Raw genomic sequence first — 115,343 nt, 5'->3', positions numbered from 1 at the left:
TATCCCTAGAAAATCAAAAGCCACTCTGTTTATTTGTGCCAACATGTTTCCACTCCTTGCTACTGTCCACCAGAATTTTCTTCGATCAAGCGGCTCAATCTTTCTTCAAACGTCTTCGTTGCGTCAAATCCCATTGTTTTTGCACGGAAATTCATAGCAGCTACTTCAATGATGATCGCTACATTTCGCCCAGTTTTCACAGGGATCTTGATTTGTGGAATCCCCACTTCAGCGATTTCTACTGAGGTATCTTCTGATCCTAAACGATCATATTTTTTATCTTTTGCCCATGCTTCTAAATAAACCGCTAATTGGACTTGCATCGATCCACGTACAGCACTGGCACCAAATAGATTCATGACATCGATGATCCCGATTCCTCGGATCTCAATCAGATGTTCCAAAATTTTTGGTGGTTCTCCGATCACAGTCAATTCATCTTGCTGGTAGACATCCACTCGATCATCTGCGATCAAACGATGTCCCCTTTTGATCAATTCTAACGCCGTTTCACTTTTACCGATTCCGCTATCCCCTTGGATCAATACGCCTAAACCATAAACATCGACTAATACACCATGGACACTCGTCCGAGGCGCTAACCTTCCGTCTAAGTAGCTGGATAATTCTCCAAGTAGACGGGATGTCGAGATTGGTGAACGTAATACTGCCATCCCATGTTCATTCGCTGCTTGGATCATTTCTTCGGATGCTGGTAAACCTCTTGAAATAATAAATGCCGGCATATCCTCACTGCACAGCCGTCTCATGATCATCAATCTTTCTTCAGGCATCATTCGTTCAGCAAACGTGATTTCTTTACTGCCGAACAACTGTAGGCGATCATGTGAATAATAATTAAAATAACCGGTTAATTCTAAGCCTGGTCTTGAAATATCGCCAGTTACGATAACACGCTCCAAACTCTTCTCGTCACCAGTTACGATTTCTAATGATAATTTTTCTACCAATTGGCTTACTTTTACAACTTCTGCCATTCGTGTTACCTCATTTCTATTAGAGTGTTCCCCTTCATTTTATCATTGTATAGCAAAAAGTACTACCAAATAAAAAAAACGTTTTATTTTACGATCGTTTCGCACTTTTTGAATGAAAAAAGCAAAAAAAATCGACATGAACGGGGGGAATCAGTTCATGTCGACTCTTTAGCCATAAGGCGTATATTGTCGTTATTTTCTACTATTATGTTCACTAACGATCACATTGACGAGCGCCATCAAGATAGCGACAAACAGTGCCGCTCCGAATGAAGCAAACCCGAAATTCCCCTCTCCTATAAAGAAAGAGGTCAATTTCAAAATTGCTGCATTGATGACGAATGTAAACAAGCCAAGAGTTATCAGCGTAAATGGCAATGATAATATCGTTAAGATCGGTTTAACGAACATGTTCAATAGCGATAACACAAAACTTGCCAAAACTGCAGTCCAAATACTATTTACATAGACTACATTTGGAAAAAGAACTGCTAATGAGATAAAAGTCAGCGAATTGACGATGATCCGTTGAAGGTAGGACATTAAAAGTCACTCCACTCATCGTCATCGACTTTTTCTGCCTCTTTACGTTTTTTTGTTTGTTCACGATAGTTGTTGTTTTCATAATATTGGTTATCATGTCCATAACTTGTACGTTTTTTTCGTGCTGATGGGATGATCAGTGCCAATAGGATATATAAAATAATCGGACTGCCAAAAGCAACCAAACTCAAGATCACATAGATCACTCGAACGACTGTAGGGTCGATTCCAAGATATTCTGCAATCCCAGCTAATGTACCTGTTAAGACGATATTATTATTTGACTTTGTCAACTTTTTTTTCATTTTTGCTTCACCTCTGTCCTACCATTGTAATTGAAGAAAAAGGTTGTGACAATAGTACCTTTTTCACTATTTTTTTAAACTACTGTTCACAGCATGACAATTATAAGAATCCTGCTGTGAACAGCTGGCTTACATCTCTGCGTCTTTTAGATAGATGCTGCCTGTTGTTGTTGTTAATTGAACTGTAGCTACACCATCTTCTGATAAACGGCGGAATTGTAGCATTTGGTTTGTCCGTTCTTTTTTCTCGCGGACTACTTCATAATCGGATAACCGACTATTGATACTTCCTAAACTAGTTTTCGCATTTCCTTCTAATCCAATCGTACTTGGTAATGCTACTTTGACATTTCCATTCACAGAGCTTGCCTCGATTTTTTTCAAACGATCCTCTTTGATCGTTAACCGCACATCTCCATTGACTAAAGAAACAGATAGATTTTCAGGTGTAGCTCCAACCGTAACAGTGCCGTTCACTGTTTCAATGATAGAATCTAAAATCGCACCATCACGTATATCGATATTTCCATTTACACCTTCTACTTCAAGCATGGTAGCTGTAAGATGGTTGACTGTGATATTTCCATTTGTTGATTTCGTATAGATATCTTTGCCTTCTAACTCATCAATCGTGATATTTCCATTCAACAATTTGATTGCTGTATGGTCATATACTCTTTTCGGAAGGTAAAAGACTAGATCTGCACGAACACGCTTATTTGGGATCTGGAATGAAAGATGGTCATCATTCACTTCGATCTGGCTACGTTCTAAAAATGCTTCAAATGGTTCTGCATTCATTTTTCCATATAATTTGATTTTCGCTTCAACTTTAACATCTTCGCTATCCCATGTCTTCAATACCACATTCCCATTGGCTGCTTTGATATCGATGATGCTTGCTTCTGGAGCTTCATAATAAAATTCATGTTCAAATTTCGTCGTAGCAATGCCTGGTACACGAAGATTGACATCTTTCCATTCCATATTGTCATTGACAGTTTCAGAAACAGATTGGAAAGTCTTACGCAAGAATTTACCTAGATGCGTTCCTGCTTCAGACATTTTTTCGCCTACTTGGTTCAATGTATCATTGGCCTGTTCTTTCCAATCATCAGGAATCTCAAATTTTTCTGAGAATGTTTCTTTCTTTTCTGACCACTGGTTTTTACGGATGTCTTTTAATTCTGCTTCTAATTTTATACGTTCTTCTGTTAAAATATCTCCTGCAGCTTCTAATTCTTTGATTTCATCTTCTAACGTTTTTCGTTGTGTTAATTCTTCCTCAGAAAGCTGATCTAATTCTTCTTTTGTATTCAGCTGCATCAATGTTTCCTGTTTTTCATTACGTACAGCTTTGTTTTCAGCCAATTTCTCATTGACTTCATCCAAATGAGCAGAAGTCTTATTTGCTTCCGTTGCTAGTTCATCTAAGATTTTTTCTAGATTTTCTTGGTCTTCTTTTTCTTTTTGTTTTGGATCGATTTCTGGCTGTTCTTCTGTTACACCATTTTCTAATTCATCGATCACTTGATTTTTTTCTTTATGACTGGCAGTTACTCTATCCGCTTCTTTTGCAATTTGTTTTTCATCTTTTTCTGTTGCCATACTTTCTAATAGGTCCAGTCCTTCTTCAGTTGAAAGGACTCCTTTTTTAACTAGATCTAAAATACGTTCTCTTTCTTTCATGGAAATTGCCTCCTTAAGCAAAAATGGTTTGCAAGCTTTTCCTTACATACATATTATGCACCGAATGCGTTAAAAAGTCATAGGACTTAAGTTGTAACTTTTTCTCCATCTCTAGTTGCTATTGGTTTTATGAAGAATTTATGGGGCATTTCCACTTGATCTGATTCAATCCCATCGTCTCTCTTATTCTGTATACTAATTATCTAAAAAAAGATGAAAGACCACAAAAATCCGGATTTGGATTTTATGGCTTCCATCTTTTTTGATTCATTTTTAAAAAATCTCATTGTGGTTCGTATTCAATTCCGTGATTTTTCCAGTAGCCAAGTAGACGATCCATTCACAGATATTCGTGACATAATCACCGATACGTTCTAAGTAGCTAGCAACATTTAAATAATCGGTTCCGCTGATGACTGTTTCAGGGTTTGCTTGCATATTTTTTATTGTAGCATTATAAATACGATTGAAGTAATCATTGACGCGCTGATCCATGTTTGCGATCGTACGTGCATCTTTTTCGTCTGTTTTCACGTAAGCGACTAACACATTGTCCACCATTTTTTTTACGTAATCTGACATATCTGAAATTTCTTTCTCAATGTCTGGTATCCGCGTTTGTCCCTTCACACGGATTGTAGACTTAGCAACAGATACAGCGTGATCGGCCATCCGCTCTAAATCAGAACTAGCCTTCATCACAGTAATGATCATCCGCAAGTCCGTAGTAACCGGTTGTTGTAAAGCAATCATCTCAAAACTTTTTTTCTCTAGACGTGTTTCCATATCATTGATTTTGATATCATTTTCAATGACTTCTTGCGCAAGTGCTTTATCGTGTTTGATATAAGAACGAACGGATTTATGCACTGCACTACTTACCATCATCCCCATCTCATAAAATTGATTATGAAGATTCAGTAATTCTTCTTCAAATTGTGTCCGTAACATTTCATTTCCTCCCTATCCAAATCTTCCTGAGATATAGTCTTCTGTTTCTTTTTTTTCTGGATTCATGAAAATCTTTTTCGTGTCATTGAATTCGATCAAATGTCCATCTAAGAAAAAGGCTGTTTTATCCGAAATACGTGAAGCTTGAGACAGATTATGCGTAACTATAATCATAGTATATCTTTCTTTTAATTCCAAGAGCATACTTTCGATTTTCCCAGTCGATACTGGATCTAGCGCACTTGTGGGTTCATCAAGCAAGATGATTTCTGGATTGACTGCTAATACTCGGGCGATACAAACCCGTTGTTGTTGCCCACCTGATAAAGATAATGCACTTTTATGCAATTTGTCTTTAACATCTTCCCACACTGATGCAGCTTTTAAACTTTCTTCGACTACTTGGTCGAGAACTTTTTTGTCTTTTTCACCTTTTAACTTTAGTCCATAGATCACATTTTCATAGATTGAGAATGGAAACGGATTTGGTTGTTGGAATACCATGCCGATTTCTTTTCGCAATTCAACGATATCTGTCTTTGGTCCATAGATATCTTTTCCCTTATAAAGCACACTACCGGTGATCGTGACACCAGGAATCAGGTCGTTCATCCGATTCAAAGAACGCAGATAAGTTGATTTCCCACAACCGGAAGGACCGATCATTGCTGTGATCTCACCCTGATTGAAACTTAAATCGACCCCCTTCAATGCTTCTTTTTTGCCATAATATAAGTGAAGATCTTTTGATGAAATTATTTCTTTTGCCATAACGAGTCCTCCGTCTTAACCAAAGTGACCGGACACATAATCTTCGGTTGCTTGAATTTTTGGTCTGGTAAATATCTTGTTCGTCTTATCGTATTCGATTGCTTTGCCTAGATAGAAGAAAGCAGTGTAATCACTGATACGTGCAGCTTGTTGCATATTATGCGTCACGATGATGATCGTGTAGTCTTCTTTTAAGTTAACTAATGTTTCTTCGACTGTTCCTGTAGAAATCGGATCTAACGCACTTGCTGGCTCATCTAACAACAGAATATCTGGTTTCATTGCGATCGCGCGGGCGATGCATAATCGTTGTTGCTGTCCTCCAGATAGAGCAAGTGCACTTTTATCCAAGCTATCCTTTACTTGATCCCATAGAGCAGCTTGTTTCAAACTTGTTTCTACGATTTCGTCTAATTTCTTTTTATTTTTTTCACCATGTTGTTTCAGTGCAAACGTGATATTTTCATAAATGGATTTACTAAACGGATTTGGCCGTTGAAAAACCATCCCGATCCGCTTACGCATCTCATATACATCGATTTGTGGCGCATTGATATCTACCTCTTTGTACATGATCTTTCCAGTGACTTTTGTATTCGCGATTCCATCGTTCATCCGATTCAATGAACGTAAGTAAGTTGATTTTCCGCATCCAGAAGGACCGATCAACGCAGTGATTTTATTTTTCTCAAAGGCTAAGTCTACTCCTTTGATTGCTTCGTTATCGCCATACCAGACATGAAGATCATCCGTGTACAAAGCGACTTCTTTTTCTTGTCCCATTGTGATGATATTTGTTTCATTCCAATTATATTCTTTCATCTTACTTCTTCTCCTTAAGCTGAAGTCATTTTACGGTATAAACGTTTACCGATCGCACGTGCAGCAAAGTTGAACAACAGTACAGCGATGATCAAAACCGCTGATGCTCCTGCCGACACAGCAGCGCCATCTGGCATCGTTCCTTCCGTATTGATTTTCCAAATGTGAACAGCTAATGTTTCAGCTTGACGGAAAATGCTGATCGGGCTGGAAACACTTAGTGGATTCCAGTTTGAAAAATCAAGTGCAGGTGCACTTTGTCCAGCTGTATAGATCAATGCAGCTGCTTCACCAAAGATTCTTCCTGAACTTAAGATGACACCAGTCAATATCCCAGGTGTTGCTTCTGGTACCACGACCCGGATAACTGTTTCCCAGCGAGATAAGCCTAATGCTAATCCTGCTTCTCTTTGTGTGTAATGAACAGCTTGTAATGATTCTTCGACTGTTCTTGTCAGCAAAGGTAGATTGAATACTGTTAATGCCAGTGCCCCAGAGATGATCGAAAAGCCATATTGGAATTGAATAACAAACACTAAAAATCCGAATAGACCGACAACTACTGATGGTAAAGAACTCAAGATTTCGATCGAAGTGCGGATGATATCTGTCACCAAATTTTTTCCAGCATATTCAGAAAGATAAATACCTGCTCCTAATGAGAGCGGAAAACTGATGATCATTGTAATGATAAGTAAGTAAATCGAGTTGAATAACTGGATGCCGATCCCACCGCCTGCTTGGTAAGCTTTAGATGGTTCAGTCAGAAATGCCCAAGAAATATGAGGTACCCCTCGAACGAGAATATATAAGAGTAAAGCTGCTAAGATCAACACGATGATCCCTGAAATCACGTAGAGGATGCCTGTGGCGATTTTGTCAGAGCGTTTTGCGTTCATTATTTCAGTGCCCCTTTCTTACCGATCATTCGAATCACGATATTAAAGATTAATGACATCAATAGTAAGATCAATGCCAATGACCATAAAACATTGTTCTCAGTCGTTCCCATGATCGTATTACCGATCCCCATTGTTAAAATAGATGTCAATGTTGAAGCTGGTGTCGTCAATCCTGTCGGCATCAACGCAGCGTTACCGATGACCATTTGAATTGCTAATGCTTCACCAAATGCACGAGCCATACCAAAAACGATGGCAGTCAATATCCCTGGTATAGCGGCACGTAAAACTACTTTATAGATCGTTTGCCATCTTGTCGCTCCCAACGCTAAAGATGCTTCACGATAATGTCTTGGTACTGACTTTAGCGCATCGACCGTCATTGTCGTTACTGTTGGTAAGATCATGACGAAAAGGACAAATGTCCCTGCTAGGATACCAAATCCTGTTCCGCCAAAAATACTACGGATGAATGGAACAACGACAGATAAACCGATGAACCCATAAACAACAGATGGAATACCGACCAATAATTCAATGACCGGTTGCAGAATTTTCGTTCCATTCTTTGGAGAGATCTCCGTCATGAATACTGCTGCACCGATGGCAAAAGGAGTAGCGATGATCGCTGATAGGAATGTGACGATGAACGAACCTGCGATCATCGGCAATGCGCCTACCATCGGTTTGCCATTTGCCCCTACTTGTCCTGGATTCCAGTTTGTGCCAAACAAGAAATCAAACACATTGATTTTATCGACAAAGAAGGTTGCTAAACCTTTACTGGCAACAAAATAAAAAATTGCTAACACTACGACAACGATCAGCGCGATACAGAGAAAACTGATAAATTTGCCGCGTTGTTCCATTTTTGAACGTTTGGATTTTGTTAATAATGCTTTTTTCACATCTTCCACAGATGATTCCCCCCTAATCAGGTCTAACATACTTATTCAGTGTACAAAGTGAACATCAATTTGAGTTTAATAACATGTAAAATTTATGCTAAGTTTGTAAATTTTTTGTAAAGGCAGTTATTTTACAACGTTTCCTTCCCAATCTCGCTCCACTTCCATCTTTGAAACAGGGATATAACCTAATTCTCCAACAATATTATTTTGTACATCGTCAGAAAGAATGTATTCTAGAAATTCTTTTGTTAACTCTTTAGGCTGGCTCTTTGTATACATATGTTCATACGCCCAAATCGTCCATTTATTCGTTGTGACGTTCTCATCTTTAGGTGCGACACCGTCAATACTCAGTGTTGCTACATCATCTGTTACATACGAGAAAGCGACATAACTGATTGCTCCCGGCGTATCTGCCACGATCTGCCGTACCATCCCGCTTGAGTCTTGTTCCTGTGCGCGGATAGCTGTTTCACCATCTAATACCCATTTCTCAAAGGTACTGCGTGTACCGCTTCCAGAAGCGCGATTTAAAATAACCACTGGTTGGTCTTTTCCACCAACTTCTTTCCAATTCGTGATCTCGCCGGTAAATATTTTTCTTAAATTCTCCATAGAAATGTCTTTGACACCGACACCTTTATTCACAATCGGTGTTATTCCCACGACAGCTACACGATGATCCACTAAAGCAGAAGCATCGATCCCTGATTTTTCTTCTGCAAACAAATCTGAATTTCCAATATCAACTGCGCCTGATTGGACTTGTGACAAGCCTGTACCGCTTCCTCCCCCTTGTACATTGATGAATTTTCCGGGTTTTTCTGTTTGATAACTTTCTGCTACCGTTTCAACTAAAGGTTGTAGTGCAGATGAACCGACAGCGGTGATCGACTCGCCACGATCAATCCATTTGGAACAACCAGATAAAAGAATCGTTAATCCTATTATGGGTAAGAGTAATTTTGATTTTTTCATTAGAAATCTCCTTCAATCCTAAATTAAGTTCATTTTAACATTTTAGCGAATACTTGAAAACGAATCGAATTCATTAAATAACAAAAAATAATTATATAAATAAAAAAAATACTATCTCATTGAGTGTTTCTATGCTATACTGGCTTTGAAATGTGTCTCTTTAAAAAGCATATATTGATTTATTTCTTGCTTTCCCCAAAAAACAAGAGATACCCCAAAGTCAATCCGCTCATGCGAGACGCTTTCTCCATTTCTGACAGACTACAGAAATGGCCCCGACAAAAAAGGACATAAGACGACGTCCCTGACGTGCGTTTTATGTCCTTTTTGAATTGATCCTTATTATAGTAATGGCGAGATCAAGCGTGCTAATCCCTCTTTGAATTTGATGATCGTTCCACGTTGTTCATATTTTTCTTTCGTTAATGGTTGCGAGACTTTTGAATCATCAAAAAAGGCTTTTCGCACTTGTGATGCCATCCGTTCATCATAGATCAAAGCATTTACTTCGAAGTCGAGTCTAAACGATCGAACATCGATATTCGCTGATCCAACTGAAACGACCCCATTATCAATGATCATTGTTTTCGCATGGATAAATCCATTTTCATATGTTTCGATCACCGCACCGTATTCAAGTAGTTCCGCCGCAAAAGAGTATGTCGCCCAATAAACAAGAAGATGGTCTGGTTTATTAGGAATTTGCATATGAACCTTCACACCTGAAAGCAAAGCCAATTTTAAGGCTTCATGAATTGATTCATCCGGTATGTAGTACGGTGTCTGTATCAATATCTCTTTTTTGGCTAAAGAAATCATCTTTAGATAGGTCATCTTGATTTGTTCATGCTCCGTATCTGGGCCACTCGTTACAATTTGCAGTGCCATATCTCCACTCGTTTTTATTTGTGGAAAGAACTTTGGATCATAACTGACTTCTTTCGTATGTTGTGAATTCCAATCCATCAAAAAGCGGTTTTGTAACGTATATACGGCTTCACCATGAATCCGTAAATGGTTGTCGCGCCAATAACCAAACTTCTGCACTTGTCCCAAGTATTCATTCCCTACATTGAATCCGCCAGTGTAACCAATCTGCCCATCGATCACAACAATTTTACGATGATTTCGATAGTTGATCCGTGGATTGATATAAGGCACAAACAACGGGAAAAAGAAAGCGACCTCACCGCCAGCTGCTTTCAAGCCATCAAAAAAACTTGCCGTTACTTGCGTTGATCCCCATGCATCTAAAAGGACCCTTACTTTAACGCCTCGCTTTGCCGCATCAATCAATGCGTCTCGAACCTCAACTCCCAGTGTGTCGCTTCGATAGATATAGTATTGTAAATGGATATGATCTGTTGCCTGTTTGATATCTTCCAGCAACGCATCAAACTTCTCTCGTCCATCCGTAAACAGCGTAACTTTATTTCTTGTCGTATACAGCGTACTTTCAAAAACAGTCAACATGTAGATCAACTGCTTTACATCTACCAGTCCTGTTGGCGGGTGAGGATACAATCCCCGCATCAGTGCTTGTTTATCTTCCTCGATCTCAAGGTTTTTCCCGATCTTACCTTGGAGTTTCAAATCGAAAATCTTGTCTTTAGAAATCCCTCTTCCTAAGAAAATATACAGAATGAAGCCAACGATAGGAATAAACATCAACACTAACAACCATGCCCATGTTTGAGCTGTTTCTTTTCTCTCACGAAATACGATAACAAAGGATAATAAAATATTTAGAATCAAGATAAAGGTAAAAAAATTATCAACAATCAATCCCATAGTTTCACCTCTTTACTTTTTCACCTACTTAAGAATAACTAAGTTGTTTTTTAAAGTAAAGCGAAAGTATAAAAATGATAGGCAACAAAGAAGCCAAATAGGAAGAACTCCCCCCACCTAGTGGGATGAAGAATTTTCTCTTATTTTATCTGTACACCCTTTTTGACCTGAATCGACTAAGCTGATCCCATTGAAAAAGCATCTCTTATTGAATTCATTATAACGTGAATTTAACAAGAGATGCTTTTTTGTTTTAAATTATTGGGTCAGTTTCTTTATTCTATTTTGTGTATATTGGATTGACTTTGATCGCTCCTTGCAAAATAAGGGGGCGAATAAAAGTCTTTTAGAATTTCAAGAAACGTCTCATTGAAATAATTGAACCTAATGAACCGATGATCACACCGATACCAACCATCAATAGATTGATTTTCCATACAATATCTTGAGGATGGATCATTGAATAATGTGAACGTAAAAGTGTTGGGTTCAGTGCTTGAAATGCTTGATCATAACCAAATGTGATGATCAATACAGGAATGATTGCACCAATCAAACCGATCCAACCACCTTCTAAAAAGAATGGCCAACGAATATAGCCGTTTTTAGCACCAACCAGTCGCATGATTTGGATTTCTCTTTGACGTGAAAGGATGGTGATCCGGATCGTATTGGAGATCAAGAACATAGCAATGAATAATAACAACGCAGCAGCAGCTAATCCCCAAGTACGAACGGCGCTAGCAATCTTAAGTATCCGATCGGAAGAGGTTCCACCATAATCTGCTCGCGAAACATTTGCTAGCTTAGCAGCAGCTTCTGATACCTCTTTGGTATGGGATGGATCAGTAGTACTAACAACATATACGTCATATAAAGGATTATTGTCTCCTTCAAAAAGACTCCATGAGTCACCCATCGCATTTTGGATTTTTTTCAGTTCTTGTGCTTTACTTGAAAATGTCACATTTTTTACGTGATCGATTTCTTTTAACTCACTTTCGAGTTTTTTCATATCTTTCTCATTTGTACCAATATCGATGAAAACTGAAACTTCTACATTTCCTTCGATGTCTTCAGCAATTTTGGTTGCATTCATGATGACTGCCATAAATAAACCAACTAAAGTCAACGTAATCGTTACAGCACTGACTGAAGCAACTGTCATCCAGCCATTACGCTTCAAACTTTTGATACTTTCTAATATGTGACGGAAAAAGGTTCTAATCATCGTATCCATATTCCCCTTCCGCTTGGTCACGAATGATCCGACCATTTTCAATGGCGATTACCCGGTGACGAATTGTATTAACGATCGTGCTGTTATGGGTTGCCATAACGACCGTCGTTCCTTGAGCATTGATCCGATCCAGTAATTTCATGATTTCCCATGAGTTTTCGGGATCCAGATTTCCAGTAGGTTCATCTGCAATCAGTACTTTAGGCGTATTGACGATTGCTCGTGCAATCGAAACCCGTTGCTGTTCCCCACCAGATAGTTCACTTGGAAATACACGGACCTTGTGTTTCAATCCCACTAAATCTAATACTTCCATGACACGTTTTTTGATATCTCGAGGCTTACGTCCGATAACTTGCATCGCATAAGCAACATTTTCATATACTGTTTTTCTTGGGAGTAACTTATAATCTTGGAATACTACGCCGATCTCTCTGCGCAGATAAGGAACCTCACGATTTTTGATTTCTAACAAATCATGTCCAGCAACATTCAGTGTCCCTTTTGTAGCTTTTTCTTCTCGATACATCAATTTGATGAATGTAGATTTACCAGCCCCCGATGGACCAACTACATAGACGAATTCTCCCTGATCGATAACAACCGAAAGATTTCGGATTGCAGTCGTACCATTTGAGTACTTCTTCATTACATCCTTCATTTCAATCATGGCGTTCTCTCCATATCTTTTTCAGTCTTTTACCATTATAGCATGGTAATGTTTCATCTTGCTTTCAAAATCTTACAATTTTATGTCATTTATCATTTATCTTCAACTAATCAGAGATGCATCTTTAAATAACCATCGATAAAGATATCTAGGTCACCATCCATTACTGCTTGGACATTCCCAGTTTCAACATTCGTACGATGATCCTTGACCATTGAATATGGATGGAAAACATAAGAACGTATCTGTGATCCCCAGCCGATTTCTTTTTGTTCTCCTCGCAAAGCGGCAGCTTCTTGTTCTTTCTTTTCCACTTCAAGTTGGTAAAGTTTCGCTTTCAGCATGCCCATTGCTTGTTCTCTATTCTTCAATTGTGACCGTTGCGCTTGACTGGCAACTACCGTACCTGTAGGAAGATGGGTGATCCGTACAGCTGATTCTGTTTTATTGATATGCTGTCCGCCCGCACCACTTGCTCGATACGTGTCGATTTTCAAATCATCGGGATTGATTGCAACATCGATCGTTTCGTCTAGTTCTGGCATGACATCTACTGAACAAAAGGACGTGTGACGACGCTTCGCCGAATCAAATGGCGAGATCCGTACAAGTCGGTGCACACCCTTTTCTGATTTTAGATAGCCGTAAGCATTATGGCCTTTGATCAGCAAGGTGACACTTTTGATCCCTGCTTCATCTCCTGCTTGATAATCAAGAGTTTCCACCTGATAGCCATGTTGTTCCGACCATCTAGTATACATACGTAAGAGCATGCTTCCCCAGTCTTGCGATTCTGTACCACCTGCTCCTGGATGCAACTCAATAATTGCGTTATTCCGATCATACGGTCCATCTAACAGCATCGCTAATTCATAGGTTTTCATTTTTTCATCTAATGTTTGCAGTCTTTCTTCTGTTTCTTGCTGCATTTGTGCATCTGGTTCTTCTTGCAGCATTTCCACCATCAACTCTAATTCTTCCAATTCTTCTGCTAATGCGTTGAATTGGTCATAGGTTTCTTTGTTCGCGTTATTTTCGTTGATTACTTTCTGAGCGGCTTCACTATCATCCCAGAATCCAGGTTCCGCCATTTTAGCTTCTGCTTCAGCGATATCTTCTTCTAATTGGTCTAAGTCAAAGAGACCTCCTGAAACTTGTGACCTTTTCTCGCATTTCAGATAATAGGTTGCGAATCTCTGAAATTTCCATATTTATCCCTCTTTCTTTTGACTACAATTTATTTTAAGTATCTTTAGTTTACCAGAATCGTTTCTTAACAGAAAGAAGGTGAGTCAATTCTTAATCAAAAAGAACCGATCTCACCAACTTTACTGTCAAAAATTAGTTTTCATCTTTTCCATGACAGTTTTTATATTTTTTTCCGCTTCCACAAGGACATGGATCGTTTCTGCCTACTTTGTTCACATGCACTGGTTGTTTTTTCGCATTTGTATTGCTATTTTCTTTTGCGTCACCAGTTGTCGGTTGAACTGCTTCGCCTTGTGATACTTGTTCACGTTGCACATTTTGACGAATTTCTGCCTTCATAAAGATACGTGTAACTTCATATTCGATGGCTCCGACCATGTCTTCAAACATTTTGTAGCCTTCTGTTTGATATTCAACTAATGGATTATTTTGTCCATAGGCGCGCAGACCGATTGATTGACGTAACTGGTCCATCGCATCGATGTGATCTGTCCATTTTGAATCGACCACTCGCAGAATCACTACTTTTTCAAATTCAAGCAATTGTTCAGGACCGTTCAGTTGAGCGGCTTTCGTATTGAAGATCTCCTGTGCTAATTCATTCAAGTATTCTTTGATTTGTTGTGGTTCTTTTCCTTTTAGATCGTCAACAGAGATGCTGTCTTCATGGACAAGTGTACTACCAGCGAAATCAGCGATCCCTTCCAGATTCCAATTTTCTTTTTCTAATTGTGTATGCGCATCGACGACACGACTGATCGTGCGTTTGACCATGTTCATCAATGGTTTAGAAAGGCTCTTTTCTTCCATAATGACTTCTTGACGTTGTTTATAGATCACTTCACGTTGTTCACGCATTACATCGTCGTATTGCAAGACGTTTTTACGTGTATCGTAGTTATTTCCTTCTACGCGTTTTTGAGCAGATTCAACTTGCTTAGATAGCATTTTGCTTTGGATCACAGCATCTTCTTCACCGATCTTCATACGGTCCAAGAATGCTTTGATACGTTCAGAACCAAATCGTTTCATCAAATCATCTTCCAATGAAAGATAAAATTGAGACATCCCTGGGTCCCCTTGACGACCAGCACGTCCACGCAGCTGATTATCGATACGTCGAGATTCATGACGTTCTGTCCCGATAACGGCTAAACCACCTAATTCACGAACACCAAGACCAAGCTTGATATCTGTTCCTCGTCCAGCCATATTGGTTGCGATCGTAACTGCGCCTTTTTGACCGGCGTTCATGATGATTTCTGCTTCTTTAAAGTGATTTTTCGCATTCAAGACTTCATGAGGAATCCGTTCACGATTCAATAGATCAGAAAGCAGTTCAGAGGTTTCGACTGCGACAGTACCTACTAGTACAGGCTGCCCTTTGCGGTAACGATCTTTGATATCTTGGACGACTGCATGAAACTTACTTGTCAATGTAGGATACAATAGATCTGCTCGGTCATCACGAATAACTGGGCGGTTGGTTGGTATTTGGAAAACCTGGATGTTATAGATTTCTCTAAATTCTTCTTCTTCCGTTTTTGCTGTACCTGTCATCCCTGAAAGTTTTTTATACATACGGAAGTAATTTTGGAAGGTGATCGTAGCCATTGTTTTGGTTTCGTCTTCGATCTCTACGCCTTCTTTTGCTTCGATCGCTTGATGCAATCCATCTGAATAACGACGTCCATCCATGATACGTCCTGTAAATTGGTCAACGATCAATACTTTGCCTTCTTGAACAACATAATCGATATCCAAGAGCATGATATAGTTTGCCCGTAACGCTTGGTCAAGATGGTGTGTCAATGCTGTATTTTCAATGTCATATAGGTTTTTTAAGCCGAAAGTTTCTTCTGCTTTTTCGATTCCTGCTTCTGTTAAACTGATTGTCTTAGACTGAACATCGATTTTATAATCTTCTTCTTCCTTCAATCGTTTGACGAAATTGTCAGCTCTTGTATACAAAGCAGTTGATTTTTCTGCTTGTCCTGAAATGATCAACGGTGTTCTTGCTTCATCGATCAAAATGGAGTCTACTTCATCGACGATCGCATAGTTCAATGGACGTTGAACCATTTGATGACGATAAACGACCATATTGTCCCGCAAATAATCGAACCCTAATTCGTTATTCGTACTGTATGTGATGTCACAAAGATAAGCTTCACGTTTTTCATCTGCTGATTTTGAATTGATGTTCAATCCTACCGTCAAGCCTAAGAAATTGTATAGTTCTCCCATTTCTGTGGAGTCACGAGTTGCCAAATATTCATTGACTGTAACAACGTGTACCCCTTCTCCAGTCAATGCATTCAAATAAACTGGCATAGTGGCAGTCAGTGTCTTCCCTTCACCAGTACGCATTTCAGGAATGTTCCCATCATGAAGGACGATCCCACCCATTAATTGGACGTGGTATGGGTATAAACCTAAAACACGTTTTGCCGCTTCACGAACGACCGCAAATGCTTCAGGTAATAATTGATCTAATGTTTCACCTTTTTGGTAACGAGCTTTGAATTCAGCTGTTTTTGCTTGTAATTGTTCATCTGTTAATGCTGCCATTTCGTCAGCGTGGGCTTCGACTTTTTTGGCAATGCTATCTAAACGTTTTAGTTCTTTTTTATCATTTTCGATAATCGAACGAATAAAATTGGCCATACGTTGTGTAATCTCCTTTTTTACATATATTATCCAGACTATGTAGACTATACCTTCCATTTTAGCATTAGTCACTAATAATTGAAATATCTTAAGACGATTAAAGTGAGAACTTCATAATTAATTCATATTTCCTCATCTTAGAAAAAGTGAAAAAAGACTCGCAACACCCCTTTTAAGAGTGCTGCAAGTCAATTTTTACTGATTTAGTTGTTATTTATCAATCTGTTTCGATTAAACCGTATTTTCCATCTTTACGACGGTAAACGATACTTGTACCGTTTGTGTCCGCATCTTCAAAAATGAAGAAATTATGACCCAACATGTTCATTTGTAAAACCGCTTCTTCACTATCCATTGGTTTCAATGACAAGCGTTTCGTACGAACGATATCTAATTCAGAATCACTTTCATTTCCATCAGCTTCATTATTGAATAAAACCGCCGCATCTGCTGCATTGATTCCTTTTTCGCGAGATTTACGGTTGATTTTTGTCTTGAATTTGCGGATTTGACGTTCCAATTTATCAACGACCAAATCGATACTTGCATATAGATCTGGTGAAGTTTCTTCGGCGCGTAATACAAGATAAGGTAATGGAATGGTTACTTCCACTTTCGCTGTTTTTTCAGTATAAACTTTTAAATTTACATGGGCTGTAGCATCTGGTGCGTCACTGAAGTAACGTTCTAATTTTCCTACTTTTTTCTCAACGTAGTCCCGAATCGCTTCAGTCACTTCGATATTTTCACCGCGTACATTATATCTAAACATAAAAATTACCCCTTTCGTCTACCACAATCAAGAAGGAGAAGGACCACTCTTTCCCTCTTCTTAATACTATTATATCGAACTCTAATGTATTTGCAAACTAAATCGCTATCAATTCCATCAGTTTCTAATATTTATTTATCGCGCTAAAGAATACGTCCGGATTTTCTTTGGTTGATGAGGCAAAAGACAACTGGCTACATGAAATAACGTCTGCCCAGTCGTATAAACATCATCGATCACAAAAATAGTTTTCCCCTTTATTACAGACGGATCGACCGTAATACCAAATGGTTGGATGCTGGCTAATCGCTCATTTCTTGTTTTTTTTGCTTGTGGGTTTGAGTGATGGATACGAGTCACTAACATCTGATAATCAACCTCCGCTGCTACTAGCATTTCACTCACTTGATTGAAGCCTCTCTCAGCTAATCGTTCGTTTGATAGAGGAACTGGACAAAAAATGGCTTCTGGGTGTTGATTTTGTAAATTTTTCCAGTAAGCAGCGAATGTTCCTGAAAGGCGGATATCTCCCATAAACTTATACTGATTCAACCATTCTTGAAAGGCAGGATCGTACACAAAAAAAGCGTGATGGACAAAATCATAAACAGGGAACTTATTTTGCCATGTTAAACAGTCCTGACAAATTTTACTTTTATCCATGATCTGCTTTGCGCAACGCGGACATCTTCCTTGTTTAGGAATTTGCTGAAACAACGCAGTACAATCACTGCATAACTGTGGAACTTTTTTTACTCGCCAAAAAATTTCCTTGATGCTTAAGTCGTGTATCAAACGGCAATGACAATAGCAACATTTCATTTTTGACCTCGCAATCTTTTACCTTGCTTATTCATCTCTTTAATTTCGCGACAAGCTTGTATAATAGCTATTGTTTTTTCTTCATAGAAAAAGTACACTTCACTATTCGAAAAAGCGCCTTTTCTGTCTGCTCTCCCAGCGATCTGTACCAATGAGGATTTTGTAAATACACGATGATCCGCCCCTAAAACGACCACTGAGACTTTTTCAAAAGTCACTCCTCGTTCAAGAATCATCGTTGTCAGTAGGATATCATACTTTTTTTCTCGCATTTTCGCCACTTTCGCTATGCGATCTGGATCGCGAGCAGAAGCATTTGTTATTCTATAATCTGGCATTTTTCCCATCAAAAGTCGTGTCAAGCGTTCCATGATCTCGATGCTTGGACAAAAAAGCAATACATGATTTTGTGCCAATAACTGTTCAAGTTTGCGTATCAAAGGGCGGACCTTCTTCTCTGACAGACATTTTTTTTGCCAAGCATTCCAAAAAAATAGCTTTGGTTCAGGAAGTAATCGCTGGTGGAAACGCAAAGGCAAACGGTGTATTTGAAACGCCATACGGATTTCTTTTAATAAACGTTCAGCCGGCGTAGCACTTAAATAGATAAATCTACCTGTTGGCTTGATCGCAGTCTGCACAGCAAAAGAAAGTCCTTGATCGTCTGCGTAAGGAAATGCATCCACTTCATCAATCACAACCAAATCAAAAGCTTGATAAAAACGATAAAGTTGATGTGTCGTGCAGATCATAAATGGGCTAAATCGGTAAGGTAGCTTTGTTTTTCCATGAAGTAGCAAAATATTTTCTTCTGGAAATACTTTATCAAAACGGAGAAATAATTCATTGCAGACATCCACTCTTGGAGAAGACAAGACGACTCTGCCACCCATCTTTAAAGTTTTCATCACTATTTCATAGAGCATTTCCGTTTTTCCTGCCCCAGTGACAGCCCAGATCAAATGATGCTGTTTCTCTGGGCTGTTGACGATAGCATCTGAAATCGTTTTTTGCAAAAAGGTTAGTTGGCCAGTCCAAGCAAATGCAACGGGACGTTTTGGTAATGACGGCTGACAAAATAAAAATAACTGCTGGCTACTATCACAACGTCCCAAAAATAGACAATGGGTACAATAATAAAGGTTCTCAGTTAATCGACAGTTCTTTTTTCGGTTTCTTGTCCCACAGCGACCGCAGATGAGCCAATTTTTTTCCAAAACAACTGCTGGAACTTTTTTATAGGGAATCGTTTGAAAAGACGGTTCTTCCATTTCGTTCAGTTCTCTTGTGAGTAATCGCCTCCCGTAAAGCTTAGTATTTACTCGAATCACCTCCCATAACTAAATATGCCAAAACGAGAGGATCATAAAAAAAGTCTAGGACAAAAGTAAGAAATACTTTTATTCTAGACTCTCGAATAAGCAGTGGAGCAGAAGTAAGCCCTTCTGTTCCAGCTTCCAATTTATTATTTAGATTCGATCAAACGAAGCGCTTGTTGCAATACTTTTTCGCCATTCATCAGACCGTAATCAGCCATATTGATGATATCTAACGGAATCCCCTTTGGTTCTAACCGCTTTTCAAAGTCAGCTTTCATAAAACGAACTTGTGGCCCTAATAATAGAACGTCTACCTCTTTTGAGGCTAAATGATTATCTGCATCAGAAGCGGATACTGCAAAAATATCTGTGTCGATTCCTTCTTCTTCAGCAGCCTTTTGCATTTTTGTTACAAGTAAGCTGGTACTCATCCCAGCTGAACATACGAGCATGATTGTTTTCTTTGTCATTTTACTCTCTCCTTTTTACAAAGCAAGCGTTTTCTTTTCGCCTGTGTGCCTATTATACAAAATAGGAAGAGAATGTCAACGGTTTCTTAAAATTTCATTCAATCAAATAACCAACTTGATTTAACTAGCTGATTAAAAACAACATATTCCTTTTTTAGATTGATTACAACTACTTCGTAACCAGCATTTATCCAACCATATGCACCTTTTTCAGGATGCTTATAATCATTCGCCCACCAATCAGTACTTTGTCTGGCAGATTTAGGGAGGCCATAACTGGGAAAGAGCAGTTCATCGATTTGAGTAAATGTCAGAGTAATTTGCGAGCCGCCATTGTTTTTTAAATATTGCGTAATGGCATCATATTTTTTTGTACGTTCTTTCATCCCCATCTCACCTCTCTCCTTTTATTATCGCACACTCTTCCGATTTCGCAAGCGTTATAAATGTTGAAACAATGGACTGAATTCATTATACTTTTACTATTGACTGTAATGTGAAAGAGGTGAGTACCATGCTTCATAGTTATCAAACGATCAAAGAAGACGGACAAAGTGAAATCGAAATCAAAAAATCACGTTTCATCTGCTCTCTCAAACGAGTCACAAGTGAAGAGGAAGCAAAAGATTTTATTCAAGCAATAAAAAAAGAACATTGGAAAGCAAATCATCATTGTAGCGCATTCGTGATCGGAGAAAAAAATGAGATCCAAAGAAGCAGTGACGATGGCGAGCCAAGTGGAACGGCTGGTGTACCGATGTTGGAAGTGCTGAAAAAAAATGAACTGATCAATGTTATAGCGGTCGTTACCCGCTATTTCGGTGGTACAAAACTTGGTACTGGGGGGTTGATCAGAGCGTATACGCATGCTGTTTCACATGCTTTAGAAGAGATTGGGATCGTAAAAGGGACCTTGCAACAAGAGATTTCCGTTCATATCACCTATCCTCAATTAGGCAAATTAGAAAACTATCTTACACTCAATCAGCTAACGATCAAAGAAACGAATTATACAGATAAAGTGACTGTAGTTTGTTTGGTCACAGAAGATAGCGTGGCTTCTTTTAAAGAATCCATCATTGAGTTGATGAACGGTCAAGTCTCATTTACCGATGGTGCTGTTTCTTATCATGAACAACTGATCAATAAATAAGTCAAGTGACCCGTTTGTTGTTTGTCGACACTCAAAAAATGAATAGCGTAGGCCAAATCTAAAAACCAGTTTTGCTACAGACTCTAATTCTCAATAAACGGTGTCCAAAAGTCATTTTTTTCGGAAATTTCAAAAAAGAGGCTAGAACAGAAATGTTTAACTCCTTCCACTTGATCCTTGAAGTTAAATACCTCTGTTCTAGCCTTTATCCAATAGATGTCCTGCTACTATTTTTCTAAATAAAATTCAAAACGATTGCCTACATACTGCGTACGTACATACTCGAATGGCGTGCCGTCTTCAAAATAAGAGATTTGTCTCAAACGCAACACCGCATCCCCTCTTTTGATCTCCAAATACTCAGCGATCTTTTCAGATGCTAACACAGCCGTGATGGTTTGATTTGCTGCCCCGATCTTATTTCCGCTTTTTTCTTCAAGCGTTCGATAAAGCGATTCGGTTATTTCAGCTTTGCTGTATGCATCGATGATTTTTTGAGGAACACTTGCTACTTCAAAACAAATTGGAATATCATCTGCGTAACGAATACGTTCCATACGTAAGATCGTGTCTTCTTTTTGCAGATTCAATTTTTCCATCTCACTAGAACTAGGAGATGTCAAAAAATAAGAAATCGTTCGACTGGAAGGTACTCGGTTCTGCGATTCCATGATTTCAGTGAAACTTGTCGCACCTGTCATCTTTTCTTGTACTTTTTTACGCGCGACATATGTACCCGAACCGATTTTTCTTTCTAAGATCCCTTCATCAGCTAGATTCTGAATCGCTTGTCTCAAAGTCATTCGACTGACATTGAATTTTACAGCTAATTCTCTTTCAGAAGGAAGACGATCACCGATTTTCCAGATGCCCTGTTCGATTTCACTTTTGATCTGATCATGAATTTGTATATATACTGGTAATTGATTCGACATATCGTATACCCGTCCTTTCGTTTCTTCTATTATAACTGGTATATACCTGATTCACAACCGAAAAGAGTACCACTTCTAGCTAAATCCCCTCTTTTTTGCAATCTTTCGATGATCTTGGCTTTTCCCAAAAAAAGGAACAATACAAAAAACGTATTGTTCCTTTTTCTCTCCAATTTCTCAAACCTAAACGACTTTTTTCTCGATCTCTTCTCGAAACGGTGGGAGCAGAAGCAACTCCTTTTGAAATAAGTCGAAACCCATCTAAAGCTAAAAAGCAATTTTCATGAATCCCTACTTATTTCTCTGGGTTGAACGCTTCTGTCTTAGCCTCATCGTCACAATAGAACTGTTTCAAAAAATATTTTTTACTATTCAGAAGTGGAAATGTACGCTCATGCTTTCTGTTTCTCCAACGTTTTATTTGCTGTTGCCATCATCAAACGGATACGATTCAACTGGTTGACGATGGATACACCTGGATCATAATCGATGGCTGCGATATTCGCATTAGGGTAGCGGTGACGTAATTCTTTGATCACTCCTTTGCCCACGACATGATTTGGTAAACAGCCAAAAGGTTGCATGCAGACGATATTATGCACATCATTTTTTAGCAATTCGATCATTTCACCAGTCAAGAACCACCCTTCACCTGTATGGTTCCCGATTGAAAGGATCTGGCTAGCATCTTTCGCCAAGTCATCGATCGATTGGATTCCGTCAAAACGTTCAGATTTGCGCAATGCTTTATCCATTGGTTTTTCGATCCATTCGATCATTTTGATTGCAAATTGAGCAAGTAATTTACTTTGTTTTGACATTCCAAGTTGTTCATACTTCCAAATTTGGTTATACAACGAATAGTTCATAAAGCCGATGATGTCTGGAACGACTGCTTCAGCACCTTCTGCTTCTAATAATCGAACGATATCATTGTTCGCTGTAGGTGAGTATTTCACTAAAATTTCGCCAACTACACCAACTTTGGGTTTCTTTTCAGAAGAAATCGGAACGGTATCGAACGCTTGGATGATTTTTTTCATGTTGCTGTTGAATAAAGTGATTGAACCGTTACGCACATTCTTTTCTACTTTTTTCAGCCACTCTTGATGCAATCGATCGATACTGCCTTCTTCCAATTCATAAGGACGCGTGCGATAAACGACTCTTTCGAAGAGATCCCCATATAAAAAGGCAATAGCTACACGTTTAAGCATAGGCAAAGTAAACTTGAATCCTGGATTAGACTCTACCCCTTGATTTCCCATTGAGATAGAAACAACGGGGATTTGTCCAAAGCCAGCATCATTCAATGCTTTACGTAAAAGTGGGATATAGTTCGTTGCTCGGCAGCCTCCACCAGTTTGTGTCATCATGACGCTTGTATTTTCCAAATCATACTTGCCACTTTCAAGTGCTTCAACTATCTGACCAATCGAAATGATTGCAGGGTAACAAGCATCATTGTTGACGTACTTCAAGCCTACATTGATTGCTTCATTGTCTTCTGCTGGTAGACATACCACATGATATCCAGAAGCATTTAGTGCAACATCCACTAAACCTGATTGATGGATCGGACTAAGCATCGGTAATAACAGTGTATGTTTTTCCTTCATTTCTTTCGTAAAAGTAATTTTTTCAGGTTCTTCAAACCGTTTTACAGGTTCAAATTGTCGTTTTTCTCGTTCATTTACTGCGGCTTTTAGTGAACGTAACCGGATCCTGATGGCACCTAGATTCGATCCTTCATCAATTTTAAGCACCGTGTAGATCTTGCCATATTGATCCATGATCTCTTCCACTTGGTCTGTTGTGACCGCATCGATCCCACAACCAAATGAGTTTAGTTGAACCAATTCAAGATTTTTCGATTTTGCGACTACCCTTGCAGCTGCATATAAACGTGAATGATAGACCCATTGATTGACCACACGAAGATTTCCTACATCTCCTAAATGAGAAATACTATCCTCCGTCAAAACATGGAATCCTTCTTGTGTGATGACTTCAGCGATTCCGTGGTTGATTTCTGGATCTAGGTGATACGGTCTGCCAGAAAGAACGATTCCTCGTTGGTTTTTCTGGTTCAACATGACTAACGTTTCTTCCCCTTTTTGTTGGATATCTCGTTTAAAAGAATCGAGTTCTTCATAGCCATGATGCAAAGCTGTAGCTACTTCTTCTTCTGTGAAACCAAAATCAGAAAATGTCTGATGTAGGACTTTTGCAACAGACGCTTCGTTTGCTAAGTTCAGAAAAGGATTGCGATAATCTACTTTGCCTGCGCGGATATCATCGACATTATTGCGGATGACATCTGGATAGCTTTGTACGATCGGACAATTGAAATGATTGTCTGCACCCGCAAATTCAGGACGTTCAAAGATGACCCCTGGATAAAAGATTCTTGAGACACCCGAGTCAATTAGTGCTTGGATATGACCATGTGTCAATTTAGCTGGGTAACAAGCCGTATCACTAGGGATTGTTTCCATTCCTTGTTCATACAGTTCTTTGTTTGAACGAGGAGATAAAGTTACTCTAAATCCTAGATCAGAAAAGAATGTATGCCATAGTGGATAATTTTCATACATATTCAGTACACGTGGTATCCCGATCGTTCCATTGACAGCTTCTTTTTTTCGAAGTGGACGGTACTTGAACAAACGACGGTACTTATAATCGACTAAGTTGACTTTTTTATCTTCTTTTTTGATTTTGATACGTGCACCGCGTTCACAACGATTTCCTGTAATAAAACGTCGTCCATCAGAAAAAAGAGTGACAGTTAACATACAATTGTTTTCACAAAGACCACAATGAGTGAATTCTTTTTCAGAAGTAAATTGAGCCAACTCTTCTAAAGACAGAATCGTACTTTCATCACCAATCTCGTAATCTTCCAGTGCAATCAAAGCAGCTCCATAAGCCCCCATCAGACCTGCAATGGATGGACGAACGACTTCTCTGCCACTAATCATTTCAAATGCACGTAACACAGCTTCATTATAAAAAGTGCCACCTTGGCAAACGATTTTTTCTCCAAGTTCTTCTGGTCTTCTTACTTTGATTACTTTATATAATGCATTTTTGATAACTGAATAAGAAAGTCCTGCAGAGATATCACCTACAGATGCCCCTTCTTTTTGTACTTGTTTTACTTTTGAGTTCATAAAAACAGTACAACGTGAACCTAGATCAACTGGTGCTTGCGACTCGACTGCTGCTTGCGCAAAACTTCTTACGTCATATTTCAAAGATTTGGCAAATGTTTCAATAAAGGAACCACAACCTGAAGAACAAGCTTCATTTAGCTGAATCGAAGATAACACACCTTCTTTGATAGTCATAGCTTTCATGTCTTGTCCGCCGATATCTAAAATAAAGTCAACACCTGGTTGAAAGAAATTTGCAGCTTTATAATGTGCCATTGTTTCAACTTCACCAATATCGACTTTGAGTGCATTCTTGATCAATGCTTCACCGTACCCAGTGGCCGCTGCTTTTCCGATATAGACATCTTCTGGTAACTGTTCATAAAGGTCTTTTAAAACTGCCATCGTTGTTTCCAAAGGCTGACCTTCATTATTGCCATAAAAAGAAAATAGGATATCGCCATCTTCATTAATCAAGACTACTTTTGTTGTAGTTGATCCTGCATCGATGCCTAAAAATGCAACACCGTGATGTTCAGAAAGTTTTTTTTCTGAAGCCTGTGCTTTTGCATGTCTTTGACGAAATTGAGCAAGTTCATTTTCATCTTTAAATAAAGGAGTCAATGTCTTGGAAGGATTTAATTGGGCTTGGTTCCCATTTTCTAACGTGTCAATGAGTTTCGCCATTGTGGTTGGCTCAGCTTCTTCTGCATAAAATGCTGCGCCCATCGCCACAAACAATTGCGGATCTTCTGGAAAAATGACATCTTCTGGGGCTAGATTCAACGTATCGATGAATCGTTGACGAAGTTCAGACATGAAGTAAAGCGGTCCACCTAAAAATGCGACTTTCCCTTTGATTTTACGACCAGCTGCAAGTCCAGCAATGGTTTGATTCACGACAGCTTGAAAGATACTCGCTGCTATATCTGAACGATCAGCACCTTCATTGATCAGTGGTTGAACATCTGTTTTTGCAAAAACGCCACATCTCGAAGCGATCGGATAAATTTGTTGGTAATTTTTAGCTAATTCATTGACTCCATTTGCGTCTGTTTTAAGTAAAGAAGCCATTTGATCAATAAAAGCTCCCGTGCCTCCTGCACAACTACCATTCATCCGCTGTTCCAAAGAGCCTTCAAAAAATGTGATTTTCGCATCTTCACCACCTAATTCGATTGCGACATCTGTCTCCGGTATGATTTCCTCTACCGTTCGTGTACAGGCAATAACTTCTTGAACAAAGGGGATATCTAACATCTCTGCTAATCCCATTCCACCTGATCCTGTGATTGCAATCGAAAGAGGCTGCTCAGCAACCAACTTTTGCGCTTCTCTCAATGTTTGTAACGCTGCTTTTTTGACATCTGAGTAATGTCGTTCATACTTAGAATAAATCGTCTTTCCTTGTTCATCTATTACAATTAATTTGACGGTCGTCGAACCGACATCGATCCCCGCTTTTAAACTCATATTTTCTCCCACTCTCTTTTAACGGACACCTTGTTGAATATATAACAAATTGTCTGTTATACTACTTATGTATATTTTAGGTACCTTTTTAAGTTTTTGCAATAAGCAAACTATCGCAGTTTGTGAGATAAGCAACAAAAGAATGTGAAATGTCGAAAAATAAGCGAGGAAATTTTATGGGGAATAAAACAGATCTTCGAGTAAAGCGCACCCACAAAATGATTGTGGAAGCTTTTGTCCGCTTACTAGAAAAAGAAAAAAATTATGAATCAATCACGATCCAAGCCATCGCAGATGAAGCGATGATCAATCGAGCAACTTTTTATGCCCATTTTAAAAACAAAGAAGATCTTTATGAACAGATCTTTGATATTGCCATTGAAGTTTTTATGTCTGTTTTGGATTTAGAACCATTGGTTGATGGCAATCGAATCAAGTTGAACCATATCATTCGTGCATTAACAACGATCTATGTGAATATCCAGAAAAATAAAGTGCTTTTCTTAACTACGATGGATGGAGCATCGATTGAATTATTTCGAAAAAAATTGGAAATGTTTCTGTATGATAAATACGCAAGTATTTTTAACAACTTACAAATCAAAGAGAGCCAATTAGAAGTTCCAATCGATTTCATCACGGAATATATGACTTCTATTTTTGTTGGTACTCTTCATTGGTGGATCACAAGTGACACAGATATGACACCCGAAGAACTTGCCGCATTAGTCGTTAAATTAGTCGGTAACGGACACTTGACTGTCCTAGGAATCGAAGTCGTTAAATAACAAAATCTCTAGAAATCAGTAAAAAAGAAGATTTCTAGAGATTTTTGTTATTATTAGCGGTTTTTTGATAGCCATTTTTTCGTATGGTTCGTGGGGCGTTTAGATGTTATCTGTACAGCTTTATCAGATTTTTTTGGAAAATGGACTTCCACATTGTATTTTTCTGATTTCATTAAATCATAGATCTTTTCTGCAGTTTCATCAACTTTTTCTTTCCATCTCATTTTTCCTGCCTCCATTTCTATCTTCTATACTTACTCTAGCTTAAATTGGCAGAATCTTCAAGAAACAAGGTGTTTTTTGCAAAAAAAAAGAGCGATTCTCAATGATCACTCGTAAAAACTGGGGTAGCTGGATTCGAACCAACGCATGAGGGAGTCAAAGTCCCTTGCCTTACCGCTTGGCTATACCCCAATGAATGGAGGAGAGTGGATTCGAACCACTGAACCCTAAGGAACGGATTTACAGTCCGTCGCGTTTAGCCACTTCGCTACTCCTCCAAAAGGTCTGTATCAACCTGACTTAGTTATAATACCTAATTTCCCAAATTTTTGCAACCCTTTATTGAAAATTTTTTTGATATTTTTTTAGTCATGCAGATTCCAGTGACGAATCACTGTTTCTATCGCATTTTCAAGGGTTTTTTCTTTGCCAAAATCTTCTTCCCCAAAGAAAATCTCAAATTCTTTTGGTCCATAAGCTAAAATTTCACCGATCAATTTTTTGCCTATAAATAACTGTGTGACCTCATATGTTTTTCCATTGATATTCTTTTTTACTTCTTCAATACGAACTTCTATATCTTTATTCTTTTTTGACATCTTTTTCCCACCTCCATGATAGTTTATCATATTTGAAGGGGGAATACATCGTCTACGCCCAAAAGACTTTTTCCCCCAGCAAATTTGTTACGAATCTCCTCTTGCTGTTGCAAAAAAATTAGCTGCTGCCCCGATTAGATTCGCCTCATTTCGGTAATCGCATAGCAAGAGTTGAGGATCAAAATCATTCAATTCATAGCGAGTGGTCAATTTTTTCATCCGTTGATTCAATTCTTTAAGCAAGTCTTTTTTTGCTGAGATACCGCCACCTATGATAATTGCTTCTGGATCAAAAGTAAATTGGATACTGAATAGCCCTTTCGTCAAATAATCGTAAAAACGGTCGACTTCTTCTTTAGCGATCTGATCGCCTTGTTCAGCTAATGCAAATACTTCTTTTCCGCTATAGGCCGTTTTGGCTAGGCCTTTTCGTTCACAGTATCGCCAAGCCATGCTTACCGCAGTTCCCAGCTGACTAAATGTTTGATTGTTGTCTAATAACATCAGCCCGAATTCCCCACCGTATAGATGGGCCCCTTTATGGATCTTCCCATCCATGAACACTGCTCCACCGACACCTGTGCCAATCACCACAAATGCTACATTTTGATATGCTTTCGCTGCACCTTCGTAAAATTCTGCCATCCCTGCACAATTTGCATCATTTTCGATCGTCACAGGTAGACAAAACAATTGCTCTAACTCTTCAAAAATATTGAATCCATGGATATAAGGAATGGCACTGATTCCTTCAATCCTTTGTTTTTCATTGTTCACTACACCTGGTGAACTGATGGCTATCCCTTCGATGCTCAAAGTAGCTGATAATGAGTCATATATCTGGTATAAATCCGTTTTCATTTTTTCCCAAGTATCGGGAGTTGGAAATTGTCCAGTTCCCTCAAGTGATACGCCATTCCAATATCCATATTTCACTGCAGAACCGCCAAAATCAAAAGCTAAAATTCCCATGCTCGTCTGTTCTCCTTTTTTGCTTACTACGTCTATTGTAAAATATCCTGCGCCTTTTTGAAAGCACTTTATTTTTAGATCATCAGTTCCAAAGTCACTTGATCACGTAGCAACTCCCCATCTTCATAGATGGGTTCAGGATAATTTTTGACAAAATAGTCGATATCCCTGGAAACTTCCACAAATCCAACTTTTTTATAAAGATGGAGGGCAGCAGACGACACACTACCTGTCCGAATGATTATTTTATTTTGGGCGTTTTTACCCTCTCTAAGATGTTTGATCGTGTGAAGCAATAATTGACGGCCAATTCCTCTTCCTTGCTCGCTAGGGGCAACAGCAACGTTCATGATCTCATATTCTGTCTCTCTATTATCGTACACGATGACCCCTTTTATCTCATCAGCTACTTGCCAAACAAAGCCGGAGCCCGTATCTACATACATTTGGATTTTTTCTTTATCAGGATCTGCATCTAATAATAGCTCCCATGGAAGATGCTGCTTATCTAATGTGGTGAACATACCGTCTCCTTACTATTTTTTATAGTGTGGCATTTCCTTATCCTTTTTATTCCTTGTCAATTGGAATTTTAAAGGCACGTAATCGATACCACCTTTGACGAACGGATGACAGCGTAAAATGCGTGCTGTCCCCATCAGTGTCCCTTTCATCGCTCCATGCGACTGGATCGCTCGGATCATATAATTTGAACAGGTAGGGTAATAACGGCAACTAGGAGGAAATGCAGGGGAGATAAAGCGCTGATAAAAGCGAACGAGCCCAATCAACATTTTTTTCATATTCTTTCCTCCATTTCTTTTCTACTTCAATAAAAAGCGGAGACAAAAGTAGTGAACCTCAAAGAACAAGAAGGAACTTTCACTAACTGAGTTCATGATCTTTGAGATCTTCGTTTATTTCCGAATAAATTACTTCTGTCCTCGCTCCTTATTCTGATTTAATAAGGGGAATACAGGTGGTCTTTACTCAACCTTTTTTTGCCTAACTTTATTTAGGACGAACGAAACAAAGGGTTTCTTAAAATAGCTATATCAGCGATTTTAAGAACCCTCTTTTTTACTTTAAAACGAACAATGTAAGATCAGTCTTCAACTAAAAAAATCTCGAATATGAAGCCATAAGCTTGGTTGAAAAACTTTAAGCGGATTGCCTTCACCAATCACTCCGTACCCGATCATCGTACCGGCAATAAAAAGGAGAATCAATAATAAGACAACGAGCAGTATCTTGACCAAGCTGACTAAAATATAGCGTTGTGTACTCATCTAACCACGTCCTTAAGCAATCGTTTGTGCTGTCTTATCAGCAGTTACTTGGTTACTCTCAACACGTTCAACATCCGCACCTAATTGTTGCAATTTGATATGGAAGTTATAATAGCCACGATCTAAGTATTTTAGATTACGAACACGTGTGATCCCGTTTGCTTTCAAGCCAGCTAATACTAAAGCTGCTGCTGCACGCAAGTCAGTTGCATACACTTCTGCACCTTGTAACTCATGGTTTCCATCCATGATGGCTACATTGCCGTCGATTTTTACATGCGCATTCATTCGACGCATTTCTTCTAAATGTTGGAAACGATTTTCAAAAACTGTTTCCGTCACCATGCTTGTACCTTCAGCAACTAATTGGATTGCTGTCATTTGTGCTTGCATATCTGTAGGAAATCCAGGATGAGGCATTGTTTTTACATCTGTAGGCAAGATATGTTTTGGTCCAACGACACGGATCCCGCCTTCTTCTTCAGTGATCTTAGCACCCATTTCGATCAGTTTAGAGATCAATGGTCGGTTGTGTTCTGAGATAGCGTCAGCGATCAAAACATTTCCTTCAGTCATTGCAGCGGCTACCATGAATGTGCCTGCTTCGATACGGTCTTGTACGATTGAATGTTTCACAGCATGAAGATGTTCAACACCTTCGATACGCATCGTTTCTGTTCCAGCACCGTAAACATTGGCGCCCATTTTATTTAAAATATTGGCAAGGTCAACGATTTCTGGTTCACGTGCTACGTTTTCAATGATTGTTGTTCCTTTTGCTTTTACAGCTGCCATCATGATATTTTGAGTTGCTCCAACACTAGGAAAGTCCAAATAGATCGTGTTACCGATCAATTGATCTGCAATAGCTTCGATATAGCCGTTCTTTTGGATGATTTTAGCTCCTAATGCTTGGAATCCTTTTAGGTGCAGATCAATTGGACGTTTACCAATTGCACATCCTCCTGGCATAGCTACTTTCGCATGACCATTTCTTGCAAGCAATGGTCCCATTACAACGATCGAAGCACGCATTTGGCTAACATATTCATAAGGTGCTTCAATTTCTAACTGTCTTGAGGCATCAAGTGTTACTTGATTCATTTCTTCATCAAACGCTACATCGACATTTAAATGACGAATCACTTGATTCATCGTGAAAACGTCAGAAAGAATAGGAACATTATTTAATACGGTTGTTCCCTCTTCTGCCAATAAACTAGCAGCTAAAATAGGTAAAACCGCATTTTTAGCTCCTTCGATTTTTACTGTTCCATTTAATTGATTGCCACCTTTTACGATGATCTCTTCCATGTTGTTCCCCCCAAAAAATTCCAATGAGCTACAGTTGCTCAAAATCTTTTCTATTATATCATTTCTTCTTTTAAAATAGTACCTTTTTTTAAAATAATAGGCTAACGAAAAGGTTGCGACACAAAGCGATGATCTCTAAGAAAAAATTACTCGCCGTATACCCTAAAAAAATAGAAAAAAGTACAATCGTCATGCGAATCTGTGTATTATGCATCGCTCTAAAAAAGGTTTCGATGCGCAAAGAACGTAAAGACCAAAAAGCTAAATAAATGAATGCTAAGTGGCTAACAATTCGGATAATCGCATCAATTCCGTATACTTGCATAGCTACGTCCTTTCTAACAATTGTTTTTTTACGATAACTAACAAAACGATGATACCATAAATTGGAAGAATAGAGAAATTATTGATTGCAAAAAGTATAATTTTTTTGTTTTTTTCTTGACAAATTTCAAGAAATGAATGTGGGACAAATCTAAAAATCAAGTTTGCCACAGACTCTAATTCCTAATAAACTGTGTCCAAAAGTCAGTTTTTTCGGAAATTCCAAAAAAGAGCGTGGCGAACATATAGAAAGACGTTTATCCAATACTTTACATCTCATGTTACTTTTCTTTTAAATAAAAAAAGAACGTGGACAAAAGTAACAAATACTTTTGTCCACGTTCTAATACGGATAAACAATCAGAGCAGAAAACACTTGGAAGAGCAAGCTGAAATTCACAAAATCTAAAAAATCGAGTTTCGCAATTTTCTTCTTGATCCCTTAGCACTGCTGTCTTGATTATTTATGACTATGAATGTTTTGAAACCTTGATTCGGTTGATTGCACGATGCAAAGCAACGGTTGCACGTTTCAATTCATTTGTATCTTCTTTTTCTTTTGCTTCTTCGATTTGTCGTTCCGCACGTTGTTTTGCTCTTTCCGCACGAGAAACATCGATATCACGTTCACGTTCCGCACTATCGGCTACGATAGAAACAACGTTATCACGTACTTCCATGATCCCGCCATTTACTGCGATCCAGTCGACATGCGTATCGGAGTCAGTTCTTTTTATACGAACTTCATCGATCGTTAAAGGAACGATGATGGGCGCATGTTTAGGTAGAATACCGAGTTCGCCGGCTGTTGTGCGTGCAACTACGATCGCTGCATGGTGATCATAGACCAAACCGTCAGGAGTAACCACGTTAACTGTTAAATATTGATCCATGGGGCACCCCTTTCTAGTAGCCTAGTTTTTTCGCTTTTTCTACGACGTCTTCGATTCTACCAACACTACGGAATGCTTCTTCAGGAAGGTCATCGTATTTACCTTCTAAGATTTCGCGGAATCCTTTGACAGTTTCTTCAACTGGTACATATGACCCTGGAAGACCTGTAAATTGTTCTGCTACGTTAAAGTTTTGTGACAAGAAGAATTGAACTCTACGTGCACGAGAAACTAAAACTTTTTCTTGGTCAGATAATTCATCCATCCCTAAGATAGCAATGATATCTTGTAATTCACGGTAACGTTGTAAGACATGCTGTACTTCCGTCGCTACTTTATAGTGTTCTTCTCCGACGATTTCTGGAGCAAGCGCACTTGATGAAGAAGCGAGTGGATCTACGGCTGGGTAAATCCCTTGTTCTGTCAATTTACGTTCCAAGTTCGTTGTTGCATCTAGATGGGCAAATGCTGTTGCTGGCGCTGGGTCAGTATAGTCATCGGCTGGTACATAGATTGCTTGGATCGAAGTGATCGAACCTTTTTTCGTTGAAGTGATCCGTTCTTGTAATTGACCCATTTCTGTTGCTAGCGTTGGTTGGTATCCAACGGCAGAAGGCATACGACCTAATAGGGCAGAAACTTCTGAACCGGCTTGAGTGAAACGGAAAATATTATCAATAAACAATAGCACGTCTTGTCCTTCAACATCACGGAAGTATTCAGCAATCGTCAAACCAGTCAAGGCAACACGCATACGTGCACCTGGTGGTTCGTTCATTTGACCAAACACCATGGCTGTTTTTTCAATAACTCCTGAATCTTTCATTTCATAATAAAGGTCATTACCTTCACGTGTACGTTCACCAACACCAGTAAATACAGAAATACCACCGTGTTCTTGAGCGATATTATGGATCAATTCTTGGATCAATACAGTTTTACCTACACCGGCACCACCGAATAATCCAACTTTCCCACCTTTTAAGTAAGGAGCAAGCAAGTCAATAACTTTGATCCCAGTTTCAAGGATCTCAGTACTTGTACTTAACTCATCAAAGTTTGGTGCTTTTTTATGGATTTCGCTACGTTTTGCATCTTCTGGGAAAGGTGCAGATAAATCGATCGTATCTCCTAATACATTGAATACACGACCTAACGTTTCTTTACCCACTGGGACAGAAATTGCTTTTTCTGTATCAATGACTTCCATTCCGCGTTGTAATCCATCTGTTGATTCCATCGCGATTGTACGGATGACACCGTCACCTAATTCTAGCGCTGTTTCAAGAACAACTTTCGATTTCTTCTCATCATTTTTATAAACAACTAAAGCGTTGTTGATATCTGGTAAGGATTGGTCTAAAGAAAATTCCACGTCGACAACGGGACCGATTACTTGAACAATCTTGCCTGAACTCATCTTTTTTCCTCCAATCTCAATACTATTCTAGTGCCGAAGCTCCGGCAACAATTTCGGTAATTTCTTGGGTAATAGCCCCTTGTCTTGCACGGTTATAAGAAACCGTTAGATCATCGATGATCGTTGCGGCATTATCCGTTGCTGTCTTCATAGCTGTCATACCGGCAGCATGTTCTGCTGTCTTGGCATCAACGATTGCACCATAAATCAAGCTATCTGCATATTGAGGTAACAATTGAGCCAAGATTTCTTCTTTTGATGGTTCAAAAATATATTCTTGTTCAAAGGTTGTTGCTTCCTCAGGGTCTAAATCAGAAATCGGCAGCATTTTTTCTACCCGAAATTGACTAGTTAGTGAATTGATATGATGGTTGTAACATACATACAATTCATCAAATACTTCATTTTGATACATAGTTGTTGCCATTCCTACGATCTTGCGAACTTCATCAAAACTTGGTTGGTCAGATAAATTACGCAATTCGTAAGCTAAATTGATTCCTCTTGCTTTGAAGAAGTCTGCACCTGTTCCGCCGATTGCGATCATTACGTAATCGTCAGGTGATTGGTGATCTTCTTCTAAAATGGACATCGTTTGCTTCAAGATCGAGCTATTATAGCCACCAACTAAACCACCATCCGCAGTGATCACGATGTACCCCGTCTTCTTCACTGGTCGACTGATCAACATACTGTTGTAGTTGATGTCTCCACGAGGATTGTCTGAGGCGATATCGTTTAATTGCGTTGCGGTCAAATGGGTCACGATCTCTCTAACTTTGTTTGCATAGATCTGAAACTTCTGAGAAGAAGCTTCAGATTTTGTTAGTTTAGAGGCGGACACCATTTGCATTGCGCGCGTGATTTGACTGGTTTTCTTAGTTGAAGCGATCCGAGTCTTGATTTCATTTAATGAAGCGCCCATTCATCTCACCTCACTATGCATTTTGAATGGATTTCAATTTGTCTTCTGTTGAAGAAGAATTACCTTTTGACGCCAAAAAGATATCTTTATATTCTTGGATCGCAGTATTCAAAGCTTCTTCTTCTGGAAGATCCTTCGTTGTACGAATCGTTTCAAAAATATCTGAATGGTTATTATCTAGATATTCAAATAATTCATGTTCAAAATCTAAAATACTATCAACAGGGATACTATCTAAGAATCCATGTGTCAAAGCATATAAGATGACTACTTGTTTTTCAACAGCAAGTGGTGCATGAAGTTTTTGTTTCAAGATTTCAACTGTACGGCGACCACGATTTAATTTTGCTTGTGTCGCAGCGTCTAAGTCAGAACCGAACTGTGTAAATGCTTCTAATTCACGATAACTTGCTAAATCAAGACGTAAAGTTCCGGCAACTTTTTTCATTGCTTTGATCTGTGCAGAACCACCTACCCGAGAAACGGATAACCCAGCGTCAACAGCTGGTCGAGTTCCGGCATAGAACAAGTCGCTTTCCAAGAAGATTTGTCCGTCAGTGATCGAGATAACGTTTGTTGGAATGTAGGCAGAGATATCTCCAGCTTGTGTTTCAACAAATGGTAAAGCAGTCATTGAACCGCCACCCAATTCATCACTCAATTTAGCTGCACGTTCTAACAGACGTGAATGTAGGTAGAAAACATCCCCTGGATATGCTTCACGACCTGGTGGACGACGTAATAGTAATGAAAGTTCACGATAAGCAACGGCTTGTTTTGATAAATCATCAAAGATGATCAAAACATGTTTTCCATTGTACATGAATTCTTCACCCATAGCAGTCCCTGCATAAGGAGCGATATAAAGTAATGGAGCTGGTTGTGATGCTCCAGCATTCACGACGATCGTATAATCCATCGCACCATATTTTTTCAATGTTTCTACTTGTGTACGAACTGTAGAATCTTTTTGACCGATTGCAACATAGATACAGATCATATCTTGACCTTTTTGGTTAAGGATCGTATCGATCGCAATTGATGTTTTCCCTGTCTTACGGTCACCAATGACTAACTCACGTTGACCACGACCAATTGGAACTAAAGCATCGATTGCTTTTAATCCCGTTTGCATTGGTTCATTAACAGATTTACGTTGCATAACGCCTGGTGCCATTGCTTCAACTGGACGAGCCTTGTCTGTTGCAATTTCACCTAATCCATCGATTGGTTGACCTAGCGGATTAACGACACGTCCGATCAATGCGTCCCCAACTGGAACTTCCATGATCTTTCCTGTACGTTTTACTTTGTCTCCTTCACGAATGGATTCGAAATCACCAAGGATGATGATACCTACATCATTAGATTCTAAGTTTTGTGCCATTCCGTATGAGCCGTTTGAAAATTCAAGCAACTCACCACTCATCGCATTTTCTAAACCATGTGCACGAGCGATTCCGTCACCAACATAAGTAACGGTACCGATTTCTTCGACTGAAAGCACGTTTTGATAATTTTCAATTTGTTCTTTAATCAAGGCACTAATTTCTTCTGCTTTGATAGCCATTCGATTCACCTACCTCTTTGTACTATCTATTTAATTGACTACGCATTTTTTCTAATTGCGTGCGAATGCTTCCGTCGATCACTCGATGGTTGGCTTCAACAATTGCCCCACCAATAATAGATGAATCAACGATTTCTTTTAATTCAACTGTTTGATAGTCCATTGTTTTTGCAACATTCTTTTCTAAATTTTGTAACTGTTCCTCAGAAAGCGGTACTGCTGTTTTTACACTACCTAAAAGTAGTCCTTTATGTTCGTTGTAACGATGTTCGTATTCATCGATCATAAAGGTTAGATCAGACATTCGATTGTAATTGTAAACAACTTCTAAAAAGTTTTTCACAGTGCCCTCGAAGCCTGCAACAAGTTTATCCATAATTAGACGTTTTTCATGAGGTTCTAAGCGGACATCACTAAGCAGGTTTCCTAATTCCGGAACTTCTGCATAGATTTGTCGCAAACTTAATAACTCTTGGTAAATTTCTTCCGCACGATTTGAATCGATCGCCAGTTCAAACAATGCTTTACCATAGCGTCTGCCTACAGTATATTTATCTAGTTTCATTTGAAGAACCTAGACCTTCGATATATTGATTGATTAAAGATTCGTGCATTTCTGGAGAAAGTTCTTTGTTCAAGATTTTTGCCGCAATTTGAAGAGATAGATCAGCTACATCATCTTTCACAGAGTTTAAAGCTGAGTCACGTTCTAATGTGATATCGGCTTGCGCTTTGCTTTTTAGACGAGCTACTTCTTCTTGCGTATCCTTCAAAATATTTTGACGGCTTAATTCTCCACTTTCTTTCGCATTTTTAATGATATCAGCTGCATCTGAACGAGACGCTAACAATTGTTGTTCACGTTCTTGTTCCATTTTTGCTGATTTGATGCGAGATTGTTCGGCAGAATCTAAATCATTGGCGATCTTATCTTCACGTTTTTTCAAAATATCGCTGATTGGGCCCCAAGCAAAATGCTTTAGTAGGGCCAGTAGTATCAAAAATGAGCCGCTGACAACGATGATATTACCTAACATCGGATTACCAACTTCTGCAATTGCCAATTGATTCAGCATAGGCTAGCCTTCCTTTCTTTCAGGTGTTTCTAACTGGTGTAAAGGATGCGTCTCTCATTTAAGAAATTCGTCTTCCTAAACGCCTTTTTCTAATTTTATGAAGAAACTTTTTTAATTTTTCTACATCTTTTTCAATTCACTGCAATGAAAAGAGGATTAGTGACATGCGTCCCATCCTCATTGAGTAAATTTACTACATAAATACTAGAATTAAAGCGATAACCACACCTAGAATTGGAACGGCTTCAACAAGGGCTACCCCGATGAACATTGTTGTACGGAATTGACCAGACATTTCAGGTTGGCGTGCCATTGATTCGATGGTTTTAGAGATAACTTGTCCATTACCATAACCAGCTCCGATTGCTGCCCCCATGATTGCGATTGCTGCTGCGATATAATTCATAATATATTTCCTCCTAAAATAGATAAGTAGTTTGTTCAAAAACGATGTTATTCTTCTACTTCAATCTTATGGCTCATATACACCATTGATAAAGTAACAAAGACAAATGCTTGGATGCTTCCGATAAACAATGAAAATGCAATCCAAATCATCTCTAAAGGAATTGCTAATGGTAAGGAGTACCAACCTATGTTATTCATCATGCTGGCGATTAAGGTTAGCAAAACTTCCCCCGCGTAAATATTCCCATAAAGACGTAAAGCAAGTGTTAATAGGTTCGTAAACTCTTCGATCAGTTTCATTGGAAACATGAAACTATATGGTTTTAGGAACGAATTTACGAAATACCCTTTGAAGCCGAGTTTCTTCACCCCAAATAGATGAGTAAGAGTGATCATTATAAATGCCAATGTTAAAGTAATAAATGGGTCTGCCGTCGGACTTTTCCAAAGTGTCGTATCATTCGGTAAGACGATTTTCGTTACTAAACCAATATTGTTCGCAACAAAGATAAATAAAAACAACGTGAATGCCAACAAATGGAAATTGTTTAATTCTTTTCTAGGCAAGTTATCTGTTACGATTCCTCGGGCAAAGTCAATGACCCATTCTATCGCATTTTGTTTTCCAGTTGGTTTCATCTTAAGGTTCCTAGTAAAGAAGTAAACCAAAAAGAAGACGATCAAACAGGTCAATAACACCATCATACAAACTGTACCATCAAACCAAACAGGTCCAATATGGAAGGTTAGCGAGCGTTCATCCAATCCATTTCACCTCTTTTCCCTGAAATTCACATAAAATCAAATTCATGTGTACATCTGGTTTTTCTAAATCGTTTTCTAACCAAACGGTATCATACCACCATGAAACAGAAAATTCAAAACATTTTCATGAAAATTAGACACTTTTTTATTTCAGTCAAAAAATGTCTAAATCTCAAAGAAATCCATCGTGGTATTATACAGAAAAAACCTGTGATAATCATGCTTTATCAGATTAAATGCTAACAAATTTTATCATTAAGTAAAACTAAAAGCACCGAATATGCGAAAAAGGATAATGAAATTATCTAGAGAAATTTTTTAATGTTCGATCAATTTGACGATCCACATCTTTTCTCTTCAAGTCTTCTCGCTTGTCATACGATTTTTTCCCTTTCGCAAGCCCAATGAGGACTTTTGCGTATCCATTGCGTAAGTATACTTTCAACGGTACGATCGTGACCCCAGTATTTTTCGTTTCATTTTCAAGACGTGCAATCTGTTTCTTGTGGAGTAACAGTTTTCTTGTCCGTAATGGATCATGATTGAAAATATTTCCTTGTTCATAGGGGCTGATATGCACATTGTGCATATACGCTTCCCCATTACGTACTCGGACAAACCCATCTTTAAGATTGATCCGACTGTTCCGAATAGATTTTATCTCTGTTCCTTGCAATACCATTCCAGCTTCCATTGTGTCGATGATCGAATAATCGTGGCGAGCTTTTTTATTTTGCGCGATCAGTTTCCCCTCGCCTTTTGGCATAGTTCATTCCTCCAAACGAATAACTTGTTATTTTTTCTTCTTTTTCTTTTTGATTCCTTTATAAAAAGGTTTTTTCCCTTTTTTACCTGTGGTTGATTTCGCATTTTTACGATCGTTCGTGCGCGGATTCTTTTTCCCTTTTTTATCCGAACGTTCGCTATTTCTATTTTGTCGGCTCACGGGTCTACCTTTTCGCTGAGTTTTAGGTCGTTCAAGGGATGCTACTTCTTCCGCAGATACGAGTTCAAAATCAACTGCTCGTTCATCTGGATCAGCTTTCGTGACTTTGACACGAACTTTCTGACCAATTTTGAAAGTCAACCCAGTTCGTTCCCCAACTAAAGCTAAGTGATTTTCGATGAAGTGGAAATAATCCTGTTTCAATTCATTGATATGGATCAATCCTTCTACCGTATTCGGCAATTCGATAAATAAGCCAAACTTGACAACCGAACTGATGATGCCGTCGAATTCTTCTCCGACTTTATCCATCATGAATTCAGCTTTCTTCATTGAATCGACTTCACGTTCCGCTTCTACCGCGCGACGTTCCATTTTCGAACTGTGGTCTGCGATCTCAGGTAACTCGCCTTCCCAATATGTTTTGTTTGTATCACTAGCATCTTGTCCGTACGAACGGATCAACCGATGGACGATCAGATCGGGATATCGTCTGATTGGCGAAGTAAAGTGGGTATAGTATTCTGCTGCTAACCCATAGTGTCCAAAATTGTCTTCTGAGTAACGTGCTTGTTGCATGCTTCTCAATAGCATCGTATTGATCACTGCAGATTCTGGTCTATCTTCTACATGCTCGATGACTTTTTGTAAATCTTTCGGTGTAATCGAACCTTTTGTTCCTTGAACGACGATTCCTAAAGCCGAAGCAAAATCAAAGAACCGTTGCATTTTTTCTTCTTTCGGTTGTTCATGGATCCGATAAATGAATGGAAAATGCTGCTTATAGAAGTGTTCTGCGACAGTTTCATTTGCTGCCAACATAAAGGACTCGATCAATCGTTCCCCTACTCCTCGGCTGCGCAATTGGATATCCATTGGATGGCCATCTGGGTCTACTAGTATTTTTGCTTCACGGTCTTCAAAGGAGATCGCACCACGACGGATCCGCATCTCTTCAAGAATATCATGCAGCTCTTTCATTTCTTGGAACATCGGTACGAGTTGTTCATAGCGTTCCATGACCGCTTCATCTTGCTCCTCTAAGATTTGGTTGACAGCTGTATAGGTCATACGTTCAGTAGTTTGGATCACACTAGGAAAAATCTCATGAGAAATCACCTTTCCAGTCGGATCGATCTCCATCTCACAACTCATCGTCAATCTTGGAACATGGGGGTTCAAGGAACAGATACCATTTGAGAGTCGCTGAGGGATCATTGGGATCACTCGATCGGTCAAGTAGACACTTGTTCCTCGTTCGTAGGCCTCACGGTCCAATTGGCTGCCTTGTGTCACATAATACGACACATCTGCAATATGGACACCAAGAAAATAATTGCCATTTGCCCGTTTTTTTACAGTAACTGCATCATCCAGGTCTTTGGCATCTTCTCCATCGATCGTCACGATCAACTGATCTCTCAAGTCTTTACGACCGATGAGATCCTTCTCGCTGATCTCATCTGGTACATGGTCAGCTTCTGTTAAGACATCATCAGGAAATTGCGTAGGAATACCATTAGAGACCACAATGGATAAGATGTCCATACCTGGATCATTTTTATGCCCAATGACTTGTTTGATGATTCCTTCTAAACTTGTGGCATAGTTTTTTTCTGGATAATGGGTCAATTCGACCATTACGATACTACCATCAACAGGACGGATTCCTTCTGCGGCAGCGTAGATTTTGAATTGATTCATTTTTTTATCTTTAGGGATAACTACACCATATAGATCTGTTTCTTTGATTTCTTCTTCGGGATAAGCAACGAATTCTCCAGCAAGTTGTGTAGTGGCTCTTTTGCGGATCTCGACTACTTTTCCTTCAGCTCCACGATCCATCGCTGTATCTGCGGTTTTGATGATATCGATTGCTACTGTATCCCCATCCATCGCATAACCCGTTGCCTCTTCAGGGATATAAATGTCGTCTTCTTCGGGATCGATCGTCACAAAACCGAACCCCCGTTCATTTGCCCGAAAGGTACCTTCTACTAAAATAGGCTGCAATGGTAATTTCACTTTTCCTTTTTTGGTAAAGACAACCGTTTGCTCTCTTTCCATCTGAGCGATCGTTTGTACAAGTAATTTGAAATCTTCACTTTTTTCCAGCCCTAGTCCTTGGGCAATTTCTTCCATTGAAAAGCTTTTTTTGCGACTGCTTTCAATAAAGAAAATAATTTTTTCTTTCAACGTTTCTTTGGTCATATTGATTCCTCATTCCAAGGTAGATTTTCTAAGAAATCCAACACATCTTTTTCGAGTATCCTTCTTGAATCACCTACAGTAATCACATGTTTACTGTTGGGATACCATTGAAGTGTCACTCTTTTTTCAGCCATCTTTTTAGCGGTCTCAAACACACCATAGGGGTCGATCATTTCATCTTGCCCCGCTTGTGCCATAAAAATAGGCGATTGGATCTCAGAAAGTTTTCCTTCTGTAATTGTTGCCTGATTTTGGATTTCTTCTAATTGTCTGCGTATCATTGGTCTAAAACCTGCTGTTGCAGCTTCGATTGCTTCATCTGACTGTCCAGCAAATTTCAATACTTGCCGAACGTATTTCTCAAAATTTTCTGGTACGTGATTTTCCACAGGAGAAATCGGCGAACAGAAAAATCCTCCCCCGATCAAAGACTCATCTGCCAATGCACGAACAGCAAAAATCCCTCCCATTGATAAGCCAAATGCGGCGATTTGAGAAAAGCCTTCTGATTTTAAAAACTGAATCGCTTTTTGTGTGTCCTTCCACCAGTTCTCCGCTTTTTGAGATAAAATATCTTCAGGGTCCAGTGTTCCATGTCCTTCAAATAAAGGAGCATAGACTGTATACTCAGATTTTTCCAAAAAACGGCAAAGCATTCGTACATCATTCGGACTCCCAGAATACGCATGTAATAAAAGCACGGCACGTTTTCCATGCTTCCCATATAAGGGTTTTGGTAGACTTTTCATTTGGTTCACCTCGTTCTCTTCATTTTACCATAGTTTCCATGAACCCTTCTCGTAAAACAGCTTTTCTAAAAAAGAAAAAAAGAGCCGTGACATCCGCCGCTGCTCTTTTCTGGTTCATTCATCATTGAGCGTGGGACAAAAGTAAGAAACACTTTTGTCTCATGCTTTAAAAACGAATAAACGGTGGGAGCAGAAGCAACTCCTTCGGAAATAAGCCAAAATTCACAAAAATTTGAAAAGCAATTTTCGTGAATTTCTTCTTATTTCTCGGAGTTAAACACTTCTGTCCCAGCCTCTTGTTAAACTTCTACCTATACTTAAGCAATAAACAGACTGCTGATCCATCCTGTGTGCATATAAAAACTATGATTCAGGTTGAAACAAGTAGCTGTCCTCTTCGCTTATTTCGAAGATAAAAAGACAAGTACAAATAATAAGATCATCCAAATCGCACCCATTACCGCTGTCGAGCGTTGCATCACAGCTTCAAAGCCACGTGCTTTTTGTTTTCCGAACAATTGATCAGCGCCACCTGTAAATGCGCTCGCTGCACTATTTTGTTTGCTCGGCTGCATCATAATAGCGATCACCATTACAATAGATAAAACGATCACGATTCCTAAAATTAGATTATACATATGGCAGCCTCCTTTCTAAAAGATATCATCTCTCACATTCTATCATATTAGAAAAATACCTACAACTCCCTACTTTATCTAAAAACCATTCAAGAGAGACGAGGCTGGGACAAAAGTGTTTCTTACTTTTGTCCCACACTCATCAACAAAAAAGAGTTGCCAAAACCATCTAGTGATCCTGGCAACTCTTCGTTAAGAAAGCAAAGGTTATTTTCGTAAAACGTCTTGATATTCTGGTTTTCTTTCAAATTCTTTTTTAGCGTAAGGGCATAACGGAATCACTTTTTTCCCATCTCTTCTGGCGATTTCTACGCCTGTAGATACTAATTTTTCCGCTAGTTTTTGTCCGCGATAAGCTGGGTCAACAAATGTATGATCAATGATCATAATGTCTGGTCCAGCATCTGACCATGTCATTTCGCCTATTTCTTCTTCAGCATTCAGCAATACCAAACGGCTTTTTTCTTCTTTGATTTCCATTTCACAACACTCCTTGTATCGACCACTTATTTTGTTCATCTTGATTTTAACAGTCTACTTTCCTACAGACAATTATTTATACTCGAACTGCTTTTCCATTATAGACGAATCCGTTGTTCGATAAACGAGAAGACCACCGTCCAATATGTCTCAGGGTCTTTTACCGCTGCTTCTAGATGTTGCGCTTCTGGCACTAAAAGCAGTGCTTTATCACCAGCTGTAGCATTCTGGATGGTATAAGCCGCTTCTGTTGGAACGAAATGGTCATTTTCTCCATGGACGATCAGTACTGGAAGATGGTTACTGCCTAACTGACGGGTAGCCGAAGCTTGTTTTAATGAATAACCCGCATACTTTTTTGCACAGCGATCTGCATGACGCATGATGGATTTTTTTGGAAAAGCAGTCAATTTGCTCAACATATAGCGAAATTCTGCGTAAACAGAAACAAAACCGCTATCCAAGATAAATCCTCGGACTGCAGAAGGGAGTTTTTCTCCACTTGCCATCATGATAGCAGAAGCGCCCATGGATCCACCATGTAAAATAATTTTTGCAGACGGATCTTGATTCAACACATAATTGATCCACACGATCAAGTCGAGCCGGTCGAGCCAACCCATCCCGATGATTTCTCCCTCGCTTTTTCCATGCGCTCTTAGATCTGGTATCAGCACATTGAATCTATTTTCGGCATATTTTTTCCCGATATAAGACATATCTTTCTTTCCATCACTACGGTAATCATGTACACAAATCACCCACTTGTGACTATTCGGTTGGCAGTGAAAGCTTCGGCCAATCAATTTGAGACCATCTTGACTTTTGACTTCTATTTCTTTCCCGCTTGTCCAAAAGTCCTCTGCTTGCGATTCAGCTAGTTGTCGCTGCCTTTCAACCGTCGTCAATGCGGAAGGATCCATTAATTGATGTCCGGTACTCTCATACCATTCATAGCCTCGTTGTAAACCAGACTTGATGAGTTTGTTTGCATAATAATAAGAAAGAACTTGATAAATGACTGTGCCTAAAACTAGGATGCCCACTATCAAATAAAATACAATCACTTATCTTCCCCACTTTCTATCGTTTTTAATCGTACTTTCTACCCTAATATTGATGATTCTATTCTTCTTTATTGTAACATTTTCTAAAAAAACTGCTCAAGGTTTCCCCTTCGATCTGCAGAAAAATAATTTTATCTCAGTACTCATACGTGTTTCTTAATATTAAATAACGTTTACAATTTATTTAAAAGCCAGTATACTAGGTTCGTGCATTGGAATCAAGGATTTTCCTTGGACTGGTTCGGAAACTTCCCAGAATAAAAAACTAAGGATCTCTAAAGAAAGGAGATTGGAAATAATGCGTAAAGTAATCATTGATTGCGACCCTGGAATAGATGATCTTTTGGCTCTGCTATATGCGGTCAAATCATCTGAAATCGAGGTAGTCGCCATTACCACTGTCTGTGGAAATGTTCCTGTCGAGTTAGGTACGCAAAATGTTTTTACGTGCTTAAAACGATGCGGACGATTAGCCATCCCTGTTTATCAAGGAATGGCTAAACCGATGAAACAACCATTTATCAGCGCCCAAGATACTCACGGGATGGACGGCTTAGGTGAAACAAATTTCCCACCGGTCCATGAAAAACAAGCAGAACAGATAAATGCCGTTGACTTTCTTGTTCGCTACTTTTCTGAAGAAAGGGACACATCGATCATCGCACTTGGACCATTGACGAACATTGCCAGTGCCCTTATCAAAAATCCCCGCATCGGCAATCACTTAGAACGTTTCGTTTCAATGGGTGGCACATACAAAAGTCATGGAAACTGTTCTCCTGTTGCAGAGTATAATTACTGGTGCGATCCTGAAGCGGCTGCACTTGTTTTTGAGAAGCTTGGGAAAACCATTGAAATGGTGGGGTTAGATGTCACTAGGGAAATCGTCTTTACCCCTACGATACTTGAATACTGCTGTCAAATGAATCCAACTGAAGGCAAGTTTTTAAAAGACATCACTCGCTTTTACTTTGATTTTCATTGGCAGCAAGAACGAATTCTTGGTTGTGTGATCAACGATCCTTTAGCTGTTGCTTATTTTATCGATGAACAGCTATGTCAAGGTTTTGCCAGTTACACAGCCGTTGAAACACAAGGTATCAGTCGAGGACAAACTTTAGTTGATCGATTTGATTTTTGGCAAAAATCTGCCAATAGTATCGTCATGACTGAAGTAGATTCTCATCTATTTTTTCGGAAGTTTTTGAGCGTTCTTTTAAATGCACAAGAAGAAACGATTAAAAAAGATCTGGAAAGATTAAAGATGGGATGAAAAAAATGTTGAATAAAAGAATAACAACAAGAACAATCACGATTATCGCTTTATGTATTGGACTAAATTATATTGGTGGAACAATTGCTTTATGGCTGCGCTTGCCGATTTATCTAGATTCTATCGGTACGATCTTCGCTGGTGCTTTGCTTGGACCTGTGTTTGGTGTACTGACAGGTATAACTAGCGGTGTATTGAGCGGTTTTACTACTGATATCTTTTCATTGTATTATTCGCCTGTCCAAATGATCACTGGGCTGCTAGCAGGAATCATTTTTTATCAGCGATTATACCAAAAGAAAAATCGTTTCACTCTGATTTTTTGGGCATTTGTGTTGTCTTTACCAGGAACGATCCTTTCGTCCCTCATCACAGTAAAGCTATTCGGTGGCATCACATCCTCTGGTTCCAGTATGATCGTCCAATTGCTGCATGGTCTAGGAATGGATCTAACGATGAGCACGATCCTTGTTCAAGCTGGAACAGATTATCTTGATCGACTGCTCTCTTTAATCCTCGTGGCATTCGTAGTCGTTGCTTTAGGAAAACGAGGAAGAATCGGCAGTCAGCTAAAAGAAAATCAGCAGTGATCCTGTTCATTTCACTGTGCTACTGAACGATTCGTTGGGTATGCCAACTCTTGACATCTGACTTAAAACCAAAGTGTAATAAATTTAGGTATTTCATGTTTGATCATCACAAAAGAAGCTGTGACCTCTCAATAGAAAAATGAGGTCGAGATAAAAGTCGTTTAGGTTTGAGAAATTGAAAAAAAGCGACTGGGAAAAGAGCAACTCCTTCGGCTTATTTCCGAAGGAGTTGCTTCTGCTCCCGCCGTTTATTCGAGAGTCTGTGGCAAAACTGATTTTTAGATTTGTCCCACACTCATTTTTTGTTCAATAATCCAAGTTGGTCACCCATACATAACACAAGAAACGCTTATTTCAGTAGGCTGAATTTTTTTGTTACAGCTCTAACCTCTTCATCTGGACCAGAAACGACAATTCCAACTGGCTTCAAATTTTCTAAATCACTTTTTTGGATCTGTTCTTGGTAGACCTCAAATTGATTATTTAAGGACTGCCCTGTTGCGGTGAACACACAACTAGATATCGTTTCACTTTCTTTCAGTGATTTTGCTAAATTAGCGATTTGCCCTGATCCAGCTTTTAATACGACTGTGCTATACCGGATCGCGGCATGACGAACACCATCTGCATCCGTCACTTCTGAATCTAAATAGACCTCTGGATTGATTTGCGCTATTTGTCCCATCAAAATGCCAGCTACATTGCCAACTTCTCCGGCTGTTAAGTTTTTTTCTAATATGATTGCATTTCTTTGCATAGTTATCTCCCCCAATTTTTAAACATCCTTGTCATCGTTTCCCCAAGTAAGAATGCCCCAATATGTGCAATCAGTATAACTTAGTTTCCGACCGACTGAAAGGCTTATTTAAGACTCAACCGCTTACTATACGTAAAAACATATAGACAAAAAATAGAGGGTGTTTTTCTTGTGATAATTTTCGGGAAATCTGTATTCTGCCTATGGTGTACCTCTTTCCATGTAAAAGGATCATCACCAAAAATCATGTTCATTTCTGGTGATGATCCTTCTTATCAAAAGAGCATATTGCCAAGTGTGTTGCTTCTCAAGCTAAAGAAAAAAGTAGCCTAACATCAAAACAAGCCATTAATAAATGTCACAGTCTGTTCATAACATTCTTTTGATTCTGGTAGAGAATAATCAAATTGGTATTCATGACTGATTTCTTTTTTCTCATCTTTATAAAACAAACCTTCAACTGGTACCTGTAGTTCTTTCAATTTGTTTTCCAATGCTATCCCTTGTTCTTGGAAAGAATACGCATTTCCATCGGTAATAAAAGTTGGTGGGAAATTTTTTGTGACGTGATCGACTAAACTAGCTTGGAATAAACGGTCATCCGTATTCCAATCTTTTTGTCCTAATAAAGACCATGCAACAGTTTTAACGAAAAAGCGCATAAATCGATTATCAGATTGTTGTTTAGCCGTTTGTTGTAGATCCACAGGCCCACAATAAGAAATGGTCCCTTTGATTGTTTCTGGCGCCATACTTTGTTTCATATTCATTTCTTTAGCATACTCTTCATTTGTTTGGATCGTTACGTATTGTAACGCAATCTGAGCGCCTGCACTGTCCCCGCCAAAGAGAACATTAGAAAGATCCAACCGTTTATCTTTGTCTTTCTTCAATTGTTGGACTAACTCATCGACTTGCGTTACTTGATTCGGATATTGAGAAGCCGGTGCTGGTTCATAATTCATACTCACTACTGCTACATGAGTATCTGCTGCTACTTTTGTCGCAAACTCTTTTACACCCGCTTTATCTCCGCTTACATATCCGCCACCATGTACCCAAATCAACACTGGAACAGCTTTATCACTATTTTTAGGGTAGTAGATATCATAATTGTTCTGTTTATGTTTAGATTGATAGACTTTGTCCGCACTCAATTCAGTCGATGCTTTTGCGTGATCATACTCTTTTTTATTCGTGATCGCTGTTGCATCGTTGAACAAATGAGCAATCACAAAGGCTCCGGGTCTTGGCGAAACTTGGAAGGCTATTACGATCACTAACACTATGCTGATCAGCGCGATCCCCAACCATTTTAATCCTTTAAAAATCTTAGCTCTCATTCATTTTCTCCATTACATTTTTACTTTTTTTGCCTTTAATATCTTAGCAAGAAACAGTCAATTTGTAAATCTGCCTGCTACTTTATCAATAGCCACTTGCTGATTTTTCGAGCCTTTTATCAAGTAATTCATCCTCTTCAAGTTCTACGAGTTAATATTCAGAAGCCAAAATAGCATACTCAAATGTATCTACCCAAATCGGCTTTCCTTGCCCATCTTTCTTGAACCAAATATTTTGACGTAGATGTCCTTCTCTTCGCAAACCTAGACGCTCAAGTAATTGCCACGAAGAAACATTTAAAGGATTACACCTTGCGAAGACCCGATGGGCGTGTTTTTCTTTGAATGCATACTCTATCAAAGCCAGTGCTGCTTCTGTTGCGTAACCTTTCCCTTGAAATTCTGGATTGAAGACATATCCTAATTCCCAAGTGTCAAACTCCTGACTTGCTAAATAGATGTTCCCAATCAATTTGTTTGTTTCTGCTATACATACTGCCCAAAAAGAATCATCCTGAGAACGTCGAATAGCTTCTTTTTTACACTCCTCAACACTAAGCACATCATAAGGTTCAAATTCAACAACCTCTTCTTTGGATAAATAGTCAAATAGATCCTGCCAATCCTCCTCAGTAAATTTTCTTATTGAAAGTCTTTTTGTTTTCATTGATTTCCTCCAAAAATTTGATTAACAATTTCTTGATCTTAGGCCCGTTTCTTTAATCATACATTGGTAAAGTTTAAGAAACAAATCATTCCTATATTATGGATAGACTTTCCTTTTTAAAACGTTCGCCAAGTTGATTTTCAGTGTTCTTTTACTGCTCTGTTGGATAAAAAAATACCCTCCTCCTATCTTTAACGATAAGAGAAAGGTATTTTAGAATAATCTCATAAGGGAGAAGTAAGTCACTGAACCAGTCGATGGTATCGATTGAAAATCAGTTGTACTTATTTTCCGATTTAAAATTATTTATTTTTTAAGTTGTAGAAAGATTTCAAACCTTTGTATTCTGCAACTTCACCAAGTTGGTCTTCGATACGTAGTAATTGATTGTATTTAGCAATACGGTCAGTACGTGATAGAGAACCAGTTTTGATTTGGCCAGCGTTTGTTGCAACAGCGATATCAGAGATTGTTGAATCTTCTGTTTCACCAGAACGGTGAGATACAACTGCAGTGTAGCCAGCTTCTTTAGCCATTTCGATAGCTTCGAAAGTTTCTGTCAAAGTACCTATTTGGTTAACTTTGATAAGGATTGAGTTAGCAATTCCTTTTTCGATACCTTCAGCTAATTTTTGAGTGTTTGTTACGAACAAGTCGTCACCAACTAATTGAACTTTGTCGCCTAATACGTCAGTTAATTTCTTGAATCCGTCCCAGTCGTTTTCGTCTAAGCCGTCTTCGATTGAGATGATTGGATATTTAGCAACTAATTCTTCGTAGAATTTGATCATTTCGTCAGTTGTTTTTTCGCCTTCGCCTGAATCAGCTAATACGTAAACACCTTTTTCTTTGTCGTAGAATTCTGAAGAAGCAGCATCCATAGCAAGAACAACGTCTTTACCAGGTACATAGCCAGCTTTTTCGATTGCTTCGATGATTACTTCGAAACCTTCTTCGTTTGAACCAAGGTTAGGAGCAAATCCACCTTCGTCACCAACAGAAGTAGCTAAACCGCGTGCTTTTAGGATTGATGCTAATGCGTGGAATACTTCAGCACCCATACGTAAAGCTTCTTTGAATGTTGGAGCGCCAACAGGCATGATCATGAATTCTTGGAAGTCGATTGAGTTGTCTGCGTGTGATCCGCCGTTGATGATGTTCATCATTGGAGTTGGTAATACTTTTGTGTTGAATCCGCCTAGGTAGTGGTATAAAGGTACTTCTAGGTAGTCAGCAGCTGCACGAGCAACAGCGATAGATACGCCTAAAATAGCGTTCGCACCTAATTTACCTTTGTTAGGAGTGCCGTCTAAAGCGATCATAGCTTTATCGATTGCCATTTGGTCACGTACATCGTAGCCAATGATTGCTTCAGCAATGATGTTGTTTACGTTGTCAACAGCTTTAGTTACACCTTTACCGCCATAACGAGCTTTGTCTCCATCACGTAATTCAACTGCTTCGTATTCACCAGTTGAAGCACCTGAAGGAACCATTCCGCGGCCAAAAGCTCCGCTTTCTGTGTATACTTCTACTTCGATTGTTGGGTTTCCGCGTGAGTCTAAGATCTCGCGAGCGTAAACATCAGTAATAATTGACATGTTTTGTCTCTCCTTTGAGTTTGTTTTTTCCTAAGGGATTACCCTCATATACGATTTTAGTTAATTTCTTGCATTAGTGCAAACATTTCTTGCATTTTTTGCAAATTTTCACAAATTATTTTACAGCGTCTAATAATGCTAAGAATGAATCAGCTTGTAAGCTTGCGCCACCAACTAATGCACCATCAACATTTTCTTTTGCCATATATTCAGCAATGTTTTCTGGTTTAACAGAACCACCGTATTGGATACGTACTGCATCAGAAACTTCTTTGCCGTATAATTTTTCAACTGTTTGGCGAACAACACCACAGATTTCATCAGCGATTTGTGCATCAGCTGATTTACCTGTACCGATAGCCCAGATTGGTTCGTAAGCGATAACCATGTTGCTTACTTGGCCGTCTGTTAACCCTTCAAGTCCAGCAGTGATTTGTCCTTCGATCCATTCAGCTGTTTTTCCAGCTTCATAAGTTTCTAAAGATTCACCACAGCAAAGGATTGGGATCATGCCGTTTGCAAAAATAGCTTTTGCTTTTTTGTTGATGTCTGCATCTGTTTCGTGGAAATATTCACGACGTTCTGAATGGCCGATGATCACATAGTCCACTCCTAGGTCTGCTAAAGCAGCTGGTGAAGTTTCACCTGTGAACGCACCTGAGTTTTCCCAGTAGCAGTTTTGTGCAGAGATTTTTAATTCTGTTCCTTCAGCTGATGCCATTAATTCTTGTAAGAATAATGCTGGAGATCCGATAACTGAATCCACTTTATCATTTGAAGGGATATTGTTTTTTACTGCTTCTGCAAATTCTTTTGCTTCAGAAGCTGTTTTGTTCATTTTCCAGTTACCAGCGATAATTGGTTTACGCATGACAGTATACACTCCTTTAAATTATGAGTCGCAGATGTTCTTCTACGTATTGAAAAAGAAAAACTACGATCCGAACGAATGCTCTCGCTACAAAAAGTAGCTTTTCTTTTCCTACTTAACTTTTACGATTGATTATTTGTCGTTGATTGCTGCTAGACCTGGTAATTCTTTACCTTCTAACAATTCTAAGCTTGCGCCGCCACCTGTTGAGATGTGTGTGAATTTATCAGCGAAACCTAGTTGTTCTGCAGCTGCAGCTGAGTCACCGCCACCGATGATAGTTGTAGCACCTTCAAGGTTAGCGATTGCTTCACATACGCCGATCGTACCTTTTGCAAAGTTACTCATTTCGAATACACCCATAGGTCCGTTCCAAACAACTGTTTTAGCACCTTGCAATGTATCAGCAAATAATTTAACTGATGCAGGGCCGATGTCTAGAGCCATCAAGCCTTCAGGGATATCTCCTTCGATGACTTGTGTTTCAACATCATTTGAAAATTCTGGAGCACATACATTGTCGATTGGTAATACAAGTTTGTCGCCAGCTTTTTCGATCAATTCTTTCGCTAATGCTACTTTATCCGCTTCAACTAAAGAGTTACCGATCTTGATGCCTTTTGCTTCGTAGAATGTGTAAGTCATTCCGCCACCGATCAAGATTTTGTCAGCTTTAGGAATCAAGTTTTCGATTACGCCGATTTTATCAGAAACTTTTGCGCCACCTAAGATTGCGATCATAGGGCGTTTTGGATCTTCAACTGCTTCACCGATAAATTTGATTTCTTTTTCCATTAAGAATCCAGCAACTGTTGGGATACCAGTTGAAGCAATTCCTACGTTAGAAGCATGCGCACGGTGAGCTGTACCGAATGCATCGTTTACAAATACATCACCTAATGAAGCCCAGTATTTACCTAGGTCAGCATCATTTTTGCTTTCTTTTTTACCATCAACATCTTCAAAACGAGTGTTTTCGAAAACAACTACGTCTCCGTCTTTCATGTTGTTGATTGCAGCTTCTAATTCAGCACCACGAGTTTCAGGAACGAAAGTTACTTCTTTTCCTAATAATTCGCCTAAACGTTTTGCAACAGGTGCTAAAGATTTGCCTGCTTTATCTTCTTCAGTTTTCACACGTCCTAGATGAGAGAAAAGGATTGCTTTTCCGCCTTGTTCTAATACGTAGTTGATTGTTGGTAAAGCAGCTTTGATACGTGTATCATCAGTGATCACGCCATCTTTCAAAGGAACGTTAAAGTCAACACGGACAAGAACTTTTTTGTCTTTTAAATCGATATCTTTAACTGTTTTCTTAGCCATTTTATATCCTCCTAAATAAACTTATTATCAAAAAAAGCGGAGAAGCGCGATTGCTTCCCCGCTTTTAAGTGTACATGTTTATTGTTTACACTTGTACGTTTGTCTATCTTATAAGTTAGCGAAGTATTCTAAAGTACGTACTAATTGTGCAGTGTATGACATTTCATTGTCGTACCAAGCAACAGTTTTAACTAATTGTTTGTCGCCAACAGTCATTACTTTAGTTTGTGTAGCATCAAATAATGAACCGTAAGTCATACCAACGATATCAGAAGAAACGATTTCGTCTGTGTTGTATCCGTAAGATTCGTTTGAAGCTTCTTTCATTGCTGCATTGATTTCGTCAACAGTTACTTCTTTGTTAAGAACTGTAACTAATTCAGTTAATGAACCTGTTGGTACAGGAACACGTTGAGCAGCTCCGTCTAATTTACCGTTCAATTCAGGGATTACTAAGCCGATAGCTTTAGCAGCACCTGTTGAGTTAGGAACGATGTTTGCAGCAGCAGCGCGTGCACGGCGGAAGTCACCTTTAGGATGAGGTCCGTCAAGAGTCATTTGGTCACCTGTGTAAGCGTGGATAGTTGTCATTAATCCTTCAACGATACCAAATTTGTCGTTTAATGTTTTAGCCATAGGAGCTAAACAGTTAGTAGTACATGAAGCACCTGAGATAACTGTTTCTTTACCAGTTAATGTTTCGTGGTTTGTGTTATAAACGATTGTTGGAACGTCATTTCCACCAGGAGCAGAGATAACAACACGTTTAGCACCAGCTGTTAAATGTTTTTCAGCAGCTACTTTTGAAGTGAAGAAACCAGTACATTCTAGAACGATGTCAACACCTAGTTCGCCCCAAGGTAATTCTTCAGGGTTACGGTTAGCTAAAACTTTAACTTCTTTTCCGTTAACATTGAATGAACCTTCGTGAACTTCAACTGTACCGTTGAAACGTCCTTGAGTTGTGTCATATTTTAACAAGTGTGCTAACATTTTAGCATCTGTTAAGTCATTGATTGCTACTACTTCGATTCCATCTACATCTTGGATACGACGGAATGCTAGACGTCCGATACGTCCAAAACCATTAATACCTACTTTAACTGTCATTTAAGATTTCCTCCTTATGAAAATCAAAAAAATATTTATTTTAAAGGGATATCCCTTTTAAAATCTCATTTGCAGCAGCTTCATCTGTGATGAGCCACGTTTGTTTTGGTGCATTTTTCATATAGGCTCGAATTGCTTTAGCTTTTGACTTTCCACCTGCAATAGCTAGGATGATCGGTACATTCGCTAAGTCTTTCAATTCTATGCCGATTCTTGGAACCTTATAAACAACTTCTCCATTCTCGTTAAAGAAATAGCCGAAGGATTCCGCAACAGCATTGGCCTGTTTTAGCATGACTAATTCTTGCTCAGTCATTTTTCTTCGTGCAGCCATGTGTAATGCACGTCCAATACTATGAATAACACAATTCGCCTGACTAATCAAGTTTAAGACTTCTTGGATAGACGGTTCATTGAGTAAAGAATTGTACGTAGCTAGACTTAATTGTTCTGGTACATACAACGCACGATGATTGCCACTTGCCTTTGTAGCCATTCTAGCACTGACCGAATTTGCTTGTACAGTTACAGCTTCTCCGATACCGCCACGAGCTGGCACAAATAAGTTATGTCGTTTACTGTTTTCCAGATTTGTCAATTGTTCAGCGACGATTGCCATCGTTGTTCCTCCCATTACGGCGATAACATTATCACCTTCCGGAAGTAAAAGATCCAACGCTTCGTCTAGTGCTTCACCGAAGCCGTCAGCGACTTTAGGCTGTTTCTCACTGTTTCCTGACACGACAATACAACGTTGATTTCCGAAATACTCAGCCAGTTTTTTTTCTGTCTGATGCATACCTAAAAGTTGATCCATGAAGCTTTCAAGACTCTGATAAACTTCCTCACCTTTTTTTGTCAACGTCATTCCGCTTTTAGAGGTGTTGATTAAATTCAACTGTTTCAATAAATCAGTTTCTGTTCGTAATACTCGTTCTGTGATTCCCATACTTTCTGATAAACTGCGGCGACCAATCGGCTGCATCCAATAAATATTTCGCAAAATTTTATAGCGTTCTTGCAGAACCTCGATAATATCTGGTGCAACAGATTCAATCATTTTCAATTCATCTAGCATAGCGATCTCCTTAGTTGGACGATAAATGTCCAATGTAGACTCAAAACGACCCATGTACGATAAAAAAAGAAAAGTGACTTTCCAATTTTTAAAAATATTAAAAAGGGAAATCTCAACCTCACGAGTGTTAGTCTAACAGTTTTATTCTACTTTTTCAATAAAAAACAACTAGAAAAAATTTTTCATTTTTTCTAGTCAAAATTCACATTAATTATCATAACGTTTTCTTTTCGATGAACTTGGGATTCCTAACAGGTCTCGATACTTTGCAACGGTTCTTCTTGAAATCAATATTTCATCTTTTTTTAATAGTTCTACTATTTTTTGATCGGATAGCGGCTTCCCTTTATCTTCTTCCTCGACTAACTCTTGGATTCTTTTTTGGGCCGTATCTGCAGAAAGGTCTTCTTCTGACATGTTTCCACTTTTTTGGATGCGATTCGTAAAGAATTTTTTTAGTTCGAATACACCAAACTCTGTCTCTAAATATTTTCCATTGACAGCACGGCTGACTGTTGATTCATGCACATCGATTTCTTGAGCAACTTCTCTTAACGTCAACGGCTTGATTGGTCGGTTCTTATTCGTAAAAAATTCTTGCTGATGCGCCACGATACTTTGCGCCACACGCAAGATCGTATCCCCTCGCTGTAAGATCGTTTTTTTCAACCAATCAAATTCCTGTTTTCGTTCTTTCAAATAGACTTGCGTTTCTTTGTCCGCTTTTTTTTGCATCTGATTAAAGTAATGTTCTTGAAAACGGACATCTGGTTGGTTTCCCCGATTTGATCGAACATGGACCTGGTTGTTCTCATCTACCATTACTCTTACATCTGGAATAATGTAAAGTTCGCTGCTTCGATCAAAAATCCTACCAGGACTCGGACTAAGGGTTTGAATATAATCAAAGATCTGCTGTACTTCGCTTAATTCAATCGAGAAGCGTTGCGCAATTTCTTTCCACTTCCGTTCTACTAACGGTTCAAAACACTCTTCTAAGATGATATAAGCTAATTCTGGTGCGAAATCATCTCTTTCTGTCTGAAGCATCAGACACTCTTGCAAACTTCTTGCGCCGACTCCTGCCGGTTCGAGTTGCTGGATCAGTGTAAGGGCATCAAGTATTTCAATCGATGACGCATTCGTATTGGTTTCTGCTTCTTTCAAATCAATCGTCAAAAAGCCGTTCAAGTCGATATACTCAACTAGATAAAGTACGAGTTTACGCAAAAACGTATCACGATAATTCAAATGGACCTGATCGATCAATGATTCAAATAAGGAAGTGCTGGTATCTGGAATTTGATTCAAGTAGTTTGTTTCCTCGCCTTCATAGTTCGACGATTTTATTTTTTGAAAGTCAGGTTGCCAATCTGGCTCTACGACTTCTAATAAAGGATTTTCCAGTGCTTGATTTTCAACAAACGCGAGCAGTTCCTCACTGTTATACTGCAATACTTGAATGGACTGTTGCAGCTGCTGTGTCATGGCTAATTTTTGTGTTTGTTGTTGTTTTTGTGAAAAGTTTTGTTGAAATTTCATTTTTTTGTCCATTCCCCTTGTTTTTTTTTTTTGGTTTCGTTACAATTATCCCAGTGCTTGCGTCCTTAGTGTAGTGGATATCACGTAAGATTCCGGTTCTTGAGACGGGGGTTCGATTCCCTCAGGACGCGTCTATTGTTATCTTAGCATATTTGAGAGCGTTTTGCTTTCTAAAATTTTCAATCAAAAAGCTGGTCCTCGATCGAGAACCAGCTTTTTATTTATTTTCTCTCTTTTATTTCCCTTACAGTCGAACATCTCCCCCTCTATCATCAAGCTTTCACTTAATTTTTGCTCGCAGAAGATATCACGTGGATTGCGTCAATAAAGCGATTAAGCGAAAACGTTAAAAATAAAATTGCCAAACTATGCACCAAGAGTGTTCCAGCATATTCAATGAGGTATTGTTCCCCAAAGACTCCCTTGGCAGAGATCGATTGAGAGATCATGACTGGAGCAATAAATAAACTGATGCTTGCTAATACATTCACACCTAATTTCACTATTGGTTTGATCATTTTTATTCTCCCATCACCTTTTATGAACGAAACATCCATTTTTTTTCCATAGCTTCTTTACAGAACTTCCAACTACAGACTAACCTAATAACTAACGTCATAAAACTGTTATGTTCTAAGTTTTTTTAAATTCAAACGTTCTTTTTTGCTCATTCTTGTTCTTTTGAAAATGGAGATACCTCACAAAAAAACAAAAAAATAGAGCATGAGACAAAAGTAAGAAATACTTTTATCTCATGCTTTAAAAACGAATAAACGGTGGGAGCAGAAGCAATTCCTTCTTAAATAAGCCGAAATTCACAAAAATTTGAAAAGTAATTTTCGTTAATTTCTTCTTATTTCTCGGAGTTACACACTTCTGTCCCAACCTCCATGAAAGTCTGATTTTTAGATGACTATTCTTACTTGATACTTTTTACTAAACGTTACAAGAAATTATTTTTTAAAATAAGAGTTCTTGTTCTTCGGCTGTCAATTCTCCTCTTTGTGCTAGGACGGTGACGCATTCTACCATATTTTTGTAGGATTGATTTAAGCCGATTCTGCCTTTTTTCGGCATTTTGATAATTGGGACTGTTTCACGAAATTCTTCAACAGCTGGGTTTTCTGCTGACATTGCTGCCGCTGCGGGGATTCCATTGTTCGCTAATGCTTTTGCTAAGCTACTTGCCATCATACCAAAATTGGGATAATGCATCGCTGGGCCGCATAATACTGCATCAGCGCCGAATTTCTTGGCAAAACCGATGAATTTTTGGTTTACCTCTTCAGGATGACTTACATAGTACTGATCACCACAGTATAAAGTTGCAATAATCTCAGCATCTTTTTCTTTGAATAGTGGAACAAGCGTTTCTGCTGGTCCCATCGCTGCTTTTTTTCCTCCTGGAGGCAGTTGCGCTTGCTCATCACTTCCCATACCAGCCGTGACATGGTTCAAAATCACGAGTATCTTTTTCATGAAATACCTCCTTTTTACAATGTATCAAAATCGAAATCATCAAAATTGATTTCTTCTGTTTCTTTTTCTTCCGCTTCATGTTCTTCTTTTAGGTACTGATTATCTAATACCTTGATAAATGGATAGTAGATTCCCATTCCAAGTAAAATCAAAACGCCTTGTAGGATCGAAGCTTGCCAGCCACTTACTAAAAATCCAGAAATGATCGGTGGTGTCGTCCAAGGAAGTTGGATACCGTTGGTGTAGGCAACCAATCCGAAATCCATACAGAAATAGGCAATGATGATATTGATCGTTGGAACAAGAACAAATGGGATCAAAATGATTGGATTCAATACGATCGGCAAACCGAAAATGATCGGTTCATTGATGCCAAAAATTCCTGGTACAAGGGATAATTGAGATAATTTTTTGATACGTTGACTCTTACAAATGATGACCATCACTAAAATCAATGATAATGTTGATCCGCCACCACCAAAAGTTGCGAACATGTCTTGGAATTGACCGGTAATGATGTTAGGAACTTCCAGACCATTTTTATAAGCGTCTAAATTTTCAATGGATAACGCACGTAGAACCGGATTGAATACTGCTCCGACTACACTTGATCCGTTGATTCCAAAGAACCAGAAAAAGTGTAAGAATAAGTACGCAATGATCATGGCTCCTAGCGTATTTCCCAAACTTAACAACGGCATTTGCAAAAACTTGAATAAAATTTCTTGCAGGTTTCCATATGAAGTTAAATCTGCTAACCAATTGGCTACCATGAAAAATGTAAGGATAACAAAACTAGGGATAAGTGCCTCAAATGATTTCACAACAGTTGGAGGGACGCCTTCTGGCATTTTGATCGTCCAGCCTTTGCGAATCAACGCAACGAACATCCTTGTTGAGAGCAATGCAACGACCATTCCCAAGAATAGACCGCTTGAACCCATCCAGCGTAATGGAAGGCTTCCTACTTCATATACTTCGGTAGAGCCTTCTGGAGTGAAGGTCGTTGAAAAAGGTGTCACGATAAAAAACGAAACTAATGAAATGATTGCTGCCTGCATCGCATCGACTTTGAACTGTTTCGCTAAACTATAGCCGATCCCACCAACGGCGAGGATCGTCATGATATCAAAACTGGCTGTTGCTGGTTTATTCAACATCGTTGCCCAGTCGTCACCTAAAATTCCGCTCATGATTTCATTCCAGTTAGGAATCGGGAAATTGGTCAATACTAAGAATAACGATCCTACGATCAATAATGGGGTAGAAAGTAGAAACCCATCCCGAATAGCGATTAGATATTTGTTTTCGCCAATGGTTTTCGCCATTGGTGTAAGGACTCTTTCCAGCCAATTTAAAAATTTCTGCATCTTTTTTCCTCCGATCTTATGTTTGATTTGGAATGTTACCGGTTACATTGCTATTTACTGTTTACTTTTTACTATCTTTGATCAATTTTAGAACATCTTTCATTGCACGTTCACCGTCCATCATGCCGTATGCTTCCGCCGCAATCGTGCCGACTGGTATTCCTTGTGGTTCAAATGTTTGCTTCATCTTGTCACTCAAATGACGAACTTGCGGTCCAAGTAAGATTGCTACTGGTTTTTCTTGTTCGACTTTCTCTTCCGCATGAATTGCTGGAAAAGCACTGATTTCCAAAGGCATTTTGTGTTTTTTCACGACCTCCATCATTTTGTTGACCATGATACTTGTAGACATTCCTGCTTCGCAAAACAAATAGATTTTTTTTGTAGCCATTCTTCTTCCTCCTTAATTTATAAATAATAGCTGAGAGCCAGCTGTATAAATAGATTTGTTAAACTGGTGCTTTGATTCTCTTCTCATATGCATCCAACCATTCTTTAGTGATCGGCTCAATGATCGTGTTTTGTTCTGGTCCTGGATTTGCTAAGTAAATAGCTGGTTGCTCTTTCTCAGTAGCAAGACTGAATGTAAATTCGACATTTGTCGCAACACCCCACTCACCTTCATTATTCATTGCGATCAGTGAAAAAGCTCCCGCTTTTCCATAACGTTCTTTCAGCGTGTCGCTGAAACGGTATACTGCTTGGTCACACGCCGCTTGTGGTGAAAGTCCTTCGCCCATCAATCGGACGATCTCATATGACAAACAGCCTTTCATCAAATCTTCCCCAAGACCTGTAGCAGCTGCACCACCGATTTTACTATCGACATAAAAACCTGAACCTGACAACGGAGAATCGCCTACGCGTCCTTGTTTTTTCATGAATAGTCCTGAACTAGAGGTTCCTGCAGCCATGCTTTGGGATTTGTCTAAGGCAACAACGCCAACTGTGTCATGACCATCATATGGACTTAGGTTTGTTTTTGCCATTTCGTCTAATCGTTTTTGCCAGATTTTTTTTGCTCGCTCTGTCAGCATATTTTTACGTTCGAAACCTGCCAACATAGCATATTCGGTTGCTCCTTGCCCGACTCGGAAACTATTGAATTTTTCCTCACTTAACCGACGTGCGACTGCAATTGGATTGGCTATATCAACGATCCCTGCGACAGCCCCTATCTTGAATGTATCACCATCCATGAATGCTGCATCCATCTCTACGATCCCACGTTCATTTGGCAGTCCGCCATACCCGACTGATTTATAAAATGGATAATCTTCCACACACTTGATGGCCGTTTCAACAGCATCACCACAAGTGCTTTGCTCTTCGAGTAATTTTTTTGCTGCGAGAATGCCGTCATGCGCCATGCGCCAAGTTGCTATAATTCCCCACATACCTACTCCTCCTGACTATACTAACGCTTACAATTATTTTTATTTAGTATATACTAATATGTCTATACTAAAAAGAGGCTTATCCAAAAATCTAATCGATTTATAAGATAAGCCTTCTTTATTTCATTATAAAAATCTTCCACTATAGAAACTATTCTAACAGTGCCTGGATACTTTTTAGATAGATCTCTAAATTCATACGTAGATCTGCTACATCCATATATTCGTTTTTATTATGCGCAATCCCTTTTTGCCCTGGAAATGAAGGGCCAAATGCTAACGTATTCGGTATCTTTCTAGCATACGTAGCCCCTGTGGTTGTTACTGGTGTTGGGTCATTACCGGTGACTTCACCATAGATCATTGATAGTTTTTGGATCTCGAGTGAGTCTTTTTCACGACAGAATCCCGGAATACTGCGTGTCACCTCATAAGAAGCACCTTTAGGCAACTGTTGCGCCAATCGACGAAGTACCTCGTTTTCACTAGCAGAAACTGGGTAACGGAAGGCGATTTCCAGATTCAAACCCGTCTCGCTTTTTTGTAAAACTACTGGTGTAAGGATGAGTTTACCAGAATCCTTATCTGCCAAGGCAAGATCGATTCCTTCACCGTAGTGTTTGCCGTGAAAGCTTTCAGCGATCCACCTAAAATAACTTTGTAGTTGTGCAGGTATTTCAGCCTCTTTTAGTTTCTGTGCGAGTAAAGTAATCGCATTCTCACCCATTTCTGGCGCATTGCTTGGTGAACGTTTGCCTGTCACCTGATGAGTGGTGCCATTGATTGTTACACCTAGTTGATCTGGAACATGATCTCTGTATTGATCTCCTGAGAATTGACTGATCTGACCAAGCACTTCTGGATCAAGGGGAAGCTTGATCGTTACATTGACGACTCCACGTTCACCATAGACTACAGGGTATTTGCAGTCAGGGGTAAATCCAAAAATCGGCGGTTTTTCCGACTTTAAATAGTGCGGGATATCAGACATCCCACTTTCTTCATCTGTACCAAATATAAGTCTGATCGTCTTTTTGGGAACAAAACCACTTTTTTTCAATAAAAACAGCGCATAAAGACAACTAATGATTGGACCTTTATTATCTAAGATACCTCGACCATAAAAACGTCCCGCTTTTTCAGTCAAATCAAATGGCGGAAAATCCCAACCTGTTCCTGCAGGTACAACATCAAGGTGGCCAATGATTCCAATATATTCTTCACTGTTTTCACCCCATTGAACATAACCGATGGCATCGTCGATTACGTTCGTCTTGAAACCCTTCGCTGCAGCCTCGGACAAAACAAGATCCAATACTCTTCTTGGTTCTGTCCCATACGGTGCGTGATGTGCTGGTTTACCTTTCACACTTGGGACTTGCATTACCTTTTGAAGCAAAACTAAAAACTCTTGCCAATGTGAATCAATACTTGCGGTTATTTCTTCCATTTTGTCACCCCTTATTGTGTCGTATCAATGTATTTTTGAATGTATATTTATCCGCACGATAAAACGAGCGGTCATATAAAATAGGGCGGGCGGCTGGTGAATACGTCATGGAGTGAACTAGCAGCATGGGTTCCCCAACCTGGACTTTAAGTAGTTTTGATACATCTTTAGTGACTTTTACTGCTTCGACCTCTTGATGTGCATAACCGATCTCGATATGTTTTTCGATTACTTGATACAATGAGCCACTTAACTCTTTTTTTGTTGCCTCCCCTATATAGCGTTTCAGTACGTAGAGGTTTTCGACTGTCATTGGTTCATCTTCAAAAGACCGTAGTCGAATCAAGTGAACGATTGGCTCAGAGGCATATTCGCCAAATGCCTGTTTTATTTTAAGGGGCAGTTCCTCGGCAATCTCATATCCCAGCACTTCTGTTTTTGTTTGTTTTCCTTGGATACGAGCCGTTTCAGTAAAACTTTGCAGACCACCAGAGCCACTTTGGATCTTTGGTTGCTTCATGACATATGTGCCTTTTCCTTTTTCTTTTACTAAGATATTCTGACTGATCAATAATTCAATCGCTTTTCGTATAGTGAGCCGACTACATTGAAATTCATCCGCTAGATCATATTCAGAGGGTAGTTTTTGACTAGATACATAAACACCATCTTCCACGCGTTCTTCAATTTTGCGTGCAATCTCCTGAAATATCGGCTGGTTTTTCACAGCGTTCCCTCCTAATTTCTGTTTCTAATACAATATGGTATCCCTTTCATTTCAAAAAAATTCAACTTTAGAATTACTTTTAAAAGAATACCAACAAAAATAAGTATATACCAATAAGTATATACTTTCACTTAAAATTTCAATTTTAAGAATAATTTATCCAATTGAATGAACGAAAAGAGTCGTTCATTGGTAGCTGCAGAAATAACTATCCCTACTCGGAAATAATTTTTCCGATCAAGAGCACTCCAACGAACCGACTCTTTTCGTTTTCTTCAATTACTGTAGTTTAGTCTTCATGATAAGGAACATAATCTTCATAACTTTCGCTACTATTCAATTCTTCATTTTCTAAAAGCATGTTTGCTCCGCCCATCAATTCAGAACTCATTGGACCATTGAGTAGGCGATCATTCTCTTCGATCAATCGTTGATAATCTTCTGAACTGATGATAGCACCTGTTTTGATATTTTTGTATTGTTCAGGTAACGGTTCTTGTCCTAAATCAACATTTTTATTCTCAAACTCTTCTTCTTTGTAAGTGACGAAATAGCCATGGGACAGTTTCTTTTTGACCGTGTAGTCACATTGTGGACAACGGATCGGCATTTCTTTTTTTCGATGATGGACAACATTTGTCACTTCATTATAATAAAATTTCGTTTGACATTGCGGACATTTCAATTTGTCATCAAGCATTTTGATCGTCTCCTTCAACATTTCTTTGTCTACCACTTTTGTCTACTACTATAGTAGCGCAAAAGGAGAATTTTGGACAAATGAAAACTATTTTGACGATACAAAGCTAACGGTCTAAGTAATCACTTGTTGCCAATAATTTGCTGGTTATCGCTTTTGGAATCACAAATTCTGGATTCCCCATATAGCCTGGAGCAATAGCAAACTGGTCGTAAACCAAAACAAGCTCGTAATTTTTATTGATGTAAAAAGACGTATCCTTCGTTACTAACGGGATTTCTTCTACTCCTTCTTGAAAATCTTTGTTTGTCCAGTAGTATTTCTCTGGATTTTCTTTTACTTGTTCGCTCATTTGTTGTTTGACCTCTTTAGTCAGTGTAGAAATATACTGGTCATCCTTGAACAACAATGGCAAAGATAAAACTACACTGTTTTGTTTATCGATCGTGTCATATCTTTTTTCTGTATAACTATCTGCAGCCGTTTTTGTTAGGTTTCTTTCAACAACTAAAAAGCGCGTATCATCTAGGACCTTCCGATAATCACCCGTAACTTGAAAATGACCCTTTTCAATATCCTGATACTCCATTTTTGCTTTTTCAAATTCGACTTTTCCTTCGCGAAAGTATTTTTTGTTCAATCCACTGATGGTTTCATTTTCTTCACTTTCACTTGTCGTTACTTGCGGAACATCGATAGTGATACCCTTATCAGACAGCTGCTCCCCTAAGAGCAATCTGACAGCTGGACCAATGATCGGGAGGTCTTCAGCAAAACTACGTGCCTGATCGCTAAAAAGCAGGCTGCTAGTTGTTACTGCCAATAATGCAATAGTGACTAAAAATCCTTTTATTTGTTTTTTTCTTTTTAACTTCCTAACGAGCAAATGCTCTTCCAAGGAATAACGGTTGAATATCTCATTCTTTATGTTCTCAGGTATTTCTTGTTCTCCATATACTTTCTTTAGTACATCCAGTTCTTTTTGGGCAGAATACATTCTTAACTCTCCTTTACTGTAAAATTTTTCTTAGCAGATTTAATGAACGATACATCTTGGTTTTGACTGTATTTTCGTTCAGCTCTAATATCTCAGCGATTTCTTTCAAGCGAAACCCTTCAAAAAAGTGAAGAATCAAAATTTCTTTTTCCGGACTGTCGATACCTTCTAATACTTCGTAGAGCTCTTTTGTAGAAATTTCAGAAGGATCTACCCCGACTGAGCGTGCTTCTTCAAAAGGTTCAAAGCGGTAGCGTTTTTGTTTTCGCCAAGCATCGATAGCTGTTCGGATAAGTATTCGATAGAACCATGCGGCAAAGTGTTCGATGTCTTCTCCTTTCTCAAAATAAGTTAATGCTTTGTGAAAGCTATCTTGCATGACATCTAATGCTTCTTCTTTATCATGAACATAAGTCATTGTGATCCGATACATCTTTTCATATTCGGTTTGGATCAATTCATTTAATAAACGTTTAGATTTTTCAATCTGTTTCTTTTTCCTATAACTAGTAAAAATCGAACTCAGCCCCTTTCCGTCTCACCTACTATGACGTTTTAAATCACCAAAAAGTTTCAAAATGATTTATTTTTTTATGTACATACTGATTTAAAGATAGAAAAAAGGTGAGACAAAAGTAAGAAACACTTTTGTCTCGCCCTCTTCTAAATACGAAAAAAAGGCGGGGGCAGAAATAATTTCTGCTGTCCCGCCCTCTTTGAAAGACACTTACTCTTCAGTAAATTCTTCGTCTTCGTAGTCTTCATCGTCATCTTCTATAATGCTTAGATCCTCTTCGATGTTTCCTGGCAATTCTTCTTCATCATCACTTGTATCGTCTGCACCTATTTCTTGTAGGTCAGAGTTATAAGCAGCGATTTCTTCATCATCGTCATCATCATCTTCAAAAAGATCATCATCGTCTTCGTCAGACAAATCAGTATCTTCTGGGTCGTCATCATTATAATCGATTGCATCTTCATCGTCATTGATAAAGGCATTTACTTTTTTACGTTTGCGTCGACGAGGTGTATCTTCATCTTCTTCGTCGATTCCATGGTTGACTTCTTCATCGATTGAATCGATTGCATACCATGAACGCAAGCCCCAGCGATTGTCGCCTAATGAAATAAAGCTACCATCAATATTTAAGTCAGTATAAAATTGTGCGAGTGAATCACGAATTTCACTATCTGATTTCCCAAGATAGTTTTGGATTTGATTTGCTAAATCAGAAAAATCCATCACATCGCCACGTTGTTCTAAGATCGCGTGTGCTACTTCGATCATCGATAATTCGTTTTTGTTTGCACCTTCAAATACACTAATTTCCAATCAGGACACGTCCTTTCACAGTCTACTCCTTATCATACAAAATCAAACGCAAAAAATCAAACGTTTCTTTACGATTTAAGCAGTAAAGTCCAAAGTTAAATAATATTCACCTAATTTTTCAGGTCCCATAAATAAATCATAATCAATGAGGACTTTTCCCGCTGTTGGTCGATCCTTCAAACTTACATGTAATTCTTTTGTAAATGTTTCAACTTGGATCATTCCGTAAGGTGTTTTATAATTCGTTTCTAGGCGCTCACGGTAGCCGAATTTCAAGCGCATCCGCATCTCACCTGCGCGAATCAATTGGACATGACCATCTGGCATCAGCTTGATCGTCACTGGCACTTCCTTATCTGTTCCCTCTTGGACTTCTTGATAACGTATGTATAGAGTGTCACCGATTTTGACCATTTGTCCTTTTAAATCAAAGAAAAAATCTTGCTGTTCACCGTGTTGTTGAACTTTCGTGCGTAATTTAATTGAAATAGGTGTACCATTTGATCGTTCCATTTTTTCATTCTCCTTTGCTTCTCATAGCTACATTGTTCCCAGTTTTCCCATATTTGTCAACCAACTTGTATGAAAACCTAAGAAGATTTTTTTCACAACATCTTTTATCATTTAGAGTATAATAATGAAGAAACAGGCTTTCAGCACTCTGTTTTTTCAATCAACCAATTACAAAAGGAGTGAATGGCATGTATCCAACAACCATTTTGGATCAAAAAACTTATCATACAAATGATTTTACCCCTTTTGCCCTGACGGATATATTAACCGAGTATTCCAAAAAAAACAATACGGTCTTTTTACATTTTTGGCAATACGATCAAACGGTGATTCTAGGAATGAAAGACACACGAACACCTTATTTGAAAGACGGAATAAAGGAATTAAGAGACTTAGGATTCGTCCCAGTGGTAAGAAATTCTGGTGGATTGGGGATTATTTCAGATAGTGGGATCTTGAATATCTCATTGATCTTCCCTCAAAACGAAGACGCCAAGATCTCGATCGATGATGCGTACAAAAAAATGCTGACACTGACTAAAGTAGCATTTCCTGAGGCTGACATCCAGGCCTTTGAAGTCACCCATTCCTATTGCCCTGGTACTTATGATCTGAGTATTCGTGGCAAAAAATTTGCTGGGATCGCTCAACGAAGAATAAAAAATGGCATCTCTGTTATGATGTATTTAAGTGTCAATGGCGATCAGCAAGCAAGAGGATCAGCCATGAAAAAATTCTATCAAGCATCTTTACAAGATGACTTTGGAAACAATGGCTATCCTGCAGTCATTCCTGAAAGCATGAAGACTTTAGAGACACTGCTTGCTGCTTCCTTTACTGTTGAGGAAGTCAAACAACGCTTCATTCATGCTTTCAATCAGTTATACTTACCTGGTCAGCAATTTGACTCCAATCAATGGAAAAAGGACCATGTCCTTACAGATGAATGGACAGCACAGATCGATCGTATGCAGGAACGAAATAAGATAAAGGAGCTTGCCCATGACTATACCATATAAATATCAGATGCTACCGATGGAAAAAGTTTTTCGTGATCCTGTTCATAACTACATCCATGTACAGCATCAAGTAATTTTAGATTTGATAAATTCCAAAGAAGTCCAGCGCCTTCGACGGATCAAGCAGCTAGGAACAGCTTCCTTTACCTTTCATGGAGCAGAACATAGCCGCTTTACACATTCTTTAGGCGTATACGAAATATCGCGACGGATCTGCGATATTTTTTCCCGTAACTTTCCTCAAGAAAAAATGGGTCGTGATGGCTGGGATGATCAAGAACGTTTAGTCACGTTATGCGCAGCGCTACTTCATGATATCGGCCATGGACCTTATTCACATACATTCGAACATATCTTTCATACGGATCACGAAGCAATCACTGTCGAAATCATTACTTCACCTGAAACAGAAGTTTACCAAATTCTTAACCGAGTAGAGGCTGGTTTCCCAGAAAAAGTCGCGAGCGTAATCCAAAAAACGTATCCTAATCCTCAAGTCGTCCAAATGATTTCTAGCCAAATCGATGCAGATCGCATGGACTACTTGTTAAGAGATGCTTACTTCACTGGCACAGAATACGGAACATTCGATCTCACTCGAATCTTGCGTGTGATCCGTCCGTATGAGGGTGGTATCGCCTTTTCAATGAGTGGGATGCATGCAGTGGAAGATTATATCGTTAGTCGTTACCAGATGTATGTCCAAGTTTACTTCCATCCAGTTTCCCGTGGAATGGAAGTCATTTTGGAACATCTCTTGCACCGTGCCCATGAACTTTATCGTGAAGATCCTAGCAGTTTTGAGTTGCACTCACAACTTTTATTGCCTTTTCTTGATGAAAAATTTACATTGAATGACTATTTAAAATTAGATGACGGTGTCTTAGGAACTTACTTCACTCAATGGACAGAATCAGATGATCCCATTTTAAATGATCTAGCCAAGCGCTTTTTAAATCGAAAACCATTGAAATCAGCTGCCTTTTCTGGTGATCGCTCGTCACACTTGATCAAAGAATTGACTACACTTGTTGAAAGAGTCGGCTATAATCCTATTTACTATACTGCAGTGAATTCAAGTTACGATCTGCCTTACGACTTTTATCGTCCTGAGGAAAACCGCCACCGCACGCAAATCGAGATTTTGAGAAATGACAGAACTTTGGTAGAATTATCAGAGGTGAGCCAGCTGGTGGCTGCTCTTGCTGGACAAGAGCAAGGAGATGAGCGTTTCTTTTTCCCTAAAGAAATGGTCGATCCATCTTTACGAAACCACTACGATCTATTCGATGAAACGTATCAAGAATTCGCCCGTCATATACGTAATGGTTCATTGATCGAGGAAATAAATTAAATACTGGAGGAAATTATGTCTATCAAGTTAGTCGCCATCGACATCGATGGTACCCTATTAAATGAAAAAAGAGAAATCACGTTAGAAGTCAAAGAAGCAATTGCAAAAGCTGTAGCCCAAGGAGTGGCCATCGTATTATGTACAGGTCGTCCATTACCCGGTGTCAAAGAGCAATTGGATGAATTGGATCTATTCCAAGAAAATGATTATGTCATCACTTATAACGGTGCATTAGTTCAACAAACAAAATCTGGTAAGATCATTGCCCGTCATGGATTGACCCATGAAGATTTCCTAGAGATCGAAGTAATGGCACGTCGCGTCGGCAGCCATCTACACTCGATCGATGACAAAGCGATCTACACACCCAACCGTGACATCAGTGCTTACACGATCCATGAAGCAAGCTTAGTCAAGATGCCATTGAAATACCGCACACCCGAAGAAATGACACCGGATATGAATCTAGTGAAGATGATGATGATCGATGAACCAGAAGTCTTAGATGCTGCCATCGCTCGTTTGCCGCAAGCTTTCCGTGAAAAATATACGACAGTGAAGAGTGCTCCTTATTACTTTGAAGTGTTGAATAAAGAAGCAAGCAAAGGAGCAGCTGTAGCAAATCTTGCCCAACATTTGGGTATCGCACAAGACGAGATCATGGCGATCGGTGATAACGAAAACGACCTCTCAATGATCGAATATGCTGGATTAGGTGTCGCTATGGGAAATGCTATCCCACTAGTGAAAGAAGCAGCAAATGTCATCACGACCACAAACGATGAACATGGTGTAGCAGAAGCAATCAAAAAATATGTATTATAGTTTTAACTAATACTATCGTCAAAATTGCATGTGAAAAAAATTAAGAAACACAAACCTCTTCTTTACTCAGGTTTGTGTTTCTTGTTTATTTCTTTTTTGTTAGCCATTGCTCAACAGCCCATTTATGACTCCCACGTTTCAATTTTTGGATAGCATCACCGGGACTTACCCACCAGATCTGATTCGTTTTTTCAGTCGGTTCCCCCACTTGTTGCCAGTTGCTTGCAACATAAAAATAACCGGGATTATAGTAATGTGTTTTACGATAATTGGAATAAAAATATTCATCTGCTTCACCTAGATAGATGTCGATCTCCGCCGCGATCCCCATCTCTTCGATCAACTCACGACGAAGTGCTTCTTTCTTTGTTTCTTGCCCTTCAATCTCTCCACCAGGTAAAAAAAAGGCTCCATTTGGTGCTTCAATCAGTGCAATTTCGTTATTTTTTTCGACGATTATATAGGCAGCATATCGATTCAAATACTCTGCTGATTGTTCTTTCTCACCAAATACTGGTTTATCCATGTTTGTTTGTCCACCTTAAACTTATTTTCTTTTATTCTACATGAGAGTTTTCTCATAAACAAGCGCAAATCTATTATTTTTTATTCTTTTTTTGATATGATTGAAAAAAAGAAAGGATGGATTTTACTTATGAAAATGGCTCATACTTGCGTACGAGTAAAAGATATTGACGCTTCCCTAGAATTTTATCAAAAGGCATTTGGCTTTGAAGAAAGCCGTCGTCGCGACTTTCCAGAAAGTAAATTTACACTTGTTTATTTAACTTTACCTGGAGACGACTACGAATTGGAGCTTACTTATAATTATGACCATGAAGCGTACGATTTAGGAAATGGCTATGGACACATTGCAATTGCCTCAGATGATTTAGAAGCACTTCATGAAAAACATCAAGCAGAAGGATTCAATGTGACTGACTTAAAAGGTCTGCCTGGAACAGCCCCTTCTTATTACTTCATCGTAGATCCAGACGGCTACAAAATCGAAATCATCCGTGGCTAAATCACTATCTAGATACTAAAAAAGAGGTCAAGATAAATTAAAAAAACGAGCATGGGACAAAAGTAAAAAACACTTTTGTCCCATGCTTTAAATATGAAACGATAAAAAAGAAGCAGCCTCTTCGATAATCAATCCGATATTCACAAAAAGTTGAAACGCAATTTCTGTGATCCTTTTACTTTTTTGAAGTGAAACCCTTCTTTTCCAACCTCTAGCCAATCATGACACTTTCTTCAGGGAGCTTGTAGTTTGGTTCTGCTTTGTTTGCTTTGACTAATAAAGAAAAAATGACAGTCATGACCCCAACACGCCCGATATACATCAATGAAATGATGACCAGTTTGCCAACAACTGATAAGTCTGGTGTCAGACCCATTGTCAACCCTACCGTACCAAAAGCGGAAAATACTTCAAAAGCAATGTACTCGATTCCCGAAGTACTTGGAATGGTTTCTGTGACAGACAAGATCATGATAGCCACTACACATAACGTCAGAGTAACAAAGAAGAGTGTCAAAGCTCGTAGAACAGCTGCTTGGCGAATTGTTCGACCAAATGCTTCCGCACGAGTTTTCCCTTTGAACATCGCCCGCATCTGAATGAACAATATCCCTAACGTCGTTGTTTTCAAGCCGCCAGCTGTTGACCCAGAAGTTCCTCCGATATACATCAAAAACATTGTTACGATCAATCCTGCATGGCTCATCTTCAAGTAATCAATGGAATAATACCCTGCAGTTCTTGGTGTCACACTCATGAAAAAGGTGTTCGCTAACTTTTCCCAAAATGTTCCATCTACTAGTTTCAGTCCATTTCTTTCCGTAAAGAAAAACAGAATAAATCCACCGATCAGTAGGCTGGCTGTCACTGTCAACGCAATTTTGGAATGTAGCGTGATTCTTTTTACTTTGTGATAGCTTAACAAATCTCGCCAAACAATGAACCCTAACCCACCTGCAATGATCAATACTGAGATCACCATGATCAAATAAGCGTTTGTCTGATAGTCATGCAAACTATCTCCCAGTAAATCAAACCCTGCATTACAAAAACTGGATACTGCATGAAAAATACTAAACCAGATACCTTTGCCCCAGCCAAATTTAGGCACAAATGCGAAACTCAATGCTAAGGCACCCAATAACTGGATAACTACTGCAAATTTCAGGATATAAAGCATAAGACTCATGACACCAGAAATCTCTTCAAGGTTTAATGCTTCCTTTAAAACGATCCGCATACTGAAGCTGACTTTTTTCTTCGCTAATGCGAAAAAGAGAATAGGGATCATCATGAAACCCAATCCACCTATTTCAATCAGCATCATGATCAAAAACTGGCCGGCACTGTTCCAATGCTCTGCTGTATTTAGTGTGGTCAATCCTGTGACGCAGATTGCCGAAGTAGCCGTAAACAACGCATCCAAAAAATTGGTTTGTTCCCCGTTTTGACTAAACATTGGCAAGGAGAGCAAACCTCCTCCAATGAGTATCAAGACAAAAAATCCTGCCGCAATCAATTGTACGGGCGATATTTTTTTGTTCCTTTTCTTTTTCATGACAGACATTCCTTTTTTGTTTTCATTTACAAAAGTGAGCGCGTGGGACAAAAGTAAGAAACACTTTGGTCTCATTCTTTAAAAACGAATAAACGGTGGGAGCAGAAGCAACTCCTTCTTAAATAAGCTGAACTTCACAAAAATTTGAAAAGCAATTTTCGTGAAGTTCTTCTTATTTCTCGGAGTTAAACCCTTCTGCCCCAGCCTCTTTTTCGATTCTCTCAAGCTTTTGCAGCAAATTTTTCGTTTCGTCTAAAGGATCATTCACTCAGACGGTCGCTTTTTGGCTACTGCTTGTTGCCCATATTTTTGACTTTGATCAAACGAGTCACTTCCGCACGTTCATTTTCTTCCAGTTTCATTTTAATATAATAAATCGTTTCTTCCAACTGTGGGATCGTCATATACTCTAAAGCATTGACCCGTCTTCTTGTCTTCTCGATTTCTTCTGCCATCAACTGACACGATTTTTCGATTTCTGATAACTCTAGAAGTTTCGGCAACAAATGGGTGAAACGGTCGATCGAGCGATCCAATTCAGCATTGGAATTCAGAAAACCATATTCTAATGGCGCATCACTTAGTTGCTCATCATACTGAAAATTCATGATTGGTACTTTGACACTCATGATATTTTTCTCTATGACAGAAAGTTCCACATTTTCAGTAGGCAAAGCGAGCAACTCCTCAATGAACGAGTCATTGATCGTTGATTTCGCCAAAACGAAGTCACTCATCGCCTGTTCCATTGTTTTTTCCACTGTCTGTCGCAAGTCATTATTTTTACGAATCAATAGAATAAATTGTCGCATCAATTCATCCTGTTTGTCTTTTAAAAGTTTATGCCCTCTGGTTGCGGTCGTCAATTGTTTTTTTAATCGAGTTAATTCCATTCTAGTTGGATTGACGTTTAATCGCATCGAAAAACTCACTTCCCTTCCGGCAGATACTTGTCCAGTAGATCGTCTTTGATCCGTTTTAATTCAGTTCGTGGAAGCATCGCTAAAAGTTCCCAACCTAAATCAAGTGTTTCTGTAATTGTTCGGTTTGTATAGAATCCTTGATTCACGTATTCATTCTCGAATCGCTCCGCAAATTTCGCATAGATTTTATCGACATCTGATAATGCAGATTCGCCCAAAACGACAGCTAATTCTTTTGCCTGTTTTCCCTGTGCATAAGCTGCGAATAGTTGATTCATCGTTGCTGCATGATCCTCTCGCGTTTTCCCAGCACCTGTTCCTTTGTCTTTCAAACGAGAAAGAGACGGCAATACATCGATTGGCGGCTGGATGCCACTCTTATACAGCTCTCTAGTCAAAATGATCTGTCCTTCAGTGATGTAGCCGGTCAAATCGGGTATTGGGTGGGTCTTATCATCTTCTGGCATCGTCAAGATCGGTATTTGTGTCACTGATCCTTTCAACCCTCGAATACGCCCTGCACGTTCAAACAATGTCGCCAAATTCGTGTAGAGATAGCCCGGATAGCCACGGCGCCCTGGTACTTCTCGACGAGCAGCGGAGATTTCGCGCAACGCTTCGGCATAGTTGGTCATGTCTGTCATGATGACCAACACATGCATGCCTTTTTCATAAGCCAGATATTCTGCAGCTGTCAGCGCCATTCTTGGTGTCGCGATCCTTTCGATTGCTGGATCATTGGCCAAATTCATGAACATCACCGACCGATCGATTGCGCCCGTTTGACGGAAATCTTCCATGAAAAACTCTGCTTCTTCAAAAGTGATCCCTATTGCGGCAAAAACGACAGCAAAATCATCTGAAGAATCCAGTACAGTTGCTTGTCTCGCAATTTGTGCAGCTAATTCTTTATGGGGTAACCCTGAACCAGAAAAGACTGGTAGTTTTTGTCCGCGAACTAACGTGTTCAAATGATCGATTGCCGAAATACCTGTTTGGATGAACTCATCGGGATAGTCTCTCGCAACGGGATTGATTACTTCACCGTTGATATCCAAATATTTCTCTGGCAAGATTTCTGGTCCATTGTCTTTTGGTCTACCTAGTCCGTCAAAGACGCGACCGATCATATCTTCTGATACACCCAATTGCAGTGGATGACCTAAGAAACGAACAGAAGAATCTCTTAGATTGATTCCACTAGTTCCTTCAAAAATCTGGACCATTGCTTTATCTTCTTGCACTTCAAGTACTTGTCCCCGACGGATCTCACCATTTTGCATGCGGACTTCGATCAGTTCTTCATACTTTACTCCAGAAACTTTTTCTACCGCCATCAAAGGTCCGACCACTTCTTCGATCGTTCGATATTCTTTAATCATTGGTCATTCCCCCTTCAGAGATGATTGCTTTTATCGTTTCTTTGATTTCCTGATTGATCGCATCTAATTTTGATAGATCGTCTTCTGGAATGTATTTGCTTCGACCGATACGTTCTCTGATAGAAACAGTGCCATCCATGATCTCATTAAGATACGCGCCTAAACTTAAAGCTTTTCGTGCTTCTTCCCCAAACATCAAAATCATTTTTAGTATTTTGAATTGTTTTTCCCTAGAAGTAAATGTATCGACATCATCAAACGCATTTTGTTGTAAGTAGTCTTCACGGATCGATTTTGCGACTTCCAATGTCAAACGGTCATTGTCGGATAAGGAGTCGATCCCTACTAAGCGTACGATTTCATTCAATTGTTCTTCTTCCTGTAAAATACGCATGCCAGTGGCAACCATCTCTGACCAGTTTTCTTGTAACACTTGATCCATATATTTTCCTACTTCAGTTGAATATAAGGAATAACTTTGGATCCAGTTGATCGATGGGAAATGTCGTTTTTGGGCTAACGTTGAGTCCAATCCCCAGAAAACTTTCACGACCCGTAACGTATTTTGTGTGACTGGTTCTGAAACATCCCCGCCAGATGGTGAAACTGCGCTGATTGCTGTAATACTTCCTTCACGATTATCTGAACCTAACGCAATCACTCTACCAGAGCGTTCATAATATTCTGCTAAACGAGAACCTAGGTACGCAGGATAACCTTCATCCCCAGGCATCTCTTCCAAACGTCCGCTCATTTCACGGAGTGCTTCTGCCCAGCGAGAAGTTGAATCTGCCATGATTGCCACATCATACCCCATATCACGGAAGTATTCCGCGATGGTGATACCTGTATAGATAGAAGCTTCTCGAGCCGCTACCGGCATATTGGAGGTATTAGCGATCAATACTGTACGTTCCATCAATGACTCCCCAGTATTTGGATCGATCAATTCTGGAAACTCGTTTAGTACATCCGTCATTTCATTGCCACGTTCACCACAGCCCACATAGACCACTAAATCAACATCTGCCCATTTGGCGATCTGATGCTGTACAACTGTCTTTCCCGCACCGAATGGACCTGGAACAGCTGCTGCACCACCCTTTGTTACAGGGAAAAATGTATCGATGACCCGTTGTCCTGTGATCATTGGTGCATCAGGATTCAATTTTTCTTTGATAGGGCGGCTTCTTCGTACGGGCCATTTCTGTAACATCGTTAATTCTTTCTTGCCATCTTCTGTATTAATGACACAGACTGGTTCATCGATCGTAAATGAGCCTCTTTCGATCTTCTCGATTTTCCCTTTGATACCGTTAGGGACCATGATTTTATGCTTGATAATCTTAGTTTCGTCGACATAGCCGATTACATCACCAGCACTGACCTCATCCCCGATTTCACTTATAGGTTCGAACCACCATTTTTTCTCATGATCCAATGCGGGCAATTGGATACCCCGGCCTAGGAAATTACTTTGAGTTACTTCCATAAATGTATCTAAAGGCCGTTGGATACCATCAAACATTTGAGCGATGATCCCTGGTCCAAGTTCGACTGACAATGCTTCACCAGTCGATCGAACGGGTTCTCCAGGACCGATGCCTGAAGTTTCTTCGTAAACCTGAATTGATGCGACATCGCCACGCATCTCGATAATTTCACCGATGACTCCTAAATCTCCCACTAAACACATGTCTTGGATACTTGCATCCGACATATTTTCTGCCATAACGAGAGGACCGGAGACTTTTATGATTTTTCCAATTTGCAAATGATTATCTCCTTTTTCTATTATAAGATATTTTGTCCAACTGCTTTTTCTACACTTTTTTGTATCTCAGCAATCCCGATCCCCAAAGATCCTTGATGATTTGGGATCAAGATGATTGCTGGTGTCAACTGTCCTTTATAGCGTTCGATCGTTTCAGGGATTTCCTTTGCGCACTGCTCCGTTAAATAAATGACCCCGTATCCTTGTTTAGCCATCTCATCAACAGCGTGTCTGATCTCCTGCTTCGTAGCACTATTTCGAACATCGAATCCAAATAATTTGAATGGCAAGACAGAATCTTTATCGCCCACTACACCTATTTTATGCGTCATAGACTTGTCTCATCCTTTCTTTTAACTGTTCGATCGAAAAATGATTTCGTTTACCAATGATCAACAGTCGAAGATTCTTGCATTCTACTTCTTTCGCGTTCATAAAGGCCAATAGAGGTAAAGGTCCAAAAGCTTGGGTCTGAGCAATTTGATAATAAGAACTTAAATAGTCATCTTTCAGTTGCTCTAACCTCACCAAATCGATCGTCCCATCCTGTATTACCGGTTTCAATAACTCACTATAATTTGTAGATTGTAAAAATTGAATATACGATTCGAGATCACTGTGCACAAAGGACAAGAAACTTTCCTTCGCAATCTCTCCTGAGCTAGAGATGACTGTGGTCATGAATCCAAGCGATTGTTGCTGTAGGATTCCTCTTGCCATAGTTGTAATATTCGTCAAATCAATGAAAGCGATGATTTCTTCTAGTAACTCCTGATAGCCAAGTTTTTCCCCTAATCTACGCTGTTCTGTCAGAAAACATCGATCATAAATGACATCGATTCCCTGCAAAACAGAAGAGGCATCAAAATATTCTCGCACTTCTTTGATACAAGTCATCAGGTTACTTGGTAAGACAGACGATGCTTGTGTATGGATCGCATCTTTTACTTCCTCAAGTGTATAGAACCCATCATCAATGAACAGATGGTCTAAATCTTTTCCAGTCATCTCTGACTTCGTCAACACCTTCAAATTATGAAATGTATAACGCATCGTGTAGATCCAAACGATTTCTGGTTCTGGGGAAGACTCTTTCAACCATTTGAATAACTCGCTTCGTTCTTTTGCAAGATTATCTTCAAAATCATACTCAAATCCTTCGTGGATATAGGGACTGTAGATAGTGGTCTTTAAAATCTCTCCAAGGTCTTCGATTGAATCAACTTGAAGCATTCGGTCAAAGGTCTCTTTAGAGATCAATTCCAGTTCTCTGCCACGTATCAAGGGATTCAATTCATGGTACTCCATTCGTCATCCCTCCTTAATCAAATAATTGTTGAGCAATTTCAAAGCGCATCGTTTCTTCCACTTCTCTTATTAAATTACGGTACAAAAAGTTATACTGTACGCCTTGATCATCGATCAAAAAACCAGCTTGCTTTTCAATCACTTCTTCATCCAATACCAATTCAAAGGGAAGTTCATTATTCCACTTATCGATCAATTCTAAAGAAACATGATCCACTGTTTTTTCGCCTAAAATCAAACGAACTTGTCCCGTCAAAGTCAATGTATGAAGCATTTCTGTCATCAAATCGATTTGCGCTTCTTTAGGTTGGCTTTCCAGTTGAGTAGTAGCTTCTGTAAATAACCGTTGTAAAAAATTTTGCTTCTCATTCAACGTCTGTTGTCGACTTTCTACTTGCTGTCTATTTCTCAATTGGCGGTAATTTCGCTCAATGCCTTCTAATTTCCTTGCTTTTTGTTTTTGAAAGTCATTTTCTAATTTTAATCGCTTCGCTTCAAATTCTTGCTCGATTTCGTTTCGTTTCGTCGCTTCGAGAAGTGTTCGTTCTTCTTGCGCTGTTTTATTCATCTGCGTGATGATTTTATCAATAGCATCCACTGGGCTTCCTCCTTATGAATCTTAAGCATTTAGAACAAGTAAGAAAGAAATAACGAATCCTAGAATAGCATATGTCTCTACCATCGCCGCATAAATGATTCCTTTCGTTGCGTGTTCTGGTTTTTTCGCTAAGATTTGAATACCAGCAGCGGCAACTTTCCCTTGAGCGATACCAGAAAATAGGCCCGTAAATGCGATTGGTAAAGAGGCACCTAAAAAATTAAGTCCTTGAACAACTGTCATATCGCTTCCCAAATTGATGAAGATCAAAAAGGCAATAACAAATCCGTAAAGTCCCTGTGTCCCTGGAAGCAACTGTAAAATCAGTGCTTGACCAAATTTTTCCGGTTGGCTTGTCGTCAAAGCTGCTGCAGCTTCCCCTGTCATACCAACTCCTTTAGCAGATCCAATCCCTGAAAAAATCGTTGCTGTTGCCATCGCTAATACCGCAAATACCATTCCACCGTTTTGACTAATCAAATAATCCATCATTGTTTCAAATTCCTCCAATTATATCTATTTTTTCTTATGATTGATGTTGACGTATTTCTCCGCTGTTTTGAACGGTTTGAAGGCACGTCCGCCTCCACTATAAAATTTCCCAAAAAATTCAACGTATTGTAGTCTTGCACCATGGACATATGCACTTAAAAGTGTCAAAAACATATTAAGGGCATGAAGTGCAATGATCAGGATGATCCCCACACTAAAACGTGCAGCGGGCGGCATGAATGCCACTAACATATTGAACGCAGCACCGATGCTCCCTCCAGATATTCCTAAAGCCATCAAACGAGTGTAACTGACCAAATCTCCGATATATCCGGTCAAGCCATACAAGTTATAGGCACCCTTCGCCATCCCTTTGACTTTCGATGAAGATTGAAAAATAGGAATGATCAGGATGCACAATGCGGAAAGAACTGCTAATCCGATTCCTAGGTAAACAAATGCTTGGTTCTTTAAGATCATCATGCCTAGCAAAACAAAGATGATCCCCATCAAAATCCCTTGCCAAGCAAAACCTTCATTGACCGCATCGATATACGCTTTACGTTTTATATTTTCCTTTGCTGCAATAAATAATCCAACTAGTATCTGGATCAAGCCAAAGATGACAGACAAGATCAAGATCGTATTGACATCGTTGGTCGTTGATAATATCGGAAACGGTAAATGGATACCACCTATCTCTTTTGGCAGCTCGTTTCCGAAGAAGGAACTATAGATGAATCCCCAAATAATTGAAGGGACCGCTAAGATCTCAAAAAATTTAGCAAATCGCTGCATACTACGAGGCAGTACGATGAATCTTTGGACAAGAAAAGCGCCTAGAAACATCAGTAATCCATACCCGATATCAGCCACCATCATCCCGAAAAAGACTAGATAAAATGGGGTCATCCATGGCGTAGGATCTACCTCTTCATACTTTGGCAAACTGTACATCTCCGTCAACATTTCAAATGGTGCTACGATTGGATGATTTTTCAGTTTAGTTGGTACTTCTTCTGCTATTTCGTTCACCGTTGGTTCTTCAAAACTGACATATACTTCTTCTGCCAAATGTTCTTGTTGCAACAAATGGATAAAATCTTCTTTTTCTTCACTATCTATCCAACCTTGCACAATGATCAAGTATGGTGAGCAGACCAGTCGATTCGTGATTGCTACTCGCTCTGCTCTAGCCAAAAGGATTTCTTCTGTCCATTCAAATTCAACAATATAGCCGCTGCAACTAGCAATTTCAGAAGCAAGCTTCTTTTGTTGCTTACTGATTTCAGTTAGTTGTTTCTTTACAACATTTAGCTGTTGGCGCGGACTATTTTCGTATTTATACTCTTCTTTGACGAACCCATAACGACTAGTGATATCATCTACAGCTTGCATCTTGTTTTGCAAAACGATATAAGCAAAATAGACCGTTGTTTGTGTCGCGTTGACTTCCTCAAGATAGATATCTTGTATCTTTGCCAGTTCTTCTTTGAAGGCTTCGGCATTGGCTGCACTGACTGTTCCGATGACGAATGACGTAACCTGACTAAGAAAAGCAGAAGGTGTCGCATCAAGATTTTGCCAGTTATTCAACCATTCTTCTTCACTTTCTAACTGATCACGTTCATCTATCAATTGTTCCCATCGTTCTTTCAGTGAGAGTACTTCATTTAATTTTCTTTGAAACGCCTCTTCAGAGTAATCTCTTTCCAATTCTTGCAAAGAGAGTTCCCGTCTTTTTAGATGTCTTTTTTTCTGTCCTTTTTCCCCGTGATGTTCAATAAATTGAATCGCTGTTCTTATTTCTGATAGTTCACTTGTCAAAACGGCTGCTTTAGATTCTTTGTCGATCGTAGCTGTTTCAGGGAAATACTTTTCTACCCATTCATTATTCTCAGATTCTTGAAAAAGGTCACGAATTTCAACAGCATGCATTCCTTGGACAGCTTGCAGGATCTGCTCTTGATTTTTCTTATCTGAAATGAGAGTCACTTTTTCCATCTTAGTGACGGCCATATGTCTGTATCACCCTTTCGATAATCGCCGCGATTGCTTGTTCTTGATGTGTCTGATATTGCTCAAGCAAGCGTTCCTGAAGTTCTTTTTCAGTTGCCTTCAACTGCTCTTTTTGTTCTGCAGTTTGTTTTTCTTCCAAACTGATTTTCTCCTCGATCAACTGCGCTAACTGTTGCCCATGTTTTTCTTCTATTGCTGCTAATTCTTTTTCTTTTGACTCAGAATAATTATTTAATTCTTCGTTCAATTTGACCAACGATTGTTGATTTTTTTGTTCCGCTTCTTTTATCTTCTCTAGAGCCTCTAGCAAAATTCACACATCCTTTCTGTTAAAAAAAAGGGCACATGCTTTCTTTTTCATTGAAAGTATGTACCCTTTTAAGATAACTGTTTAAAATCAGGCACTTTCAAAAAACGTTCTTCTCACCCCTTGAAGAACTAGATCCTTGAAGCTTGCGCCCAACCTTTTTTATTCGTACTTTAATTAAAGTATAACAAAATATGAATAGAATTCAACAGCGTTCTCTCATTCTCTTTGTAAAAAATTATTTTTCCAAAGGGACGAACGACAAAATAAGTTTTTTCTTCATATATACAAAGTGTTTTAAAAATTTTTAAATTACTGATAGAATATGTCTAATTTATTATTGGGAGGAATTTTTATGTCACCTATCATTGGAATTGCCGGTAATCAGTTGATCAGAGCAACTGATACCTTTCAGGGAAACCAAGTAACCTATACCCCTCAAGGATTTGTCAACGCAGTCCAGCAGGCTGGCGGACTGCCTATGATCTTGCCGATCTCTGAACCTAGCAGTGCGTCTTCTTACATCCAGCAGATCGACAAGCTGATCCTTGCAGGCGGTCAAGATGTTTCACCTCAACTTTATCATGAAGCTCCGCATCCTAAACTGATGGAAACGAATCTACAAAGAGATCATTTTGAAGAAGCATTGATCAAAGAAGCACTAAAACAAAAGAAACCGATCCTCGCAGTTTGTCGTGGCATGCAACTTTTGAATGTCGCCCTTGGAGGAAGCTTATACCAAGACCTATCTCTATATTCCGACTGGTCTGTCAAACACGATCAATTTCCGACTGAGCCACAATTTGCCACTCATGAAGTCACTATTCTTACGGATGCGACATTAAATAAATTTCTTCCTACATCGTATTTTGTAAATTCGTACCATCATCAAGCAGTAAAAGAATTGGCCCCTGATTTAAAAGCTACTGCTCTTTCACCGGATGGCCTGATTGAAGGCGTGGAAAGTACGGAACTAAAACTATTAGGTGTCCAATGGCATCCAGAGCTTACTCACCGCACAAATCCACTTGATCAGCAGCTGTTCACCTATTTTGTGCAAGAATATTAATGCAATATGATACGCAGATCACTTGAATCTATCAGTCTTCCGCGTATTTTTTTATTGTTTGCGTTGATAAGCCAATAAACGTTTCAATTGGTTGACTTGTTGTTGCAACTCTATTCCTTTGGATGTGTCTCGGTTAAATTTTCTAGGTAGTTGTTGATCGATCACTTTCTTGACATCTGCTTGATTACTTTTCTTATTTAACTGCTGTTCAATACCAAGGAAGGGGTAATGGGTAACGATTTGAAAACCATAAGAGTTACACAATAGCGAATAACCAGCGATCCCAGTCGTTTTTTGATACGCCTTCGATAGTCCACCATCAATCACAAAGACGGTACCATTGGCTCTGATCGGTGATTCTCCTTTTTTGACTTTGACCGGAGTATGACCGTTGATGATGACTGATCCATTTTCTTCTACACCAAATTCTTTAAGAACTTTCTTGCTGAACCATTCCTCGTTTCTTAAAGTATAATAAGGATTTCTTTTCTCTATATGAGTTTCCTTTTCGGTTAGGAAGTAACGTTCAAATGTTGCCATCTTACTTTTCCCAAAGAGCGGCGAAAATGGACCGATCCAAGCATACCAAATCAAATCTGTTGCCAGATCATCTTTCACAGTAATCTTTTTCGCACTAGTTCGGATTTGCTTTTCAAAGAAATCCAATAATTCTTTACCAGAATAACTTTTATTTTCTAAAGAAAATGACAGGAAGCCACCTTCTTGATCGATCGGTATACATCCATGGAACAAAAGATGCTGATTATATGTCAGATACATTGCTCCTTTGGTCAACAAAAATTCCATATGCTTCTTCATTCTCAAAGAATGTTGAAATGAGTACATCAAGCTATCGATCACTTGTCTTTCTTCTGGCAACAATTGATTCGGATTCTTTGGATCAATCGTTTGAAAGCAAGCGCCATTGATCGTATGAACCGTTCCGTCTAACTTGATCGTGTTGTGAGAATAATCGATTTGAGTCAATAAATCTCGTTGGGCCATCTCAAACTCTGGTCGTCGTTCCAATATTTGTGACTCCACTTTAAATTGCATGATTGCAAGTGCCTGATGGATCTTCTCCATTTCTTTTCGTTCTCTTGTTGTTAACTCCTCATGATTTTTTGGTGTAAACAGAGGATTTTCATCATAATTATCATTTGAAAAAGAAGCTAGAATACGAAAGTTCAAGCCATATTCTTTCTCCAAATCAAATAAATAGTTGTACCGAGCGGCAATCCTTAACAGTGTCAATAAGCAGGCTTCCGAACCGCAATAAGCGCCAAGCCATAAAAGATCGTGGTTTCCCCACTGGATATCGATAGATGAGAATTTCATCAGTCGATCCATCACTTTTGCAGCTTGGGTACCTCGATCAAAGATATCCCCAACAATATGGACATGATCAATGACCATTGTTTGGATCGTCTGCGCCAATTTTTTCAAAAAACGCTGTTCTTCACCCATCAACGTCAATTGATCAATGATTTTTTTGACATACTCTTTTTTGCCGGCAACTCGGTCGTCGATATACAATAATTCCTCAATGATGTAACTATACTCTTTAGGCAGTCCTTTTCGAACTTTTGAACGTGTATACTTTACAGAAGTAAAACGTAACAATTCGATCAATTGATGGATCAGCTGTGATTTGTCTTGCTTTTCGTACCATTCAGTTGTGACAGCATATTCTGGATAAGCAACAAAGATCGTCAGTTGTTTGATGTCTTCTTCATCCAAAGAATCATGAAACAACTCTTTGATTTTTTCTTTTAAATTTCCTGAACCAATACGCAAAATATGATCGAACGCTGGAAATTCTCCATGGATATCACTTAAAAACAGCTCTGTCCCTTTCGGAAGCTGCAATATTGCCTCCAGATTAATGATCTCTGTGATCACATCTTCCGTTGTAGGGAATTTTTCTGACAATAACTCTAAATATTGATCCATTCTAAGACCTCCAGATTGGTATACTTAAAATTATAGTGAATATAAGCGCTTTTTTCAACATTAAAATCTTAATTCACTTCGGATCAAAAAAATATTGGTCTATCTATAAAAAGAAACATGTTCACTAAGAAAACTCCTCTTAATGAACATGTTTCTTCATCTTCGTTTTGTGTTACGCTTTTTTGCGTTCATTTCTCATGATCGATATCGATTGTTTCAATGAACTCCATAGTCCACCCTCGCTATAAACAAGCACATTGGATTTGTACATATTTGCAGAAAGAAACATTAAAACAAAAGTGACTACGATCAATATGACAAGTGACACCATCGCTCCACTCACATCGACCGTTTCATTCGCTAAACGAACAGGCATGATGTAAGAAGAAAGGAATGGAATATAAGAGGTGATACGAATGACGATATTATTAGGATCAGACGCACCTAAGATCAGACCTAACATATATCCACCTAGCGATAAATAGGTGACAGGTAAAATCGCCTTTGCTGTATCTTCTGCTTTATTCACTAATGATCCGCATAGTGCTGCTAGAACAGCGAATATCAAGATACCAAAAAACATGAATAGCAATGAATACCATAGGAATGGTCCAAAAATGCTATCTAAAGAAATCCCATCTAAAGCACTTTTCACGATATCCATATTTTTGAATTGATTAAATCCGACGCCAAAAATCACGCCATATAATGCCATTTGTGTCACAGCAACAAGCAAAACGCCTGTCAATTTGCCATAGAAATGTTTTTGAGCCGTTGTACTAGATAAGATCACTTCCATGATACGCGTACCCTTTTCAGAAGCAATCTCCTGTGCAATGATTTGTGCATACGTCAAGATAATGATGAACAAGATGATCGTTGCGACATAGCTAACTACATATTGTACATCAGAATTGTCTTCTCCCACAGTCATCTTTCCTTGATCGTTGAAACTGACTTTTTGTCGGGAAAAACTTGCTGGCTGACTAAGACTTGCTACTTCTTCTGGCGAAACGCCCAGCGTACTTGCTCTAAGCATCGATTGCACACCCGTCAGTTGTTGTTGGATAAGTAACTGCGTACTTTGCCCTAATGAATTTTCGCTATAGAGTTTCCCTTTAACCTCCTCGTTAGCTACTGAAACGGTCATATAGGCATCGATTTTTTCATCTGCCAATTCTTTTTGTGCCTTTTTTGTCGAATCGATTGCTTTAAACTCAAAATCATCTGTTTTCACTTGACCTAGTTGTTGTGTCAACTGTGGATCATCTGATAGGACCCCAATTTTATTGACCTCACTATTTTGTTGCGCAAAATTCCCTGCAACGTAAATGACCCCCATCATAATAAATGGAACTAAGATCATGATCAGAAAAGAAATAGATTTGATATTTTTTAAATAGACATCTTTTGTAATGATCCAAAATTTACGCATCCATCTCACCTGCTTTCATTTTGAAGATCTCTTCCAAAGTAGGCGGTTGCTGATTGAACATCGGAATGTAGCCAAACTGAGTTGCTCGCGTGAAAATCTCTTTTCCTGCATCTGGATCTTCTAATGTGACTTCCAATGTTTGGTCTTCATGAAGGGTCACATTTTTAACACCTTCGATTTCAGCTACGTCTTGTTGTGTCAGATCAGATTCTAAAAATACTTTTGTTCGGCCAAAAGATTCTCTGATTTCATGTACTTTTCCATCTAAAACCATTTTCCCATTTCGCAACATGATCAAATGATCACAGATTTTTTCAACATTATCCATATTATGACTTGAGAAGATCACACAAGAACCCTTCTCTTTTAATTCAATGATCCCATCTTTCAATAGTTCTGCGTTTACTGGATCCAACCCGCTAAATGGTTCATCTAGGATGATCAGCTTGGGCTCATGGATCAACGTAGCAATCAACTGTACCTTTTGCTGATTTCCTTTTGATAGCGATTTGACTTTATCTGTTTTCTTGCCCTTTACTTGGAATTTTTCCATCCAAAAATCGATTTTCGGTTCAATTTCTTTTTTTGATTTTCCTCGTAATTCCGCAAAATACACCAGTTGATCTTGAATCGTCACTTTTGGATATAAGCCTCGTTCTTCAGGCAGATACCCAATGATATCGTAATCTTTTTCTCCTAAATGATGACCATTCCATAATACTTCCCCTTGATCCTGTGTCAAAAAATCTAAAATCAGTCGAAACGTCGTGGTTTTTCCCGCCCCGTTTTGCCCGATCAATCCCATGATCTTTCCATCTGGAATCTGAAATGATACATGGTCAACAGCTGTGTAGTTCCCAAAAGTCTTTACCAGATCTTTAACTTCTAACATCGTTTCACTCCTTCGCCACTAGTATATTTCTTCAAAAAATAAATCGCATACATTCGTAAGAATAAAACCAAGAGGGGAACCTGACGTTTAAGAAGAAATACCCCCTATTGTACCGAAACGATTGTTGGCTATCATTTTTCTTATAAAAAATGATAGGACACTTTACAGTGTTTGTAAAGCGTCCTTTGTTAGTTTTCATGTAATTTGTCAAAAACATTTTGTGCGACATTTTTAGGTAAGCCGATTTGTTGAAGTTCTTCGACTGTTGCTGCTGTAATATTTTTTAGAGATTTGAATTCTTTCAAAAGAGTTTTTTTCCGTTTTGGTCCTAATCCTTCGATTTCATCTAAGCGCGAAGCAAAACTATTTTTACTTCGAAGTTGTCGGTGAAAGGTAATTGCAAATCGATGGACTTCATCTTGTACTCGTTGCAATAAAAAGAACTCAGGTGAATTTCTTTCTAATGGAACGACAGCTAGATCTGAACCAAAAAGTAATTCATTCGTTTTATGCTTTTCATTTTTGGCCATTCCTGCTACGGGAATATCGATACCTAACTGGTTCTCCAGCACATCTTTTGCAACATCGACTTGGCCTTTTCCCCCATCGATCAAGATCAAATCAGGCAAAGGCAAGCCTTCGCGGATCACACGTGCATACCGACGATAGATAACTTCCCTCATGGAGGCATAGTCATCAGGTCCCTTCACTGTTTTGATCTTATATTTGCGGTATTCCTTTTTTGCTGGTTTCCCGTCAATAAATACGACCATCGCAGCGACTGGATTTGTTCCCATGATATTGGAATTATCGAAAGATTCGATACGTGTTGGTGTAGGGATGTTCATTGCATTTCCTAACCGTTCCACGGCGCCAATCGTTCGTTCCTGTTTTCGTGCAATCAGATCAAACCGTTCATTTAAGGCAACCGCTGCATTTTTATTGGCAAGTTCCACTAGTTTTTTCTTTTCGCCTTTTTTTGGCTGTAACACTTTGGTATCTAATAAAGCTTTCACGCTTAACTGGTCGATCGTATCAGGGATCAAGACTTCCTTGGGGATGAAATGTTCATTTTCTTGATAGAATTGGCCGATATACGTTAAAAAGTCTTCTTCCGCTTCATTGTAAAAAGGAAAGATAGAAACGTCACGTTCAATCAATTTTCCTTGTCTCACAAAAAATACTTGGACACACATCCACCCTTTATCGATGGCATAACCAAATACATCTCGATCCACTAAATCGGTATTCGTCATTTTCTGTCTTGTCATGATCGTTTCGATTGCTCGGATCTGATCGCGGTATTCTGCGGCTTTTTCAAATTCCATATTTTCGGCAGCCTGCATCATTTTTTGGTGGATCTCTGACTCGACTTTTTCATGTCCCCCGTTTAGAAACCCTTTTACTTCATCGACGATTTTCGTGTATACCTTAGGATCGACATCAAAGTAATACGGACATAAACATTGGCCTAAATGATAATACAAACAAGGTTCTTTTGTTTGACTTGGCTTACATTTGCGTAAAGGAAACAGTCGATCAAGTATTTTCTTTGTTTCATTCGCAGCCCCGACATCGGGATAAGGTCCAAAATAGAAAGCTTTATCCTTCAATACTTTACGTGTGATCACTAAACGTGGATATTTTTCATTGGTGATTTTTAAAAAAGGATACGTCTTGTCATCCTTTAGCATGATATTATATTTAGGATCGTTCTTCTTGATCAAGTTGATTTCTAAAAGCAAGGCTTCGATATTTGATTCAGTCACGATATATTCAAAGTCTACGATCTCACTAACTAATCGTTCTGTTTTGGTATTGTGGCTACCTGTAAAATAAGAACGGACACGATTCTTTAGGATTTTTGCTTTTCCCACATAAATGATCGTTCCATTTTTATCTTTCATCAAATAGCAGCCTGGTTGATCAGGAAGTAAAGCTAATTTGTTTTTGATACGTTCATTCATTGTATACTTCCTTTCAGATTTCATTGTGTTCATTATAACATGATTGATAAATTCATTGTTTCACTGTCATTTATTTTGACAATAAATTAAATTTTACAAGTGTCGTCTACATTATGATACTGCGCAAAAAGAGGAGGGCGAGACAAAAGTAAACATCACTTTTTGTCTCACCCTCTGCATTCGAATGAACGATCTCTTTTTAACCCTTGTAACTAGTTTTCACGACCTTATAAGTAAGGTTGTCTATTTTATAGATATTGACTGATCATTTGACGTAATTGTTCTTTCGTATGAACACCAATCGCTTTTTCTACTACTTGTCCATCTTTTTTCAACAATAACGTTGGAATACTCATGATCCCAAATTCTTGTGGTGTTTGTGGATTTTCATCTACATCCATTTTTACGATCCTGAATTCATCTTCATCGTATTCTTCTGCTAATTGATCCAAAATTGGTGCTTGCATGCGACAAGGTCCACACCAAGTTGCCCAAAAGTCAACCAATACTAAGCCTTTGTCTGTTTCTTCGTTAAATGTCGTATCTGTAACTACTTGTGACATATAAAAGACCTCCATTTTTTAGTCTGATGGTATTATAGCATTTTTCTTTTCCAGAAACGAGCATTCTGCTTACATTAAGTAAGTTTTATTTAAACTTAACGATCGTTGCGCCATTCCCACCTTGATTAGCGGGAGCAAATTCATAGCTTTTTACACTTCGATGATTTTTTAGATAGTCCGTGATCCCTTTGCGTAGTGCTCCTGTTCCTTTACCATGGACAATAGTGACTTGAGGATACCCAGCCAAGATTGCTGCATCAAGGTATTGATCCACTTCAGTCAGTGCTTCTTCATAACGTTTTCCCCGAAGATCTAGTTGATTCGCCACATGACTGGCAGATTCTGATCTTACTGTATGCACCACTCTTTGTGTTGGTTCTTTTTGTGGAGCTACTGGCATCAATTCACTTTCAGAAACATTCATCTTCAAGATACCGATCTCCACTTGCCATTGATCCCCGTTTTTACGTAACAAGGTTCCTCGCTGGCCATAAGTCGTTACAAGAACTTCATCTCCAGGTTTGAGCGTCTTTTGTTCCTTCGCTTTTTTCAATACTTTATTTTTCTTCAATTGTTCTTCTTGGTGTAAGTTTGCTAATTGTGTTTTCGCATCAATCAATTGATGCTCTTTCACATTTCCTTGTCCAATCTGTTGTTGCATTTTTCGGATATCTGCGATGATGTGATCGGCTTTTTCTTCTGCTTCCGCCACCAGATCATTTGCTTTCTTTTTCGCTTTTTCTAGTTCTTTTTCCCGTTCTTCAAAGAAATAACTATACGCATCTTTTAGATTTTCATACAAACTCTGTGCCTCATCAACATAATGACGCATTTCCAAGTATTCTGTTTCAGCCATTTTACGACGACTTTCTAAATCAGAAATCATTTCATTCAAATCTTGGCTTTCATCATTCATCAATTGTTTTGCTTCATTGATCACATCTTGATCTAGTCCTAACCGACTCGAGATCTCAAATGCGTTGCTTCGACCTGGAACACCGATCAGTAAGCGATATGTTGGGCTCAATGTATCCACATCAAACTCCATACTTGCATTGATCGTATTGGCACGATTATAACCATACACTTTCAACTCTGGATAATGAGTCGTTGCCATGACATACGCTGATTTTTTCCCTAGATCATCTAGGATAGCGATAGCTAATGCTGCTCCTTCTTGCGGGTCTGTTCCGGCACCTAACTCATCAAATAAAACTAAACTTTTTTCGTTTACTTTCGCTAAGATATCCACTGTATTGGTCATATGAGAAGAAAAAGTCGATAAACTTTGTTCGATCGACTGCTCATCTCCGATATCGGCAAATACTTCTTCAAAAATTCCGATCTGGCTATCTTCACCTACAGGGATCGGCAGTCCAGCCTGCCCCATCAATTGAAGTAAGCCAAGCGTTTTTAACGTGATGGTTTTCCCACCTGTATTTGGACCAGTGATGACGATTGCTTGATAATTCTCACCGATCGTAATGTCATTAGCCACAACTTTCTCTTGGTCGATCAATGGATGCCGTGCTTGTTTGAGCAAAACATGATTCTCTTCGCTGATTGTCGGAACAATTGCTTTTAATTCTTTCCCAAAACGAGCTTTGGCATTCATTATATCCATTTTTCCAATAACATATGCGTTATGGATGATCTCATGACGATGAGGAACAAGCTCTGCTGACAATTCACTTAATATTCGTTGGACCTCATTAAGTTCGGCAATCTGGTACTGTCTTAACCGGTTGTTCAAGTCAACGATTTGTTTTGGCTCAACAAATAAAGTTTGACCAGAAGCACTTTGGTCATGGACTACGCCACCAAACACACCACGATATTCTTGTTTTACTGGAATAACATAGCGATCATTTCGCATCGTGATGATTGCATCACTCAAATATTTCGCGTTTTTCCCTCGAACGATGCCATCTAATTGCTCTCTAACCGTTTGTTCGCTGCGACGAATGTTTTGACGGATACTTTTTAGTTCTGGTGAAGCATCATCTGTCACTCTGCCATCTTCATCGATTGCTTCTTTTAGTCGACGGCTTAAAACCGGGATCGTAACTAGCTGGTCAGCCCAAAAATACAAACGATAGAAGTCGATTTCGCTGTCAGCTAGATCATCAATGAATCGTTTCAATTCACTAGTTGTTGATAACACACGAGAAACTTCCGCTAATTCAACCCCATTCAAATCTGCACCGATTTCGATCCGTTTCATATGTGGTCGGATGTTTTCCAATTTTGGTATCGGGATGCCTCCACGTAAACGTTGGACTTTCAATCCATCCTCTGTTTCAGCCAACCAATCCGTGATGTGTTCTTTCTGATTAACAGGAACTAATTTCACTAGTTCTTCTTGTCCTTGAGCTGTCACTAAATATTGACGGACAAGCTGTTTTACTTTTTCAAATTCTAATGTTTCAAGGATTCGGTTATTCACTTTATCACCTTATCTTTCACTAAAAAAAGTTGTAACTCTTCGCATCAGCTCTTTCGCTTCTGCCGTCCTGTCACAACCTCTTTTCAATCGTTTTGTTTCATCAATCCTATTGATTGATGATATTCGTTACCCATAGATCATGGATTTTGTCACTCAATAGCGGTGTCTTCTCAACAATAAAGCGTGCAAGACTGTTCCCACTAAATTGATTTTGGATAAAATCTACTGGAACAAGAGTCAATAAGCTCAAAAGTAAGAAAATCGTCACATAAGCAACCACAACAGACAGCACACCGCCTGCTAGCCAGTCTACTTGCCTCAATACAGGGACATAGGTCAAACTGTGAGCAAAAATCCCGATGAAGCGAGTGATTAACGCACCCGCCAATAAAATCAGCAAGAAGGCCACCCCTGCATAAAAAGCCTCATCTAATCTAAAAGAGATCGCTTGATCAAAAAAGACCATTTTAGATGTAGAAGTCACTGCTGGATAAGGAATATATAACTCTAAATGATCCGCTAACTGTTTGTAAAAATGCTGGGCCGCAAAAAACGATAGTACATAGCCTATCGTATAAACCACTTGCATAGCAAAACCTCGCCTGGCCCCTGAAAAAAACGCAATCAGCAAAATAAATAAAATCAATAAACTTAACATGCCACGTTCCTTTCTCCTCGTTAATTTGAAGATTTTTGTTTGATTTGGCCTTTTCTTTTTTCATTCAAGATTTGTTGTGCTTCCATATGATTTTTGATTTCACGGTCAGGTTGCCCGTTTTCTTTCAAAACTTCTCGAGCTTCATTTTCAATTGCTTCGATCCGTTTGATACGGTTCTCCATTTCGGTAAATTTAATCATTTTTTTCTTTAAGTTTGCCACTTCTTTTTCAAGTTCTAAATTTTTTTCTTGTTTTTTCAATTGATCCGAGAGCGCATTGACAGCCATCAAAATAGCTGCTTGTTCGTTATCGATTTGAGGTGACAATTCCTTCAACTCTGCTAATTGTTCATTGATCAAATTTGTCACGATATCCATGTGATGTTTCGTTTCACGTCCAATGATCGTGTAAGTTTGGTCGGCAATCACTGCTTTATAGCGTGTTTTTTCGTGCGCCATCCGAATCATTTCCCCCTATTGATAAAATTATTATCTAGTGTACCATGAAGTTAATGATTTAACAGCTGTACACACATTTCTTTAATTTACTTTATCATTATATGATAAACTAAAAAAAAATGCTATGTCTCCTACTATTCTTATGTTTAGAATGTATGGAGAGCAAACTATATTGGACAATGTCAATAAATTGGAGGCACCATGAGTAACGTAATTATAAAAACAACTGCTAAACAGATCGAAAAAATGAAACAAGCTTATTCAACTTTTTTATTACCAAAAAAAGTTCCTTATACATCTTTTGTAGCCAAAAAAAACGGCACCACGATCACTGCTTATACTTCTGGGAAAGTCATGTTTCAAGGCACAAATGCAGAAAAAGAAGCTGGTCTTTGGGGTGAAGCCCAATCAGCAGCCAAAAAAAATAGCAAAAGTACTGATTTGCCACCTGATCTTCCTCATTTATCCGTCCTAGGAAGTGATGAAGTCGGCAATGGGAGTTACTTTGGCCCGCTGACCGTCTGTGCCGCATATGTCGACAAAACAAAACTTGATTTATTGAAAAAATTAGGTGTGCGCGATTCAAAAGAAATGAAAGATCCACAGATCGTTCAATTAGCGAAGATACTAAAAGAAACGATACCCTATCAGCTACTTGTTTTATCCCCGAAGAAATACAATGAGATCCAGCCAAAGTATAATGCAGTCCGGATGAAGGTCGCTTTGCACAATCAAGCAATCCATTTGTTGTTGCAAAAAATAGCACCCACTAAACCTGATGCTATTTTGATCGATCAGTTCACGCCAGAAGCAAACTTTAAAAAATATGTACAGTCAGAAAAAAATCAAATCCAAGAAAAACTTTATTTCGTTACTAAAGGGGAACAATACCATCTAGCTGTAGCAGCTGCCTCTATCATCAGTCGCGCGAGTTTTTTAGAAGAACTCGATAAAGCATCTGCAGAACTAGGTTTTACACTGCCTTCTGGTGCTGGCACAAAATCTGATCACGTAGCCGCTAAGATTTTACAAAAAGGCGGGTTACCTTTACTGGAAAATTACGCCAAACTTCACTTTGCCAATACAGAAAAAGCCAAAAGATTGATGGGCTGATCTTCACAAATCAAAGAGGTCGAAACAAAAGCCGTTTAGCTTTGAGAAATTATAAAAAAAAGGCGGGGACAGAAGTGTTCAACTCCTAGAAATAAGAAGGAATCAACGAAAATCGCTTGTCAAATTTTGTGAATTTCGGCTTATTTCCGAGGGAGTTGCTTCTGCTCCCACCGTTTATTCTTTTTTTCTTTTTTTAAATACAGCATACGAAGCTGCTCAACCTTGAAGTTCAAAATAATCGCGTAACGCTTCAGTTAAACTTTCTGCTAGTTGTTGTTGATAGGAAGAAGTCGTCATTTCTGCTAGATCAGCATCATTATTCATGTACCCCATCTCTACTAAGAGCGCAGGTTGAAGATTTTCCCGTAAGACCTGATAATTGCCTGTTGCAATGCCTCTTGAGGCAAGCGGCAAATCGTCAAATGAATCCGAAACTGTCTGGGCTAATTTTTCGTTCTCTTGATAATAGTAGTACGTCGTGATTCCTGTTGCCTCATTGGCATACTCTGTAGAATCAGCATGCAGACTGATAAAAATATCCGCTTTTTTTGCTTCACTATACGTACAGATATCTCCTAGCTGTACAAATGTATCACTAGTTCGGGTAAGATAAACCGTAGCACCTGCTGCTTCAAGTTCTTTCTTTACTTTCTTAGCTGTACTCAAAGTAATCGTTTTTTCTTCTATTTCTTCGTTAGTACTCAACGCACCCGTATCACTTCCTCCGTGACCTGGATCGATTACGATCACCGCATCAGATAAGTCTGTTGGGGTCTCCTGCACTGTTTTTTCCACTATGCTCCCATTTGTCAAAGCTAGATATCCCGTCGTCCCGTCATTTGTGGTTACTTGATACGCATCATCTTTTTGGGTGAGATAAGTAGTAAGCTCCCCACCATTGACTACTGTTAATGGGGTTGTCAACGCAGCGTCTGCATATAGCGTGCTATCTTCTTTTCCAATTTTTACCATCGTTTTTGTTTCTGTCGAACTCGTCGTTGCAGCTTGCGTGGCCTTTTCTTGACTAGTACTTGCTTCTTCTGCAGCTGTTTGTTTATCAAAAAAGTTGGATTCATTGCTCGCTATCACACCGAGTAACCCAATAAAAAGAATCAGAATCACTTTCTTCATGTTCTTTCACCTCGTGAAGCAAACAATACGATGTTAAGCTTAAAGACAACTTAAATTGAATTTTTAGTCAAAAAAGACACACGTATGAAGGAATTGTCTCATCCCTTCATCGTGTGCCTCACGATGATCCGCTGGTTGCTGTTAAATTTTTTGTTCAGCACAACTATTCACTGATCACGCCGTGTAAATATAAGTCGATCAACTGTTCCACAGTCATGGACTTTTCAACAGAGTTGCCTGCTTGTGTGATATATGGCGAGAGGATCAAAAAGAAATGTCTGGCTGCAATTTCTTGTGTGACATTTTCTCGAAGTGCTTCTCGGTTCTTTGAAAAAATGACTTCAAAAGGTTCACGATAATTTTTCTTCCATAACGCAAAAAGATGGTTTCTCGTTTCGCTTGAAATGTTTTGTTTCAAATCATGGAGCATCATGAATAGATCGACCAAATGACTGTCAATCAAATACCTCGCCATCGCTGTCAATGTTTGCTGAAAGGTCACATCGCTTGTTTCTGAGATTTTTCTTAAATCTTGACCGACTGTCGTCAGATGTTCTTCAAGAACTGCTTTGTATAATTTTTCTTTATCACTAAAATAATGGTACAAGTTCGGTTGAGTGATTCCAGCTCTCTGGGCTATCTCCCTAGTTGAAGTACCCAGATATCCCTTTGACATAAACAAGCGATTGGCTTCCTTCAAAATCTTTTCTTGCGTATCTTTATTGTAGCGATGAACCATATGCACACCCTCTTTTCAGGCTTAGTCTGTTTTTTCTTTAAAAACACCATCTTCCATCATAAAGACTTTATCACATTTGTCAATAAGTCTTGTATCATGTGTGACCATAATGATCGCTTTATTCTTTTCTTTTGACTCTTTCGCGAGTATATCGACTACTTCTCTCGCTTTTTCAGAATCTAAGCTAGCTGTAGGTTCATCCGCCAAAATGATTGAAGGATCGTTATACAAAGCCCTTGCAATCGCTACTCTTTGTCGTTCACCGCCCGACAGTTCTTCTGGGTATTTATTGACCAAACTGTCGACCCCTAGCTGTTCAAACAATTCGTTAGCTTTCTCTTGTCGTTTCTCATGTTTCACTTTATCCACCAAAATCAGCTGTTTTTTCACCGTTAGAAACGGAACCAAGTTTGAAGCTTGTAAAATGAAGCCAATCTCTTTAAAACGAAGTTTCACCCGTTTACTTTCAGGCTGATTACTGAACTCTTCCCCATTGATCAGTACAGAGCCTTTACTAGGCGTCTGCAATCCACCAGCCATCGTTAAAAATGTACTCTTTCCTGATCCAGAAGGTCCAATGATTGCGACGAATTCGCCTTTTTCAATACGCACATTCGTTTTTTTCAGTGCGTGGACGATCTGATCGCCATCTTGAAAACTCTTTTCCACTTCTTTAAATTCAATTGCTGCCATTTTTATTTTCCTCCTATCCAATCGCCTTTAGTGGATCGATTTTTACGATCGTCCGAACTGAGAATAGCGCGCCTAAAACAGCGACTACTAACATCAAGACACTGATCACTCCAAAGAAAAGCCAATTACTTTGGAAAGGTACGGTATCTGGTAACACCAAGGAAGTTCCTACTGTTCCCAACAATCCCAGAGCAACACCAAAAACTGAAAGTAAAAATGTTTGCGCTACTACCGAACGTGCAATAAAACCACCGGTGATCCCTTGCGCTTTTAGTACACCAAAAATATTGATTTTTTGCATCGTTAACACATAAATAAAAATACCAATCACGATTGCTGCAATCACGATCAAAAAGCCGATCATAAAGCCAAAAGTCAATACTTGTGCATTGTATCCAGGCAATTCATTGATGAATTTTGCAATACTGATTTTTTCGAGATCATCAGGCATTTTATCGACACTGCCCCTAACCACTACACCGTTGATTCGCGCATTTTCACTAGTATCTGTTTTTTCAAAACGAATCTCTTGATACGCATCAAGAGTCGTATATAAGACTGGTGAAACATTGAATTTGGCATTTTCTGTAAAACCTGTCAGCTTAAATGTCTTATCACTTCCAGAAAGTTTGACCGTATCGCCAATCTTCAGTCCATATTCTTCCTTCAAACTGATATCCCCAACTGCTTCATCGTTTCCAGAAAATTCTTTTCCTTCCACAAGCTTCGGCATTAAGAATTGACTTGGATCGATACCAAAAAAACTCACATTGATCTTACCCGCATCTTTATTGTCCTTGCTAGTTACTACTCCAGGTGTTTGCGCTAAGTACGCAACTTCTCCACCTTTCACTTCTTCGGCTGTCTTTTTCGTGATCATCGACATCCCAAGATTTGTGTTAGAATCTTTGGATAAAACGATATAATCGGCTTCCCATTTATCCACTGCTGTACGATTATCTTGTGCCAACCCATAAGCTAATCCTGTTAAAAAAAAGACAAGGTAAGCAATCAAAAACATGACTCCAGCTACTAAAGCATAGCGTAATTTTGAATGAACAATTTCATTTAATGCTAAAAACATCTAATCCCCCTTAAAAAATGATCGATCGATAAATTTATTTTATCACTTGATAAATTTTTAATGGAATATTATGCTCACGCAATTTTTTGGATAAGTTAATATTCTTGATATGACAGAATTTTTATTTAATATTTTACAATATAGAATAGTCAACGTTTTACGAATATGTATATTTCACAGCTATTCTCTTATTGGAAAAAGTAAATCTTGCCCCCTATTACTAAATAAACAGTACTTACTACAAAAAAGCGAAAGAAACACGAACATATCAGTTCAATGTCATTCTTTCGCTCAATCAATATTTTTTCTATACGTACTTAAATAAACCGATTCTCCCTCAATTTCGCCTTTTTGATGTCTTCTACCGTTTGCGTACCTGCTAATTGCATGACCATTTCAAGTTCTCTTTTGAAGAAATCAAATACTTGTTTGATCCCTGTACTTCCTCCAAGGGCTAATCCGTATATAGCAGGTCTTCCAATGGCAACTAGATCCGCACCTGAGGCAATTGCTTTAAAAACGTGCTGCCCACGACGAACACCACTATCAAAGACGATTGGTACACGTTTATCCACTGCTTCAGCCACATATTGTAAAGAGTCAAAGGAAGCAGGACCACCATCTAATTGTCTTCCTCCATGGTTCGATACCCAGATACCTTGCGCACCCGAATCAAGTGAACGATAGACATCTTCTTCTGATTGGACACCTTTGACATACACTGGTAGATCTGAATGGGTAGTGATAAACTCGATATCTTTAGGACTCAGTTTTTGTTTAGACGATTTATAAACGGCATCCATCGTTTGTCCTACACCGGATTGATATGCTTGGACGATCGGCATTGGCAAAGGAAAGGTAAATCCGTTTCGTCGATCTGTTTCACGATTACCGCCAACTGTTGCATCCGCTGTCAAGACGATAGCTTTAGCGCCATTGCGTTTGGCCATTTCTAAGATATCTGTATTGATACCATCATCTTTACTCATATAAAATTGGAACCATTGTGGTGCGGTATTTCCGCCCGCTTTCCTGATTTCTTCTAATGTACAGGAAGCATATGAACTTGCTGTATAGATAGTCCCAAACTCTGCCACTCCTTTTGCAGAAGCTCTTTCCGCCTGTTCGTGAGCCAATCCATGGGCTGCTACTGGCGCCATGATGATCGGTGCCGTTAATGTTTCACCCGAAAAACCGGTCGTTGTATCAGGCAATTCTACATCTTTTAAGACATGAGGAATGATCAATCGGTGGTTAAAAGCCTTTTCATTTTCTCGATACGTAAAAAGATCTCCTGCTCCACTGCTGATATACCCATATCCACCGTTAGGAATGACTTGTGTTGCAGCAAGTTCTAAATCTTCTATATTAATAAAATCGATAAGTCCTTCATTCGTTCCAGCATGATAAACTTTTTCCATACTAAAGCCTTCTTTCTAGATAATCAAAAAACATGATTTTATGATAGCGTTTGCATAATTATGGTACCTCGCAAAATTGATACAGGCAAATAATCTGTTTGAAAATAAATGTTCCAACTGAAAAATTGAACAAAATGGATCATATATAATAAAGAATAAAAAGTTTTGAATCGCAAAATTACGTTTCTTTCAATTTCTTCATATAAATAATATTTATCATTACCCTTGCTTTTGACTATAGTATTTAACGGCGCCTATACTTCGCTTGTAATCAAATCTTAGGAGGAAAACATACATGCTTACAGGATTAAACTTATTAAACAATCCATTTTTAAATAAAGGAACTGCTTTTACAAAAGAAGAACGTGCAAAATATGGGATCACAGGAATGTTACCAAGTACTGTCCAAACACTTGAACAACAATCAGTACAAGCTTATGGTCAATATTTGAGCAAACAAACAGATTTAGAAAAACGTATTTTCTTAATGAATCTATTCAACACGAACCGTACATTGTTCTATAAATTGATGGGACAACACCTTGTTGAATTTATGCCAGTTGTTTATGATCCAGTCGTTGCGGACTCAATCGAACAATACAATGAAATTTTCTTAAAACCACAAGATGCAGCTTTCCTTTCAATTGACGAACCTGAATCAATCAAAACAAGCTTGAAAAATGCTGCTGACGGTCGCGATATCCGCTTGATCGTTGTAACAGACGCTGAAGGAATCTTAGGTATGGGTGACTGGGGCGTAAATGGTGTCGACATCGCTATCGGAAAGTTAATGGTCTACACTGCTGCTGCAGGTATCAATCCTACGCAAGTACTACCTGTTTCAATCGATGCAGGAACCAACAATGAAGAATTATTGAACAATCCTTTGTATCTAGGGAACCGTCATAGCCGTGTCGAAGGCGAAACTTACTACACATTCATCGATCAATTCGTTGAATCTGCAACTGAGCTTTTCCCTGAACTACTTCTACACTGGGAAGACTTTGGTCGTGGAAATGCTGCAACGATTTTGGAAAAATATGAAGATAAAATCACTACCTTCAATGATGATATCCAAGGAACTGGTATCGTTGTTCTTGCCGGCGTTTTAGGTGGTTTGAATATTTCTGGTGAAGCATTGAAAGATCAAACAATCTTAACATTTGGTGCTGGAACAGCCGGTGTTGGTATTGCCAATATCTTGCTAGATGAAATGATCCGCCAAGGTGTTCCAGAAGAAGATGCACGTAAACACTTCTATCAAGTAGACAAACAAGGTCTTTTATTCGAAGACACAGAAGGCTTGACACCAGGACAAATTCCATTTGCTCGCAAACGTTCTGAATTTGCAAATCATGCTGAATTAACAAACTTAGAAGCAGTCGTGAAAGAAATCCATCCAACAATCATGATCGGAACTTCTACACAACCTGGCGCCTTCACTGAAGAAATCGTAAAAGAAATGGCTGCTCACACAGCTCGTCCAATTATTATGCCATTGTCAAATCCAACAAAATTAGCAGAAGCAAAAGCAAAAGATCTAATTGAATGGACAGACGGTAAAGCATTAGTTGGGACAGGTATCCCTGCTGCTGATGTAGAATATAATGGTGTTACTTACCAAATCGGTCAAGCAAATAATGCTTTGATGTACCCTGGTCTAGGACTTGGTTTGATTGCTTCTACTGCTACACGTGTAAATGCTGAAATCATTTCTCAAGCTAGCCGTGCATTAGGTGGAATTGTTGATGTAACAAAACCAGGTGCAGCTATTTTACCTCCAGTTGCAAAAATCACTGAATTCTCTCAAATAATTGCAGAAACAGTGGCAAAATCAGTTGTTTCACAACACTTGAATCGTGAAGAAATCACAGATATCAAAGCAGCAGTTGAAGCAGCAAAATGGGTACCAGAATACCAAGATTTAGAACAATAATCTTTCCTATTCTAACGCGTTAATCAGCGACTACTCTGTGGCAAAGTCACCTTTAGAGTAAGTCTAACGAGTCAGCAAACGAACTCACTAAGATGTCTTCTTTTGCTGACTCGTGTAAATAATGTTGACTCGAATTACGGGAGCGGGTATTTTCGCTCCTCTAATTTTTGATGTCTTCATTTGACTGAATTTTTTCAAATAAGAAAGGATCTGTATGAATGACACAAAAAGAAACAGCAACTGTAACAGTTGAAGAAACCAAAAAAGAAAGCTTTTGGGCAACTAAAATCAGTGGTGTAAGCTTGCCTATCTACTTGATCATGGTCATTGTTCTGATCGTTGCGATGGCTTTAGGAAAACTACCTAGTAATATGATAGGACCTATCGCTGTGCTTGTGATATTCGGAAATCTCTTCCATTTTATTGGAACAAAGATCCCAATCGTTAAAAGTTACCTAGGTGGTGGCTCTGTCTTTGCAATCTTTGCTTCGGCGGCCATTGCAACGTTTGGTATTTTACCTGATTATGTAGTCAAATCAACAGAAAACTTTGTCAATAATATGGGTTTTCTAGATTTTTATATTGCAGCCTTGATTACGGGGAGCATTTTAGGAATGAATCGCAGTTTATTGATGAAAGCTTCTGTACGTTTTATTCCTGTAGCACTTATTTCAATGATCGCCTCATTTTTTGCCGTTGGATTAGTTGGTATGTTGATCGGAAATGGATTTGCTAATTCCGTTTTGTATATCTCACTTCCTGCAATGGCTGGAGGAGTTGGCGCTGGTGCCGTCCCATTATCAACGATTTATGCAAATGTTTTAGGTACAAATGCTTCGTCTATTATTTCTCGTTTGATCCCAGCTACAGCAATGACAAATGTCTTAGCGATTATTGGAGCAGCTTTAGTGGCACGTGCTGGACAATCAATGCCTAAGCTAAACGGAAATGGAAAATTAATGGCAAAAGGTGACCTTGGTGATGGAAAACCACGGGATGTAAAACCAACGATCCAACAATTAGGGGTTGGCTTGATGGTCTCTCTCACTTTCTTTATTTTGGGCCAAATCTGTAATTTCTTTATACCAAAAGTCCATGCTTATGCCTTCATGATCATCATTGTAGTTATCTGTAAAATCACTAATGTATTACCAGAATACTATGAAGATGCCGCAATCATGTTCAATAATCTGATCGTTAAAAACTTAACTGCAGCTGTTCTTGCTGGTATTGGTATCGCATTGTTGAACTTAAATGTCCTAGCTTCTGCTTTGACATGGCAATTTGTTGTATTGTGCTTAACAAGCGTAATCGTCATCTCACTTGTTTCAGGTTTTGTTGGTCGTCTATTCGGTCTATATCCTGTAGAATCAGCAATCACTGCCGGACTATGTAATAACTCAATGGGTGGTACTGGGAATGTTGCAGTACTCTCTGCTGCCAACCGCATGGAATTGATCGCATTTGCTCAAATGGGGAATCGATTAGGCGGAGCAATCGTTTTGATCATTTCCGGTTTCTTGATGCAATTACTCTCTTAGAAATGAAAAAAGAGGCCGAGACAAAAGTCGTTTAGGTCTGAGAAATTGGAGAAAAAAACGAACAATACATTTTTTGTATTGCTCGTTTTTTTTTTGCAATTTCCGAAAAACCTGACTTTTGGACGCCGTTTATTTGAGAGAGGCTGGGACAGAAGTGTTTAACTCCGAGAAATAAGAAGAAATGAACGAAAATTGCTTTTCAAATTTTTGTGAATTTCGGCTTATTTAAGAAGGAGTTGCTTCTGCTCCCGCCGTTTATTCGAGAGTCTGTAGCAAACCTGAATTTTAGATTTGGCCCACTTACTTTCTATCAAGTAACCTTGATCAGACGAACCTTATGATACAAGAATACTTATCAATACGATTAAACTATCATACAGAAAATGAGTTAAAAATGCTGGAAGGATATTCTTTGTTTTCATATACGCCAGTGTAAAAGGTACTCTCACGATCCCAACAGCTAAGACTGCTTGTAAGAAATTCCATTGATATGTTGGCAAGTGTAATACCCCAAATAAAAGTGAGCTGATCAATACGAGTAAAGCCACTGACCATTTTGTTTTCTTCTGTTTTTCTTCTAAGCGTCTCAAAATGACTGAAACTGGGACCAATACAAGTAATTCTTCTCCGAGTAAAGCTGGTATGAAAAGAACAAAAGTCCAAAAATTTGGCGACTCCATCACTGGATTAGATTCCATGCTGAGTCCTAATAATTGCGAAATGATTCCATAAATAATCACCCAGATAATCGCTAGACCTAAACAACCAATCACCAATAGACCATCTTTTACTTTCATTTTTTTGAACAAATAAAACATCTTGCCGTAAATGATACGACTAGCAAGCAATCCTGCAATCAACAACCAAAATTCTCCAATGATCCTTCCACCTATCCCAAATGACAAGGCAAGAAAGCCAATAAATACAATGATGATCGAAAGAATGATATTTCTAATCGATCCTATTTCTTTTTTCATGTTCTCCTCCTATTACTCCAAATAGATTTCTAAACTATAACGTCATTTTCATGCCGCAAACCATTGTCATTATAACAGCTTTCTGATTATTCAGATACCAAGATTTCTATAAGTAAATGGCTTTTTTCAATTGAAAAATCCACTTTGATAAGCTACGATAGTAAAAAATAGTGTACCAAAGGAGTCTTAATGAAAAAAATATTCAATACTCAATTATCTTCTTTTGAAATGACCGAGGTAAAACAATTAAAGGAGACCGTCGAACGTCAACGCACATGTCGGTTCAAATTAGAACCTGATTTTCTTCATCAAGCAAATCGCCGTAGTCAGCATTTTCTTTACTATCAAGAGAATACACTTCTAGCCTATGCTTTTTTGAATTTTTTTGACTCACAAGTCCTTGAAGCCACATTGATCGTTCAAGAAAACGAGTTGATTGCGGATAGTTTAGTAGCCCTTAACGACTTTGCACGCCAACAAGCCATTCCAACTGTTTTGATCATCACAGACATTAACGACCAACTTTTATCGACCTTCCTAAAAAATGAACAAAGTTATGTACATCAATTTTCTGAGTATCGTCTGTTTCTTGACAGCTCAAACTTCAACGCACAACAAGAAGTACTTCCTTTACGTCATGCCAAAGTAGAGGAATCCCTACAGATTGCTCGCTTACTGGCTGAAATGCCTGAAGACGAGATTGAACCCCTTTTACCAGAAGATTTAGCAAATACCCTCGTTCTTACCAAAGAAGATCGAGTAATTGCCTGCATCCGTATCGATGAAAGTCCTAAAACTTATGGTATCTATGGCTTTGTCGTTGATCCTGATCATCGTGGTCGAGGATTAGGACAATTGATCTTGTCTACCGTCATCCAACAATTACTAGCAAAAAAGCAAAAAGAAATCTATTTAGAAGTTGAAGCAACCAACCAACGTGCGTTGCATCTCTACACAAAGCTAGGTTTCAAAAAAGAGATACTCTTTGATTATTATTGCCATGAGGTTTAATGAGCCTGTGGAAAAATAGTCAAACATTTACTTAGATGTAAGAAGAGTATAAAAGCAATCTTCAATTTATTGTAAATTGATCTAAAGAAAGGAGAAACCCTGACTGCATAAGGTCAAGGTCTCTCCTTTTTTCAATTCTATCCATCTTCAGCCATTAAGATTGGCAAGATTGAACAAATCATCCATTATGCACAGCTAAATATCTATAAATAGAGTTTTTCACTGCAAAAAGTCTTTTGAATAGGACAACTCGTTGTTTAAGTGTATCTCCATAATTTTCGATTGATATGATCCATTGTTATATATACTTACCAAAACTATTATTTATCAAAATTGAATAAAACGGATAATATTTCCCCCATTTCTTGCGGGGTCTCTTTCATTCCTGATTGTATCCACCGTAATTCGACAGAAATAACAGCACCTGCCATAAAAATACTCGTATATTTATTATTTTTTCTCTGTAATTTTACATAGCCTTGCTCGATGAGATAAGAATAGACAGTTTCAAAAGTGGTGATCAATGTTTCAGTTAGTCCCGCATTCGCTAACAGGATCACTGATTCTGCTTCTTCTTTTTGTAATTTAAAATATACAGTCATCAATGTGATGAAATTAACTTCCTTAGCATGTTGTGTTCTCCTCAAATAGGCACTCATTTCCCAACTCTTATATCTTAGGATGATATCTTGTAAGGAATGGAAATTCCGATAGTAGTAAGTTCGTGAAACTCTAGCTACTTTGCATAGTTCTGAAATCGAGATATCTATCAGTTCTTTTTTCTGTAATAGGTGTAGTAAGGCTTGATAGATCTGTCGTAATTTTTGAAGCTTGACTTCCTGAGGTCCCATAGTTTACAAATTCCCCTCTTTCTGTAACCTAAATATGTATATTCAGTATAACATGTTCTATGCTACCTACATAAATGAGGGGGCATTACTATGACGAAACAACAAAAATTTATTTTAGGGACTATGGCTATCGGCATATTTTTATGTGCATTAGATACCACTGTAATGAACATTGCATTACCCGCAATTCAATCTGGTTTCCATACGAATCTTAATTCTCTGCAATGGGCTTTGAATATCTATACCATTCTTTTTGCTGCATTCACCATTCCTTTAGGCAGAGTTGCTGATATTTTAGGTCGGAATAAAGTCTATATGATCGGGTTGCTCCTTTTTCTAATAGGATCTTTCGCCTCTGGAAGTGCTATGTCTGTCGCACAACTTGTTATCAGTCGCGGAATACAGGCAATAGGTGCAGCAATCGTCTTTCCAACAAGCATGACTATTGGTATGAATACTGTAGAGCTAAAAAATAGAAATACCGCAATTCTCATTCTAGGAATTACTCAGGGATTAGCATCAACTTTTGGTCCAACGATTGGCGGTTTCATGACGCAATTTTTTAGTTGGCGAGGGATTTTTTTGATCAATCTTCCGTTAAGCATCATTGCTTTAGGTGTCAATTTCTTTTTATTACCGATAAAAAATGAACATAGGATCAAAAAATCTCTTGATTTTCCAGGGATGTTGCTTATAGTGATCGCTTTGTTTTCACTAGTTTTGTCACTTGTTCAGGGGCGTGTCTGGGGATGGACTAGTTTAATAACAGACTTATTATTTGGCGTTTTTGGGTTATCCCTCATCCTATTTATTTGGCATGAAAAAACTGTGAAAGAGCCAATGATCCCTCTAGCTTTATTCAAAGATCGTCAATTTTCAGGGACCGTACTGATGACTTTGATTTCCGGAATCTTTTTTGTAGGTTTGTTCGTTCTTCTTCCCAGCTTTTTCACCAAGGTTTACAATGATTCAGAACTTATTGCAGCTTTGTTGATTACACCAGCTTCTGCTATGGTTTTCTTCTTTTCTCCTATCAGTGGTTTATTGCTTAAAAAAATGGGTTCCCGCATACTATTATTATTTGGGATTACCTTAATGGCATTAGGATATACAGCATTAACTTTATTAGATCCGGATATCTACTGGCAATTTGCTATTGCTTTAGTATTGATAGGCGCAGGCTATGGGATAATCATTGGTCCGTTGACTGTTTTAAGTGCAAGTAATTTTTCTGGTGAATTATTGACTGCTTCACAAAGTGTTATGGGCGTTTTCCGCCAAATCGGCACAGTTTTAGCTGTGGCACTATTCATTAGTGCATTTTCGTCAAATCTATCAGTAGCGAAAAAAGAGATCTGGCAAACTGCTCAAAATCAAGTTGCGGAACTGCAAGTATCTAATATGCAGAAAGAACAGTTATTAAATGGTATAAAGAAAGGCATTGATGGAGAAAATATCCCCACACAAAAAAATGAATCATCAACTCTTATTGTGAAGAAAATCCAACAAAAAATAAATGCAGTAAGTACTCAGAAATTATCAAGAGCATTTATTCAACCATTTCAAAAGGCATTGCCCTTCACATGGCTTTTTCTTCTGGTTATCTTTATTTTCCCCAAAAGAAGTCATAAGAGAAGAATGTGAAAAATTTTTTCAATATGATGATTTCTTCTTAGTCTAACGGTAATATAGATGATAAGAGTTCTACTATCCAAACAATGGAATGGCTATTTTACGAATTCAAATCATTTGGGAACATGAAATTCAGGATCATTTTGATCAATCAATTGATTCAAGTGAAATAACAAAAAATCTGAGACAGAAGTTTAGTCCTTCTGTCCCAGATTTTTTGTTATGCAATTCATTGTTTTTATTATCAAAGAGTTCAGATTTCTTTATCAAAAAATTTTCAAAGCAGTTCTCCAATCTTCTTTAAACCCATTCTCTTCACAATTAAATAAATCATCGCTATGGTCAACTAATTCAGATAAATCATCTATAAACAAATTCCATTCATCTTGAATAGCTCGATCTGGAAGGAAAGAAAAAAGTTTCTTCTCTGTAAACAACATTACAAATAAATTATCTTTTTGTGAATTTTTTATACTATATTTCTTTAAATCTTCTTTAGGTAAAGATGGAAAAACTACAAACCTTTTGCTATAAAATCTTGCGTGATGCGCAGTCATATTTCTGATATATCTAGCAACCCCCACCCAACTAACAACAAATTTTCTGTATTGTTTTCCAAAAACTTTATCGATCCACATATTTTTATACTCAGGCTTCAACTGAGAGATAAACGTATCAATTTGCCCAAAAGTCAACTCCTCAATCAGAACCCACACAGGAATACAACCATTTTTTCCCTATGATGATACTTAATATACACCTCTTTACTTCGAGTAACTGTTTCAGCAAAACTCGCTAAAATCTCTTTTCCTTGTTCTTCTTTACCATAAATATTTAAATCAAGATAAAATTCAGCCTGTTGGTATTCATCAGAATTATAGTTATTACTAATTACATTAGCAAGAGAGGTTTTTATCCACTCCTCTAGAATTCCTGAAAAATGGCTTAATTGCTTCCTTATGTATTTATCCACATTATACAAATATAAAACATTGGAAAAAGTTCTCTTATTATCCTCAACTACTAGCCTAGGGAAGACTGAGAATCTATAATAATTTATATATTTAAAAAAGTTAAGTGCTTGCTGTTTTTCTGCAGAAGAAAATAAAACCATATGACCATAATCTTCTTTTTGAAGGATATCAATAAATTCTTGTCCTTCCTTGGGTTCTTTCATTGCCTCATCAACGTCAATACTTTTTTTAAAATAAGTATAGTCCAACTCATTATTTTTTTTAGCCATTTTTATTAAATTTTCGATATAAGCTAACTGATCATATATAAGAATACGCTTTCACATCAATACAAAAAAAGACTCGCCGTGGTCCGCTGGTTTCCCAAGCGTGGCAAGTTCTGGTAACTCAAATTTATCAGTAAAGGCAGCAATTGTCAATATTAAGCTTAAAAAGTATTATTTTTTATTAAATATCATCCAACTTTTTCCACTAAAAAGACAGCCGAATTTTCGGCCGCTCCTTTTTTGTTCTGCTATTTCTTTTTAGTTAAATACCCAAGCTCTTCCAATCATCAACAAAATATTTTAACACTTTTTATGTTCTTGGTGATTAGTGGTAAAGACTGACTACATCATGCTTCTATAAGCATGACTATGGACATCTACGGATATCTTGGCAAAAAATAAAAAGCTATATAACAGCTTGTAACCTAGATTTCAAGAAATTATAACAAGGATAAATTCTTAAAGAAAAATGCTATACTTTCATTTTCGGACATTCTCGTTATAAAATCTGAGAATCCAATTCTTATTGTTGCGTTTGAAGATAGGAAAGTACGAATTTCGCCTCGTATTCAAATTCAATGCAACGTGAATCTTTTTTCTTTGCGAACTTTCGATGATTGAAGTCTTCTAGCTTTCTCAGATTTTAACCATTGACATCCTTCAAGTAAGATTTCCCCAGTAAATTGACATCAATAGCGATCTGTGAATCGACTATGCTATAATTCTAATTCAATACAACTTGTAAGAACCTTTCGGAAAATACTCTTTTAACCCTATCGTCTTCTTTGACTCAACTGCCTAGTCGTTTAGTTTCGCATAGGCTGATACGGCTACCTCTTGGATTCGATTATGCAATCGAGCTTAATCGCATAAATCATGATTTCTGCTTAACAATCATCATGGCAAAGATAATACCAACTAATGACATTAAACCAGATCCAATCATAGCTGCGCTGAATCCATTGAAAAAGTCGCTAACTGTCGCCACACTGCCAACCGCATAAAAAATAATTACTGTGACTGTTACACCTACCGCACCACCAAACAGCCGAAACATATTGTAGATGCCAGATGCTTTACCAACTTCGTTTCCTTTTACCGATCCAATAGCTGATTTTTGTAAGGCGGGGCCGGCCATTGAAAGCCCAGTACCTGCTAAAACTAGAGGGAGCACAATCAGTAGGTAAGATGTTCCCGGATGAAAAGCTAATGCAATCCAAAGATATCCGATGCCCTGCAACACCAACCCAATTGTAGCGATAAATCTTTCACCAAATTTGTCAACTGCGCTACCTGCAAAAGGTGCGATGATAACCAAAGTTCCGGTCCAAGGCAATAACTTCAATCCTGAAATAAGTGCATTTGAGTGGTTCACGACTTGAAAATATTGAGGGAGAAAGAAGACTACCCCATACATCGATGCATAAAGTAAGAATGTTGCAATATTACCACCGTTAAATGATTTTGCTTTAAAAAATCTCAATGGTACCATTGGTTCACTTTCGGATTTTTGCCGGAAGACAAATAAAACGCCAATAATAATGCTGATCACACCAATAATGATTGTTGAAGTGGCAATCGGAACACTCTTACTTTCAGATAATGCCCAGATGATTCCAGCAGAAGCCAGTATGATTAGAATTGAATCTAGGATATTGATGCTAGAAGCATTTCGTTTTGATTCTGGTAACTTTTTCTGTGACAAATACATACCAACTATTCCAATTGGAACATTGATCCAAAATATCCACTGCCACATTAGCTTAGCAACAATAAAGCCACCTAACGCTGGTCCAACAATAAGTGCTAGTCCACCAATCCCACTCCAGATTCCTAAAGCACGACCTCGTTCTTCCGATGGCAAAGCAGATGTTAAAATAGCCATCGACATTGGTGTAATGACAGAGGCACCGATCCCCTCAATTATCCGTGCAACTATCAGAAAATTAATGCTATTTGATAGTGCACACAAAATTGAACCAATCACAAATACAAGAATCCCTAGATTATAAACTTTGCGATGACCAAAGCGATCACCAAGTGATACCCCCAACAGTAACACTGCAGCAATCGTGATGTTATACGCATTTATAGCCCATTGTAATTGGCTAACCGTAATATTAAAATCATTCCTAATGGCTGTTGAAGCCGTTGTAACAATCATCGAATCCATCATCGATAAAAAAATTCCGAGGGATGTTAGTATCAATACCCACGTTGCGTTTACTTTTTTCATTTCTCTTCTCTTCTCTCCTCGCCTATGACAAGTACTTTTGCACGGCATTTTTGACTTTATTTGAATTCGTAATTGGAACAACTTGTCGATCTTCTAAAATGACAACAAGTCTGACATCAGCATCAAGATTATTGTTCTTCACTGTTTCAATCGTATCTTTCACCATCTCTTCACGATCAGTCTGATTTAACTCTGCCAGATTCTTAAAATGGTCTTTTTTTACCACGTTTTCTCATCTTCCGAAATCATATCTATGTCCTCCTTTTCACCTAAAAGTTAAATAGTACAAAAGTTATTGAACTATTGTACTTAAAGCTAATACTATTTTTATATACTGTCAACATATTTTAGTACTTTGAGAGAAAAAAATATGCCACAAATCTAAAAATCAGGTTTGCTACAGACTCTCGGATAAACGGTGGGAGCATAAGCAACTCCTTCGGAAATAAGCCGAAATTCACAAAAATTTGAAAAGCAATTTTCGTTCATTTCTTCTTATTTCTCGGAGTTAAACACTTCTGTCCCAACCTCTCTCAAATAAACGGCGTCCAAAAGCCAGTTTTTTCGGAAATTTCAAAAAAAAAAACGAGCAATACAAAAAACGTATTGTTCGTTTTTATCTCCAATTTCTCAAACCAAAACGACTTTTGTCTCGATTTCCTCAATTATAGAGAATCTAAAAAATGGTTTACATATCTTTCGAAGGTATCGTAGTTCAGTGAGACATATTTCTCTCTTGCTTCTTTACGAGAGGAAATTAACCCAGCTTCTCTTAATAGTTTAAAGTGATAAGAACCTGCTGACTTGCTCATTTTAACAACCTTTCCAATCTCACCACACGTAATTTCACGATCAACCTTTTTTAGATATCTGATAATTTCAATTCTTGTCGGATCAGACAAGGCTTTAAAAAGCTTCACTCGCATTTCATCTGCTTGTTGTTGATTTAGTTCAATAATCATAAAACAATTGTACTAATCATTTCCATTTTTTTCAAGTCTTACTCATTAGTTATACTCAAATTAGTTTTATCAGCTACCGAAAAGTATCCTCTTTCTACACTCTTTTCTGAATGCTCTGCGATAACAGCAGCATAAAGGCAATGCTATTGAAAAGCTTGTAGCACATCAAAATTTCTAATTATCTTGGTCAATTTCTCAGTCAAAAGAAAAATAAAAAAGAAGAAACCCTGTCTAACAAGGTTTCTCCCGTTTTTTAAAACTATTCTTCTTCTTCAGCCATGAATGTGTTGAACACTTCTTCGATCATGTCCCATTCAGCATCTGTTTCGATTTGTTCTAGTTCGCCTTCTGTACCATCTTCATTTTCGATGTATGCATAAGCTTGTAATTCGACATCTTCATCTTCAGATGCTCCTGCTGGATAAAGTAATACGTAGTTGCGTCCAAATTCTTCTTGGCCATCTACTGTTAATAAGATTTCGTATAATGTTTCATTTCCTTGATCATCAACTAATGTGATATGCTCATGTCCTTCGTGATCATGGTCATGTGTATGATTATTTTCTGTCATAAGATTCCCTCTTTTCATTTTATGTTAAAACCATTTTTTCCCTGAACCATCTAAATAATTTTGTAAAATCATTACAGCGGCTAACTTATCAATGACTTTTTTTCTTTTTGCTCGTGACGTGTTCGCTTGCTCAACTAACATTCGTTCAGCTTGAACAGTGGTCAAACGTTCATCTTGATAATCAACTGGCAAGGAAAACAATTCTTTGATTTTTTCTCCATAAGCGATCGAACTTTCCGCTCTTGGTCCAATTGTATTATTCATATTTTTAGGCAAGCCTACGACGAAACGATCGACTTCATATTCTTCCACTAATTCTTTCAGACGGTCAAAGCCAAACTCTTCAGCTGACTCATTGATCCGAATGATTTCTACGCCTTGAGCAGTCCACCCAAAAGGATCACTAACAGCAACTCCGACTGTTTTTGAGCCTACATCTAAGCCCATGACCCTCATAGATTTACTCCATGGTTCGTGAGATAATCTTTAACGATTACTTCCATGATCTCATCGCGCTCGTGACGGCGAATCAAATTACGTGCATCACGATAACGAGGAATGTAGGCCGGGTCTCCAGAAAGTAAGTAGCCCACAATCTGGTTGATTGGATTGTAGCCTTTTTCTTCTAAAGCCCGATAAACGATCGCTAATGTTTCGCTGACTTCTTTTTTACGACTATCATCAAAACCAAAACGTACGGTTTCATCTGTAAAACCCATGATTCTACACCTCTTTCCCAAAGGTAATCCATTTACCTTATACACCTTTATTTTACTCGAAGTAGCTCAAAACTACAAACAAATCTTCAGAAACTTATAGATAATTTGAGAATATATGCTACATTAGCATACCATAACCTTCGTTCAAATCATTTCATTTAAAGTTATTCTAAACTAAGTATACGCTAAATTTAAATAAACATAAGCTTTTTCGATTTTTCTTCAAGATTTTCACACTTTTTTCGAATATATCCGTTCAATACTGCTCTATTTTTTTGTTGCTTGACCAGTTTCATAGTTGATCGTATAACCATCTTGAACATTATAAATAAAGACATTGAATTCGATTTTTTTGTCTTCGATACTTTCTGCTTCTAGTTGCACCCCTCTTGCTACCAATTCATCCTCTTGAAAATGCGGGGTTACCCGATAACGTACATGATGATTAGTTTCTTTGATATAAGCTGCGATATCATTTTCATGTGCCAACATATAAGGTGCATTCAACGAACGTGTCCCAGTCATCAAGTTTTTGATATTATTGTTTTGGCCAGTTAACTGATAGCCAATCAAATGGCTACGATTATATAACCACTGCCCATCGCTTAGTTTCTTTTGTTTCCACCCTGTTGGATCGACATACAAAGCTTCCCGTTTTTCTTTAGGAAACAAATCTTTACCTAACATAGCGTTCGCAGCACCTACACGATTCAGACGGTCGATATTTGAATAGCTTTGCCATGTTCCTTTTGACAAGCTTAGATCTTCTTTGGAAAAATCCGGTTGGTTATTATTGATCTCGATTTCTTGATGTTTTCCATCATATTCTGGAACATCGGCTACCTTAGAGGCTTGAGGCGTTGACTCGAATATTCCAGTGATTTGTTGGACGATATCAGAATCTTTTTGTGTTGATAGACCAAGTGCACCAGCTAAAATTGCCACAACGATCCCCATAATTGCTTTTGATGATTTTTTTCCCATTTCTTTACTCCTTTACTAAAACAACTATCCTAAACTTTAACATATGTTCCCCTTTTTTAAAATAAAGAAATTTATTTAATTGACGGAATTCACCTGTTTTTATCGTTCTTTTCTATTGGTCTTCTTCACAAATAAAATACGCCACGGATCGGCTTTTTGCTTGTTGCTTATTTCTGACGACAAAAAAAACGATAATCAATGTCTGATTACCGTTTTACTCATTCAAAAATTCCTATAAGCGGGTGACGGGAATCGAACCCGCGACATCAGCTTGGGAAGCTGGGATTTTACCACTAAACTACACCCGCATCTCACAAATGATAGTATACGCCTAATTTTTTTCAGACTCAAGTTTTTATTTGTTTTTATCTTTTTTCACCTGTTTGTAGTAAAATAAAGGCAACAAATGAACTAATGGAGAAGATGCTATGTCGGAAAAAGAATTGAATTTGTTACTTGATACCTGCTTATTGGCTGGAAAAATCATGATGGAAAGCAATGCTGAAATGTATCGGGTAGAAGATACGATGAGTCGGATTGCTCTTGCATCCGGCAGTTATCGCTTAGTTAGTTATGTGACACAAACCGGACTCTTCATTGGATTTGATCGAACGTCGACGATTCGTATGGAGCAGATCACGAACCGATCGATCAATTTAGAAAAGGTTGTTAAAGTGAACAATTTATCCAGAAAATATGTTGCCGGTCAGCTGACACTAGACGAATTGTACCAAGAATTACAAGAAATCGACAAAGATCGCTCTTTCTTCCCCGTCTGGCTTCAGATTGTCAGCGCAGCGATCATTAGTGGAACGATCATGGTGCTGTTTGGTGGGGAGATGCGTGATTTACCAATTACTGTGATCATTGGCGGAATTGGCTATGCAATTTATTTATACAGTTTGAAATTTTTCCGTATTAAATTCTTATCTGAGTTCCTTTCTTCCTTATTGATTGGTGTAGCCGCTATCCTTAGTACTCGAATTGGTCTTGGAATCAATCAGGATTTAATCATCATTGGTTGTGTCATGCCCCTTGTCCCTGGGGTACAAATCACGAATGCCATCCGTGATCTACTTGCTGGACACTATATTTCTGGTGTTTCCAGAGGAACAGAAGCCATGATGACAGCTACGATGATTGGCT

At 38.6% G+C, this 115,343-nt stretch carries 116 protein-coding genes, 4 tRNA genes, 2 pseudogenes, 1 riboswitch and 1 other annotated feature (2 of these 124 cut by a window edge); of the genes and pseudogenes, 17 read left to right on the top strand and 105 right to left on the bottom strand.

The window, feature by feature from the left end; all coding sequences use genetic code 11:
* From lgt to FGQ66_RS03000, 21 genes are all read right to left on the bottom strand, one after another.
* On the bottom strand, nucleotides 1-45 hold the 5' end (the start) of the coding sequence (lgt, locus tag FGQ66_RS03100; RefSeq protein ID WP_005880398.1) for a prolipoprotein diacylglyceryl transferase. The gene continues 786 nt to the left of window position 1, outside the view; only the first 45 of its 831 coding nucleotides appear in the window; its start codon is at nucleotides 43-45; the stop codon falls past the left edge of the window.
* Nucleotides 46-59: 14 nt separating this feature from the next.
* Complete coding sequence (gene hprK / locus FGQ66_RS03095) at nucleotides 60-998, bottom strand: HPr(Ser) kinase/phosphatase (RefSeq protein WP_016177420.1); 939 nt, start codon at nucleotides 996-998, stop codon at nucleotides 60-62.
* A gap of 192 nt (nucleotides 999-1,190) precedes the next feature.
* Nucleotides 1,191-1,541 (bottom strand): phage holin family protein, encoded by a 351-nt coding sequence (locus FGQ66_RS03090; RefSeq protein WP_005880401.1) that lies wholly within the window; start codon nucleotides 1,539-1,541, stop codon nucleotides 1,191-1,193.
* Nucleotides 1,541-1,846, bottom strand: coding sequence for a PspC domain-containing protein (locus FGQ66_RS03085; protein WP_138301657.1), 306 nt, complete (start codon nucleotides 1,844-1,846; stop codon nucleotides 1,541-1,543). The genes FGQ66_RS03090 and FGQ66_RS03085 overlap by 1 nt, the downstream gene beginning before the upstream one ends.
* Nucleotides 1,847-1,975: 129 nt before the next feature.
* Nucleotides 1,976-3,535 carry a daptomycin-sensing surface protein LiaX gene (gene liaX, locus FGQ66_RS03080; protein ID WP_053111764.1) on the bottom strand — a complete coding sequence of 520 codons (1,560 nt, stop codon included), beginning with the start codon at nucleotides 3,533-3,535 and terminating at the stop codon, nucleotides 1,976-1,978.
* A 273-nt stretch (nucleotides 3,536-3,808) separates the two neighbouring features.
* Entirely contained in the window at nucleotides 3,809-4,486 is a 678-nt protein-coding gene (gene phoU / locus FGQ66_RS03075) for a phosphate signaling complex protein PhoU (RefSeq protein WP_005880407.1), read from the bottom strand.
* Between the two features lie 12 nt (nucleotides 4,487-4,498).
* Nucleotides 4,499-5,257, bottom strand: a complete 759-nt coding sequence (gene pstB, locus FGQ66_RS03070; protein WP_005880409.1) for a phosphate ABC transporter ATP-binding protein PstB — start codon at nucleotides 5,255-5,257, stop codon at nucleotides 4,499-4,501.
* A gap of 15 nt (nucleotides 5,258-5,272) precedes the next feature.
* Complete coding sequence (pstB, locus tag FGQ66_RS03065) at nucleotides 5,273-6,079, bottom strand: phosphate ABC transporter ATP-binding protein PstB (RefSeq protein ID WP_005880411.1); 807 nt, start codon at nucleotides 6,077-6,079, stop codon at nucleotides 5,273-5,275.
* Nucleotides 6,080-6,093: 14 nt separating this feature from the next.
* The gene (gene pstA / locus FGQ66_RS03060; RefSeq protein WP_138301655.1) at nucleotides 6,094-6,978 is read right to left on the bottom strand and encodes a phosphate ABC transporter permease PstA; all 885 of its coding nucleotides are present in this window, start codon (nucleotides 6,976-6,978) and stop codon (nucleotides 6,094-6,096) included.
* Nucleotides 6,978-7,898 (bottom strand): phosphate ABC transporter permease subunit PstC, encoded by a 921-nt coding sequence (gene pstC / locus FGQ66_RS03055; RefSeq protein WP_113846068.1) that lies wholly within the window; start codon nucleotides 7,896-7,898, stop codon nucleotides 6,978-6,980. The genes pstA and pstC overlap by 1 nt, the downstream gene beginning before the upstream one ends.
* A gap of 117 nt (nucleotides 7,899-8,015) precedes the next feature.
* Nucleotides 8,016-8,870, bottom strand: a complete 855-nt coding sequence (locus FGQ66_RS03050) for a phosphate ABC transporter substrate-binding protein PstS (protein ID WP_138301654.1) — start codon at nucleotides 8,868-8,870, stop codon at nucleotides 8,016-8,018.
* 342 nt (nucleotides 8,871-9,212) lie between these two features.
* Complete coding sequence (cls, locus tag FGQ66_RS03045) at nucleotides 9,213-10,661, bottom strand: cardiolipin synthase (RefSeq protein ID WP_081134253.1); 1,449 nt, start codon at nucleotides 10,659-10,661, stop codon at nucleotides 9,213-9,215.
* Nucleotides 10,662-11,007: 346 nt separating this feature from the next.
* Nucleotides 11,008-11,892 (bottom strand): permease-like cell division protein FtsX, encoded by an 885-nt coding sequence (gene ftsX / locus FGQ66_RS03040; protein WP_279594352.1) that lies wholly within the window; start codon nucleotides 11,890-11,892, stop codon nucleotides 11,008-11,010.
* Nucleotides 11,885-12,571, bottom strand: coding sequence for a cell division ATP-binding protein FtsE (gene ftsE / locus FGQ66_RS03035; RefSeq protein ID WP_005880425.1), 687 nt, complete (start codon nucleotides 12,569-12,571; stop codon nucleotides 11,885-11,887). Before ftsE ends, ftsX begins: the two co-directional genes overlap by 8 nt.
* 110 nt (nucleotides 12,572-12,681) lie before the next feature.
* A protein-coding gene (gene prfB / locus FGQ66_RS03030; protein WP_179135138.1) for a peptide chain release factor 2 occupies nucleotides 12,682-13,780 on the bottom strand; the annotation gives its coding sequence in 2 pieces (ribosomal slippage) (nucleotides 12,682-13,707 and nucleotides 13,709-13,780; 1,098 coding nt in all).
* Between the two features lie 132 nt (nucleotides 13,781-13,912).
* A complete protein-coding gene (gene secA, locus FGQ66_RS03025; protein WP_005880429.1) occupies nucleotides 13,913-16,447 on the bottom strand; it encodes a preprotein translocase subunit SecA in 2,535 nt (844 codons plus the stop codon).
* 220 nt (nucleotides 16,448-16,667) lie between these two features.
* Nucleotides 16,668-17,222 carry a ribosome hibernation-promoting factor, HPF/YfiA family gene (hpf, locus tag FGQ66_RS03020; protein ID WP_005880431.1) on the bottom strand — a complete coding sequence of 185 codons (555 nt, stop codon included), beginning with the start codon at nucleotides 17,220-17,222 and terminating at the stop codon, nucleotides 16,668-16,670.
* Nucleotides 17,223-17,357: 135 nt separating this feature from the next.
* The gene (locus FGQ66_RS03015) at nucleotides 17,358-17,885 is read right to left on the bottom strand and encodes a ComF family protein (RefSeq protein ID WP_230315209.1); all 528 of its coding nucleotides are present in this window, start codon (nucleotides 17,883-17,885) and stop codon (nucleotides 17,358-17,360) included.
* A gap of 155 nt (nucleotides 17,886-18,040) precedes the next feature.
* The gene (locus FGQ66_RS03010; protein ID WP_492767889.1) at nucleotides 18,041-19,372 is read right to left on the bottom strand and encodes an ATP-dependent helicase ComFA; all 1,332 of its coding nucleotides are present in this window, start codon (nucleotides 19,370-19,372) and stop codon (nucleotides 18,041-18,043) included.
* A gap of 137 nt (nucleotides 19,373-19,509) precedes the next feature.
* Nucleotides 19,510-19,833: a PTS sugar transporter subunit IIB gene (locus FGQ66_RS03005; protein WP_005880436.1), complete on the bottom strand. Its 324-nt coding sequence runs from the start codon at nucleotides 19,831-19,833 to the stop codon at nucleotides 19,510-19,512.
* A gap of 98 nt (nucleotides 19,834-19,931) precedes the next feature.
* The gene (locus FGQ66_RS03000; RefSeq protein WP_025479974.1) at nucleotides 19,932-20,219 is read right to left on the bottom strand and encodes a DUF7662 domain-containing protein; all 288 of its coding nucleotides are present in this window, start codon (nucleotides 20,217-20,219) and stop codon (nucleotides 19,932-19,934) included.
* A 128-nt stretch (nucleotides 20,220-20,347) separates the two neighbouring features.
* Here FGQ66_RS03000 and FGQ66_RS02995 point away from each other — a divergent pair, with 128 nt between their 5' ends.
* A complete protein-coding gene (locus FGQ66_RS02995; RefSeq protein WP_138301650.1) occupies nucleotides 20,348-20,986 on the top strand; it encodes a YigZ family protein in 639 nt (212 codons plus the stop codon).
* A gap of 227 nt (nucleotides 20,987-21,213) precedes the next feature.
* On the opposite strand, the gene FGQ66_RS02990 is transcribed toward FGQ66_RS02995, so the two are convergent.
* Nucleotides 21,214-21,921: a GntR family transcriptional regulator gene (locus FGQ66_RS02990; RefSeq protein ID WP_005880442.1), complete on the bottom strand. Its 708-nt coding sequence runs from the start codon at nucleotides 21,919-21,921 to the stop codon at nucleotides 21,214-21,216.
* 392 nt (nucleotides 21,922-22,313) lie between these two features.
* Nucleotides 22,314-26,552 (bottom strand): 2-hydroxyacyl-CoA dehydratase, encoded by a 4,239-nt coding sequence (locus FGQ66_RS02980; protein WP_113846075.1) that lies wholly within the window; start codon nucleotides 26,550-26,552, stop codon nucleotides 22,314-22,316.
* A gap of 176 nt (nucleotides 26,553-26,728) precedes the next feature.
* Between FGQ66_RS02980 and FGQ66_RS02975 the strand changes: the two genes are divergently transcribed.
* On the top strand, nucleotides 26,729-27,340 hold the full coding sequence (locus tag FGQ66_RS02975) for a TetR/AcrR family transcriptional regulator (protein WP_005880444.1): 612 nt from the start codon (nucleotides 26,729-26,731) through the stop codon (nucleotides 27,338-27,340).
* Nucleotides 27,341-27,393: 53 nt separating this feature from the next.
* On the opposite strand, the gene FGQ66_RS15080 is transcribed toward FGQ66_RS02975, so the two are convergent.
* From FGQ66_RS15080 to FGQ66_RS02860, 24 genes are all read right to left on the bottom strand, one after another.
* Entirely contained in the window at nucleotides 27,394-27,564 is a 171-nt protein-coding gene (locus FGQ66_RS15080) for a hypothetical protein (RefSeq protein WP_005880446.1), read from the bottom strand.
* 118 nt (nucleotides 27,565-27,682) lie between these two features.
* Nucleotides 27,683-27,754 (bottom strand) — tRNA-Gln (locus FGQ66_RS02970).
* A gap of 5 nt (nucleotides 27,755-27,759) precedes the next feature.
* A tRNA-Tyr gene (locus FGQ66_RS02965) sits at nucleotides 27,760-27,840 on the bottom strand.
* A gap of 87 nt (nucleotides 27,841-27,927) precedes the next feature.
* Nucleotides 27,928-28,161 (bottom strand): DUF2969 domain-containing protein, encoded by a 234-nt coding sequence (locus tag FGQ66_RS02960; protein ID WP_104661008.1) that lies wholly within the window; start codon nucleotides 28,159-28,161, stop codon nucleotides 27,928-27,930.
* Nucleotides 28,162-28,248: 87 nt separating this feature from the next.
* Nucleotides 28,249-29,133 carry an ROK family protein gene (locus FGQ66_RS02955; RefSeq protein WP_138301648.1) on the bottom strand — a complete coding sequence of 295 codons (885 nt, stop codon included), beginning with the start codon at nucleotides 29,131-29,133 and terminating at the stop codon, nucleotides 28,249-28,251.
* A gap of 74 nt (nucleotides 29,134-29,207) precedes the next feature.
* The gene (locus FGQ66_RS02950; RefSeq protein WP_113846076.1) at nucleotides 29,208-29,657 is read right to left on the bottom strand and encodes a GNAT family N-acetyltransferase; all 450 of its coding nucleotides are present in this window, start codon (nucleotides 29,655-29,657) and stop codon (nucleotides 29,208-29,210) included.
* A gap of 12 nt (nucleotides 29,658-29,669) precedes the next feature.
* Nucleotides 29,670-29,936 carry a membrane protein insertion efficiency factor YidD gene (yidD, locus tag FGQ66_RS02945; RefSeq protein WP_005878480.1) on the bottom strand — a complete coding sequence of 89 codons (267 nt, stop codon included), beginning with the start codon at nucleotides 29,934-29,936 and terminating at the stop codon, nucleotides 29,670-29,672.
* 309 nt (nucleotides 29,937-30,245) lie between these two features.
* A complete protein-coding gene (locus FGQ66_RS02940; RefSeq protein ID WP_005878478.1) occupies nucleotides 30,246-30,422 on the bottom strand; it encodes a DNA-directed RNA polymerase subunit beta in 177 nt (58 codons plus the stop codon).
* A 12-nt stretch (nucleotides 30,423-30,434) separates the two neighbouring features.
* On the bottom strand, nucleotides 30,435-31,736 hold the full coding sequence (gene murA / locus FGQ66_RS02935; protein ID WP_005878476.1) for a UDP-N-acetylglucosamine 1-carboxyvinyltransferase: 1,302 nt from the start codon (nucleotides 31,734-31,736) through the stop codon (nucleotides 30,435-30,437).
* A gap of 88 nt (nucleotides 31,737-31,824) precedes the next feature.
* Nucleotides 31,825-32,061, bottom strand: a complete 237-nt coding sequence (locus tag FGQ66_RS02930; protein ID WP_005878474.1) for a DUF1146 family protein — start codon at nucleotides 32,059-32,061, stop codon at nucleotides 31,825-31,827.
* A gap of 469 nt (nucleotides 32,062-32,530) precedes the next feature.
* Nucleotides 32,531-32,953: a F0F1 ATP synthase subunit epsilon gene (locus FGQ66_RS02925; RefSeq protein ID WP_005878470.1), complete on the bottom strand. Its 423-nt coding sequence runs from the start codon at nucleotides 32,951-32,953 to the stop codon at nucleotides 32,531-32,533.
* Nucleotides 32,954-32,966: 13 nt separating this feature from the next.
* A complete protein-coding gene (gene atpD / locus FGQ66_RS02920; RefSeq protein WP_005878468.1) occupies nucleotides 32,967-34,373 on the bottom strand; it encodes a F0F1 ATP synthase subunit beta in 1,407 nt (468 codons plus the stop codon).
* Between the two features lie 22 nt (nucleotides 34,374-34,395).
* The gene (locus FGQ66_RS02915; protein ID WP_005878466.1) at nucleotides 34,396-35,298 is read right to left on the bottom strand and encodes a F0F1 ATP synthase subunit gamma; all 903 of its coding nucleotides are present in this window, start codon (nucleotides 35,296-35,298) and stop codon (nucleotides 34,396-34,398) included.
* Nucleotides 35,299-35,311: 13 nt separating this feature from the next.
* On the bottom strand, nucleotides 35,312-36,868 hold the full coding sequence (gene atpA, locus FGQ66_RS02910) for a F0F1 ATP synthase subunit alpha (protein ID WP_005878464.1): 1,557 nt from the start codon (nucleotides 36,866-36,868) through the stop codon (nucleotides 35,312-35,314).
* Nucleotides 36,869-36,890: 22 nt separating this feature from the next.
* Nucleotides 36,891-37,433 (bottom strand): ATP synthase F1 subunit delta, encoded by a 543-nt coding sequence (gene atpH, locus FGQ66_RS02905; protein ID WP_005878462.1) that lies wholly within the window; start codon nucleotides 37,431-37,433, stop codon nucleotides 36,891-36,893.
* Nucleotides 37,420-37,944: a F0F1 ATP synthase subunit B gene (gene atpF / locus FGQ66_RS02900; RefSeq protein ID WP_005878460.1), complete on the bottom strand. Its 525-nt coding sequence runs from the start codon at nucleotides 37,942-37,944 to the stop codon at nucleotides 37,420-37,422. The genes atpH and atpF overlap by 14 nt, the downstream gene beginning before the upstream one ends.
* 193 nt (nucleotides 37,945-38,137) lie before the next feature.
* On the bottom strand, nucleotides 38,138-38,350 hold the full coding sequence (atpE, locus tag FGQ66_RS02895; protein WP_005878459.1) for an ATP synthase F0 subunit C: 213 nt from the start codon (nucleotides 38,348-38,350) through the stop codon (nucleotides 38,138-38,140).
* A 47-nt stretch (nucleotides 38,351-38,397) separates the two neighbouring features.
* Nucleotides 38,398-39,117, bottom strand: coding sequence for a F0F1 ATP synthase subunit A (gene atpB / locus FGQ66_RS02890; RefSeq protein WP_005878457.1), 720 nt, complete (start codon nucleotides 39,115-39,117; stop codon nucleotides 38,398-38,400).
* A gap of 301 nt (nucleotides 39,118-39,418) precedes the next feature.
* Nucleotides 39,419-39,883, bottom strand: a complete 465-nt coding sequence (gene smpB, locus FGQ66_RS02885; RefSeq protein ID WP_005878455.1) for an SsrA-binding protein SmpB — start codon at nucleotides 39,881-39,883, stop codon at nucleotides 39,419-39,421.
* A gap of 27 nt (nucleotides 39,884-39,910) precedes the next feature.
* Nucleotides 39,911-42,274: a ribonuclease R gene (gene rnr / locus FGQ66_RS02880; protein ID WP_138301647.1), complete on the bottom strand. Its 2,364-nt coding sequence runs from the start codon at nucleotides 42,272-42,274 to the stop codon at nucleotides 39,911-39,913.
* Entirely contained in the window at nucleotides 42,271-43,023 is a 753-nt protein-coding gene (locus FGQ66_RS02875) for an alpha/beta hydrolase (RefSeq protein ID WP_081134244.1), read from the bottom strand. The genes rnr and FGQ66_RS02875 overlap by 4 nt, the downstream gene beginning before the upstream one ends.
* 401 nt (nucleotides 43,024-43,424) lie before the next feature.
* A complete protein-coding gene (secG, locus tag FGQ66_RS02870) occupies nucleotides 43,425-43,661 on the bottom strand; it encodes a preprotein translocase subunit SecG (protein ID WP_005878449.1) in 237 nt (78 codons plus the stop codon).
* A gap of 207 nt (nucleotides 43,662-43,868) precedes the next feature.
* Nucleotides 43,869-44,141: a GNAT family N-acetyltransferase gene (locus tag FGQ66_RS02865; protein WP_005878447.1), complete on the bottom strand. Its 273-nt coding sequence runs from the start codon at nucleotides 44,139-44,141 to the stop codon at nucleotides 43,869-43,871.
* A gap of 98 nt (nucleotides 44,142-44,239) precedes the next feature.
* Nucleotides 44,240-45,208: an alpha/beta hydrolase gene (locus tag FGQ66_RS02860; RefSeq protein WP_138301646.1), complete on the bottom strand. Its 969-nt coding sequence runs from the start codon at nucleotides 45,206-45,208 to the stop codon at nucleotides 44,240-44,242.
* Between the two features lie 230 nt (nucleotides 45,209-45,438).
* Nucleotides 45,439-45,483: riboswitch (PreQ1 riboswitch) on the top strand.
* A 23-nt stretch (nucleotides 45,484-45,506) separates the two neighbouring features.
* On the opposite strand from FGQ66_RS02860, the gene FGQ66_RS02855 reads away from it, so the two are divergent.
* Nucleotides 45,507-46,481, top strand: a complete 975-nt coding sequence (locus FGQ66_RS02855; RefSeq protein WP_138301645.1) for a nucleoside hydrolase — start codon at nucleotides 45,507-45,509, stop codon at nucleotides 46,479-46,481.
* A gap of 5 nt (nucleotides 46,482-46,486) precedes the next feature.
* A complete protein-coding gene (locus tag FGQ66_RS02850; protein WP_053109380.1) occupies nucleotides 46,487-47,071 on the top strand; it encodes an ECF transporter S component in 585 nt (194 codons plus the stop codon).
* Nucleotides 47,072-47,420: 349 nt separating this feature from the next.
* Here the strand turns inward: FGQ66_RS02850 and FGQ66_RS02845 are convergent, their stop codons facing one another.
* The 9 genes from FGQ66_RS02845 to rpoN form a co-directional block, all read right to left on the bottom strand.
* The gene (locus FGQ66_RS02845; RefSeq protein ID WP_005878439.1) at nucleotides 47,421-47,828 is read right to left on the bottom strand and encodes a DUF2000 family protein; all 408 of its coding nucleotides are present in this window, start codon (nucleotides 47,826-47,828) and stop codon (nucleotides 47,421-47,423) included.
* Nucleotides 47,829-48,163: 335 nt separating this feature from the next.
* Nucleotides 48,164-49,171: an alpha/beta hydrolase gene (locus tag FGQ66_RS02840; RefSeq protein ID WP_138301643.1), complete on the bottom strand. Its 1,008-nt coding sequence runs from the start codon at nucleotides 49,169-49,171 to the stop codon at nucleotides 48,164-48,166.
* Between the two features lie 151 nt (nucleotides 49,172-49,322).
* Nucleotides 49,323-49,838, bottom strand: coding sequence for a GNAT family N-acetyltransferase (locus FGQ66_RS02835; protein ID WP_138301642.1), 516 nt, complete (start codon nucleotides 49,836-49,838; stop codon nucleotides 49,323-49,325).
* A 302-nt stretch (nucleotides 49,839-50,140) separates the two neighbouring features.
* Nucleotides 50,141-51,439: a phosphopyruvate hydratase gene (gene eno / locus FGQ66_RS02830; RefSeq protein WP_005878433.1), complete on the bottom strand. Its 1,299-nt coding sequence runs from the start codon at nucleotides 51,437-51,439 to the stop codon at nucleotides 50,141-50,143.
* A gap of 115 nt (nucleotides 51,440-51,554) precedes the next feature.
* On the bottom strand, nucleotides 51,555-52,310 hold the full coding sequence (tpiA, locus tag FGQ66_RS02825) for a triose-phosphate isomerase (protein ID WP_005878431.1): 756 nt from the start codon (nucleotides 52,308-52,310) through the stop codon (nucleotides 51,555-51,557).
* 132 nt (nucleotides 52,311-52,442) lie between these two features.
* Nucleotides 52,443-53,633 carry a phosphoglycerate kinase gene (locus FGQ66_RS02820; RefSeq protein WP_005878429.1) on the bottom strand — a complete coding sequence of 397 codons (1,191 nt, stop codon included), beginning with the start codon at nucleotides 53,631-53,633 and terminating at the stop codon, nucleotides 52,443-52,445.
* A 108-nt stretch (nucleotides 53,634-53,741) separates the two neighbouring features.
* On the bottom strand, nucleotides 53,742-54,743 hold the full coding sequence (gap, locus tag FGQ66_RS02815) for a type I glyceraldehyde-3-phosphate dehydrogenase (protein WP_005878427.1): 1,002 nt from the start codon (nucleotides 54,741-54,743) through the stop codon (nucleotides 53,742-53,744).
* A gap of 40 nt (nucleotides 54,744-54,783) precedes the next feature.
* A complete protein-coding gene (locus FGQ66_RS02810; RefSeq protein WP_171024552.1) occupies nucleotides 54,784-55,875 on the bottom strand; it encodes a sugar-binding transcriptional regulator in 1,092 nt (363 codons plus the stop codon).
* 153 nt (nucleotides 55,876-56,028) lie between these two features.
* Nucleotides 56,029-57,363 (bottom strand): RNA polymerase factor sigma-54, encoded by a 1,335-nt coding sequence (gene rpoN, locus FGQ66_RS02805; protein ID WP_005878423.1) that lies wholly within the window; start codon nucleotides 57,361-57,363, stop codon nucleotides 56,029-56,031.
* Between the two features lie 59 nt (nucleotides 57,364-57,422).
* Here rpoN and FGQ66_RS02800 point away from each other — a divergent pair.
* A tRNA-Arg gene (locus tag FGQ66_RS02800) sits at nucleotides 57,423-57,494 on the top strand.
* A 153-nt stretch (nucleotides 57,495-57,647) separates the two neighbouring features.
* On the opposite strand, the gene FGQ66_RS02795 is transcribed toward FGQ66_RS02800, so the two are convergent.
* From FGQ66_RS02795 to FGQ66_RS02740, 12 genes are all read right to left on the bottom strand, one after another.
* Nucleotides 57,648-57,881, bottom strand: coding sequence for a hypothetical protein (locus tag FGQ66_RS02795; RefSeq protein ID WP_115234550.1), 234 nt, complete (start codon nucleotides 57,879-57,881; stop codon nucleotides 57,648-57,650).
* Between the two features lie 442 nt (nucleotides 57,882-58,323).
* The gene (locus FGQ66_RS02790; RefSeq protein ID WP_138301636.1) at nucleotides 58,324-58,842 is read right to left on the bottom strand and encodes a GrdB-related putative oxidoreductase; all 519 of its coding nucleotides are present in this window, start codon (nucleotides 58,840-58,842) and stop codon (nucleotides 58,324-58,326) included.
* Nucleotides 58,843-58,856: 14 nt separating this feature from the next.
* Nucleotides 58,857-60,212: a PTS cellobiose transporter subunit IIC gene (gene celB / locus FGQ66_RS02785; RefSeq protein WP_113846085.1), complete on the bottom strand. Its 1,356-nt coding sequence runs from the start codon at nucleotides 60,210-60,212 to the stop codon at nucleotides 58,857-58,859.
* 61 nt (nucleotides 60,213-60,273) lie between these two features.
* The gene (locus tag FGQ66_RS02780) at nucleotides 60,274-60,603 is read right to left on the bottom strand and encodes a PTS sugar transporter subunit IIB (protein WP_005878415.1); all 330 of its coding nucleotides are present in this window, start codon (nucleotides 60,601-60,603) and stop codon (nucleotides 60,274-60,276) included.
* Between the two features lie 58 nt (nucleotides 60,604-60,661).
* A complete protein-coding gene (locus FGQ66_RS02775; protein WP_081134235.1) occupies nucleotides 60,662-61,609 on the bottom strand; it encodes a glycosylasparaginase in 948 nt (315 codons plus the stop codon).
* Between the two features lie 151 nt (nucleotides 61,610-61,760).
* A complete protein-coding gene (locus FGQ66_RS02770) occupies nucleotides 61,761-63,059 on the bottom strand; it encodes a Sapep family Mn(2+)-dependent dipeptidase (protein WP_138301635.1) in 1,299 nt (432 codons plus the stop codon).
* 4 nt (nucleotides 63,060-63,063) lie between these two features.
* Nucleotides 63,064-63,786, bottom strand: a complete 723-nt coding sequence (locus FGQ66_RS02765; protein ID WP_130095761.1) for a GntR family transcriptional regulator, LSA1692 subfamily — start codon at nucleotides 63,784-63,786, stop codon at nucleotides 63,064-63,066.
* A 289-nt stretch (nucleotides 63,787-64,075) separates the two neighbouring features.
* On the bottom strand, nucleotides 64,076-64,522 hold the full coding sequence (locus tag FGQ66_RS02760; RefSeq protein ID WP_226103339.1) for a hypothetical protein: 447 nt from the start codon (nucleotides 64,520-64,522) through the stop codon (nucleotides 64,076-64,078).
* Nucleotides 64,523-64,592: 70 nt separating this feature from the next.
* Nucleotides 64,593-65,483: an RsiV family protein gene (locus FGQ66_RS02755; protein WP_138301634.1), complete on the bottom strand. Its 891-nt coding sequence runs from the start codon at nucleotides 65,481-65,483 to the stop codon at nucleotides 64,593-64,595.
* Nucleotides 65,484-65,496: 13 nt separating this feature from the next.
* On the bottom strand, nucleotides 65,497-65,916 hold the full coding sequence (locus FGQ66_RS02750) for an RNA polymerase sigma factor (protein WP_230315207.1): 420 nt from the start codon (nucleotides 65,914-65,916) through the stop codon (nucleotides 65,497-65,499).
* Between the two features lie 294 nt (nucleotides 65,917-66,210).
* Complete coding sequence (gene rpoE / locus FGQ66_RS02745) at nucleotides 66,211-66,816, bottom strand: DNA-directed RNA polymerase subunit delta (protein ID WP_016177384.1); 606 nt, start codon at nucleotides 66,814-66,816, stop codon at nucleotides 66,211-66,213.
* A 75-nt stretch (nucleotides 66,817-66,891) separates the two neighbouring features.
* A complete protein-coding gene (locus tag FGQ66_RS02740) occupies nucleotides 66,892-67,329 on the bottom strand; it encodes a YwiB family protein (RefSeq protein ID WP_005878400.1) in 438 nt (145 codons plus the stop codon).
* A 188-nt stretch (nucleotides 67,330-67,517) separates the two neighbouring features.
* Here FGQ66_RS02740 and FGQ66_RS02735 point away from each other — a divergent pair, with 188 nt between their 5' ends.
* The 3 genes from FGQ66_RS02735 to yidA are packed head-to-tail and all read left to right on the top strand — an operon-like array spanning nucleotide 67,518 to nucleotide 70,527.
* Complete coding sequence (locus tag FGQ66_RS02735; protein ID WP_138301631.1) at nucleotides 67,518-68,348, top strand: lipoate--protein ligase family protein; 831 nt, start codon at nucleotides 67,518-67,520, stop codon at nucleotides 68,346-68,348.
* Entirely contained in the window at nucleotides 68,332-69,702 is a 1,371-nt protein-coding gene (locus FGQ66_RS02730; protein ID WP_005878396.1) for an HD domain-containing protein, read from the top strand. Before FGQ66_RS02735 ends, FGQ66_RS02730 begins: the two co-directional genes overlap by 17 nt.
* A gap of 15 nt (nucleotides 69,703-69,717) precedes the next feature.
* Nucleotides 69,718-70,527 carry a sugar-phosphatase gene (gene yidA, locus FGQ66_RS02725; protein WP_138301629.1) on the top strand — a complete coding sequence of 270 codons (810 nt, stop codon included), beginning with the start codon at nucleotides 69,718-69,720 and terminating at the stop codon, nucleotides 70,525-70,527.
* 85 nt (nucleotides 70,528-70,612) lie between these two features.
* Here the strand turns inward: yidA and FGQ66_RS02720 are convergent, their stop codons facing one another.
* Complete coding sequence (locus FGQ66_RS02720) at nucleotides 70,613-71,053, bottom strand: NUDIX hydrolase (protein WP_113846094.1); 441 nt, start codon at nucleotides 71,051-71,053, stop codon at nucleotides 70,613-70,615.
* A gap of 129 nt (nucleotides 71,054-71,182) precedes the next feature.
* On the opposite strand from FGQ66_RS02720, the gene gloA reads away from it, so the two are divergent.
* A complete protein-coding gene (gloA, locus tag FGQ66_RS02715; protein ID WP_138301628.1) occupies nucleotides 71,183-71,554 on the top strand; it encodes a lactoylglutathione lyase in 372 nt (123 codons plus the stop codon).
* 211 nt (nucleotides 71,555-71,765) lie between these two features.
* Here the strand turns inward: gloA and FGQ66_RS02710 are convergent, their stop codons facing one another.
* The 10 genes from FGQ66_RS02710 to FGQ66_RS02665 all read right to left on the bottom strand — a co-directional run bounded on the left by FGQ66_RS02710 (nucleotide 71,766) and on the right by FGQ66_RS02665 (nucleotide 81,864).
* Complete coding sequence (locus FGQ66_RS02710; protein ID WP_138301627.1) at nucleotides 71,766-73,112, bottom strand: TrkH family potassium uptake protein; 1,347 nt, start codon at nucleotides 73,110-73,112, stop codon at nucleotides 71,766-71,768.
* Nucleotides 73,113-73,399: 287 nt separating this feature from the next.
* Nucleotides 73,400-74,032: a V-type ATP synthase subunit D gene (locus FGQ66_RS02705; RefSeq protein WP_138301625.1), complete on the bottom strand. Its 633-nt coding sequence runs from the start codon at nucleotides 74,030-74,032 to the stop codon at nucleotides 73,400-73,402.
* Nucleotides 74,033-74,040: 8 nt separating this feature from the next.
* A complete protein-coding gene (locus FGQ66_RS02700) occupies nucleotides 74,041-75,417 on the bottom strand; it encodes a V-type ATP synthase subunit B (RefSeq protein WP_005878385.1) in 1,377 nt (458 codons plus the stop codon).
* On the bottom strand, nucleotides 75,410-77,191 hold the full coding sequence (locus tag FGQ66_RS02695) for a V-type ATP synthase subunit A (protein WP_138301624.1): 1,782 nt from the start codon (nucleotides 77,189-77,191) through the stop codon (nucleotides 75,410-75,412). Before FGQ66_RS02695 ends, FGQ66_RS02700 begins: the two co-directional genes overlap by 8 nt.
* 20 nt (nucleotides 77,192-77,211) lie before the next feature.
* The gene (locus tag FGQ66_RS02690) at nucleotides 77,212-77,523 is read right to left on the bottom strand and encodes a V-type ATP synthase subunit F (protein ID WP_053109206.1); all 312 of its coding nucleotides are present in this window, start codon (nucleotides 77,521-77,523) and stop codon (nucleotides 77,212-77,214) included.
* Nucleotides 77,513-78,499 (bottom strand): V-type ATPase subunit, encoded by a 987-nt coding sequence (locus tag FGQ66_RS02685; protein ID WP_053109207.1) that lies wholly within the window; start codon nucleotides 78,497-78,499, stop codon nucleotides 77,513-77,515. The genes FGQ66_RS02690 and FGQ66_RS02685 overlap by 11 nt, the downstream gene beginning before the upstream one ends.
* Before the next feature lie 13 nt (nucleotides 78,500-78,512).
* A complete protein-coding gene (locus FGQ66_RS02680) occupies nucleotides 78,513-79,097 on the bottom strand; it encodes an ATPase V (RefSeq protein ID WP_138301622.1) in 585 nt (194 codons plus the stop codon).
* A gap of 21 nt (nucleotides 79,098-79,118) precedes the next feature.
* Nucleotides 79,119-79,589: a V-type ATP synthase subunit K gene (locus tag FGQ66_RS02675; protein WP_005878375.1), complete on the bottom strand. Its 471-nt coding sequence runs from the start codon at nucleotides 79,587-79,589 to the stop codon at nucleotides 79,119-79,121.
* 24 nt (nucleotides 79,590-79,613) lie between these two features.
* Nucleotides 79,614-81,608 (bottom strand): V-type ATP synthase subunit I, encoded by a 1,995-nt coding sequence (locus FGQ66_RS02670; protein ID WP_138301620.1) that lies wholly within the window; start codon nucleotides 81,606-81,608, stop codon nucleotides 79,614-79,616.
* A complete protein-coding gene (locus FGQ66_RS02665) occupies nucleotides 81,595-81,864 on the bottom strand; it encodes a hypothetical protein (RefSeq protein WP_249361092.1) in 270 nt (89 codons plus the stop codon). Before FGQ66_RS02665 ends, FGQ66_RS02670 begins: the two co-directional genes overlap by 14 nt.
* A 161-nt stretch (nucleotides 81,865-82,025) precedes the next feature.
* Nucleotides 82,026-82,073, bottom strand: a sequence feature (sodium ion sensor (DUF1646 type); this cis-regulatory element may regulate processes involved in with the transportation of sodium ions).
* Nucleotides 82,074-82,270: 197 nt separating this feature from the next.
* Between FGQ66_RS02665 and FGQ66_RS02660 the strand changes: the two genes are divergently transcribed.
* Nucleotides 82,271-82,984, top strand: coding sequence for a gamma-glutamyl-gamma-aminobutyrate hydrolase family protein (locus FGQ66_RS02660; protein WP_138301618.1), 714 nt, complete (start codon nucleotides 82,271-82,273; stop codon nucleotides 82,982-82,984).
* A 51-nt stretch (nucleotides 82,985-83,035) separates the two neighbouring features.
* Here the strand turns inward: FGQ66_RS02660 and FGQ66_RS02655 are convergent, their stop codons facing one another.
* The 8 genes from FGQ66_RS02655 to zapA all read right to left on the bottom strand — a co-directional run bounded on the left by FGQ66_RS02655 (nucleotide 83,036) and on the right by zapA (nucleotide 93,356).
* Nucleotides 83,036-84,937 (bottom strand): fructose-1,6-bisphosphatase, encoded by a 1,902-nt coding sequence (locus FGQ66_RS02655; protein WP_138301616.1) that lies wholly within the window; start codon nucleotides 84,935-84,937, stop codon nucleotides 83,036-83,038.
* A gap of 172 nt (nucleotides 84,938-85,109) precedes the next feature.
* On the bottom strand, nucleotides 85,110-86,372 hold the full coding sequence (locus tag FGQ66_RS02650; protein ID WP_115234568.1) for an ABC transporter permease: 1,263 nt from the start codon (nucleotides 86,370-86,372) through the stop codon (nucleotides 85,110-85,112).
* Nucleotides 86,365-87,264, bottom strand: a complete 900-nt coding sequence (locus FGQ66_RS02645) for an ABC transporter ATP-binding protein (RefSeq protein WP_138301615.1) — start codon at nucleotides 87,262-87,264, stop codon at nucleotides 86,365-86,367. The genes FGQ66_RS02650 and FGQ66_RS02645 overlap by 8 nt, the downstream gene beginning before the upstream one ends.
* Nucleotides 87,265-87,452: 188 nt before the next feature.
* Entirely contained in the window at nucleotides 87,453-89,231 is a 1,779-nt protein-coding gene (gene uvrC, locus FGQ66_RS02640) for an excinuclease ABC subunit UvrC (RefSeq protein WP_212745817.1), read from the bottom strand.
* A 248-nt stretch (nucleotides 89,232-89,479) separates the two neighbouring features.
* On the bottom strand, nucleotides 89,480-89,794 hold the full coding sequence (trxA, locus tag FGQ66_RS02635) for a thioredoxin (RefSeq protein WP_053109215.1): 315 nt from the start codon (nucleotides 89,792-89,794) through the stop codon (nucleotides 89,480-89,482).
* 85 nt (nucleotides 89,795-89,879) lie between these two features.
* Nucleotides 89,880-92,240, bottom strand: a complete 2,361-nt coding sequence (locus FGQ66_RS02630; RefSeq protein ID WP_138301612.1) for an endonuclease MutS2 — start codon at nucleotides 92,238-92,240, stop codon at nucleotides 89,880-89,882.
* Between the two features lie 106 nt (nucleotides 92,241-92,346).
* Nucleotides 92,347-92,898 (bottom strand): CvpA family protein, encoded by a 552-nt coding sequence (locus tag FGQ66_RS02625; protein ID WP_053109216.1) that lies wholly within the window; start codon nucleotides 92,896-92,898, stop codon nucleotides 92,347-92,349.
* 20 nt (nucleotides 92,899-92,918) lie between these two features.
* Nucleotides 92,919-93,356: a cell division protein ZapA gene (zapA, locus tag FGQ66_RS02620; protein WP_005878354.1), complete on the bottom strand. Its 438-nt coding sequence runs from the start codon at nucleotides 93,354-93,356 to the stop codon at nucleotides 92,919-92,921.
* A gap of 201 nt (nucleotides 93,357-93,557) precedes the next feature.
* Here zapA and rnhC point away from each other — a divergent pair, with 201 nt between their 5' ends.
* Nucleotides 93,558-94,469, top strand: a complete 912-nt coding sequence (rnhC, locus tag FGQ66_RS02615) for a ribonuclease HIII (RefSeq protein WP_138301611.1) — start codon at nucleotides 93,558-93,560, stop codon at nucleotides 94,467-94,469.
* Nucleotides 94,470-94,685: 216 nt separating this feature from the next.
* Here rnhC and FGQ66_RS02610 read toward each other — a convergent pair whose 3' ends face one another.
* The 5 genes from FGQ66_RS02610 to FGQ66_RS02590 all read right to left on the bottom strand — a co-directional run bounded on the left by FGQ66_RS02610 (nucleotide 94,686) and on the right by FGQ66_RS02590 (nucleotide 99,537).
* Nucleotides 94,686-95,600, bottom strand: a complete 915-nt coding sequence (locus tag FGQ66_RS02610; protein ID WP_138301610.1) for an N-acetylmuramoyl-L-alanine amidase family protein — start codon at nucleotides 95,598-95,600, stop codon at nucleotides 94,686-94,688.
* A 163-nt stretch (nucleotides 95,601-95,763) separates the two neighbouring features.
* The gene (locus FGQ66_RS02605) at nucleotides 95,764-96,339 is read right to left on the bottom strand and encodes a TetR/AcrR family transcriptional regulator (RefSeq protein ID WP_005878348.1); all 576 of its coding nucleotides are present in this window, start codon (nucleotides 96,337-96,339) and stop codon (nucleotides 95,764-95,766) included.
* A gap of 21 nt (nucleotides 96,340-96,360) precedes the next feature.
* Nucleotides 96,361-97,032 (bottom strand): ABC transporter ATP-binding protein, encoded by a 672-nt coding sequence (locus FGQ66_RS02600; protein WP_005878346.1) that lies wholly within the window; start codon nucleotides 97,030-97,032, stop codon nucleotides 96,361-96,363.
* A gap of 13 nt (nucleotides 97,033-97,045) precedes the next feature.
* Nucleotides 97,046-98,116, bottom strand: coding sequence for an ABC transporter permease (locus tag FGQ66_RS02595; protein ID WP_138301608.1), 1,071 nt, complete (start codon nucleotides 98,114-98,116; stop codon nucleotides 97,046-97,048).
* Nucleotides 98,117-98,433: 317 nt separating this feature from the next.
* The gene (locus FGQ66_RS02590) at nucleotides 98,434-99,537 is read right to left on the bottom strand and encodes an alpha-hydroxy-acid oxidizing protein (protein ID WP_138301606.1); all 1,104 of its coding nucleotides are present in this window, start codon (nucleotides 99,535-99,537) and stop codon (nucleotides 98,434-98,436) included.
* A 295-nt stretch (nucleotides 99,538-99,832) separates the two neighbouring features.
* Between FGQ66_RS02590 and FGQ66_RS02585 the strand changes: the two genes are divergently transcribed.
* The 3 genes and pseudogenes from FGQ66_RS02585 to FGQ66_RS15645 form a co-directional block, all read left to right on the top strand.
* Nucleotides 99,833-101,473 carry a malolactic enzyme gene (locus tag FGQ66_RS02585; protein WP_081134798.1) on the top strand — a complete coding sequence of 547 codons (1,641 nt, stop codon included), beginning with the start codon at nucleotides 99,833-99,835 and terminating at the stop codon, nucleotides 101,471-101,473.
* A 218-nt stretch (nucleotides 101,474-101,691) separates the two neighbouring features.
* Complete coding sequence (locus FGQ66_RS02580; RefSeq protein ID WP_053109223.1) at nucleotides 101,692-103,014, top strand: 2-hydroxycarboxylate transporter family protein; 1,323 nt, start codon at nucleotides 101,692-101,694, stop codon at nucleotides 103,012-103,014.
* A gap of 143 nt (nucleotides 103,015-103,157) precedes the next feature.
* Nucleotides 103,158-103,277: pseudogene (locus FGQ66_RS15645) on the top strand (DUF3788 family protein); the annotation flags it as partial.
* A 72-nt stretch (nucleotides 103,278-103,349) separates the two neighbouring features.
* On the opposite strand, the gene FGQ66_RS02570 reads toward FGQ66_RS15645, so the two are convergent.
* On the bottom strand, nucleotides 103,350-103,991 hold the full coding sequence (locus FGQ66_RS02570; RefSeq protein ID WP_230315205.1) for a CPBP family intramembrane glutamic endopeptidase: 642 nt from the start codon (nucleotides 103,989-103,991) through the stop codon (nucleotides 103,350-103,352).
* Nucleotides 103,992-104,180: 189 nt separating this feature from the next.
* Between FGQ66_RS02570 and FGQ66_RS02560 the strand changes: the two genes are divergently transcribed.
* On the top strand, nucleotides 104,181-105,002 hold the full coding sequence (locus FGQ66_RS02560; RefSeq protein ID WP_138301604.1) for a GNAT family N-acetyltransferase: 822 nt from the start codon (nucleotides 104,181-104,183) through the stop codon (nucleotides 105,000-105,002).
* 320 nt (nucleotides 105,003-105,322) lie between these two features.
* On the opposite strand, the gene FGQ66_RS02555 is transcribed toward FGQ66_RS02560, so the two are convergent.
* Nucleotides 105,323-105,853, bottom strand: a complete 531-nt coding sequence (locus FGQ66_RS02555) for a TetR-like C-terminal domain-containing protein (RefSeq protein WP_005878318.1) — start codon at nucleotides 105,851-105,853, stop codon at nucleotides 105,323-105,325.
* Nucleotides 105,854-105,943: 90 nt separating this feature from the next.
* Here FGQ66_RS02555 and FGQ66_RS02550 point away from each other — a divergent pair, with 90 nt between their 5' ends.
* On the top strand, nucleotides 105,944-107,497 hold the full coding sequence (locus FGQ66_RS02550) for an MFS transporter (RefSeq protein ID WP_138301601.1): 1,554 nt from the start codon (nucleotides 105,944-105,946) through the stop codon (nucleotides 107,495-107,497).
* Between the two features lie 254 nt (nucleotides 107,498-107,751).
* Here the strand turns inward: FGQ66_RS02550 and FGQ66_RS15555 are convergent, their stop codons facing one another.
* From FGQ66_RS15555 to FGQ66_RS02500, 11 genes and pseudogenes are all read right to left on the bottom strand, one after another.
* Nucleotides 107,752-108,180 (bottom strand): Abi family protein, encoded by a 429-nt coding sequence (locus tag FGQ66_RS15555; protein ID WP_268865275.1) that lies wholly within the window; start codon nucleotides 108,178-108,180, stop codon nucleotides 107,752-107,754.
* An 8-nt stretch (nucleotides 108,181-108,188) separates the two neighbouring features.
* Nucleotides 108,189-108,728 (bottom strand): Abi family protein, encoded by a 540-nt coding sequence (locus tag FGQ66_RS15550; protein WP_268865274.1) that lies wholly within the window; start codon nucleotides 108,726-108,728, stop codon nucleotides 108,189-108,191.
* 871 nt (nucleotides 108,729-109,599) lie between these two features.
* A complete protein-coding gene (locus tag FGQ66_RS02540) occupies nucleotides 109,600-110,961 on the bottom strand; it encodes an MFS transporter (protein WP_138301720.1) in 1,362 nt (453 codons plus the stop codon).
* Nucleotides 110,962-110,983: 22 nt separating this feature from the next.
* Nucleotides 110,984-111,187, bottom strand: a complete 204-nt coding sequence (locus tag FGQ66_RS02535; protein WP_138301599.1) for a hypothetical protein — start codon at nucleotides 111,185-111,187, stop codon at nucleotides 110,984-110,986.
* Nucleotides 111,188-111,368: 181 nt separating this feature from the next.
* Nucleotides 111,369-111,488, bottom strand: a pseudogene (locus tag FGQ66_RS15640) (DUF3788 family protein); the annotation flags it as partial.
* 138 nt (nucleotides 111,489-111,626) lie between these two features.
* On the bottom strand, nucleotides 111,627-111,923 hold the full coding sequence (locus FGQ66_RS02525) for an ArsR/SmtB family transcription factor (protein ID WP_005878309.1): 297 nt from the start codon (nucleotides 111,921-111,923) through the stop codon (nucleotides 111,627-111,629).
* A 259-nt stretch (nucleotides 111,924-112,182) separates the two neighbouring features.
* Nucleotides 112,183-112,494 (bottom strand): DUF1292 domain-containing protein, encoded by a 312-nt coding sequence (locus FGQ66_RS02520; RefSeq protein ID WP_005878307.1) that lies wholly within the window; start codon nucleotides 112,492-112,494, stop codon nucleotides 112,183-112,185.
* Nucleotides 112,495-112,518: 24 nt separating this feature from the next.
* On the bottom strand, nucleotides 112,519-112,950 hold the full coding sequence (gene ruvX, locus FGQ66_RS02515) for a Holliday junction resolvase RuvX (RefSeq protein ID WP_005878306.1): 432 nt from the start codon (nucleotides 112,948-112,950) through the stop codon (nucleotides 112,519-112,521).
* Nucleotides 112,947-113,213 (bottom strand): IreB family regulatory phosphoprotein, encoded by a 267-nt coding sequence (locus FGQ66_RS02510; protein WP_005878304.1) that lies wholly within the window; start codon nucleotides 113,211-113,213, stop codon nucleotides 112,947-112,949. The genes ruvX and FGQ66_RS02510 overlap by 4 nt, the downstream gene beginning before the upstream one ends.
* A gap of 267 nt (nucleotides 113,214-113,480) precedes the next feature.
* Nucleotides 113,481-114,197 carry a DNA/RNA non-specific endonuclease gene (locus FGQ66_RS02505; protein ID WP_138301597.1) on the bottom strand — a complete coding sequence of 239 codons (717 nt, stop codon included), beginning with the start codon at nucleotides 114,195-114,197 and terminating at the stop codon, nucleotides 113,481-113,483.
* Between the two features lie 237 nt (nucleotides 114,198-114,434).
* Nucleotides 114,435-114,505, bottom strand: a tRNA-Gly gene (locus FGQ66_RS02500).
* 120 nt (nucleotides 114,506-114,625) lie between these two features.
* On the opposite strand from FGQ66_RS02500, the gene FGQ66_RS02495 reads away from it, so the two are divergent.
* Nucleotides 114,626-115,343 carry the 5' portion of a threonine/serine exporter family protein gene (locus FGQ66_RS02495; protein WP_005878300.1) on the top strand. 35 nt of this gene lie beyond the right edge of the window, so the window shows 718 of its 753 coding nt (coding positions 1-718); its start codon is at nucleotides 114,626-114,628; its stop codon lies beyond the right edge, outside the window.

This window comes from Enterococcus sp. BSD2780061688st2 D3, from assembly GCF_005844145.1.
In the GTDB taxonomy this organism is placed as follows: domain Bacteria; phylum Bacillota; class Bacilli; order Lactobacillales; family Enterococcaceae; genus Enterococcus_B; species Enterococcus_B durans.
Note: the sequence above shows the minus strand (reverse complement) of the source record. Positions and strands in the feature narration are given on the sequence as shown.

Coding starts and splice junctions, on each gene's coding strand:
- FGQ66_RS02610 (WP_138301610.1), bottom strand. CDS start 95,600: ATGAAGAAAGTGATTCTGATTCTTTTTATTGGGTTACTCGGTGTGATA.
- FGQ66_RS02770 (WP_138301635.1), bottom strand. CDS start 63,059: ATGGAAGAAATAACCGCAAGTATTGATTCACATTGGCAAGAGTTTTTA.
- rpoN (WP_005878423.1), bottom strand. CDS start 57,363: ATGAAATTTCAACAAAACTTTTCACAAAAACAACAACAAACACAAAAA.
- FGQ66_RS03005 (WP_005880436.1), bottom strand. CDS start 19,833: ATGACAAAGAAAACAATCATGCTCGTATGTTCAGCTGGGATGAGTACC.
- FGQ66_RS03000 (WP_025479974.1), bottom strand. CDS start 20,219: ATGAAAGAACGTACAAAAAAATATGATGCCATTACGCAATATTTAAAA.
- tpiA (WP_005878431.1), bottom strand. CDS start 52,310: ATGCGTAAACCAATTATCGCTGGTAACTGGAAAATGAACAAAACAGCT.
- FGQ66_RS02700 (WP_005878385.1), bottom strand. CDS start 75,417: ATGATTAAAGAATATCGAACGATCGAAGAAGTGGTCGGACCTTTGATG.
- pstA (WP_138301655.1), bottom strand. CDS start 6,978: ATGAACGCAAAACGCTCTGACAAAATCGCCACAGGCATCCTCTACGTG.
- FGQ66_RS02580 (WP_053109223.1), top strand. CDS start 101,692: ATGACACAAAAAGAAACAGCAACTGTAACAGTTGAAGAAACCAAAAAA.
- gap (WP_005878427.1), bottom strand. CDS start 54,743: ATGACAGTTAAAGTAGGTATTAATGGTTTTGGACGTATCGGACGTCTA.
- yidD (WP_005878480.1), bottom strand. CDS start 29,936: ATGAAAAAAATGTTGATTGGGCTCGTTCGCTTTTATCAGCGCTTTATC.
- FGQ66_RS03090 (WP_005880401.1), bottom strand. CDS start 1,541: ATGTCCTACCTTCAACGGATCATCGTCAATTCGCTGACTTTTATCTCA.
- atpD (WP_005878468.1), bottom strand. CDS start 34,373: ATGAGTTCAGGCAAGATTGTTCAAGTAATCGGTCCCGTTGTCGACGTG.
- FGQ66_RS02585 (WP_081134798.1), top strand. CDS start 99,833: ATGCTTACAGGATTAAACTTATTAAACAATCCATTTTTAAATAAAGGA.
- hprK (WP_016177420.1), bottom strand. CDS start 998: ATGGCAGAAGTTGTAAAAGTAAGCCAATTGGTAGAAAAATTATCATTA.
- FGQ66_RS02980 (WP_113846075.1), bottom strand. CDS start 26,552: ATGAGTTTAAAAGCGGGGATCGATGTCGGTTCGACGACCGTCAAATTA.
- FGQ66_RS02520 (WP_005878307.1), bottom strand. CDS start 112,494: ATGACAGAAAATAATCATACACATGACCATGATCACGAAGGACATGAG.
- FGQ66_RS02645 (WP_138301615.1), bottom strand. CDS start 87,264: ATGTTAGAAGTTAAAGATCTGGTAAAGACTTTTGGGAACTACACAGCT.
- uvrC (WP_212745817.1), bottom strand. CDS start 89,231: ATGAATGAACGTATCAAAAACAAATTAGCTTTACTTCCTGATCAACCA.
- FGQ66_RS02690 (WP_053109206.1), bottom strand. CDS start 77,523: ATGACGCATAAAATAGGTGTAGTGGGCGATAAAGATTCTGTCTTGCCA.
- secA (WP_005880429.1), bottom strand. CDS start 16,447: ATGGCCAATTTTATTCGTTCGATTATCGAAAATGATAAAAAAGAACTA.
- FGQ66_RS02605 (WP_005878348.1), bottom strand. CDS start 96,339: ATGGTTCATCGCTACAATAAAGATACGCAAGAAAAGATTTTGAAGGAA.
- atpH (WP_005878462.1), bottom strand. CDS start 37,433: ATGAAACTAGATAAATATACTGTAGGCAGACGCTATGGTAAAGCATTG.
- FGQ66_RS02625 (WP_053109216.1), bottom strand. CDS start 92,898: ATGTTAAGTTTATTGATTTTATTTATTTTGCTGATTGCGTTTTTTTCA.
- FGQ66_RS02510 (WP_005878304.1), bottom strand. CDS start 113,213: ATGGGTTTTACAGATGAAACCGTACGTTTTGGTTTTGATGATAGTCGT.
- FGQ66_RS02810 (WP_171024552.1), bottom strand. CDS start 55,875: ATGGGTCGTTTTGAGTCTACATTGGACATTTATCGTCCAACTAAGGAG.
- FGQ66_RS02925 (WP_005878470.1), bottom strand. CDS start 32,953: ATGGATCAATATTTAACAGTTAACGTGGTTACTCCTGACGGTTTGGTC.
- FGQ66_RS03085 (WP_138301657.1), bottom strand. CDS start 1,846: ATGAAAAAAAAGTTGACAAAGTCAAATAATAATATCGTCTTAACAGGT.
- FGQ66_RS02820 (WP_005878429.1), bottom strand. CDS start 53,633: ATGGCTAAGAAAACAGTTAAAGATATCGATTTAAAAGACAAAAAAGTT.
- FGQ66_RS02995 (WP_138301650.1), top strand. CDS start 20,348: ATGCTTCATAGTTATCAAACGATCAAAGAAGACGGACAAAGTGAAATC.
- cls (WP_081134253.1), bottom strand. CDS start 10,661: ATGGGATTGATTGTTGATAATTTTTTTACCTTTATCTTGATTCTAAAT.
- FGQ66_RS02560 (WP_138301604.1), top strand. CDS start 104,181: ATGAAAAAAATATTCAATACTCAATTATCTTCTTTTGAAATGACCGAG.
- FGQ66_RS02865 (WP_005878447.1), bottom strand. CDS start 44,141: ATGGAAATCAAAGAAGAAAAAAGCCGTTTGGTATTGCTGAATGCTGAA.
- FGQ66_RS02940 (WP_005878478.1), bottom strand. CDS start 30,422: ATGAGTACACAACGCTATATTTTAGTCAGCTTGGTCAAGATACTGCTC.
- FGQ66_RS02780 (WP_005878415.1), bottom strand. CDS start 60,603: ATGGCTACAAAAAAAATCTATTTGTTTTGCGAAGCAGGAATGTCTACA.
- FGQ66_RS02655 (WP_138301616.1), bottom strand. CDS start 84,937: ATGGATCAATATTTAGAGTTATTGTCAGAAAAATTCCCTACAACGGAA.
- FGQ66_RS02915 (WP_005878466.1), bottom strand. CDS start 35,298: ATGGGCGCTTCATTAAATGAAATCAAGACTCGGATCGCTTCAACTAAG.
- ruvX (WP_005878306.1), bottom strand. CDS start 112,950: ATGAGGGTCATGGGCTTAGATGTAGGCTCAAAAACAGTCGGAGTTGCT.
- ftsX (WP_279594352.1), bottom strand. CDS start 11,892: ATGATTAGAACCTTTTTCCGTCACATATTAGAAAGTATCAAAAGTTTG.
- ftsE (WP_005880425.1), bottom strand. CDS start 12,571: ATGATTGAAATGAAGGATGTAATGAAGAAGTACTCAAATGGTACGACT.
- FGQ66_RS02670 (WP_138301620.1), bottom strand. CDS start 81,608: ATGGCCGTCACTAAGATGGAAAAAGTGACTCTCATTTCAGATAAGAAA.
- gloA (WP_138301628.1), top strand. CDS start 71,183: ATGAAAATGGCTCATACTTGCGTACGAGTAAAAGATATTGACGCTTCC.
- FGQ66_RS02730 (WP_005878396.1), top strand. CDS start 68,332: ATGACTATACCATATAAATATCAGATGCTACCGATGGAAAAAGTTTTT.
- FGQ66_RS02720 (WP_113846094.1), bottom strand. CDS start 71,053: ATGGATAAACCAGTATTTGGTGAGAAAGAACAATCAGCAGAGTATTTG.
- pstB (WP_005880411.1), bottom strand. CDS start 6,079: ATGAAAGAATATAATTGGAATGAAACAAATATCATCACAATGGGACAA.
- FGQ66_RS02955 (WP_138301648.1), bottom strand. CDS start 29,133: ATGGGAATTTTAGCTTTTGATTTTGGCGGTTCTGCAGTGAAATATGGA.
- FGQ66_RS02555 (WP_005878318.1), bottom strand. CDS start 105,853: ATGGGACCTCAGGAAGTCAAGCTTCAAAAATTACGACAGATCTATCAA.
- rnhC (WP_138301611.1), top strand. CDS start 93,558: ATGAGTAACGTAATTATAAAAACAACTGCTAAACAGATCGAAAAAATG.
- liaX (WP_053111764.1), bottom strand. CDS start 3,535: ATGAAAGAAAGAGAACGTATTTTAGATCTAGTTAAAAAAGGAGTCCTT.
- trxA (WP_053109215.1), bottom strand. CDS start 89,794: ATGTCACAAGTAGTTACAGATACGACATTTAACGAAGAAACAGACAAA.
- phoU (WP_005880407.1), bottom strand. CDS start 4,486: ATGTTACGGACACAATTTGAAGAAGAATTACTGAATCTTCATAATCAA.
- FGQ66_RS02750 (WP_230315207.1), bottom strand. CDS start 65,916: ATGTATCGGATCACAATGACTTATGTTCATGATAAAGAAGAAGCATTA.
- FGQ66_RS02775 (WP_081134235.1), bottom strand. CDS start 61,609: ATGTGGGGAATTATAGCAACTTGGCGCATGGCGCATGACGGCATTCTC.
- FGQ66_RS03050 (WP_138301654.1), bottom strand. CDS start 8,870: ATGAAAAAATCAAAATTACTCTTACCCATAATAGGATTAACGATTCTT.
- murA (WP_005878476.1), bottom strand. CDS start 31,736: ATGGAAGAGATCATCGTAAAAGGTGGCAATCAATTAAATGGAACAGTA.
- FGQ66_RS02950 (WP_113846076.1), bottom strand. CDS start 29,657: ATGTTCACCACATTAGATAAGCAGCATCTTCCATGGGAGCTATTATTA.
- FGQ66_RS02855 (WP_138301645.1), top strand. CDS start 45,507: ATGCGTAAAGTAATCATTGATTGCGACCCTGGAATAGATGATCTTTTG.
- FGQ66_RS02595 (WP_138301608.1), bottom strand. CDS start 98,116: ATGTTTTTAGCATTAAATGAAATTGTTCATTCAAAATTACGCTATGCT.
- FGQ66_RS02790 (WP_138301636.1), bottom strand. CDS start 58,842: ATGAAAAAGATACTCGTGATTTTGAACCATGTCACGGCTGGTATGGGA.
- FGQ66_RS02710 (WP_138301627.1), bottom strand. CDS start 73,112: ATGAAAAAGAAAAGGAACAAAAAAATATCGCCCGTACAATTGATTGCG.
- FGQ66_RS02755 (WP_138301634.1), bottom strand. CDS start 65,483: ATGTATTCTGCCCAAAAAGAACTGGATGTACTAAAGAAAGTATATGGA.
- hpf (WP_005880431.1), bottom strand. CDS start 17,222: ATGTTTAGATATAATGTACGCGGTGAAAATATCGAAGTGACTGAAGCG.
- FGQ66_RS02840 (WP_138301643.1), bottom strand. CDS start 49,171: ATGAGAGCTAAGATTTTTAAAGGATTAAAATGGTTGGGGATCGCGCTG.
- FGQ66_RS02660 (WP_138301618.1), top strand. CDS start 82,271: ATGTCACCTATCATTGGAATTGCCGGTAATCAGTTGATCAGAGCAACT.
- FGQ66_RS02600 (WP_005878346.1), bottom strand. CDS start 97,032: ATGGCAGCAATTGAATTTAAAGAAGTGGAAAAGAGTTTTCAAGATGGC.
- FGQ66_RS02525 (WP_005878309.1), bottom strand. CDS start 111,923: ATGATTATTGAACTAAATCAACAACAAGCAGATGAAATGCGAGTGAAG.
- FGQ66_RS02675 (WP_005878375.1), bottom strand. CDS start 79,589: ATGATGGATTATTTGATTAGTCAAAACGGTGGAATGGTATTTGCGGTA.
- pstB (WP_005880409.1), bottom strand. CDS start 5,257: ATGGCAAAAGAAATAATTTCATCAAAAGATCTTCACTTATATTATGGC.
- atpF (WP_005878460.1), bottom strand. CDS start 37,944: ATGCTGAATCAATTGGCAATTGCAGAAGTTGGTAATCCGATGTTAGGT.
- eno (WP_005878433.1), bottom strand. CDS start 51,439: ATGTCAATTATTACTGATGTTTACGCTCGCGAGATCTTAGACTCACGC.
- FGQ66_RS15080 (WP_005880446.1), bottom strand. CDS start 27,564: ATGAGATGGAAAGAAAAAGTTGATGAAACTGCAGAAAAGATCTATGAT.
- FGQ66_RS02550 (WP_138301601.1), top strand. CDS start 105,944: ATGACGAAACAACAAAAATTTATTTTAGGGACTATGGCTATCGGCATA.
- FGQ66_RS02705 (WP_138301625.1), bottom strand. CDS start 74,032: ATGCGATTAAACGTCAATCCAACTAGAATGGAATTAACTCGATTAAAA.
- FGQ66_RS02540 (WP_138301720.1), bottom strand. CDS start 110,961: ATGAAAAAAGTAAACGCAACGTGGGTATTGATACTAACATCCCTCGGA.
- FGQ66_RS15550 (WP_268865274.1), bottom strand. CDS start 108,728: ATGGCTAAAAAAAATAATGAGTTGGACTATACTTATTTTAAAAAAAGT.
- atpA (WP_005878464.1), bottom strand. CDS start 36,868: ATGGCTATCAAAGCAGAAGAAATTAGTGCCTTGATTAAAGAACAAATT.
- celB (WP_113846085.1), bottom strand. CDS start 60,212: ATGCAGAAATTTTTAAATTGGCTGGAAAGAGTCCTTACACCAATGGCG.
- FGQ66_RS02740 (WP_005878400.1), bottom strand. CDS start 67,329: ATGGAACGATCAAATGGTACACCTATTTCAATTAAATTACGCACGAAA.
- FGQ66_RS02990 (WP_005880442.1), bottom strand. CDS start 21,921: ATGTCGAATCAATTACCAGTATATATACAAATTCATGATCAGATCAAA.
- FGQ66_RS02960 (WP_104661008.1), bottom strand. CDS start 28,161: ATGTCAAAAAAGAATAAAGATATAGAAGTTCGTATTGAAGAAGTAAAA.
- FGQ66_RS02735 (WP_138301631.1), top strand. CDS start 67,518: ATGTATCCAACAACCATTTTGGATCAAAAAACTTATCATACAAATGAT.
- FGQ66_RS02590 (WP_138301606.1), bottom strand. CDS start 99,537: ATGGAAAAAGTTTATCATGCTGGAACGAATGAAGGACTTATCGATTTT.
- yidA (WP_138301629.1), top strand. CDS start 69,718: ATGTCTATCAAGTTAGTCGCCATCGACATCGATGGTACCCTATTAAAT.
- FGQ66_RS02930 (WP_005878474.1), bottom strand. CDS start 32,061: ATGCAAGTATACGGAATTGATGCGATTATCCGAATTGTTAGCCACTTA.
- FGQ66_RS02795 (WP_115234550.1), bottom strand. CDS start 57,881: ATGATCAAACCAATAGTGAAATTAGGTGTGAATGTATTAGCAAGCATC.
- FGQ66_RS02835 (WP_138301642.1), bottom strand. CDS start 49,838: ATGAAAACAAAAAGACTTTCAATAAGAAAATTTACTGAGGAGGATTGG.
- FGQ66_RS02650 (WP_115234568.1), bottom strand. CDS start 86,372: ATGCGTAAATTTTGGATCATTACAAAAGATGTCTATTTAAAAAATATC.
- FGQ66_RS03015 (WP_230315209.1), bottom strand. CDS start 17,885: ATGGATAAAAGTAAAATTTGTCAGGACTGTTTAACATGGCAAAATAAG.
- atpE (WP_005878459.1), bottom strand. CDS start 38,350: ATGAATTATATCGCAGCAGCAATCGCAATCATGGGGGCAGCAATCGGA.
- smpB (WP_005878455.1), bottom strand. CDS start 39,883: ATGCCAAAAGGCGAGGGGAAACTGATCGCGCAAAATAAAAAAGCTCGC.
- rnr (WP_138301647.1), bottom strand. CDS start 42,274: ATGACCAAAGAAACGTTGAAAGAAAAAATTATTTTCTTTATTGAAAGC.
- FGQ66_RS02845 (WP_005878439.1), bottom strand. CDS start 47,828: ATGCAAAGAAATGCAATCATATTAGAAAAAAACTTAACAGCCGGAGAA.
- FGQ66_RS02505 (WP_138301597.1), bottom strand. CDS start 114,197: ATGGGAAAAAAATCATCAAAAGCAATTATGGGGATCGTTGTGGCAATT.
- FGQ66_RS02685 (WP_053109207.1), bottom strand. CDS start 78,499: ATGGAGTACCATGAATTGAATCCCTTGATACGTGGCAGAGAACTGGAA.
- FGQ66_RS02875 (WP_081134244.1), bottom strand. CDS start 43,023: ATGAAAAGTCTACCAAAACCCTTATATGGGAAGCATGGAAAACGTGCC.
- FGQ66_RS02850 (WP_053109380.1), top strand. CDS start 46,487: ATGTTGAATAAAAGAATAACAACAAGAACAATCACGATTATCGCTTTA.
- zapA (WP_005878354.1), bottom strand. CDS start 93,356: ATGGCGCACGAAAAAACACGCTATAAAGCAGTGATTGCCGACCAAACT.
- FGQ66_RS02975 (WP_005880444.1), top strand. CDS start 26,729: ATGGGGAATAAAACAGATCTTCGAGTAAAGCGCACCCACAAAATGATT.
- secG (WP_005878449.1), bottom strand. CDS start 43,661: ATGTATAATCTAATTTTAGGAATCGTGATCGTTTTATCTATTGTAATG.
- FGQ66_RS02570 (WP_230315205.1), bottom strand. CDS start 103,991: ATGAAAAAAGAAATAGGATCGATTAGAAATATCATTCTTTCGATCATC.